Here is a 115108-nt window from a genome sequence, read left to right on the forward strand (position 1 = left end):
CCTGCTGGGCGCCGGCCTGGCGCTGCTGCCGCTGGCCGCCCTGGCCCAGCCCGGCATCCCCGCCTTCACCACCAGCCCGGCCGCGGGCGGCGGCACCGCCTACTCGCTGCCGGTGCAGACCCTGATCCTGCTGACCGCGCTGACCTTCCTGCCGGCCGCACTCCTGATGATGACGGCCTTTACCCGCATCATCATCGTACTGTCGCTGCTGCGCCAGGCGATCGGCACCCAGACCGCGCCGCCGAACCAGGTGATGGTGGGGCTGGCGCTGTTCCTGACCTTCTTCGTGATGGGCCCGACCTTCGACCGCATCTATACGGAAGCCTACCTGCCGCTGCAGCAGAACAAGATGCAGATGAGCGAGGCCATGGAGCGCGGCGTGGTGCCGCTCAAGGAATTCATGATCAAGCAGACCCGCCAGTCCGACCTGGCGCTGTTCGTCAAGATCTCGCGCTCGCCCGCACTGCAGGGTCCGGAAGACGTGCCGCTGCGCGTGCTGATCCCGGCTTTCGTCACGAGCGAGCTGAAGACCGCGTTCCAGATCGGCTTCGCGATCTTCATTCCCTTCCTGATCATCGACATGGTGGTGGCCTCGGTGCTGATGGCGATGGGCATGATGATGATGTCGCCCGCGGTCATCTCGCTACCGTTCAAGCTGATGCTGTTCGTGCTGGTCGACGGCTGGCAGCTGCTGCTCGGCTCGCTGACCCAGAGTTTCTATTAGGAGAGCGAGCATGACTCCCGAATCCGTCATGACCATGGGCCGCACCGCGATGGAAGTCACGCTGATGGTGTCGGCCCCGCTGCTGCTGGTGGCGCTGATCATCGGCCTGATCATCTCGATCTTCCAGGCCGCAACCCAGATCAACGAAGCGACCCTGTCCTTCATCCCGAAGCTGGTCGGCATCTTCATCGCCCTGGTCGTGGCCGGGCCCTGGATGCTGTCCACCATGCTCGACTACATGCGCCAGGTGTTCACCAGCATCCCGGGACTGATCGGCTAATCGCATGTTGAGCCTGACCACGGGCGAGATGAACGCCTGGATCGCGGGCCTGATCTGGCCGCTCACCCGCATCCTCGGCCTGGTCGCCTCCGCGCCCCTGTTCGGCAATGCCGGCGTGCCGATGTCGATCAAGGTCGCGCTCGGCGTGCTGCTCGCGTCCGTCATCGCGCCCACCGTGCCCGAGATCCCGGCCGTCGACCCGAGCTCCTGGGCCGGCATCCTGATCCTGGTAAAGGAACTCCTGATCGGCGTGGCCATGGGCTTCGCCATGCGCATCGTGTTCGCCGCCATCGAATACGCGGGCGAGGTGGCCAGCATGACCATGGGCCTGGGGTTTGCCGTATTCTTCGACCCGTCCACCCGCGGCCGCTCGGCGGCGGTGGCACAGTTCCTGACGCTGGTGGCGACCATGGCCTTCCTGGCGGTGAACGCGCACCTGGTGCTGCTGGCGGCGCTGGCCGAGAGCTTCCATGCGATGCCGATTTCCGCCACGCCGTTCTCGGGCAATGCCCCGCTGGAGCTGGCGCGCTGGGGCGCCAAGATCTTCTCGAGCGGGCTGCAGCTGTCGCTGCCGATCATCGCCGCCCTGCTCGTCACCAACGTGGCCCTCGGCATCCTGACGCGCGCCGCGCCCCAGCTGAACATCTTCGGTATCGGCTTTCCGGTAACCCTGGGTGTCGGCTTCCTGACCCTGAGCCTGGCCATGCCCTACCTCGGCATGCCGATCGTGAACCTGTTCAACGAGGGCATCGAAGCCGGCCGCGCGGTGCCGCGTGCCGGCCTGCAGCGCAATGCGGCGCCGCCACCGGCGCCTTCCGTCCCCACGCCCGCGCCCGGCTAGGTAGCGGCACGCGCGAAACTGGATTTTCGGTTAGGGTGGCGACAACAGAGCTTCCTGCGATTCCCATGCCGACCATCCGCTTCCTTGCCTCCAGCGTCCTGGCCGCCGTTTGCCTGAACGCGAACGCCGCCCCCACCCCACCCGCCATCCGCGCCGAGATCGACGGCCTGATGGCGAAGATGAGCAATTCCGGCTGCCAGTTCGAACGCAACGGCAGCTGGCACAGCGGCGCCGATGCCAGCAAGCACCTGCTGCGCAAGCTCGACTACATCGAAGGCCGCCGCGAGACGCTGCAGAGCGCCGAGCAGTTCATCGATCTAGCGGCATCGAAAAGCAGCTTTTCCGGCCGGTCCTACCGGGTCAAGTGCGGCAGCGGCGAAACGCTGCCCAGCCGCGACTGGCTGCACCGTGAACTGAAGACGCTGCGCGCCACTGGACGCCAGGCGGGTTAGCAGGCTTGCGTGGCGACACGCCGGCGCTCGCCCGGCTACAGTCGAGTCATCGATTGCCACCCGCACAGGAGTTTCCAAATGTCTATTCGCAGCCTGCTCCCTTCCTTCCTAATCGGCGCCGTCGCCAGCGCCCGTTCGATGACGCCGATGGCCACGATCGCGACGGCACGCCTCAAGGGCCGTGCTACGCCGGGAGAACTGTTCCTGCTGGATCGCCCGCTGTTCAAGTACGGCGCACTGGCCATGGGCGTGGGAGAACTACTGGGCGACAAGATGAAAACGGCGCCCGACCGTACCGTTTTCCTCGGCCTGCTGGCGCGGGTCATGAGCGCCGGGATCGCCGGCGCCGCACTGGCCGCGCCCGGCCGGGAACGGGCTGGCGCGGCCGCGGCGGTCGCTACCGCGGTTCCCCTCGCCTACCTGACCCTGGCCGGCCGCAAGCGCGCGATGGCCAGCATCGGGCAGACGAAGAGCGGCCTGATCGAAGACGCACTGATCGTCGCTGCCGGCAGCGCCGTCGTGGCCCTGTCGACCAGGCCGGAATACCGCTGACCGGTCTATACTGGCGGCCCCGCAACCATCTGGATCGACATGAAACGAAGTTCAAGCGGCGGCCTCGTGTATTCCACCGAGAGCGGACGCATGTGTCCGGAATGCCGCAATCCGGTCGCGCAGTGCACCTGCAAGGCGAAGGCCCTGCCTGCGGGCGATGGCGTGGTGCGCGTATCGCGCCAGACCAAGGGCCGCGGCGGCAAGTGCGTCACCCTGGTGAAAGGACTGGCGCTCGACGCCACCGCCCTCGCCCTGCTGGGCAAGCAGCTGCGTACCGCCTGCGGTTCGGGCGGCACCGTCAAGGATGGGGTGATCGAGATCCAGGGCGAGCACTGCGACCTGGTGATGGACACGCTCGGCAAGCTCGGCCATGCCCCGAAGCGGGCCGGCGGCTGAGAATTACAGGTAATTGAAGAGCGACAGGCCCGACATGGTCTTGAACGACATTTGCGCCGCCTGCAGCGTGTTCTGCTGCATCGAGAAGTCCGAGATCGCCTTGACCATGTCGAGGTCCTGCAGGTCGCCCAGGGTGGCGGCGTACTGGATGTCGAGGTCGTCGCCGGCGCTGTCGAGGTAGTCCAGTTCCTTCATGTGCGCGCCGACCGAGGCCTGCACCGTCAGCACGTTGTCGTGGGCGCCCTTCAGGTTGTCGATCGCGGTATTGAGCCTGTTGGTGAGGGCCGCCTTGCCGGTCGAGCCGTCGACCGGGGCGCGCAGCGCGGCGACCAGCTCGGTCACCGTCTCGAAGACCGACTTGTTCTTGCTCGGCTCGGCCGTGAAGACGTCGCCATTGGCGGGCACACCCTTGATGTCGAAGCTCAGGCCACCGAAGCTGATGGTCTTGCCGTCTTCATAGGGAATGCCGGTATGGGTCGCGAGCGCGACGTCGGTGCCGCTGGTGGTGTCGTACACCGTGTAGGTGGTCTGTGGCGGGGTGCCCGGCGCCACCGAGAAAGTCAGCTTGTACGAAAGGTCATCGTTGACCAGGTCGCGGTCGACCACCGCGCCCGAGGAGATGATGGCGGCGCCGGTGTTGAGCGCGCCGGCCTGGGTCTGGAAGGCGCCGTTGCCGGTCGGGTTGGCGTCGAACACGGCCGTGCCGGAAGCCGACAGCGGAATTTTGCGCGAGGCGCCGACCTGCAGCTGGCGCTGCCCCTGGTCGCCCTGGTAGTCAGCGCCCGTCGGCGTGCGGGTGTAGGGCTGGGTGGTCGCCTTGTAGCCGGAGAACAGGTAGCCGCCGGCGCCGTCGGTGGTGTTGGCCACGCCCAGCAGGTCGTCCAGGCGCCCTTCCAGCTCGATGGCAAGGGCTTCGCGGTCCTGCGGCAGCATGCTGCCGTTGCCGGCCTTGACCGCCAGTTCCTGGATGTCCTGCAGCAGGTTGCCGGCATTCTGCAGTGCGCCTTCGACTGCCGCCAGCGAGGAGCGCGCGCTGGCGCGGTTGCTGGCGAATCCCTCGTTCATCGCCTTCGACTGGCTCACTTCGAGCGCACGCGCCGAGGCCACCGGGTCGTCGGCCGGGGTCAGGATGCGGCGGTTGGTCGACAGCTGCATCTGGGTGCGCGCCAGTGCGCTCTGCAGCGTGTTCAGCTGGGAGGTGGCGTTGCCGTAGATCGACAGGGTACTGATGCGCATGAATGCCTCGTAATCGTTTTCGTCTTAATCGTCAGCGGCCGATCGACAGCAGGGTGTCGAAGATGGTGCCGGCAATCTGCATGACCTTGCCCGCGGCCTGGTAGGCCTGCTGGTACTTGATCAGGTTGGTGGCTTCCTCGTCCAGGTTCACGCCCGAGACGTCGGAGGCGCTGGCCTTGGCCTGGGTCAGCAAGGCCTCGGCGGCTTCGCCGTTGGCCTGGACCTCGCGGGTCTTGTTGCCGACCGTACTGACCAGCTGGGCGTAGGACGACTGGATGGTCGCGGTGTTCTTGTTGAAGATGTTCTTGGTCTGCAGCTCGCCCAGCAGGCCGACGTTGCGGGTGTCGCCGATCCCGTCCTTGTTGCTGGCAATCTTGAAGCTGTCGTTGTTGCCGGGCGCGCCCGTCATCGTCACGCTCATGCCGCCAAAGCTGTACGTGGAGCCGGCGGTGAAGGCGACGTTGGTGGCCGGCGCCGGGTAGTCGATGAACGCGCCGGCCGCATTGGTCACGCGGACCGCCATGCCGGCCGGGAAGCCGGACAGGGTGCCGGTCGTGGCGTTGCTCTGGAAGCTCAGAGTGACCGGCAGCGATACGCCGCTGGTCAGGAAGCCCGCATCGACCTTGCCTTCGCTGATCTTGCCGGTACCGGTATTGGTGTTCGGGAAGCTGGTGGCGATCGGCGCGGCCGCGGCGATGCTTTCCGTGTCGCCGGGATTCAGCAGCAGCTTGAAGTTGGCGGCGCCGCCGACGGTCGGGCGCACCAGGAATTCGTCGCCCGCGGCGCCGCTGCCGGTGATGTTGAATTCGATGCCGTCGGCACTTGGCGGAGTGCCGGTCAGGACAACCGGCTTGTTGTCGGACAGGCGGATCACGTCGTAGCCGCTGCCGTTGTACTTGACCTTGTAGTCGCTGTCGACCAGCTTGGCCGGATCCCTGACGATGGCCTTGACGGCCGCGGTACTGGATTGCGCGTTGTTGATGTTCTTGCCGACGAAGGCTTCGGCCACGTTGAAGACATCCTTGCCGGGCTGGCCGTTCTGGTCCAGGCCCAGCTTGTGCTGGGCATTGAACTCGATGGCCAGGCCGATCGCCACCTTGCCCAGCGCGCTCTGGGCAGGGTCGAGCGTCTTGCTGCGGAATTCGAGGGCGCCGCCGAGCGTGCCGCCGGACAGCGCGTTGTCTCCCAGCACCGAGACCTTGTTGCCGGCCACGTAACCGACTTCGATCCGGCCCTTGTCGGTCGGCGAGGCGATCGCCGCCAGCTGGAAGGTACGCTGGCCGACCACCAGCGGCTGACCGTTGCCGATCGAGATCGTCAGGCTGTTGTTGTCGCCCGGGGTCACGTTCGCCTTGACCTGGGTGTTCAGTTCCATCACCAGCTGGTCGCGCTTGTCGAGCAGGTCGTTCGGCGCGCGCTGCTGGGCGGCGGCGAAGGTACCGATCTGGTCGTTCAGGTCGGCGATCTGCTGGGCGTAGGAGTTGATCAGGGTGACGCTGGACTCGATGGTGCCGTTGACGCCGTCGCGGATCTCGTCCAGGCGCGTGTCGAGGGCTTGGAAACGGGTTGCCAGGGTGTCGGAAGCCGACAGCATCGACTGGCGCGAGGGCAGCGAGGCACGGTTGCGCGCCATGTCCTGCAGGCCTTCGAAGAAGCCCTGCAGCGCCGGCGACAGGCCGGACGTCTGGTCGGCCAGCATGTTGTCGATCTGGCTGATCTGGGAATAATAGGAATCCAGCCCGCTCTTGCTGGACTGGGCGCTGCGCACCTGCGAGTTGAGGAACTCGTCGCTGTAGCGCTTGATCTGGGAAATCTGGGTGCCGGTACCCTGGAAGCCGACGCCGGTGTCGAGCATCGGGCCGGTGGCCTGCACCACGACCTGGCGGTTGTAGCCGGCGACGCTGGCGTTGGTGATGTTGTGGCCGGTCGTGGCCAGGCCCGCCTGCGCCGCGAACAGGCCGCTCTTGCCAATGCTGAGGAGGTTACCGGACATATGCGTATTCTTTCTCTGACTAATCCATCAACGGCAGATTTTGGGAAAACTTGATCGTGTCTTTATGCCAACGAATTCTTGATGATGCGCGTCAGCTTGGCCGCGTACATCGGGTCGGTGGCATAGCCGGCGCGCTGCAGGCCGTGGGCGAAAGCGGTCGCGTCGCCACCGCTGGCCAGCACCTTCTCGTAGCGCGGGTTTCGGGCCAGCATGTTGGCGTAATCCTTGAACGAATCCGCCGGCGTGTCGTAGGCGCGGAAGCGCTCGACCTTCTGGCGCGCCACGCCGTTGACGTATTCGGTGGTGACGGCGGTGGCGACCTTGCCCTTCCAGCCCGGGCCGGCCTTGATGCCGAACAGGTTGTTGCTGCTGGTGCCGTCGGCGTTGCGGATCATGCGCTTGCCCCAGCCGCTTTCCAGCGCCGCCTGGCCCAGCATGAACTTGGCCGGCACGCCGGTGGCGCGCTCTGCCGCGGCGGCGTGAACGTGCAGCTTTTCCTGGAAGGCGCGCACGTGCGGCGCCTGGATGCGGCCGCTATCCGTGGTGTAGGGCAGCGCCGGCGCGCCCGGCTGGGTGGCGCCGGTCTTGAGCATGGTGGCCGCGTCCATGCCCGGACGCATGCTGCCGTCGAGCGGCGCCAGGGCCGATGCCGCAGCCGCCGCCTTGCCCGCGGCCACGCCGTCGGCGCCGATGGCGAGCGCCTGGGCGCCCACCTGGTTCGAGGTCAGCTGGCGGGTCAGCACGTCGGCCAGGCCCATGCCGCGCTTGGCCAGGTTCTGGCTCATCTGCTGGTCCAGCATGCCGGTGAACATCTTGGACTGCTGGTTGTCCATCAGCCCTTCCTGCGGCGTCGCGTCGCGCATGCTCTTCATCATCATGTTGATGAACATGGCTTCGAACTGCGTCGCGGCCTCCTTCAGCGCGGCGGGCGAGCCGTTCTTGGCGCCTTGCTTGAGTTCGCCCAGACCCTTGGTGTCGAGGGCGAACTTGCTGGTCAGGTCAGTGGAAGGAGAGCCGATCATGGGGTGCCTTGTTGCTGATTAGATGATCTCGAGTTCGGCGCGCAGCGAACCGGCGGCCTTGAGCGCCTGCAGGATCGCCAGCAGGTCTTGCGGAGTGGTGCCGATCGCATTCATGGCCTTGACGACTTCGGCCAGCGACGCGCCGCCCTTGATCATCAGGACGCGGCCCGGGTCTTTCTTGACGTCGACCGAATTGGTCTGGGTCACGGCGGTGACGCCGCGCGAGCCGGCCTGCGGCTGGCTGACGTTGGTGTCGGCGCCCACGGTCACGGTCAGGTTGCCGTGCGAGATTGCGCAGTTGTCCAGCATTACGGCCTGGTTCATCACGACCGAACCGGTGCGGGCATTCATGATGACCTTGGCCGCATCCTTGGCGCGCGCGACGTCGATGCTTTCCAGCTGGCCGATGAAGGCAACCCGCTGGTCGCTCGAGGACGGGGTGCGCACCCGGATCACGCGGCCGTCCAGGGCGGTGGCGATGCCGGCGCCAAACTGGTCGTTGATGGCTTCCACCACGCGCGCGGCGGTCGAGAAATCGGTCTGGTTCAGTTCCAGGCGGATCTGGTTGTCCGCGCCCAGGTTCGAGGCGACGGCGCGCTCGACGGTGGCGCCGCCGGAGATCTTGCCCACCGACAGGTGGTTGACCTGCACCTGCGCCCCGCCCGCCTGGGCGCCGACGCCGCCCACCAGCACATTGCCCTGGGCCATGGCATACACCTGGCCGTCAGCGCCGTGCAGCGGCGTCATGAGCAGGGTGCCGCCGCGCAGGCTCTTCGCATTACCGATCGAGGACACGGTGATGTCGATGGCCTGGCCCGGCTGGGCAAAGGCCGGCAGCGAGGTCGTGACCATCACGGCCGCGACGTTCTTCAGCTGCAGCTGGGTGCCCGGCGGCAGGTTGATGCCCTTCTGCTGCAGCATCGCCTGGATCGACTGCACGGTGAAGGGCGTCTGGCTGGTCTGGTCGCCGGTGCCGTCCAGGCCGACGACAATGCCGTAGCCCGACAGCTGGTTCTGGCGCACCCCGGCGATGCTGGCGAGGTCCTTGATGCGCTCGGCCTGGGCCAGTGGCGCGGCGCCGAGCAGTGCGGCACAGACGAAAGCGATGGAAGCGAGTTTCATGACAACGATCCTCAGAACGGCAGCATCGACTGGAAGAAGCGCGAGAACATGTTGCTCAGTTCGGCGCGGTCGACACGGCTGTTGGTGCGGTATTCGACGCGGGCGTCTGCCACCACGGTCGAGGAGACGATATTGCCCGGCTGGATGGTGTCCGGCGCGACCATGCCCGAGAAGCGGATGAACTCGACGCCCTTGTTCATGGCGACCTGCTTCTCGCCGGCCACGATCAGGTTGCCGTTCGGGAGCACCTCGGTGACGGTGACGCCGATCGTGCCGGAAAAATTGTTCGACGCGCTCTGGGTGTCGGCATCGGCGAACTTGTTCGCGCCTTCCAGCCCCACGTTGGCGCCGATGCGCGCCTGCAGCGGGCCCGGCACGGCGAAGCTGGCGCTGCCCGACTTGCTGCCGGTGCTGGCGCCCGACTTGCCGGCCGAGGTGCGCTCGGTGATGTTCACGGTCAAGAGGTCGCCGATGTGGCGCGCACGGCGGTCTTCGAACATCGGACGGTAGCTGTTGGCGTTGTAGATCGCGCCATCGCTTGGCGGCGCGGTCTGCACCAGCATCGGGCGGGCCGAGGTCGGCCCCTGCACGATGGTGCTCGGGGTGGTCGAGCACCCGGCAATGGCGACCAGCGCGGCCGCGGCGAAGATGGTTTTCATGCTCATGCTCTTGCTTACAGCTGCGACAGCTTCTGCAGCATCTGGTCGGACGTGGTGATCGCCTTGCTGTTGATCTCGTAGGCGCGCTGGGTCTGGATCATGTTGACCATTTCCTCCACCACGTTGACGTTCGAGGATTCGACATAGCCCTGCATCAGCACGCCCGAGCCGTTGGTGCCCGGCACGTTCAGGTTCGGGTTGCCCGATGCGCCGGTCTCGACGTACAGGTTTTCGCCGCGCGACTCGAGGCCGGCCGGGTTGATGAAGGTGGCCAGCTGCAGCGAACCCACCTGGGTCGGGGCCACGGTGTTCGGCAGCTTGACCGACACGGTGCCGTCGCGGCCGACGGTGATCGACTCGGCATTGGCCGGGATGGTGATGGCGGGCTGGATCACGAAACCGCTGGAGGTGACCAGCTGGCCGTTCTGGTCGGTCTGGAAGGAGCCGTCGCGGGTATAGGCCTGGGTGCCGTCCGGCAGCAGGACCGGGAAGAAGCCCGAGCCGTTGACCATCACGTCCTTCGAGTTGCCGGTCAGCTGGGGATTGCCCTGGGTGTGGATGCGCTCGGTGGCGACGGTGCGGACACCGGTACCGATCTGCAGGCCCGAAGGCAGGTTGCTCTGCTGCGAGGACTGGGCGCCGGGCTGGCGGATGTTCTGGTACAGCAGGTCCTCGAACACCGCACGCGAGCGCTTGAAGCCATTGGTGCTGACGTTGGCGAGGTTGTTCGAAATGACGTCGAGGTTGGTCTGCTGCGCTTCGAGGCCGGTCTTGGCGATAAACAGCGAACGGATCATGGAATTCTCCTTAAGGCGGCAGACGAAGTCCGCCACGTACAGGAGAATTATGCTGGAGCAACTATCAATTCAAAGCGAGGATCTGGGTGGCTTTCATCGCGTTATTCTCGGCGTTCTTCATGAGGCTCATTTGTGTCTCGAAAGAACGTGCGAGGTTGATCATGTTGACCATGGAATCGACGGCGCTGACATTGCTGCCCTCGAGGGCGCCGCCTGCCACGCTCACCGCCGGGTCCGGCTGGGCCGTACCGCCATCCTTCAGGCGGAACAGGCCGTCGTCGCCGCGCACCATGTTCTCCGTCGGTGGATTGACCAGCTTCAGGCGGCCCAGGATATTGGCGGCTGCCGGCTGGTCGGTGGTCGAGATCGTCGAGATGGTGCCGTCGCCGCCCACGGTGATGGTCACGTCCGGCGGGATCGTGATCGGACCGCCCTCGCCCGCGATGGTGGCGCCGCCGGCGGTGGTCAACAGGCCGTTGGGGCTGGTCTGCAGGGAACCGTTGCGGGTATAGGCTTCAGTCCCGTCCGGCATCTGCACCGCGAACCAGCCCTGCCCCTTGATCGCGACATCGAGGTCGCGTCCCGTGACCTGCAGCGCGCCCGCCGTGAAGTCCGCCGCCGGTGTCGAATTGACCACGAAGGCGCGCGTGGGCAGTCCTTCGCTCTGCACCGGCACCGCGCGGAACACGTCCAGCTGGGCGCGGAAGCCCGTGGTGTTCACGTTGGCCAGGTTGTTCGAGGTCGTGGCCTGCTGTTCCAGGATGTGCTTGGCGCCGCTGGCGGCGGTGTAGATCAGGCGGTCCATTTTGTTCTCTCTATTGTACGGCTGCGCTTATGCTGGCTGAACGCGTGGGCGGGAGACCCGCCCACCCTACGTTTGTGGCTGCTGTAGGGTGGGCAGGTTCCCTGCCCACGCGGTCAAATCATGCATTAACGCAGGTTCACCAGGGTCTGCAGCACCGAGTCCTGGGTCTTGATGGTCTGCGCATTCGCCTGGTACACGCGCTGCGCCGTGATCATGTTGACCAGTTCAGCCGTCAGGTCGACGTTCGAAGCTTCCACCGCCGATTGCTGCAGCACGCCGAAGCTGCCCGAGTTCGGGGTGCCGAGCAGCGGCACGCCGGAGTTGGACGATTCGGCGAAGGCGTTGTTGCCCAGCGGCTCAAGGCCGTTCGGATTGGTGAAGTTGGCCAGGATCACCTGGCCCAGCGGCTTGGTCTGGCCGTTGCTGTACTGGCCCAGGATCGTGCCGTCGGTACCGGTGCTGAAGCGCTGCAGGGTGCCGGCCGCATAGCCGTCCTGGCTCAGCTTCTTCTCGCTCATCTTGGTGCCGTACTGGGTGGTGCCGTCGAAGTCGATCGTGATCGGCATGGTGTTCTCGGAGCCGGTCGACGGGAAGACCGGCAGACTGATGGCGAACTTGCCGCCCGCCGTACCGGCGGCATCCTCCGTGAGGGCCTTGTTCAGGCCGCCGTTGGTGTCGAACACCAGCTTGCCGACCGGGAGCGCCTTCACCTTGACAGTCTTGGTCATGGCGGCGTCGATCTCGTCCGGGGTCGCGCCCGGCACCGCCGCGGCATTGGTGGCGGCGGTGGTGATCTCGGTCTGGTGCGTGGTAGTCGCGCCGGCACCGCCGGCAGCAGCGCTCACCATCGCTGCGGCAGCGGTGGCATAGGTGTTCAGCGCGGCGGCAATGGTGGCCGGCACCGGCGGTACGGCCTTGGTCGCGGCTTCCCAGGCGGCGCGGGCATTGTTCACCGCAGTAAAGGTGGGGCCGGTGCCGGTGGCGGCGCTGGCGACTTCCAGGTTGGTCACTTCGGTGCCGTCGTTGGCGGCGTACACGTCCCAGGTGCCCGGGCCGGTCTTGACGTAGTAGGTCGACATCGTGTGGGCATTGCCCAGCGTGTCGTACACGCTCATCGGCACCTGCTTGTTGTAGGTGGTCGGATCGTCCGCGTTGAAGGGCGAATTGGTCGGGTTCAGGCTGCGCGAGTCGAGGTTCAGCTCGATCTTCGCCGCCGTGGTCGTCACCGGCGCAAGGTCGGACGTGTCGATCTGCAGCGGGGTCGGGGTGCCGGCCACCAGCTGGCCGTTCTGGTTCAGGCCGTAGCCGGTCAGCTTGGCGCCCTGGGCGTTGATCAGGAAACCGTTCTTGTCCAGCGAGAACTGGCCATTGCGGCTGTACTGCACGATGCCCGAGGCTTCGGTACGGAAGAAGCCGGCGCCGTTGATGGCGATGTCGAGCGGGTTGTTCGAGGCTTCCACGTTACCTTGCGTGAACTGCTGGGCGATGTTGGCCACCTTCACGCCGATACCGGCCGAGATGCCGCCGGCGCCGTTCAGCGAGCTGGCGTAGACGTCGGCGAACTGGGTGGTCGAGCCCTTGAAGCCGACCGTGCTCGAGTTGGCGATGTTGTTACCGATGACGTCGAGGGATTTGGCTGCGCCGTTCAAGCCGCTCAGGCCTTGTTGGAAAGACATGGTTTGCTCCTGAAAATAAGTGGTGCGAAGTAAGCGGCTCGGCTTACAGAACTTGTTTAATGTCGGCCATGGTGACCACACCCTTGACCGGCAGGTTCAGCTTGACGCCATCCTTGCTGTTGGTGGTGACGCTGGCAACGCTGTCGAAGGACAGCGCCCGGGCATCGGTCAGGGCTTCGCCAGAGCGCGTCGCATTGATCCGATAGGTATAGGTCCCGTCCGGCAGCACCTTCGCCTTGCCGTCGGCATCCAGGTCGTCCGGGTCGGGCACGCCGTCCCAGGCGACCGGCAGCACGCCGGCTTCCTGGGCGCCGAGGTCGATGGTGGCGACCACCTTGCCGGTCTTGGCGCTGGTGATCTCGATCTCGACCTTGTCGGCGTCGCTCTCGAGCTCCACGCCAAGGATGGCCTTGCCCTGGCTCAGGCCCAGCTTGTTGCCTTCGACCAGTACGCCATGGCCGATCAGGTTGGTCGCCTGCATCGCTTCGGCCGACTGGTAGCTGGTCTTGAGCGATTCCAGGGTGGCGTTCAGCTTGTTGACGCCGGTAACGGTGGAGAGCTGGGCCAGCTGGCTGGTGACCTGGGCATTGTCGAGCGGGTTCAGCGGATCCTGGTTCTTCAGCTGGGTGACGAGCAGGGTCATGAACTTGTTGGTATCGGCTTCGACGCCGTCGACTTCGGCCTTCTTGCCGTTCATGGTCGACATCAGGTCGTTGATGTTCGCGGTGCCGGTGGTGTTGGTGACAGTGGTCATGGTCTAGTCTTGGTTATTGACCGAGGGTCAGGGTCTTGAGCAGCATGGTCTTGGCCGCATTCATGGTCTCGACGTTGGTCTGGTAGGAACGCGAGGCCGACAGCATGTTGACCATCTCGTCCACCACGTTCACGTTCGGCATCGAGACATAGCCCTTCTCGTCCGCCATCGGGTGCTTGGGATCGTAGACCTGCTTCAGCGGCGACGGATCCTCGACCACTTCGCGCACGCGCACGGCGGTGGCGCCGGACTGCTGGGGCACGGCCTCGAACACCACCGCCTTGGCGCGGTAGGCTTCGCCGGTGGGGCTGGTGGCGCTGTCGGCGTTGGCCAGGTTGGAAGCCACGGTGTTCAGGCGCTGGGCCTGGGCGCTCATGGCCGAACCGGAAACGTTGAAGATATTGAAGAGCGACATAAATTAACCTTATTGACCCTGGATGGCCGCCAGCAGGCCCTTGATCTGGTGGTTGATCATCGTGATCCCCGCCTCATAGCGCAGCGCGTTGTCGGCAAACTGGTTGCGCTCCACGTCCATGTCGACCGTGTTGCCGTCCACATTGCCCTGCACTTCGCCGCGGTACAGCACCGGGGTGCCGTTCGCCAGCAGGTCGCCGCCCGGCTTGCCGCGGCCGATGTGGTTCTGTGCAGTAGTCGCCAGCTGGGCCGGATTGCCGGTCTTGCCGGCCAGGGCGTTCTGCAGCGCGTTGCTGAAATCGATGTCGCGCGCCTTGTAGTTCGGCGTGTCGGCATTGGCGATGTTCGACGCCAGCAGTTCCTGGCGCTGGGCACGCAGGGACAGGGCTGTTTCGTTGAAACTCAGGTACTGGTCGATCTTGCCGATCATGCCGCCTCCTGGCGAGACTTGTTGGGACAGCACCGATGATACGGACAGGCAACACTTCCCAATCGATCGATAAAGACCGCCAAACCCCGGCTATTCAAAGTTTCACTACGGAATCACGCTGCCTACAATGGCAGCATTCCCAGTTTTCCCTGCCGGACTTTTCCATGAAACGCAGCCTTGCCGCCTTCCTGCTCGTTTGCGCGCCCTTCGCGTGCGCGCAACAGGCCCAGTCCGCTCTCCAGCGCCAGAACCTGCCGGCGCTGCGCACGGTCGTCGAGCAATACCTGCAGACCCAGACCGCCGGCCTGCCGGGCCAGGTGACGGTCAAGGTCGGCCAGGTCGACCCGCGCACCAGCCTGGCCAGCTGCCCGGCGCCGGAAGCCTTCCAGCAGCCGGGCGCGCGGGCGTGGGGAAAAACAACGGTCGGGGTGCGCTGCACGCTGCCTTCCCAGTGGACGGTGTATATTCAGGCCACCGTGAACGTGGTGGCGGATTACGTCGCGGCCGCGGTGCCGCTGGCCCAGGGCCAGCCGGTGGATGCGAGCCAGCTCGTCATGATGAAGGGCGACATTGCCGCCATGCCGAACGGCATCATCACCGACATGAGCCAGGCGATCGGCCGCACGCCGACCGCTTCCCTGCCCGCCGGTACGCCGCTGCGCCTCGATACGCTGAAATCGAAGCCCGTGGTGCAGCAGGGCCAGGCGGTACGCTTGGTGACGAAAGGCACGAACTTCTCGGTATCGAGCGAAGCGCGCGCAATCAGCAATGCCGGTGAAGGCCAGGTGGCGCAAGCGCGCACCCAGGCGGGCACCGTGGTAAGCGGCACGGCGCGCGCCGGCGGCATCATCGAAGTGGCGATCTGACGCCTTTAGCAGCGAAACCGCATATTTTCATTCGACCACCTTCTTCTGCGCTAAAGTTTGTGAAATCCTTGCCGATACACGAAGCAGATACCGGAGTTTCCGGCTCCGACCAGAGAAGGATGATGCTGTGAAAATCAACGATACCCTCAAAAGCAACCCAGGCCTTCAGCCGACCAATACCAACGGCACCGCGAACGCGCGCGGCGCCGACAAGGCGGCCACGACGTCCACCGCCGCCGCATCGACCCCGACCCCGGCAGCCACCGACAGCGTGCGCCTGTCCTCGGCCGGCCAGGCCATGGCCAGCGCCGTGGGCGGCAACAACGGCGTGTTCGACACCAAGAAGGTCGAACGCATCAAGATGGCCATCGCCGATGGCCAGTTCCAGGTCAACTCCGAGAAAGTCGCCGACGGCCTGCTCGACACCGTGCGCGACTTGCTCCATTCACGCAAGCGATAAACCTTCATGCCCACCAGCCCAATCACGACCGTCCCTCAAGAAGTACAGCACGTCAGCTCCCTCATCGAGCTGATGAAACAGGAACAGCAGCTGCTCGTCGCAGCCGACGCCGATGGGCTGGCGCAAACCACTCCCCGCAAGAACGCACTGCTGCAGGCGCTCGCCGAACTGTCGGCGCAGCGCCACGCGGCGCTGCTGGCGGCCGGCTGCGAAGGCTCGGAAGCCGGCATGGAGCCCTGGCTGGCCGTGGGCGGCAGCGAGGAGGCGCGGGCCCAGTGGGAAGAGCTCCTGGCGCTGGCGCGCGAAGCCAAGGAACTCAACCGCGTCAACGGCATGCTGATCAACAAGCAGCTGGCGCACAACCAGGGCGTGCTGAACGCACTGCGCATGCCGGCCGGGCCTGAAGCCGGCGGCGTCTACGGCGCCAGCGGCCAGGCGATCGGCAGCGGCCCCTCCAAGCGCTACGTGATCGGCTGAGCAGCCCCCCCCCCCTTTCCAATGCATAACGGCCGCATCGAGCGGCCGTTATCGTTTGCGGACGTGGCCGGCTACGCCGCGTCAGACAGGACGACGCGTCCGTGTGGCGCGGCATTAGCGCCGGCGTGGCTGGCGAACAGCAGGATCGCCACGAAGGCGGCGGCAAACAGGCGGGAGAGTTTCATATGTATTCCTTAACGTTTTCTTCAGGAAATAATTATAGGTCGCCAATCCTCTCCAAAAACGCTGCCGGCGCCGAATCCCCCTCGCATGGGGGCGACCGCAGATGCCTTGCCGGCACTCACAAAACAAAGCATTTTGACAACACAATGTTGGATGTATGCTAAGATCATTTCATTGAGGATATAACTTTCGAGTTTGCAATGCGCCAATGGGTCGCGAAACCAGTCATTCAACGTATGGAAAACCCATTGAACAAAGTTAACTCCTCCAACACGCCGTGGCTTGCCCTGACGGTCGGCGCCCTCACCACGATCGCCTGGCTCCTCCTTACCTGGCGCTATGGCTTCGATATCGCCGACGAAGGTTTTTACTGGTACGGCGCCCAGCGCATGCTGCACGGCGAAATCCCGATGCGCGACTTCATGGCCTACGACCTTGGCCGCTACGCCTGGAGCGCGGCTGTCATGTGGCTGTGCGGCGACCAGGGCATCGCCGTCGCGCGCCTCGGCGCCGGCCTGTTTCAGGTCTGCACCATCCCGGTCGGGGTCCTTCTGGTACTGCAAGCCTGCCAGCAAGACATGGCGACGTGGCGCAAGATCGCCTGTGCCGTCCTCGCCTCGGTGGTGCTGAACCTGTGGGTCTATCCCTATTACAAGGTGTTCGACTATGGCACCAGCATCCTGATCGTCGCGATGCTGGTGCTGATGCTGCGCTCGCAGAGCAGCAGGCACTGGTTCTACGCCGGCCTGATCCTCGGCGCCTCGGCCGTCATGGGCAGGAATCACGGCGTATACGGCGCCGTCGCCGCCCTCGCCCTGCTGGCGATCCTGGCCGTCAGGCAGCGCGACCGCGGCCTGCTCGCCCCTGCGGGCGCCTACATTGCCGGCACGGTCGCCGGATTCAGCCCAACCTTCCTGATTGCCATGTTCGCCGAGGGTTTCGGCCCGGCCTTCGTCGCGACCATCCGCGAGATGATCGGCAGCGGCGCGACCAACATCGGCCTGCCCGTCCCCTGGCCCTGGACCTATTCCGCGGCCGAGCTGGGCTGGGTCTACTGGGCCTTCAACGCCTTCAAGGGATTCGGCTTCATCGCCCTGCTGGCCGTACCGGTGCTGGCCCTGCTCGCCTGCCTGCGCAAGCCGCTCGCACGCTACACGCCGGCAGACGTACTGATCCTGTGCGCCGCGCTGGCGGCGATCCCGTACGCGCATTACGCCTATTCCCGCGCCGACCTGATCCATCTGGCACTGGCGATCGTGCCGCTGCTGCTGGTCCTCCTCGGCCTCGGCAGCGCGCTGAAGCGCCCGGTCCTCGCCTCCCTGATGCTGGTGGGCCTGTCGGTGCTCACCCTCACCCTCGAAAAGCCGCAGCTGTCGAACCTGGTGTTCGGCAAGCCGCTGGCGAGCATCTCAATCAACGGCAGCACGCTCAAGGTGTTCCCGGGCGAGGAAGCGATCCTGCAGGATTTCGATCGCGTGCTGGCTGCCGCGCCCGAGGCGCGCGCCAATTTCCTGGCCGTCCCCGCGGCGCCCGGCATCTACGCCATCCACCAGGAACGCATGCCGATCTGGGAAATCTACTCGCTGTGGGCGCGCGACCCGGCCTTCGAGGAAGCCGAACTGGCGCGCCTGCGCGCCCGTCCGCCGCGCCTGGTGATGCTGTCGGACCATGCCCTCGACGGCAACGAGACGCTGCGCTACAGCCAAACCCATCCGCTGATATACCGCTGGATCCTGTCCAACTACCGGCGCGTGGGTCCCCTGTCGGCGACCAATGGCAATGCTTACCAGATCTACGCACCGCTTGCGCCGCAGGGCCCGCAATAATCAACGCACAGCCGCACCGAGCGGCGCCACATAGGAGACCATCATGGCGTTTTTGACGACAGAACAGCTGGCCGCAATGGGTTTCAAGCACCTGGGCAAGAATGTGAAGATCAGCGACAAGGCCGTGATCTACAACCCCGATCGGGTCGAGCTCGGCGACCATGCGCGGATCGACGACTTCTGCGTCGTCTCGGGCAAGGTCACGATCGGCCGCAACGTTCACATCGCCGTGTTCTGCAACGTCGCCGGGGGCTCGGAAGGCATCAGCTTCGAGGACTTCTCGGGACTGGCCTATGGTTGCCACGTGTTTTCGCAAAGCGACGACTACACCGGCGCCACGCTCACCAATCCCACCGTGCCGGCCGAATACAAGAAGGAACGCAAGGCGGCCGTGCGGATCGGGCGCCATTGCATCATCGGGACCAATTCGCTGATTTTCCCCGGCGTGCACCTGGCCGAGGGCTGTTCGGTCGGCGCGATGGCCATGGTGACCAAGTCGACCGAACCCTGGGGCGTGTACTCGGGCATTCCCGCCAAGCGCATCAAGGAAAGAAAGCGCGATCTGCTCGCTCTGGAACAGGCCTACCTGGCGTCCGGGAACGCCTAGCAGCGCAGGCCGGCGCGGGCAGGTCCCGCGCCGCACCCGGCGCGATCAGCCCTCGAGGATCGCGCTGCGCACTTCGGCGATCACCTCGTCGAGCTGCTCTTCGAGGCCCAGCCATAGCGGCAGGCGCAGCAGGCATTCGCCTGCCCTGTCGGTGTTGCGCATGTCGGCGGCCGCCCGGCCGAGCTCCTTCCCTACCGGCGAAGAATGCAGCGGAATGTAGTGGAATACCGTCTGGACGCCGCGCGCCTTCAGGCGTTCGATCACGCGCGTGCGCGCCGCCAGGTCCGGGAACATCAGGTAGTACATGTGGGCATTGTGGGTGCAGTCCTGCGGCAGCACCGGGCGCACCACCTTGCCGTCCCCTTCCAGCGTCGCGAAGGCGGCGTGATAGCGGTCCCAGATATCGAGCCGGCGCCGGTTGATGGCGTCCGCCTCTTCCATCTGCGCCCACAGGAAGGCCGCCACGATCTCGCCCGGCAGGTAGGACGAGCCGATATCGACCCAGGTATATTTATCCACCTGGCCGCGGAAGAACTGGCTGCGGTTGGTGCCTTTTTCGCGGATGATCTCGGCACGCTCGGCGAATGCGGCATCGTTGATGAGGAGCGCGCCGCCTTCACCGGAAATGATGTTCTTCGTTTCGTGGAAGGACAGCGCGGCCAGGTGCCCGATACTGCCCAGCGCGCGGCCCTTGTAGGTCGACATGATGCCCTGGGCGGCGTCTTCGATCACCAGCAGGTCGTGGCGGCGCGCGATGTCCATGATGACGTCCATCTCGCAGGCCACCCCGGCGTAGTGGACCGGAACGATTGCCTTGGTGCGCTCGGTGATCGCGGCCTCGATTTTGGTTTCGTCGATGTTCATCGTATCCGGACGAATATCGACGAACACCGGCCTGGCGCCGCGCAGCACGAACGCGTTCGAGGTCGAGACGAAGGTGTAGGAAGGCATGATCACTTCGTCGCCCGGGCGCAGGTCGGCCAGGATCGCGGCGATTTCCAGCGCGGCGGTGCATGAATGCGTCAGCAGTGCCTTGCGGCTGCCGATGCGTTGCTCGAGCCAGGCGCTGCACTTCTTGGTGAACTGGCCGTCGCCGGCAAGGTGTCCACTCGCATGGGCCTGCGAAATATTCCACAGTTCCTTGCCGGTCATGTAGGGCTTGTTGAATGGGATCTTCATGGGAAATCGCTTGTCAGTGTTTTTCGATGGAATTGCGTGGAGCACGGAATACCCAGAATTTTTGCGCGGCGAACAGCATGGCGGCCACCACCAGGATCATCACGGCCTGCACGATCTGGTGCGGATAGCCGTAGCGGTCGATCAGCAGGTAGAGGGCGGCGAGATTGACCAGGTAGCCGGCGCCGTAGGCGGCGCAGTAGCGCAGGAAACTGGTGCGCGCCATGCCGGTCTGGCCAAAGGTCCAGCGCCTGTTGAACACGAAGGTCTGCAGCACGCCCACGCAATACAGGATCGACATCGCCAGTTTCGGGTCCATGCCGGCCTTGCCCAGGCCAAGGTAGGCCAGGTAGCACAGGAAATTCGAGGCCAGTCCCACCACGACGTAGCGGGCGAACTGCCGCCGCGCGGTGTGCAGGGCCGAGGGGGGCGCGCCCGCCTCCACCGCCACTGCCGCGTGCGCTTGCCCGGCCTCAGACACGGTAGGACTTCTGCAGGCGCGGCGACAAGCCGATGTCCTCACCCTCGGCAGCAGCGCCGTCCGGCTGCGCCGGCGTTTCGGCGTCGCCGCCGCGGACCTGCCGCACCACGTATTGCGGCTTGCGGTTCACGTTCAGGTGCAGGCGTCCCAGGTATTCGCCGATGACGCCGAGGGCCAGCAACTGGGCACCGCCCAGGATCAGGATGGCGATGATGGTCGACGCATAGCCGGGCACGAGGATGTTCGAGAACAGGTATTGCACCAGGAACCAGATCCCCATCAGGAAGCCCGTCAAGGCGGTCAGGAAGCCGAAGCCGCTGACCAGCTGCAGCGGCAGCAGCGAAAAATTGGTGTACAGGTTCAGCGACAGCAGCAGCAGCTTGCTGATCGAGTAGTTCGACTTGCCTTCGGCGCGCGCGTGGTGCTCGACGTCCAGCTCGCCGATGCGGGTCGTGCACCATGCCAGCAGGCCGTCGAGGAAGGTGAAGTTCAGGTCATAGAACAGCACGCGCTTGGCCAGCTGCCGGCTCATGACGCGGAACGGGGTCGGCGTGATCGCGGTGCGGAACACGACGCTGTAGAAGCGCCTGACGATGTTCGAGCCGATGTTGCGCCAGCCGGCATGCTTGCGCTCCTTCGGGCAGCCGTAGACCAGGTCGAAATCGCTCTGCTCGATGCAGGCCAGCATGCGCGGAATCTCTTCCGGGGGATTCTGCAGATCGTCGTCCATGGTCAGGACGAAGGCGCCGCGCGCGGTCGCCAGGCCGCACATCAGCGCATTGTGCTGGCCGAAGTTGCGCATCAGCTGGACCGCCACCACATGCTCCGGGTCGCGCGCGCGCAGGGTTTCCAGCCCGGCCCACGAGGCATCGCGGCTGCCGTCGTCGACCAGGACGATTTCGTAAGGACGACCGAGTGCGCCGAGCACGGCCGTCAGCCGTGCGTGCAGGCGATCGAGGGTCAGCGCCGAGTTATAGACCGGGATAACGATGGAAACGTCGATTTCAGTTGGTCGGTCCACACTGAATCCGGTGACAGACCCCTCCCTGGACGCTACGACTTTATGCTCCGGTCTCGTTTGATTTATCAACATACTAAGACCTTTTGTTTTTTACGCACATGAGCATAACATACGGCATTATTTTTAGATAACACTTCAGACGGTGTCGGCGGAGGGCAACGCCAGCCCGGCACCCACCTTATCGGCCCTTGTGGCAGCCAAGCATCGCAGCGATATCGCCAGGCTCCACCGGCCTGCTGAAGCAGTAGCCCTGCATCTGGTCGCAGCCGTGTTCCTGCAGGAAGGCCAGCTGCTCGCGGGTCTCGACGCCTTCGGCGATCACGTTCAGCTTCATCGAATGGGCCAGCGCGATCACGGCGTTGACGATGGCGGCATCGTCCGCGTCCTGGGTCAGGTCCATCACGAAGGAGCGGTCGATCTTCAGGCTGTGGATCGGGAAGCGCTTCAGGCTGGCCAGGCTCGAGTAGCCGGTGCCGAAGTCGTCGATCGCCAGCTGCACGCCCATCGCCGCGAGCCGGCCCATGGTCTCGGTGGCCGCGGCCGGGTTTTCCATCAGGACGCTCTCGGTGATTTCCAGGGTCAGCATGGCCGGGTCGCAGCCGGTTTCCTCGAGCAGCGCTGCCACGCGCTGGGCCACGTCCTGGCCCAGGAACTGGCGCGCCGACAGGTTGACGCTGATGCGCACCGGGTCCAGGCCCGCCTCGTTCCAGGCCACCTGCTGGCGCATGGCCGTGGCCAGCACCCAGTCGCCGATCGGCACGATCAGGCCGGTTTCCTCGGCCAGCGGGATGAACTCGGCGGGCGACACCATCGGCCGGCCCACCGGCTGCCAGCGCAGCAGGGCTTCGACGCCGGCCACGCGGCCGCTGCCGATGTCCACCACCGGCTGGTAGACCAGCAGGAATTCCTCGCGCTGCAGGGCGCGCTGCAGGGCGCCTTCCATGCGCAGGTGCAGGGCCGCCTGCTCGCCCATCTCGCTCGCGTAGAAGGAATAGTGGTTGCCGCCCTGCCCCTTGGAGCCGTACATGGCGCTGTCGGCGCACTTGAGCAGGGTGGCGCTGTCCGCACCGTCGCGCGGGTACATCGCGATGCCGATGCTCCCGGAAGGGAACACCTCGTGGCCGCACAGCAGCATGGGCTGGAACAGGTTGTCGAGCAGCTTGCGCGCCACCTTGGTCGCGTCGTCCTGGCCGGCCAGGTCGGGCAGCACCACCACGAATTCGTCGCCGCCCTGGCGCGCCACGGTATCGCTCTCGCGCAGGCTGGCGGACAGGCGGCGCGCGATCTCGACGATCAGGGCGTCGCCCGCATCGTGGCCGAGGCTGTCGTTGACGTGCTTGAAGCGGTCCAGGTCGATGAACATGACCGCCACCTGGCGCCCCGCGCGGTGGGCGTGCATGATGGCCTGGCCCAGGCGGTCCTGCATCAGCACCCGGTTCGGCAGGCCGGTCAGGGCGTCGTGATTGGCCATGCGCAGCAGCGCTTCCTCGGCCTGCTTCTGGCGCTGGATGTCCTTGACCACACAGATGAAGCGCTGCCTGCCGTTGGCGTCGCGCATGGCGGAGACGCTGACGCTGACCCAGACCTGGGCGCCGTCGCGGCGCTGCAGGCGCTTCTCGCGCTGGTAGTCGCTGATCTCGCCCGCCTTCAGGCGGTTGATCAGCGCCTGTTCCTCGGCCAGGTCTTCCTCGCACATCAGCTGCTGGTAGAAGCGCTGCAGCAGCTCGATCTCGGAGTAGCCGAGGATCTGCGACATCTTGCTGTTGGTGCGCAGCACGCGCCCATCCCCGCCCAGCAGCACGATGCCCACCGCGGCCTGGTTGAAGGTGAGGCGGAAGAACTCCTCGCTTTCCTGCAGGCGCATGCGCGCCTTGCGGCGGAAGGTGATGTCCTGCCCGATCAGCAGCAGCATGTAGCTGCCGTCCTTGCGCGTGCGGCGGATGTTGAAGTCGACATAGCGCACGCCGTCGGCGCGGCCGTCGAGCGTGACCAGCACGTTGTCGTGCGGCGCGCCCGAGGCTAGCGCCTCGGCGGCGCGGTTGGCCAGTTCGTCGCAGGGAATCAGCGCTTCCAGCGCCGGGCGCTGCTCCAGCAGCAGGCCGTCCGGCACGCCCAGCAGGTCGGCCATCATCCGGTTCATCGAATGGGCGCGCAGCTCGGCGTCGACCACCAACAGCCCGGCCGGCATGCCGTCGATGACCTGTTCGAGGTAGTTCTGGTTCTGCAGGCTGCTGCGCTGGCTGGCGTGCGCATAGGTATCGAGCGCCAGGCCCATGTCGAAGCAGACGATCTTCAGCACCGCGTCGACCGCCGCCTCGTAGCGCTCCGGCTGCGCCTGCAGGCGCCGGCCCAGCATGCCGACCATCTCGGCCAGGTACTTGCGGTAGGCCCCGATGTACCACTTCGGATCGAGCCCGATGCGCTGGTGGGTGGCGCCCACGCGCAGCCGTTCGCGGATGTAGTCTTCGTCGTAGTCGCCCGCCGTCAGGCTGCTGAAGTAGGACGCCTGGACGTGGCGCAGGCGGCGTTCGGCGCCGTCGCCCAGCATCGCGCGCAGCTTCGGGAAGGACATCAGGTGCGCATAGAAGCGGTCCGAGAACGCATCACGGTTGCACTCGAGCAGCTCGTGGACGTCGCGCAAGGCCTCGACATCCGCCTCGCTCAGTTCCAGGAAAGCCTTGCGCGCCTCTACTTCCTCGCGGTCCAGTCCGATCTCGCGGGCGAGGTCGTCGACGTAATCGTGGAGGCCGTTCATGACCGGCCTCCCGTGCGCGCAGGGCGGGAGCGGGACTGGGAGTTCATCGGAGAAAACCTGCAGGAAAGGAGTATTTACTTGCGGATAGAGTGATTGCATCATAGCAATGCACTGCCAATTAATCGAGCAAATGTTGAATAAATGACCAGCAATACACGGTTCTGTTGTTAATTGGCCATATTGGCAGTGTGGTTTTGTTGCCCGCAGTAAATATACGCTTGGGATTGCTCAAGGTGGACGGGAAGCGCGGGCGCACAGTAGGCAGGTAGCCATTCCTGAGGAGCCCGCCATGCATCGCCGTTCGTCCCCCTTTGTCCTGCCAGCCCTGGCCCTGTTCCTGCCCGTACTGGCCCTGCCCGCGCTGCCTGCCGTGGCGCAGGAAGTCAGCGTGACGATCGCGCCGGTGCGCGACAAGTTCGCGCGCAGCGACGAGGTGCTGGTGCGGGTCACCCTGCTCAACAACAGCGCCGCGCCCCAGTTCCTGCTGAAGTGGCATACCCCGGCCGGCGCCATCGAAGCGCCGCTGTTCGAGGTGCTGCGCGACGGCCAGCCCGTGCGCTACCTCGGCATCAAGGTCAAGCGCGCCGCGCCCGGGGCCGGCGACTACCTGCGGCTCGAGCCGGGCGCCTCGCTCAGCAGCACGGTCGAGCTGTCGGCGCTGTACGAGATGAACGTGACCGGCCCCTACCAGCTGCGCTACCGCACCGCGTCCAGCGGCCTGTTTGCCGCATCCGGCATGCGCCCCCAGCCCGGCGCGCTGGCCTCCACCCCGGTGTCGATCTGGATCGACGGCCGCCTGCCGCGCGGGGCCAGGGCGTCAAGCAAGCAGGCCGCGGGCGGCGGCGGAGTGGAATTCAGCAAATGCTCCAACGCCCAGCAGGAACAGCTGGTGGCGGCGGTCGACGCCGGACGCAGCATGACCGTCGACGCCCACCAGTACCTGACGACCGGAGCCGGGGGCGCGCAATACGGCGCACGCTACGGCAGCTGGTTCGGCGCTTTTGACGCCGGCCGCGCCGCCACCGTCAACAGCAATTTCAGCGCCATCCGCGACGCTTTCGAGACCAAGCCCGTGAAAATCGACTGCGGCTGCAATGCCGACTATTTCGCCTATGTCTACCCGGCCCAGCCCTACAACATTTATGTCTGCAAGGCGTTCTGGACCGCACCGCTGACGGGCACCGACTCGCGCGGCGGCACGCTGCTGCACGAAATGAGCCATTTCGACGCGGTGGCCGGCACCGACGACCACGTCTACGGCCAGCAGGGCGCGGCCGAGCTGGCCCGCAGCGACCCTGCGCGTGCGGTGCGCAACGCCGATTCGCACGAGTATTTCGGCGAGAATTCGCCGCCCCAGCAGTAAGCACATGCAGCTCGCATGAACACTTCCGGCCGGGCGCTCGCCCGGCCACAACTCCCCCCTCCCGGGGTGGTTTCTTGCTCGCAACTTCTAACGCACACTCCTGCCCGTCAGAGATCGCGTGCGGCCCTGGTCCCGCACCCATCTCGTTTGCCTTGAATCCCGCCTTCGTTCCGTGAGCCGGCGAGCCGACAGAATCTGAGGCGCACAAGCGTGCACGGTCTTGCGCCGACGCCCGCTTGTCCGATCAGAGCACCCGGAACACACCGGGAAATTTTGATCCTGAAAGGAGCAGTATATGTACGATAGCAATACCCAGGCCGTCAGCGACAAGCTGAAAGCGGCCTCTTCGACGGTCTTCAGCCAGGAGACCATCGACAGCATCCTGTCGCTGGTGGCCACCAGCACCGATACCAAGGTCGTGGTCGATACCGTGGACGGCGCCAACAACGGCACCGTCAGGCCGGCCGCGGGCACCGAAGTCGTGTTCGTCAGCACCTCGGAGACCTCGGTCACCAAGCTCACGGTGAGCGCCAATACGCCGGCCGTGTTCTTCCAGGGCGCCGGCGGCGTCGATGCGACCATCACCACCCCGCCGCCGAGCGCCGCGGGCAACCAGTCGGCAGCCGTGGGCGATCCAGACGCCATCCAGCGCGTGATCGTGGGCACCGCGGGCGCCGATACCATCACGGTCGCGGACAACAGGAACACCCAGATCATCGCCGGCGACAAGGACGTGATCAAGGCGGGCAGCGGCCACACGGTCGTGGTCGCGGCCCAGGGCAGCAGCACCGTGATCGGCGGCGCCGAAACCCTCGTCCAGGCCAAGGGCGATGACGACGACTTCACCATCACCGTGAACGGCGCCCACGCCAAGATCAGCAACGGCAGCACCAAGGTTGCGGTCGACCTCGTGAACGTGCACTACGTCCAGCTGGACAACAAGCAGGCCCTGATCTTCGCCGACAACGTCAAGCAGGCCACCGTCGCCAACCTGTACCAGGCCGTGCTCGGCCGTACCGCCGACTTCTCGGGCCTGGACTACTGGTTCGACCTGGTCGACAAGGGTGTGTCCGTGCGCTCGATCGCCCAGAACTTCCTGGCATCCGGCGAGTACAAGCTCGGTGCGCTCAACAACACCCAGTTCGTGGACGCGCTGTACCACGGCATGATGGGCCGTAATGCCGACGCCGCCGGCGCCCAGTACTGGGCCGACGCGCTGGCGCACGGTGTCTCGCGCGCCGACGTGGCACTTGCCTTCGCCGAAGCGGCCGTGACCGGCAACGAGGCGAGCGTGGTCGGTTCGGTCACGATCGTCCCTGACATCTTCACCCACCAGTAACACCACCGCCATGCACGATCCAAAAGGGGGCCCCGCCCCCTTTTTCCTCTCCACGTGCGCGCCCCGCCTGCGGGACGACGCACTCCTGAACCGCGCCTTGGCATCGTTCGCGGCGGGCCGGCTCGCCGATGCGCTGCTGGACGCCGAATACGTTTGCCGGCGCTTTCCCATGAAGCGGATCCCGGCCATCCTGCGCGCCCGCATCCTGCACAGCGCCTACCCCCGGCTCGGCGCGCGCGCCTGGCATGCGGCCTGGGCGCTTGACGCCGAAAACCCGCTGCTGCAGGACCTGATGCTCAAGAGCTGGCTGGAAGAAGGCGGCCGCCGCGACGTCGCCAGCCTGGGCCCGTCCTTCCTGCCGGCGCGCTGCCGCGCGGATCGCCACGCCAGCCTGCTGCCGCTGCTGCGCGCCGCCGGCGTGGTCCACACCGGCGCCTGCTGGAAGGACGGCGAGGCGATCGAGGCCATGGTCTTCCTGGGCGCGGTGGCCGGCAGCGCCGGCGCCGAACGGGCGCCGCGCGCCACCCTGCTGCTTTCCAACGAGACGGACGAATACCGCGTCGAGGTCCCGGGCGACGGCAGCCGCGTGCGCCTGGCGCCTCCGCGCCCCGGCGCCGTATGGTCGCTCACCCTGCTCTCGCCGGACGGGCGGCGCCGGCTGCTGCCCGGCTCGCCCCTGGCCTTCTATCCGCCGCCCGCGATCGCACCCACGGCCGCGCCCGCGCAGGACGCTGCGGTCTGCCCGCGGCCGGTGGCGATCGTGGTGCCGGTCTACCGCGAACTGGCCCTGGTGCGCGCCTGCCTCGACAGCGTGCGCGCCAGCCTGGCGCACAACCGCATCCCCAGCCGCATCGTGGTGGTGGACGACGCCAGCCCCGAGCCCGCACTCTCGGGCTGGCTCGACACCCTGGCCGCCGGCGGCCACATCACGCTGCTGCGCAATGCCTGCAACCTCGGCTTCATCGAGACCGTCAACCGCGGCATGCGTGCCTTACCAAGCCACGACGTCCTGCTGCTGAACGCCGACACCCAGGTCCATGGCGACTGGATCGACCGCCTGGCGGCAAGCCTGTACGGCGCCCCCGACGTCGCCTCGGTCACGCCCTGGACCAACAACGGCGAAATCAGCAGCTTCCCCGTGATGCGCGAGGCCGCCCCTGCCCCCGGCGCGCGCGAACTGGCCCTGCTCGACGCCGGCGCGGCGCGGGTACGCGCCGCCGGCGGCCGGGACGTCGAACTGCCTTCCTGCTGCGGCTTCACGATGCTGATCCGGCGCGAGGCGCTGGACGCGATCGGCATGCTGGACGGCAGCGCGCTGGTGCGCGGCTATGGCGAGGAAGTCGACTGGTGCATGCGCGCCCGCGCCGCCGGCTGGCGCCACCTGCAGGCCACCGGCGTGTTCGTGGCCCATGCCGGCACGGTGTCGTTCCGCGCCGAGAAGACCCTGCGCGTGGCGCAGAACCGCAGCGTGCTGCTGGCGCGCTATCCCGGCTACTACCCCGAGTTCGCCGCCTTCGTGCGCAGCGATCCGCTGCGCGCGGCGCGCGCCGCCCTGCGCGAAGCACTGGCGGCCACCCCAGCCTGCGACTGGCGGGAAAAGGCGGCAGGCACGCCGCACAACGCGGCCTTGCCCGACACCGTGGCCGCGACCCCGCTGCCGGCCGCGCCGGCGGCCCTGCCTTCGTCCTGCCGGCGCATCGGCGTCTGGCGCCTGGTGGCCGGCACTCCCGCCGCGCGCGCGGTGCTGGCGCTGGCGCGCCTGATCGCCAGCGCGCCCGGACTCGGCCTGCGCCTGCTGGTGAGCGGCGACGGCAGCGAAGCGTTGTGGCGCTGCGGCGTGGCCGACCAGCTGCCGGCGCCGGATGGCGACACGCCGGCCCTGCTGGACGACGCCCAGCTGCTGCAGGCGGCCGGCTGCCGCACCGTGCTTGCCGCCGACCCGGCGGGACTGCCCGCCGGCCTGGACACCGTCCTGCTGGACGCCGGCTTCGACGCCGGCGCCTGGCTGGAAGACTGGATCGATCGCAACGAGGCCGCCCTGGCTGCCTGACCGGAAACCTGACATGCACTTCGAATCAGATATCACCGTGGCGGCCGGCGCCTCCACCCTCCGCTGGCACGGCGCCGTCGACGGCGTCCACCAGCGCCTGTTGTACGGCTGGGCCTTCGACAGCGCCCGTCCCGACGCCCGCGTGGTCGTCGAGATCTGCCACGACGACCTGGCGGTCGGCTGCGTGGTGGCCGATTGCGTCCGGGCCGACCTTGCCGGCCGGCTCGATGCCCTGGGCGCGGCCGACCTGTGCCACGGCTTCGTGGCCGATCTCGGCGCCCTTTCCGAGTCCGCATTCCAGGCCGGCGGCACGGTGTCGGCGCGCGTGGCCAATACGGCCGCCGTGCTGGCGGGCGGCTTCCAGCTGGAGGCGCCAGCGACAGCCGCGCCGGGCGCGGTCAGCACCGTGATCGGCGACGGCGGCCTGCGCCTGCACGGCTGGGCCCTCGACCCGGCCGACCCCAAGCGCACCCTGAACGTGCGCGCCTACGTCGGCCACACCCTGGTGGCGGAGGCGCCCGCCAACGTGATCCAGCCCGCGATGCGCGGCCACATCGACGGCGCCCACGGCTTCGACCTGGCCCTGCCGGCCAGCCTGGCCGACGGTCGCGTGCACAGCGTGCGCGTGGTCGACGAGGACGGCCGTCCGCTGAACGGCAGCCCGCTCACGGTCTGCTGCACCCTGGACGGCCTGGCCGCCCTGCTGCCGGAGGGCAGCGACGCGCTCTTGCAGCGCGTGGCCGACACCTACGAACGCCACCTGCCGCGCAGCCTGCCGCTGTCGGCCTGGCCGGCATGGTCGGCGCGCTTCGACGCCGAGGGCCCTTTCACGCTGCCGGCCCTGTCCGCCGCGGTACTGGTTACGGGTACGCTTGACGCCGACGCGCTCGAGGCCACGCTCGCCAGCGTGCGCGCCCAGCGCGGCATCGCGCTGCAGGTGTTCGCGGGCGGAGCCTTTCCGGCCATGCTGACGCAGGCGCTGGAATCGCGCTGCGAGGTGTTGTGCTGCCTGCGCGCCGGCGACACGCTGGCCCCGCACGCCTTGGCCTGGGCCCTGCACGGCTTCGCGGTCCCTGGCGCCCAGCTGGTCTACACCGACAGCGAAACCGATGGCCAGCCCTGGTTCAAGCCGGCCTGGAACCCGGACTACGCCCTGGCCAGCGACTATCCGCTCGACCTGCTGCTGGTACGCCGCGCCCTCGCCCGGGACCTGGTCGATGCGCGCAACCATGCCGAGTTCGCGTGGTCGGCATTGGCCGCCGCCTGGCCCCGCGGAATGGAGGCGATCGTGCACGTGCCGCGTGTTCTGGTGCGCAGCCTGGCGCCCACCATCGACGAACGCGCGCAGCGCTTCGCCGCGGCGGCGCGCGCACTGCGGGTCATCGCGCCGCAGGCCGTACTGGAAGAACTGGACGACCTACCGTCCGGCCTCACCCATGCCGCCCGGCGCGTGCGCCATCCGCTGCCCGACAGCGCGCGCGACATGACGGTCAGCCTGGTGATCCCGACACGCGACCGCGCCGACCTCCTGCAGCGCTGCCTCGACAGCATCGGCCAGCATACCGACTGGCCGAAACTGGAGATCATCGTGATCGACAACGGTTCGGCGGAGGAAGCGACCCACGCGTATTTCGACCGCATCGCCAAGGGTGGCGTGCGGGTGCTGTCCATGCCCGGCCCCTTCAACTACGCGGACCTGAACAACCGCGCCATCGCCCAGGCCAGCGGCCAGATCGTCGGCCTGGTCAACAACGACATCGAAGCCCTGCACGCGGGCTGGCTGGAAGAAATCGTGTCGCAGCTGCTGCGCCCGGAGGTAGGCGCGGTCGGCGCCAAGCTGCTGTGGCCGAATGGCATGGTGCAGCACGGCGGCGTCGTGATCGGCGTCGGTAACGTGGCCGGCCACTACGGCAACCGCCTGCAGGACGCCGACTGGGGCAACCATGGCCGCAACCAGCTGGTGCAGCAGCTCAGCGGCTGCACCGCCGCCTGCCTGTTCCTGCGCCGCCAGGATTATTTTGCGCTCGGCGGCATGGACGGCCACGCCTTCCCGGTGGCCTTCAACGACGTCGACCTGTGCCTGAAGCTGCGCGCCGCCGGCAAGGCGATCGTGTGGACGCCGCACGCCAGGCTGCTGCACGCCGAGTCGGCAAGCCGCGGCAGTGAGGACACCCCGCAGAAGAAGGCAAGGGCCCAGCGCGAAGTCGACGGACTGCGCCGCAAATGGGGCCACGTGTTGCTGCAGGACCCGGCCTACCACCCAAGCCTGAACCTGGACCCGGTCAGCCAGGCCTTCGGCGGGCTGGCGCTGCCGCCGCGCGAACGCAAGCCGCGCACCGCCGGGATCGCGTCCTGCCAAGCGCCAGCGCGTAGCTGAACCCCTCGTTGGCACCATGCCGTCCATGAACCGAACACCAGAACCATGCAGATCAACCTGAGCCACAAGAAGTTTGTCCTGTTGAACGACTACCTGCCGTTTGGCTCGGCAGACGTGGATACGTTCACGCTACTGCGTTTCCTGAGCCACCCGGACAATATCGGCAATATCGTCTTCCTGGACGCCATCAATCGCTCGCTTCCGGGCATCCGCAACGTTTCGTCGCGCGATTTCATCCGCTTTCGGGAGCAGTTCAGCGCCGACCATGTGATCGTGCTGGCGCTTGCGAACTTCCTGTCCGCGACCTGGACAGCGCCGGAAGGCTTCGTGGAAGCGCTCGCACAGCACCGCATCGTGCTGTTCTCGGTCGGCGTGCAGAGCGAGTTCGGCGAAGAAGACAGCATCCGCCTGTCCAGGGACGCCCAGGCCGTGCTGGATCTCGCCAGGACCTCGGGCACGCTGATCGGGGTGCGCGGGAACAAGACCCAGCGCTACCTGGCACGCAGCGGCATCGCGTCCCAGGTGATCGGTTGTCCTTCCGTGCACCTGGCTCCAGAACGGATCGCTTGCGACAAGCCCCTGGGGCGCGCCCGGGTATGCACCTCCAACACGATGCTCGGCATTCACCGCGACATCGCCAAGCGCGTCAACACCTTCGCCACCAGGTTCTGCTCCGGCTACATGCTGCAGACGGAGGCCTCGATCATCGCGGACTGCATGGAGCTGCCGGAAGAAGTCATCGGCTACATCGCAGACCAGTCGGGCAATCCGCACCATGCGGGACTGCTGCGCAACAAGGTCTTCGACTACGGCTACTACAACGAAGACCCGGAGCAGTGGAAGGCGCTACGTGCATGGTTCAAGGAACATGCGCGCTTCTACTACACGGTGGCGGATTGGCGCGCCTACGCCGCCGGTTTCGATTACTGCATCGGCACCCGTTTCCACGGCAATGTCATGGCGCTGCAGGCAGGCGTTCCTCCCCTGATCATCCCGATCGACTCGCGGGTGGCCGATATGGCGGAGTTCCATCGGCTTCCGCGCGTCTCCATGGAAGATTTCGAGCAGATCCGCGACGTGACGGAACTCGCCCCCTACCTCGACTTCACTGACTACAACGATCACCACGCCAGCAACAAGAAACTGTACTTCCAATTCCTGAAAGAGAACTTCCGATGAAAAAAAATAGAAAAGACACGCGTGTCCTCGTCGAGAAATCCACGCCCGGGCAAGCGCCCAACAAGCGCGTCTGCATCGTCACCGAGGAGTGGCCGGGCCTGCCGGGATGCGGTGGCATTGGTACGGCCTTCTTCGAACTCGCTACCCTGCTCGATCGCTCGGACTGGGCAGTCACGGTCCTGTTCGTGCCGATGGGCGAAGCGCCGACCCAGCTCGCAGGCCTCGGCAACATCCAGTTCACCGTGCTGGACCTGAAACAATACGTGTACGAACCATTCTCGTACGAGAAGAAGAGCTTTGCCGTCGCCATGTGGCTGCGCGCGCAAGCCGCGTTCGGATCGGTGCACTTCTGCGACTACAAGGGCCTGGGATGTGCGGCTACCAGCATGAAGTCGCAAGGGATCGCATTCGGATCGAGCACCCTGTGCGTGCAGCTGCATGGATTCACGCGCTGGGCCACGGAACTCAACGGCTGCTTCTTCGACCACGAAGACCAGATCCTCATCGACCACCTCGAAAGGACCTCCTCGCTCAATGCCGATGTCATCGTCAGCCCGAGCCAGTATCTGCTCGACTGGGCCGAGGCGCGCGGCTATACCAGCGCGGCGTCCGTCAAACACTGCATCCCCAACTGTCACGTCGCACTCGAGGGACGCCGTGCGCTTCTCCCCGCGCGGGACGCGCGGGCTGTCACTGAAATCATCTTTGTCGGGCGCCATGAATCACGCAAGGCGCTCGACGTGTTTGTCGGCGCGATCCTGAACAACGCCGATGACATCCTGAGGCGCAACATCCAGGTCAGCATCCTCGGTTCCTTCGGGACGGTCAACGAAACCCCGTCCGGCCTGTACCTGATGGACGCGCTTGGCCCGACCGGCATTTCTGTCAACCTGATCACCGGCCTTGACCGGTTCGGCGTCATCGACTACCTGTGCGAGCGCCAGCAAGCGCTGGTGATCGTCCCTTCGCCGGAAGAGAATTCGCCATACACGGTACTGGAGTCGCTGGTGCTGGGCATTCCCGTGATCACTTCCGAGCGTGGCGGCGCGCGTGAACTGTATGCAGACGACAGCGTCGGCGAGTATGTGTTCGAGCCGAGCCTGTCCGCCCTGTCCGACAAGCTCGCCGCCATCCTGGCGCAGGGCGCCAGGGCGGCTCCCGTCTCCGCCGCCGTCCGCTGCACGCACGAGACCTGGCTGGCGCTGCTGGCCGGCATCGCAAGGCTTCCTGCACCGCAGGCCCAGGCCGCACACGACCTCATGGTCACCGTCGGCATCACCCATTACGAGCGTCCGGACAAGATCATCGACGCGGTGAGCTCGATGCTGCTGCAAACCTACCAGAACATCGAACTGCTGGTGGTGGACGACGGCTCGCGCAGCGACGAAGCCCTGCAGACCCTGGCCTATGTCGAAGCACTGGTCTCGCGCGCCGGCGGCCGTGTGATACGCCAGCCGAACGGCTACCTCGGCGCCGCGCGCAATGCCCTCATTCGCGAAGCGCGCGGTGAACTGCTGGTCTTCCTCGACGACGACAACGTTGCGCTGCCGCATATGGTCGAAACGCTCGTGCAGGCGATCCAAAACAGCGGTGCCGATGCGGTGACTGCACAGTCGATCTTCATGCCCCTGTCGGCACGCAACGAAATGATCGCGAAGAAGACCAGCCTCCAGGAGCCGGTCTCGTACGTGCCGACGGCGGGACCGCTGGCGCTTGCCCCGATCAGGAACGTATTCGGGGATGCATCCGGCATCTACCGCAAGCAAATGCTGAAGGACCTGGGCGGCTATACTGAACTGCGCAATGTGGGCTACGAAGACTACGAGCTGTACACCCGCATTGCCCTGGCCGGCTACCGCATCGCGAGTTGCCCGCTGCCGCTCTACCTGTATGAGATCGGCCGTCCGAGCATGCTGACCAGGAACAGCATGGTCAAGGACTTCCAGCGCGTCTTCCGGACCGTGAAGGAGGGCGCGGGCGACCCGCGCTTCGTCGATCTGATCGAGATCGGTACCGGCGCGCGCGTACGCGAACTTGCTTACAACCGCAAGCACTGGGAATACAGCCATCATCCAGACGCGGAACACATGCTCCCGCTGCTCGAAGATCCCGACAACAAGGAACGCTACATCAACTGCCTGCTGCAGCTGGCGATCGGCCGTGGCTACCGGAATGTCGTCAGCGCCCTGCTGCTCAGCCAGACGCCGGCTACCCTGCAGGTGCCCAAGCCGCGTGCGATCGTCGCCGAATGCAAGCACAGCCTGCTGTCGATCGGCGAGCTGAGCGCGCTGTCGTCCAGCTGCTGGGACGAGGATCCCAACCTGTTCATCCTGAATTTTGCCAAGGCGGCCTTGACGACCGTCGGAACCGAACCGATGGTCGACCAGCTGCTGAACACCTGGCTGGCGCGCTTCGACAGCGATGCTCGCCTGGTCCGGGTGCTGTCGCCACAACTGCTCCACACGCTGGCCGTGATGCTGCGCGACGACCTGGCCAGCCGTCCGCAATTCCTTTCCATGTTCCACACGCTCGCGCTGCACGCCGTCAAGGCAGCGGCGCCGGACGTGTTCAAGGTCGCTTTCGGCGAAGTCTTTTCGCTCGAAACCGCAGAGTATCTCGAACGCTACCGCGACGTCGGAGAGGTCTTTGGCAAGGTCCCTGCCAAGGGCTTCATGCACTTCCTGAGGCTGGGCGGAAAGGAGAATCGATCAGGCTTCGCCAACACCTTCCCGATCGTGAAGTCCTGTCTCGCCGACGACCCGAACGCGGAGATCCCGATGCACTTGCGCACCATGCTGGCCAAGGCGGACGAAGCCGCGCTTGCCTGAGCCGAACGCTCAGCCATTTGCTAGCACTTGTATACACAAATAGCCAGCGCACGATTGCGCATTTTTGCGTTTTATTGACACTTCGCAAAAATTGTCACGTTCAGGCTGATTCAACTTTACACATGTCCATGTTTCCGTAAATATGCTTTGAGTTATCTCATGTCATATGGGTAACGCGATAAGGCTGAAGCAAAGCCACATAACTAATTTTCATACGGAGAATGAGCATGAGCTTGAAAGGCATCTGGAAGTCGGCATTGGGCATGGCTGCGCTCGCGGCAGCGTGCAACGTACAGGCGGCGCCGAAAGGCGTGGCGGTCACCGTGGTCCCCGAAAAGACCGCGCTCGGCCAGAACGACGACGTGGTGGTGCGCGTCACCATCACCAACAATTCGGGCGCGCCGCAGTACATCCTGAAGTCGCGCACGCCCTTCAACGGCGTGGAGGAAGCGCTGTTCGAGGTGCGCCGCGACGGCCAGCCGGTGGTCTACCTGGGCGCGCACATCAAGCGCGCCGCCCCGACCGCGGCCGACTACTTCCTGCTCAAGCCGGGCGCCTCGCACAGCGTCAAGGTGGAACTGTCCGCCCTGTACGACATGAGCGTGAGCGGCGACTACCAGATCAGCTTCAAGCAGGCCTCGCCGCAGCTGTTCCTGGCCACGCCGGCAGCCAGCGGCCGCAGCGGCGCCGCGGCGGCCTTCGATGCCGACGATGCCAGCGGCGACAACGCCAGCCTGGTGTCGGCCCCGGCCTCGGTCTGGATCGACGGCCGCGTGGCGCGCGGCCAGAAGTCGCAGGTGGTGCTCGACATCGAAGCGATGAAGCAGGCCGCGGTCCAGCCGGCCGCCGCCAGCCTGAGCTTCAGCAAGTGCACCACCTCGCAGCAGACCACCATCTCCCAGGCGATGTCGGCCGGCTCCAGCATGGCCAGCAACAGCGACGCCTACATGCAGCGCGGCGTGATCGGCACCCGCTACACCAAGTGGTTCGGCGCCAACAACAGCACCCGCGTGGCCACCGTCAAGTCGCACTTCGTGGCGATCAAGGATGCCTTCGCCAACAAGCCGGTGACCGTGGATTGCGGCTGCAACCAGAACTATTACGCCTACGTGTATCCGACCCAGCCGTACAAGATCTACGTCTGCAAGGCCTTCTGGTCGGCGCCGATGACGGGCACCGATTCGAAGGGCGGCACCCTGGTGCACGAGATGAGCCACTTCAACGTGGTGGCGGGCACCGATGACCACGTGTATGGCCAGTCGGGCGCCGCCAGCCTGGCGATCAGCAACCCGGCCCAGGCCGTCGACAACGCCGACTCGCACGAGTACTTCGCCGAGAACACCCCGGCGCTGAACTAAGCTGCGTTCCAATGGCGCGGCCCTTGCCGCGCCATGTCCCTTCCTAGCGCGCCGGCGGCGCCAGCCCGCGCTGGACGACATAGTCCGCCACCCGGTGCGACATCGCGATTCCCGCCTGCTTGTCGAACTGCCAGTGCACGCCAAGGTAGATGCGGCTTTGCGCGCCCTCCTCTTCCGCATGGCTCAGGTTGCGGTAGCTGCGCGAAATCTTCGGCCGCACCCGGCCGTTGTTGTCGCGCGTGACGCCATTGAATTCGTCGGAGACGAAGCTGAAGGGCTGGTTGTCGCCGTACAGCCGGCGCAAGGTATGGAACAGGGCTCCGCCCAGGCTCGCGTGGCCGGACGGATAGGACGGGAACGAGGGCGTGAAGTCGGGGCCGGTCAGGTTGCTGGCCGGCGAACCGAGCGGCGTCCAGTTCGGGTCGCCCTGGGTGTCCGGGTTGCCGTCCCCCCTGCCGGTCGGGCCGCTGCCCGGGCTGGCTTCGCGCACCCCGTGTACCGGACGCCAGAAGTCGTAGTGGTACTTGGCGTCCCAGCCGGCGATGGTGGCGTCGGCGATCGCCACGTTCACCAGGGCCAGCGCGCGCGCCAGCTCCATCGGATCGGACGTCTTCCTGAGCAGCAGCTGGAGCGCGATCTGGTTGTACATGCGCACGGGCGTGCCGAGCCAGGCCCCGCTGTCGTAGCCCCAGAAAATGCCGGTTACGGTCTGGTCCGGCGTGCGCCGGGTGGGCGTCCGGACGCCATCGCCGCCCAGCTGCTTCACTTCGTTGAATGCCTGGGTATAGGCACTGCTGTTCAAGGCCGGCGGCGGCGCCGGGCGGAACTGGCTGGCTGACGGGATCACGAAGGGTTTTACCCGGCCCCACCAGGCGCCGACCGCATACGGGATCCGGCTCACCGGGTCGGGGCGCCACTTGCCCGGCTCCTTGTGCAGCGGATAGTCCTGCCCCACCACCGGTTCGCGCTGGTAGCTGCCGTCATTGGCGCGCAGCGCCAGGATGGCGGCGGCGGCGCGGCGGCCGACCTCGATGCCGTTCAGCTTGGCGCGGCCGTCCGGCAGGCGCGCCAGGTCGTCGCGCAGCCAGGCAGCGATGCGCGCGGCCTGGCGCGGGTACAGCGCCGCGAGGGTGTCGTGCGCGGCCTGGGCGATGGCGGCGTCGCGCGAGCTGTCGGGATAGGCCGGGAGCGGGCCGACATACGGCCGGTATTGGCCGCAGATCGCGGCCAGCGCGTCGTGCATGGCGATGTGGACGATCGCGAACACGCGGCTGACGCGGGTGCGGCCCATCTGCTCCGGCATCGGCGAGGTCGCACCTGGCCGGCTCGGGGGCGTGTGGTCGTAGCCCTGCACCCGCTGCGCCAGCTCGTTCCAGTAGGCCAGCCGCAGCGCCGGATTGGCGCCGTTCGGGGCCGCGTAGCGCCATAGCGGCTCCTTCGAGTCGGGCTGGGTCAGGTACTGCACGGGCATGGGCGGCGGCGCGGAGAAGCTGGGCGGCGGGGAAGCGCTGGCGGCCAGGGCCGGCATGGCGAGGACACAGAGCAGGATCCTGATGCGCGATGTCATGGTGGTACTCCGGTGGTGGACCCGGCTCCGGGATGAAGCCGGCGAGGTAAGCGAACTGGTTGGCTCGACAGTACAAGCCGGCCCACCGGCTCACAAGCGCAAGCGTCAGGACAATTGATTGACCACAGGAGGGATGCCAGCCGGCACCGAGCCGGCGTTGGCTTGACGCAAGAACCTGGATTTTCTTGCGTTTTTACATGTCTCGCAGGACAGCTTCAGCGGCCCGTGAAGCTGAAGCGCAGCGGCGCTGCGGGACTCTGGCGGATCGCGTCGAGCTGCGCCGTGTCCGGCAGCCAGGGACCGTCGTAGCGGATCTCGTAGCTGCCCTTCCCCTTCCTGAACGCGTAGGTGGGGGTGATGTCGATGGTGTTCATGTGCATGCTGTGCGGCGCCACGGCCTGCCAGTCGGCGGCCGTCAGCGGAGCGCGCTTGACCATCATGCCGGTATAGGCCAGCGGCTGGCCGGCCTTGCCGGCGCGGACTTCGCGCACATCGAAGCGCGGACCGGTCAGCTCGTCGCCGGCGGCCACTTCGCGCGGCACGTAGATCGTGGTCTCGCCGTGGTTCTCGACCAGCAGGCGCACTTTCACCCTGCCCCCTTCGGTCTCGACTTCCAGGCGGTGCTGGACAGTCTGCTCGGTCTCGACGGCGCCGACGGTACTCACGAGGCCCCCGAGGGCGAGCAGCAGCGGTGGCAGGAACCGTTTGGCATGCATGGAAAGTCCTGAAATATTATTTCAAACCAAGCACTAAAATGAAAGATTATTGCACCCCGACTGGCAGGGCTTCCGGCACCGACGCCAGGATCATCACGGCCACCCGGCGGTTGCGCGCCTGGCCGGCCGGAGTATCGTTGGCGGCAACCGGACGCGTGGCGCCGTGGCCGATGGCCGACAGGCGCGCATCCGCAATCCCGTTCTCGATGAACAGGCGCACCACGCTGGCCGCGCGCACCACCGACAATTCCCAGTTCGACGCGTACTTGTCGCTGGCGATAGGCGTGTTGTCGGTATGCCCTTCGACCTCGATCCGGTGCGGATCGTTCTTCAGCAATCCCGCCACCTGGCCCAGCACCTCGCGCGCGTCCTGCTGCAGGGTCGCCTCCCCTTGCGCGAACAGCACGCTGGCATTGAGTTCGATGCCGATCCCGCGCGCATTCTGCGTCACCCTGACCTGCCCCGACTTCACCAGCGGCAGCAGGGTCGCATTCAGGTCTTTCGCCAGGGTTTGCATGCGCTCGCGCTCGCGCTTTGCAGCCTCGATGCGCTTGCGGTTCACGATGTGCGACAGCGGCAGCACCGGCTCGACGCTGGTATAGGCCTGGGGCGCGACCTGGCGCCCGCCGAAGGCGTCGCCCAGGGCTTCGGACAGCACCGCGTACTTGCCCTCGTTGACGATCGAGATCGCGTACATCACCACGAAAAAGGCGAACAGCAGGGTGATGAAGTCGGCGTAGGAGATCAGCCAGCGCTCGTGGTGTTCGGCTCCTGTTCCCTCGTCGTAGCGTTTGCGCGCCATGGCCTGGTCACCCCGTCAGTGGCGCGTGAGCAGGCTCGCCACCCGTTCGTCGACCACGCGGGTGTGGTCGCCGGTGGCGAGATCGTGGAAGACTTCGGCGAGGATTTCGTACTGGGCCACCTTGTCGCTGACGATGGCCTTGAGCTTGTTCCCGACCGGGTAGAAGAACAGGTTGGCCAGGCCCACGCCGTACACGGTGGAGACGAAGGCCACCGCGATGCCCGAGCCCAGGCGCGAGGGATCGGACAGGTTTTCCATCACGTGGATCAGGCCCAGCACCGCACCCAGGATGCCGATGGTCGGCGCATAACCAGCGGCGGATTCCCAGATGCGCGCCGCCTGGCGCTGCGAGAATTCGTAGGCCGTGATTTCGCTTTCCAGCAGGCTGCGGATCTTTTCGGGGGCGATGCCGTCCACCACCAGGCGCAGGCCCTTCTGGATGAATTTATCTTTCGTGGCCATGTACTGCTCGAGCGAGAGCAGGCCGTCGCGCCGCGCGGACAGGCTCCACAGCGCGATCTCGCGCGACAGCTTGTCGCGGCCGGAGGGTGGCGGGAAGAACACCCAGCGCAGCATGGAGAGACCCAGCATGAAGCTGCGCCGCTCGCTCTGCAGCAGCACGGCGCCCGCGGTGCCGATCACCACGATGGCAAAGGCCGCCGGCTGGATCAGCGACGCGAAGCGGCCGCCGTCGAGCGTATGCCCGACCAGCACGCCCGCGATCGCGAGCACCAGGCCGGCTACGCTGGCCCAGTCCACAACTGCTCCTTGAGTGCGGCGCGCAGGCGCGACACCGCCTGGGTGTGCAGCTGCGACACCCGCGATTCGCTCACCCCCATGACGGCGCCGATTTCCTTCAGGTTGAGCTCTTCTTCGTAATACAGGCCCATCAGCATCTTCTCGCGCGGCGGCAGGTTGTCGATGGCGTCGATCACGGCCTGGCGGAAGCCCGTATCGAGCAGGCTGCGCAGCGGATCGTCGTCGTCCACCGCATAGCGGTCGAGGAAGCCGTCGCTGCCGCCTTCCTCGTCGTGGAAGTCTTCGTAGTACAGCAGCTGGTGGCCGCCCGAGTCGCCCAGCATCTCCTGGTAGTCGGCGAGCGACATCTTGAGCGATTTGGCGATCTCGGATTCGCTGGCCGGACGGCCCAGGCGCTGCTGCAGCGCCTCCATCGCGGCTTCGACCTTGCGCATGTTCTGGCGCGTCGAGCGCGGCATCCAGTCGCTGTTGCGCAGCTCGTCCAGCATGGCGCCGCGGATGCGCAAGACCGCATAGGTCTCGAACTGGGCGCCGTGGTTGTCCTCGTAGCGGTTGATCGCATCGAGCAGGCCGATCATGCCGGCCTGGACCAGGTCATCGACTTCCACCGAAGGCGGCAGCTTGGCCTTCATGTGGTGGGCAAGACGCTTCACCAACGGCATGTGCTCCGTCAGCAAATGGTTCTTGTCCGCTTTCCCTTTGACCGTGTACATGCGTTCTGCTTATCTTTCCCGCGTTTCGTGTTCTTCTTAATGCCCGACATGTGCGCTGCCTCCCCTGCCCAGTCCGGGCATCGCGTGCAGCGCGAACTTGCCCGCCAGGCGCCGGAAGGCGACCGAGGCCCCCGCCAGCGGGAAGGCATCGACCACCGCCCGGCCCAGGCGCGCGGCCCGGTGCAGGTATTCGTCGGCCGGCACCGAGCCCATCGAACTGAGGCTCACTGCCAGGTAACGTGTTGCCGCGGTAGACATATTATCGTATACCACCTTGGCCTCCGCCTCTGTCGCGCCGGTCACGAGGATGCCGAAGGGACGGCGGCCCAGCTGCTGCGACAGGCGCTTGATCAGCGCGTAGGCATTCGTGATCGAGGCGGCGGACGTGCCGACCTGCACCACGATCTCGGAACTGGCCATCAGGGGCAGCGGGAATTCGCCATCCGGGCCCAGTTCGCCGTCGACCATCACGATGCCGGCCTGCTTGACCAGCACGTCGAAAGTCTTGGCCAGGCGGCGTGCGTCGGTGTTGCCGATCGCTTCGCCGAGCGAGGCCACGGAAAAGCCCTGCGGCACCGCGTGCAGCACCTGGTTCAGGCCGCACTCCTGGCGCGCCACGTTGGCCAGCGTCGCGCCGCGGGACAGGCCCAGGCGGCGCGCCACGCCGTAGTCGCGTTCGCAGGCATCGACGATCAGGACTTCGTTGCCGGTCTGGGCCAGCGAGGCGCCCAGGTTGACCAGCATCGCGCCCTTGTCGTCTTCAGGGGTGGCGGAAAGGAAGGTCACGATGCGCGGGCGCGGGCCCTGCAGCATCCGGCGCAGGCCTTCGGCCTGGTCGAAATCGAAACTAGCCAAGGTGCACCTCGCGCAGCGAACGGTCGGCGGCAGCTGCCGCCATCATCAGCGGCAGGTCGGCGTCGCCGAACTGGGCGGCGCTATTCCTGGTGTTGCGGAAGGCGCGGTCGATCAGCATGGCGCGGTCGGCCAGGTGCAGGTCTTCCGGCACGCGCTGGCCGTTCGAGATGTAGTGCAGGTTCAGCTTCTGGCGGATGACCACGTCGAGCACGTTGCCGATCGAAGCAGCTTCGTCCAGCTTGGTCATGATGCAGCCGGCCAGGCCCGAGCCTTGATAAGCACGCACCACTTCGTTCAGGGTCTCGTTGGTCGAGGTCGCGTTCAGGCACAGCAGGCGCTTCACGTCGGCGCCCGATTCGCTCAGCATGGCCACCTGTTCGGTCACCATCTGGTCGCGCTGCGACATGCCGATGGTGTCGATCAGCACGGTGTGCTTGTTCTTGAGTTCCTTTAGGGCGATGCGCAGGTCGGCCTCGTCCTTCACCGAGTGCACCATCACGCCCAGGATCTTGCCGTAGATGCGCAGCTGCTCGTGGCCGCCGATACGATAGGCATCGGTGGTGATCAGGGCCAGCTTGTCCGGGCCGTGGCGCATCACGCAGCGCGCGGCCAGCTTGGCGGTGGTGGTGGTCTTGCCGACGCCGGTCGGGCCTACCAGGGCGAACACGCCGCCGCGGTTCAGGAGGTCGTCTTCGTTGGCGATGGTGGTCAGGTTGCGCGCCAGGACGGTCTTGATCCAGCGCAGGGCTTCGGCCGCGTCCTTCGTGGCCGGCATCTTGTCGATCAGGTAGCGCGCCAGGGTGGCCGAGAAGCCGGCGGCCAGCAGCTCGCGCAGCACGGCGGCTTTCTGCGGCTCGCGCTGGGCGGTGGCGTTCCAGGACAGCTCGGCCAGCTGGGTTTCCATCAGGCCGCGCATGGCGCGGATCTCGTTCATCATGCCGCTCATTTCCACCGCGGCCGATTCCTTCGCCTGGGCGATGGCGGCGCTCATCATCTGGGTCATGGCGGCCATGTCGACCGTTGCTTCCGGCGCCGGGGCGCGGCGGTTGACGTAGGTCGGCGGCACTTCCGGTTCCGCTACCGGGGCGGCGCGGCGTTCCACATACGGCTGGCCGGCGAACGGGTCCAGCCTGGCTGGTGCGGCGGCAGCGCGCGGGGCCGGGGCCGGGGCGCGGGTGAAGACCGGTTCCGGGTCGAAGTCGTTGTCGAAGGCGGCGAAGCTGGGGGCCTGCGGCTCTTCGATGGCTGGCGAAGCCAGCGAAGCGACGTCGTCGTTGTCCAGGGCGAGGATCTCGACCACGCCGTCGACCGGACGGTTGGAGAGGATGACCGCGTCAGGGCCGAGCGCCTCGCGCACCTTGCGCAAGGCGTCACGGGAAGTAGCCGCTGTAAATTTCTTCACGTTCATCGTTTTCTCCGCACTTCAATCAGCTGTTCTATGTTTGCTGCGGGCGCAATTGCCCGTCCATAGTCAGCATTATTGGCGATGCCGCAAGGAAACCATCGAGCGAAAAGGATGGGAAAAGCCTGTTATTTCACCGACGCTGGGAGCGTGGCGCCAGCAGATACGTCAGGTGAATTGGCCGCGATGGCGGCCAGGGGCCAGCTCAAGTCGAAGTGTCCGCCGCGATACGCATAGGTATTCCCACATTCCAGCCGTTCGACATAGCGGAAAAAGGGATCGTCCTCAGGCAGGTAGAAGGCATCGTCCGGCAGGTAGCGAAGATCGGCAGACCTGGTCTGCTTGAAAGCCACCGCCCGGTCGACCAGGGAGGACACGGAGGCCATGTCTACCGTCGTCAGTTGGCCAATCTGGGAACAGAATGCCTCACGGTCGAAACTCTGGCTGGCGAAGGTCGGGCAAATAAACGAGCGTGAAAGGAAGCTGGTTTGCAGGTACATGGCAAGCCAACAACCAAAGGAATGCGCAATCAGATGCGCCGGCTTGTCGCCGATATGCGCATCGATCTTCGCTGCCAACTCGCCGGGAGCGTCGCTTGAGCGGAGCAGCGCGTCGTAATCCACGCTGACCAGGGTCAGCTGGAAATCGGCGAAGCGTTCCAGGTAAGGTAGCCAGAACGCGCTGTTGGTGAACAGGCCGTGGATCAGCACCACCTGGGCAGGCGCGCGCCGCCGCAGCGTTTGAACCTGGAGCAAAGGCGTCACTCGCCCGATCGGTGGACGGCGATCACCTTCGCCGGGCTGCCAAACACCGTGACATGGGGCGGCACGTCCTTGGTGACGATCGAGCCGGCACCGATGACCGCCCCCTCGCCCACGCGCACATCCGGCAGGATGCTGGCGTGCGGATGGATGGTGACATTGCGCCCGATGTGGGCGCCGCCGCCGATGAAGACATGCGAACTGACGGTGACGCCTTCCTCCAGCACGACGTCGTGGCCGATGCACGCGAAGCCCTGGACCAGGACGAAGCGGCCGACCTCGACGGTGGAGGAAATGCTGCAGACACCGAGGAACATACCGCCGGGGACCTGCGTCACGTCGGATGCATAAAGACCCATCGGCGCCACCATGGTTCCCATGCGCGCACCGCGGGCGAGCAAGCGCTCGCCGACCGCGATCCGGTCGGCGCCGTTGCCGAGACAAACGAGATAGTCCGCGTCCGGGACGATGGCGTGGGTGTCGATGCGCCCAAGCACCTGCTCGGCCGGTTTGACGTCGTCGACGAAACCGCAGACGACGTTTCCGCTCGCATACGACGGGAGCCAGGCCGCTATTTCGCGGCCAAATCCCCCTGCTGCGGCCAATACATATTTTTTCATGCTATTGCACCGAGTAGCCGCCGTCCACAACCAGGTTCTGGCCTGTCATGAACGACGCATGGTCGGAAACCAGGAAAGCGATCACGCCTGCCACCTCGCGCGGCTCCGCGTACCTGTTACCCAACGGGTATTTGGCCAGGTCGATTTTCTTGGCCTCCTCCGAGAAGGAGCTCAGGTTGTCCACCAGCTCGGTGTTCACCATCCCGGGCGACACGCAGTTAACCCGGATGAGCTTCGGGGCAAGCTCCAGGGCCAGCACCTTCGACATGCCGACCAGTGCCGCCTTGCTTGCCGCATAGGCTGAAATGCCTTTCGTGCCAATGCTGGTGCCGCTGATCGACGACACGAAGACAACCGATCCCTTCGGGTTGAGCTTCGATGCGCGCACCAGTTCGGACGTCAGCAGCAATGGGGCCGTCTGGTTCGTCGCGGTGATCCGCTCGTATTTTTCGAGGGAGAAGTAACGTATCGGGGCGTTCTCCACGATACCCGCCGAATGCACTACCCCGTCAAATCCCGGCAAGCGGGCCACGAAATCGCGGTAGGCGTCAAAGTCCAGCATGTCGAAGGCCAAAGCATTGCCGCCCCCAAGGCCCCCTGCCGCCAGCGCCTCGAGGCGTTCGGCATTGCGGCCCAGTCCCCACACTTCGGCGCCCATATCGACCAGGCAGCGCGCCGTGGCCAGGCCGATCCCCGAGGTGGCCCCGGTCACCAGCACGCGTTTCCCGCTCAAGTTCATGACATCATCCGCAAATAGGTTTCGTGAAAATGTGCCAGCCGCCCTTCGATCTCCTGCAGCTGATGGGGGCCGCGCGCATGGCGGATACCGATCTGGGAGTTATTTAGCACGACCAGGTCTTCGCCCAGCACCTTGCGGGTAAAGTCGATGGCCTGCTGTTTGATGTAGTTGCGCACCGCTGTCTTTTGCGCCATCAGCAGCGGGGTTTCGAACAACTCCCATTCCAGTAGCGTCTGTCCGGCCGACTGGGGCTTGAAGTGCGAGATGAATCCCACGAGGCCGCCCGTGATCGACACGAACAGGTTCGGGAAGATATAGGCGTGCAGGTAGTCTCCTGTCGCTCCCGGGATCAGCCGGCCCTTGCTGCCATCCTGGTTCTTGTTCGCCGTATGGGCGCAGGAATCGCGGCCGAAGAACTGGTTCGTGGACCGGGATGTCGACGAGATCCCGGTCGGCACAAAGCTGGACTCGTGCACGATCGACACATGGTAGGCTTCGATCACATTCTCGACCAGGAACTTCCAGTTCGCGCCATGCTCCAGCGTCTCGCTGTGGAAGCTTTCACCGAGCTCGAAGCCGATTGCGTCCAGGGCCGCGACACCGGTGCCCGGATCGAGCTCGCCTTCGGGCGCCACGAACACCATCCCGCGGTTCTCGACAGTCGCATACGACTGCAACTGCCGGCGGCCGATACATTCCTGGTTCGCCAAGGGCGCGCGCTCGAGCGTCCCGTCGGCGTCGTATTGCCAGGCGTGGTAGGCGCAGCGAAACGGCCGGTTACCCCGGCCGGGCGGGTCGATCAGGTTGGCGCGGTGAAGGCAGATGTTCTCGAAACTGCGCGGCTTTCCGTCGATGTTACGGGTGACAATGGGCCGGCCACACACCTGGTAGCTGCTGTAGTCGCCCTCGGCGCGCAGCCCGTTCGCGTTACCGGCGTAAAACCCGCGCGAGAAGATCCGCTGATATTCCTGCTCCAGCACGTCCTCTTGCCAGTACGCCCTGGGATCAATAGACATGATCGCTTTCGAACAGGTGCAGGACCGTGCCGGGCTGGAAAACGACCGTGGCACTGCCCCAGGACAGTCCCACCCCGAAACCGCATAGCAGGACCCGTCCGCCCTGTGCCAATTGTTCCGCCCCGGCGGTCAGCGTCAAGGGGACGGAGACAGAGCTCGTATTGCCGTACTTCCTCAAGGTGCTGATCTCGTGTTCCGCCGTATAGCCAAGCTTCTTGCGGATCATGTCGTTGATCATCTTGTTGGCCTGGTGCAGGACGAAATAATCCACCGATCCCACTTCCCAGCCGGCAGCATCGAGCACCCGGCGGATGCTGGGCGGCACGGCGCTGATCGCGAAGCTGAAGATGTCGGCGCCCTTCAACTGGAGCTGGAAGGCGTTACGCGCAATCCCGGCCGACACCTCCACTTCCTCGAAGTCGCCGGGCTGGGGCGGATGGCGGGCAGCCAGGCCGCCTGCCTCGACGATGATGGCGTCCTTGCCGCTGCCGTCGGAATTCAGGTCGAAATGGATGGGCTCCGCCGCATCGTCCAGCTCCAGCGCCGTGGCCGATCCGGCATCGCCAAACAGCGGCCAGCTCGACTTGTCGTTGTACGAGCACACGCGGCTCGACACATCGCCTACCAGCAGCAACGCACGCGTCAAGCCCAGGGTACGCATCATCGAACCCAGGATCGCGATGCCATAGGGATAGCTCGAGCAACCCAGGTTGACATCGAAGGCCGCGCACGATTTCGGCAGGCCGAGCTTGTGCTGGATAATGATCGAGGTCGCGGGTATCGGATAGTCGCCGGACTGGGTGATCATGACAAGGGCTTGCACCCCTTCTTTTTCCCATCCCAGGCGCGTGAGCAAGTCCTCCGCCGCGGCGATGCACAGGTCGGACGAGTATTGCTTGTCGGCTGCAAGGCGGCGCTCTTCGATGCCGGTACCCTGGCTAAACTTCTCGCGCTCCTGTTCCGTCAGCAGCGTGTAGTCAGCAATCCTGGCAACCCGCGTCGGTACGGCCGTACTGATGCCGCGAATCGCAACACCCTTCAGCGCTTCCATCATGCAATCCGTTGCGCCAGGCGGTCCCACAACTCCTGCAGGGTGCGCGACTGTTCGAGGTCGGCGCCACCTACCGCAACGTTGTACTTCTCGTCCGTCATCGCGATCACGGTCAGCGCTGCCAGCGAGTCCCAGTTCGCCAGTTCCTTGAACTCGGACTGGGGCGACAGCTCGCCAGGGCTCATCTCAAGCGCCTCGGCGAAATTCTCGATAAAGGTTTGGACCGTCATATTCTGTTCCACATAAAATTAAATGATTCAGCCAGCGCACTAGCCACCCTGCAAGTATCCCACGTTAAACCAAAGCAAAACAAGGCATGTCGTTCTCGCGCGACGTCGTGTCATGCACGCTTGAAGCGGTGGCCGACACTGACCGCCTCGATCCGGACCCGCTTGGGAACCATGTGCGGCTGCAGCCTGCTTTTCAAGTACGCGGTCAAGGCATCCTTGTCGACAAGGGTATCGGGCACGGCCTGGACTGTCAGTTCGACATGCTGTCCGGTGATCGGATTCGATTTCGGGAACGCCTTCACCAGCGACACGTTCGGGAACTCCAGGGCCACGCGCTCCACTTCGGAAGCCATGAACTTCAGTCCTCCCACATTGATCACGTCGCTGACGCGCCCCACTACCTTGTAGTGGCCGTCCTTCACCTCGACCACATCCTTCGTGTCATACCAGCCCTCGCTGTCGAAGGGAGATGGCGCGTTGAGATAACCGAGCATCCGCGAGGCCGAACGGATCTGCAGCACATTGTCGACCACGCGCGTCTCGACGCCCTCGCCGCCCACCTGCATGAACAGGCTGTCGCGCGCCGCCGACTTCACGCGCACGATGCCCAGTTCCGACATGCCGAAGGTCTGCCGGAAGTCGACCTCCGGCAGCAGGCGGCACAGTTCATCCAGCGTCGGCTGGTCCATGCGCTCGGTGCCGTAGGTGATGACTTTCAGGGTGCCTGGCACCTTGTCCGGCACCGCCCCGCTGATGAGCATCAAGCGCAGGAAAGTCGGCGTGGTCGGAAGGACCTCGACCTCGTACTTCCGGCAGACCTCGAGCACGGAGTCGACCGTCCGGGCTTCCGGCGCCACCACCACGCCCTTGTTGAACAAGGTATGGAGCAGCGTGTTGATGCCGCCGATATGATCGAACAGCAAGAAATTAATGGTGCGTAGCGTCGGCCGCGGCGTGTCGAAGCGCTGCAGGAACAGGGTCAGGTCGTGCAGGATCGCCTTCGGCCGGCCTGTGGTGCCCGTCGAAAAAAGAACCAGACCCGCGTGCCCCCGCTCGCGCAAGGAATCGATCAGCGGGTGCGACTGCTCGTGCGGTCGTCGTACCACGCGGCCATCCTCGATGACCACGTCGACCAGTGCCGATTCGAAGAAATAGTCGTGCTGGTTCGCGGTGTCGACCGTGAGCGGCACGACGATCACGTTCAGGTCGATCAGGCGCAGCAAGGTGAGGATGGACGCCGGGTTGAAGTCGCCGATGAGGGCCACGACGTCACCCGGCTTGACCTGTGCAAGGTCCACCGGGTGTTGCGACGCGATCTCCGAAAACCTCAGCGCGTTCCCGTTATGAATCAGGAAGGGCCAATCGACCCCGCTCCAGATCTGTCCCAGCTTTTCCAGGAGCTTCATCAGGCGCCCCCCACATGCAGGACCTGTCCTGACAGCGAACTGCTGCGCGGATCAAACAGGAGTTCGACCAGGTCGGCGACCGCGTCCGGCGTGAACTGTTTCGGAATAATTTGTTGAGAAACGATCTTGCCAATCTGGCTGGAAGTAATCCCTTTCAGCAGGCTGGTATCGATCGGCCCCGGCGCAATGCAATTCACGTTCACGTTGAAGTCGGCCATTTCCCTGGCAAACGCGCGCGTGAAGCCTTCAACGCCGGCCTTCGATGCCGCATAGATCGACTCGCCTTTCAGGCCGAGCGCCACCGCGATGGTCGAGAAATTGATGATGCTGCCTTGCTTATGCCTGAGCATCAGCGGTGCGATCTGCTGGCAGCAATAGATCGTCCCGAGCAGATTGGTCTGGACGATATTTTGCGAAACATTCGCCGGGGTGGTGACTGCCAGGTTCATGGACGCGATACCCGCAGCGTTGACCAGCCCGGTCACCTTCGCGCCCTGCTTCTTCAGCGCTTGCGCAAGGGCCTTGACCTCATCGGCCGAGGAAACATCGCAAGGCATGCCGGGAAACGGCAGGCCGTCGACATTGCGGGCGACGCCGAAAACCGCGACATTTTTCGCGAGCAGCCTTTCACAGATTGCCCGGCCAAGCCCTTTGCTCGCCCCCGTGACAACGATCATTGCTTCGCTTCCATTTGCTTGATGAACTCGTCGGCAAGCGCGCCCGCGGAACGGAACATGCTGCGCGAACGCGACATGGCGACATCGGACGTCCAGTCGAAGTCGAAACCGATGTCCGACGCCTTGTCCTCCAGGGCGATGCACAACTCCACCAGCTTCATCGAATCGAGCACGCTGCCGTCGCCGATCAGCGGGGTAGCGTCGGATACCACCGCAGCCTTGTCTTCCAGGAGTTCGGCAATGACGGCAAACACGTCGGATTTAATGGTGCTAGCGGTGGACATATAAAAACCTCATTGGTGTGTGTTGTGTTCGATCAGGTCGGCCACTGCCAGCGGGCCAAGCGACAGCGAGGCGGACGCCCAGGAATAGCCGACGCCGAAACCGAACATGGCCAGTTTCTGGCGGCCCTGCTTTAACCCCTGCGCCATGTTCGTCGTCAACAGCAGCGGTATCGTCGCCGAACTCGTGTTGCCGAACCTGTCGATATTGACCGGAACCTTATCCATCGGCAGTTTGCACTTCTTCGCGAACTGCTTGAGCATGAAATGGTTCGCCTGATGAAACAGGAAACCGTCGTACTCATCCACCTTTGCATTGGCGAACTCCATCGTCCGCGTGGCCAGGGCCAGTACGGTTTGCAGCGTGAAGACGAAGACCTCTCCGCCATCCATGTACATGCAGTCCGGATCGCGGCCATCGAGCCGCTTGTCTCCGCTCAGCGAGTAATCCCTGAACCCGCCCCGCGGAATGATCAGGTTGGTGGCGCCGGTGCCGTCGGAGCCGAGGACGAAATGTGCCACCTCGTCCGGGCCACCCCGTTCGACCGCGGTCACCGTGCCCGCGTCGCCAAACAGCATGGCGGTGGAACGGTCGTTGTGATCGATAATCTTGCTCATCGTTTCGCCAACCGCCAGCAGCACCCGGCGGGCGGCGCCGGATTGCACCATCGTCATCGCCAGCCACAAGCCGTAGGTGTACCCCGAGCAGCCCAGGTTGACATCGAAAGCGATACAGGCGGGCCCGATGCCAAGATCAGCCTGGAGCACGCAAGCGGTGGCAGGCATGCGGAAATCGGGAGTCTGTGACACGAACAACACCGCGTCCACGCTGGCAGGGTCCCACTCCAGCCTGTCCATCAGGTGCAGGGCGGCGGTCCGGCACAAGTCGCGCGTGGTGGTCGATTCGCCCGCCCAGCGGCGCTCCTGGACGCCGATCATTTTGGCGACTTCGTCGATCTTTTCCTGGCCAAACGATTCACGGAAGTGCTCATTGGTCACGATCGTCGAAGGAACGCAAGAGACGACTCCAGCGATGCGGGCACCCGTCGTCGCGTTTTCCCGCCCAATGGACAAGCTCATTCTTTACTCCGCCCAGATCTGCATGATATTTATTTTGCAAAAGCCTTCATTCGACCCACAAGTATCCCACACCGCTCGTAGGCAATACAAGCAATCGATTGCCTTGCAGCAACAGACTGCGCGCGCCCTTTCCCGCCGCGGAACTGATCGAGATGCCGGCCCCGGGCCGATCACATCGGCACACCCACCAGGCTGGTCACCCGGATCGTCTTCGATTCCGGAATCTCGTTATGCGACAGCACCTTCAGCTGCGGCACCGCGCGGCGCAGGAAGCGCGACAGCAGCACGCGCAGCGGAGCCGGCACCAGCAGCACCGGGGACAGGCCCATCTGTTCCTGCTGGGCCGCGGCGTTGGCGGCCTGCTGGGCAATGGTGTCGGCCAGGCCCGGTTCGATGCCGGTGCCGTCGCCGCCCGCGCCCATGGCCTGCATCAGCAGGCGCTCGAGGCGGTTGTCGAGGGTCATGACGGACAGCTCGTTGGTGCCCGGGAACAGCTGCTGCACGATGGCGCGGCCCAGCGCCACCCGCACCATGGAGGTCAGCTCGCTCGGGTCCTGGGTCAGCGCCGCGTTTTCCGACAGCGATTCGATGATGGTGCGCATGTCACGGATGTGCACGCCTTCCTGCAGCAGGTTCTGCAGCACTTTCTGCAGGGTCGACAGCGAGACGACCTTCGGCACCAGGTCTTCCACCAGCTTCGGGGTCTCCTTCTGCAGGTGGTCGAGCAGCGCCTGCACTTCCATGCGGCCCAGCAGTTCCGAGGCGTGGGTCGTGATCAGGTGGTTCAGGTGGGTCGCTACCACGGTGCCGGCGTCGACCACGGTATAGCCCAGGCTCTGCGCTTCGTCGCGCAGGCTGGCGTCGATCCAGGTGGCCGGCAGGCCGAAGGCCGGATCGGTGGTGACCAGGCCCGGCAGCGTGCCGCTGGCCATGCCCGGGTTGATCGCCAGGAACTGGCCGTTCATCGCTTCGCCGGTCCCCACTTCCACACCCTTGAGGGTGATGCGGTAGGCCGAAGGCTTCAGCTCCAGGTTGTCGCGGATGTGCACGGGCGGCGCCAGGAAGCCGACTTCCTGGGCGAACTTCTTGCGGATGCCCTTGATGCGCTTGAGCAGCTCGCCACCCTGGGTCTTGTCGACCAGCGGGATCAGGCGGTAGCCCACTTCCAGGCCCAGGGTGTCGACCGCCATGACGTCCTGCCAGGTCGCTTCTTCCGACTCGGCCGGGGCGCCGCCGCCGGTGGCTGCCGTCGCCGCCGCCGCTTCCGCCGCCGCGGCAGCCTCCTTGGCCGGCGCTTCCTTCTTGCGCTTGGCGATCATCCAGCCGCCGCCGCACAGGGCGCTGCCCAGCAGCAGAAACACCAGGTTCGGCATGCCCGGGATCAGGCCCAGCGCGAAGATGATGCCGCCGGTGATGTACAGCGCTTCCGGGCGCGCGAACAGCTGGTTGGTGACCTGGCTGCTGATGTCGTCCTCGTTGGCGACGCGCGAGACCACCATACCGGCCGCGATCGAGATGATCAGGGACGGGATCTGCGCCACCAGGCCGTCACCGATGGCCAGCAGCGTGTAGGTCTCGGCAGCCTGGCCGAAGGCCAGATCGTGCTGCACCACGCCGACGATCAGGCCGCCGATCACGTTGATCAGGGTGATCATGATGCCGGCGACGGCGTCGCCCTTCACGTACTTCGAGGCACCGTCCATCGCGCCGTAGAACTCGGCTTCCTGCGCCACTTCGTTGCGGCGCTTGCGGGCGTCCGCTTCGCCGATCAGGCCGGCGTTCAGGTCGGCGTCGATCGCCATCTGCTTGCCCGGCATCGCATCCAGGGCGAAGCGCGCGCCGACTTCGGCGATACGGCCCGCGCCCTTGGTCACGACCGAGAAGTTGATGATGGTGAGGATGACGAAGACCACGATACCGACGGTGTAGTTACCGCCGATCAGGAAGTGGCCGAAGGCTTCGACCACCTTGCCCGCCGCCGCGCCGCCGGTGTGGCCTTCGGTCAGGACAATACGGGTGGACGCCACGTTCAGCGCCAGGCGCAGCATGGTGGAGATCAGGAGGATGGCCGGGAAAGCCATGAAGTCGAGCGGCTTGACCGTGTACAGGGCGGTCAGGAGCACGATAACGGACAGTGCGATGTTAAAGCTGAAGAACACGTCCAGCACGAAGGCCGGCAGCGGCAGGATCATCATCGCCAGCAGGACGACGATGAAGATCGGGGCCGCCAGGGCGCTGGCGCCGCGCGCCCCGAGGCCGCTCATCCATGCCGGCAGTTTCATGCTATTCATTAATGCAACACTCCATTATTCGCGCCGCCCGGCCCTTTGTAGGCGGGATCGTTCGGGTCCATCTCGGCCGGCACCGCCAGCTTCTTCGGACGATCCGGGTAGTCGCCCTCGCCCTTCTTGTAGGCGCGCAGCTGGTAGACATAGGCCAGCACTTCGGCCACGGCCGAGAACAGCTTTTCCGGGATCTCTTCGTCGATGTCGGTGTGGCGATAGAGCGCACGGGCCAGGGCCGGGGCTTCCAGCAGGGTGACCTTGTGTTCGGTGCCGAGCTCGCGGATCTTGGCCGCGACTTCGTCCACGCCCTTGGCCACCACCCGCGGCGCGCCCTTCTGGCCGTCGGTGTACTTCAGCGCGACCGCATAGTGGGTCGGGTTGGTAACGATCACATCCGCAGTCGGGACATTCTGCATCATGCGGCCCTGCGCCATTTCGCGCTGCATCTGGCGAATCTTCCCTTTAATCTGCGGATTGCCGTCCGACTCCTTGGACTCCTGGATCATCTCCTGGCGCGTCATCTTCATCTTGTCGTGGTAATGCCACAGCTGGTAGGGGCCGTCGATGGCGGCGATCACGCCCAGGGCGCCGACGATGAACAGGAAGGCCTTGGCCACCATTTCGCCCACGTGGGCGCTGCCGGCGTTCAGGGGCTCGACCGCCAGGCCCAGCACCGCTTCCTTCTGGCCCACGATGACGACCCAGGCCACGGCGCCGACCACCAGGGTCTTGGCGATGGCCTTCAGCAGTTCGATCAGGGCGTTGGTGGAGAACATGTTGCCGATGCCGCTGATGGGGTTCAGCTTCATGAAGTTCGGCATGAAGGCCTTGGACGAGAAGTTCCAGCCGCCGATCAGGAGCGGCGAGGCCAGCGCGACCAGCATGACCAGGCCCGCCAGCGGCAGGCAGGCCAGCAGCACCGCCACCAGGTCAGTGGTGATGCGTTCGATCAGGATGCTCGGGTTGTAGACCTGGTCGCGACTCAAGGAAAGGCCGGAATGCAGGGCCTGCTCCAGCTTGCCGATCAGGGAGCCGCCGGTGGCCCACAGGCCGGCGCCGGCGGCCATCAGGACGGTGAAGGTGGCGATTTCGCGCGAACGGGGAACGTCGCCATCCTCGCGCGCCTTTTCAAGCCGCCTGGGTGACGCTGGTTCTGTCCGTTCTGCGTCGCTGTCGTCCGCCATCCACCGCTCCTGTTAACGAAATACATCCGAAAACAGGATTATCGCAGGTGTTGCCGTACGGCTATAAGGGGAGAAGGATGGGAAAAGCCCGCTTATTTGGGGTCAGGCAAAGGTCTCGGCCGCCGCGAAGGCCAGGCCCTTGTCATCCTTGCCAGACACCAGCGGCGGGTTCTTGAGGGGCCAGTCGATCGCCAGCGTCGGGTCGTTCCAGGCAATGCAGCGCTCGTGCTCGGGCGCATAATAGTCGGTGGTCTTGTAGAGGAATTCCGCCGATTCCGACAATACCAGGAAGCCGTGGGCGAAGCCTTCCGGCACCCACAGCTGTACCTTGTTCTCCGCGCTCAGGATCTCGCCCACCCAATGTCCGAAAGTAGGAGATGAACGGCGCAGGTCGACGGCGACGTCGAACACGCTGCCGGCGGTGACGCGTACCAGCTTGCCCTGCGTCTGCTGCACCTGGTAATGCAGGCCACGCAACACGTTGTGGGCCGACTTCGAGTGGTTGTCCTGCACGAACCCGACCTTGCGGCCAAGCGCCTCCTCGAAGCGGGCCTGATGGAAGCTTTCGAAGAAGAAACCGCGGTCGTCGCCGAACACGCGGGGTTCGATGCGCAGGACATCGGGAATGGCAAGGCGGGTAATGTGCATCAGAAAACCGTTTCTCGTAATACGCGCATCAGGTACTGGCCGTAGCCGTTTTTCTTCAGCGGTGCGGCGAGGGCCTCGAGCTGCCCGGCGTCGATCCAGCCCTTGCGGTAGGCGATCTCCTCGGGGCATGCCACCTTCAGGCCCTGGCGCCGCTCGATGGTGGCGATGAACTGGCTGGCATCGAGCAAGGACTCGTGGGTGCCGGTGTCGAGCCAGGCGTAGCCGCGTCCCATGATCTCGACATCCAGCTTGCCCATGTCCATGTACAGGCGGTTCAGGTCCGTGATCTCGAGCTCGCCGCGCGCCGACGGCTTGAGGGTGCGCGCCAGCGCCGACACGTTCTCGTCGTAGAAATACAGGCCGGTGACGGCATAGTTCGAGCGCGGCACCGCCGGCTTTTCTTCCAGGCTGACCGCCTTGCCGGCCTCATTGAATTCGACCACGCCGTAGCGCTGCGGATCCTGCACATGGTAGGCGAACACGCTGGCGCATTCGGTGCGCGCATTGGCGCGCTCGAGCAGCGTGTTGAAATCATGGCCATAGAACAGGTTATCGCCCAGCACCAGGGCGGAAGGTGCATTGCCGAGGAAATCTTCGCCAATCAAGAATGCCTGGGCCAGGCCGTCCGGCGATTCCTGCACCGCATACGTCAGGTTCAGACCCCAGCGGCTGCCGTCGCCGAGGAGTTGCTGGAAGCGCGGCGTGTCCTGGGGCGTGGAAATAATCAGGATGTCGCGGATTCCGCCCAGCATCAGCGTGCTGAGCGGGTAATAAATCATGGGCTTGTCAAATACCGGCAACAGCTGCTTGGAAATCGCGAGCGTGGCAGGATGCAGGCGGGTTCCGCTGCCGCCTGCGAGGATGATGCCTTTGCGCTTCATGGAATCACTCATGGATGTCCCTACAGATTACCCTGGGCGGCCAGCTCGGCGACCAGGCGATTGACGTGGTAACGCCAGTCCGGCAACTGCATGCCGAAACTTGCGCAGAATTTACTGCTATCGAGACGAGAATTGGCGGGGCGGGCAGCGGCGACGGGGAAGCTGGCGGCGGGAACCGGCAGCACCTGCTCCGGCCCGGCCTTCAGGACCGCGCCATGCGCCCTCGCCTGCGCCAGCACATGGCAGGCATAGCCATGCCAGCTGGTGTCGCCGGATGCGGCCAGATGGTAGGTACCGGACAGGTCCGCGCCGCCCGGCAGCGCCAGGCGGTACAAGGCCAGTGCCGTGGCGTCGGCCAGCAGCTCGGCCCCGGTGGGCGCGCCGAACTGGTCGGCGACGACGGTCAGCTGCTCGCGCTCCCGGGCCAGGCGCAGCATGGTCTTGGCGAAGTTGCCGCCGCGCGGCGCGAACACCCAGCTAGTGCGCAGGATCAAGTGGCGTGCACCACTGGCGCGTATGCGTTGCTCGCCTTCGCACTTGGTCCGGCCGTACACCGACAGCGGCGCGGTCGGATCGCTCTCGACCCAGGCGCCGGCCTTGCTTCCGTCGAACACATAGTCAGTGGAATAGTGCACCAGCCAGGCGCCGATGGCGGCCGCTTCCTCCGCCAGTACGCTAGGGGCGAGCGCGTTGACGCTGCGCGCCAGCGCTTCATCCGTTTCGGCCTTGTCGACCGCGGTGTAGGCGGCGGCATTGACGATCGCGTCCGGCGCAAGCCGGCGTACCAGCGCGCGCAGCGACTCGGGATCGGCGAAGTCGGCGCCATCGCGGCCGAAGGCATGCAGCTCGCCGAGCGGCGCCAGCGAGCGCTGCAGCTCCCAGCCGAGCTGTCCGTCCTTGCCGAGCAACAGGATCTTCATGGTCTCAGGGCGCTGGCGCGTACTGGCGCTCGACCCAGTCGCGGTAATGGCCGCTCGTCACGTTGCCGACCCATTCCTGGTTCGCCAGATACCATTCCACGGTCTTGCGGATCCCGGTCTCGAAGGTCTCGGCCGGGCGCCAGCCCAGTTCGCGTTCCAGCTTGCCGGCGTCGATCGCGTAGCGGCGGTCGTGGCCCGGACGGTCTTTCACGAAGGTCATCTGGCTGGCGTAAGACTGGCCGTCGGTGCGCGGGCGCAGTTCGTCGAGGATGGCGCAGAGCGTGCGCACCACATCGATATTGGCTTTTTCGTTGCAGCCGCCCACGTTGTAGGTCTCGCCCAGGCGTCCCTCGGACAGCACGCGGCGGATCGCGCTGCAATGGTCGGTGACGTAGAGCCAGTCGCGGATCTGCTGGCCGTCGCCATAGATCGGCAGCGGCTTGGCGGCCAGCGCGTTGTGGATCACCAGGGGAATCAGCTTTTCGGGGAAATGGTAGGGACCGTAGTTGTTGGAGCAATTGGTCGTCAGCACCGGCAGGCCATAGGTATGGTGGTAGGCGCGCACCAAGTGGTCCGATGCGGCCTTGCTGGCGGAATAGGGACTGTTCGGCTCGTAGCGGTTCTGCTCGTTGAAGGCGGGTGCCTCGCTCGACAGCGAACCATAGACCTCGTCGGTCGAGACGTGCAGGAAGCGGAACGCCGCCTTCGCCTCGGCGTCGAGGCCATTCCAGTAGGCGCGGACCGCTTCCAGCAGGTTAAAGGTGCCGACGATATTCGTCTGGATAAAGGCGCCCGGGCCTTCGATCGAACGGTCGACATGGCTTTCGGCGGCAAAATTCAGCACCGCCCTGACCTTGTGCTCGGCCAGCAGGCGCGCCACCAGGTCGCCGTCGCCGATGTCGCCACGCACGAAATGATGGCGTGCGTCGCCGGCGAGGCTGGCCAGGTTTTCCAGATTGCCGGCATAGGTCAGCTTGTCGAGGTTCACTACCGGCTCGTCATGGTGCGCGAGCCAGTCGATAACGAAGTTCGAGCCGATGAAGCCCGCCCCGCCGGTCACGAGGATAGTCATTCCTGTTAGTCCTAGTCTGTTCTGTTGTCGAAGATGTGCGCATTGCGCACGGAGAGCGCTTGCCTCAGCTCAAGAATTGTAAATGAAGAACAGTTTTGCTGTCTGTTTGGCAAAACCAATCGTGTGCGGCATACCACGGCGCGTTCATGCCGTTTTGCTACGACAGTTAACAAGCAGTCATCATTCTGGGCTGTCGTTAGCGCCGTGTCAATATGAGGCTGGGTTGTTTACAGGCCGCGCTGGATGAAGGAGGAATTGGGCTGCTCGAGAGCGATGTCCGACAGGGGCGCGGACAAAGACGCGGCCAGACGCGCCGAGCGCTTGTGGCGGCGGCGCGCCCACCAGGCCGAGACCACGAAGGAGTACACCGACAGGTAGAGCAGGAAGCTGGCCAGCACGCCCTGCAGCAGGGCTTCCGGCACACTGGCGAAGCGCACCGCCGTCATGGCCGGCACCAGCGCCACCAGCCAGGACACCGGGGAGACGCAGGCATTGCGCAGCGGCGCCGGCAGCGCGCGCAGGTAGCGCGCCACGAGGGCGGTCTTGACCAGGCTGTGCAGGTGCCAGCTGTCCGGGTGGCCCGGATGGCGGCGGCACCACAGGCGGCGCAGGATGGTGAACACGGTTTCGAAAATCGGATAGCCGCAAGCCAGCAGCGGCGCCCAGGGCGAGACCTGCGGATTGCGGTAGACCAGCATCACCGACAGCCAGGCCAGCAGGAAGCCGAGCAGGTAGGCGCCGCCGTCACCGAGGAACAGTTTACCAAAGGGGAAGTTGACCACGAAGAAGCCGGCCGTGACGGCGCAGACCACGAAGCACAGCTGTGCCAGGGTAGCGTCACCGGCTTCCTGGGCGATCATGCCGAGCGCCGCCATGCCGATCAACACGGTGCCGCTGGCCAGGCCATTGAACCCATCGATGATGTTGACGGCATTGGCCACGCCGCCCACCGCGAAGGCGGTAAACAGCACCGAGGCCGGCAGCCAGGCAAGCAGGACGTCGAGCGGCTCGACGCCGACGTGGACCAGGGTGACGCCGGTCAGGCCCCAGCAGCACACGCCGCTGGCCATGGTGGCGAGCAGGCGCGCGCGCACCGAGACATTGCGGGTCAGGTCTTCGGCCAGGCCGAACACAAAGGCGGGCATGCTTGATACCAGCACCGGCAGCAGCAGTTCCTGCTGCTGCTGGGGCAGCACGCCCAGCGAGAGCCAGAGGCCGAGCATGATGGCGGCGCCGCCGATGCGCGGGGTCGGAGTGAGATGGAATTTCTGCACGCCGTGCGTCGCGTCGAGCGAATAACGCCCGTGCCAGCGCGTCGTCAGCACGAGCAGCAGCGAACAGGCGAGCGACACGGCAAAACCAAGCTCGAGGCCGGCGAATGGCAAATTAATAATACTCATAGAACCACTTTGTTAACTCGTCAATTCTATCGCATTTCTATTTAACCAACGCCCAATCGTGTTACAGACTGTTTCCTGGGCTGGAAGCGCAAGTTGTTGATTGTTCAAGCACAATTCGGCGATTCTAGGGACCTTGATATGTCGCAATCAACCGCCCTGAAACTTCTCCTAATATTCTGGACAATTCGATACACTTTATTGGCGGCAATATTCCGTAAGCGCCGAGCTCAAGGGAGAGAGCATGGGTTTTACCCGCAGCATCATCCTCGCCGCCCTCCTCCCCCTTCTGTTTCTTCAACCGGTCCTGGCCCAGCCGTCGGGCGAACTGGCCGAACTGCGCGCGCGCCAGCTCGAGGCCGAGGCGCGCCAGGCCCTGGCCGAGGCCGAGCGGGCCGAGCTGCTGGCGCGCCTGCCTCCGAGCCAGTCCAAACCCCTGGCCGGCACGGTCGACACCCGCGGTTTCGGCGCCGCCGGGCTGGTGCGCGCGGTCGACCTGGCGCGCGAGCTGGCGGCCCTGCTGTGCACCCGCCTGCCTCCTGGCCGCCCGGTCGCCCTCTACGATCCGGCCGCCGTCCAGGGCATGGTGGCGGCGCGCAGCGTCGACAGCGCCTTGAGCCGCCTGTCGAACGACATGGCCGAGCGCAACAAGGCCCTGCAGCGCTACCTCGACACCCACCGCCCGCCCGGCTCGGCCGCGCTGCCACCCGCCCTGCTGGCCGCCCTGACGGTAGTGCCGGCCACCGTGCGCGCCGGCGCCGACCTCGCCGCCCTGCTGCGCAGCGACGTGACGGCAAGCGGCATCGGCTACGGCGAGAGCGCGCGCAGCCTGTTCGCCAGCGCCCTGGCCCAAGCGTGTCCGGAGCGCGTCACGGGACTGGGCGCCGGCTACTTGGGCGAACTCGACTGGGACCGCTACGACAAACTGCAGGGACGGGTGAACGCCCTCGCCGTCCACCGCGCCGGCTACGCCCAGCGCATCGCCGAACTGCAGGCCTTGGCCGATGCGGCCAAGGGAGACGAAAAGAAGGAGTTCGCGCAAGTGGCCCAGGCCGCACTGGCCCAGCTGAAGGTGGTCGATGCCTTCATCGACTCGCTCAAGGCCGGCGAAGCGAGCGAGCGCAGCCCGCTGTTCACGACGGCGCGCTATCTCGGCTATGGCGAGCGCACCGCCGGCAGCGTCGTGCTGGACATCGACCTGCGGCTGGAAGGCCTGAGCCTTGTGAAGGAAAACCTGTTCAGCGGCCAGCATCTGCGGCTGTCGGGCGTCGCCTTCCTGTGGTACCGGCTGCACGAGCCGGACGGGCGGCTCCTGCGCGCCGAGGTGCTGCGCCGGATCAGCCGGCCGGTCGAGGTCGACCTGCGCGGCAGCGGCGCACCAAGCGGGTTCTGGTCGGAGCCTTGATCTTCAAGGCTCCAGCCGTTTGATGGTCTGGTCGATGGCCCCGAAGATCGACTTGCCCTTCTCGTCCAGCATCTCGATGCGGATGCTGTCGCCGAAGCGCATGAAGGGCGTGCTCGCCTGTCCGTCGGCGATCATTTCCAGGCAGCGCTGCTCGGCGATGCAGGAGTAGCCTTTACTTGTATCCTTGTTCGACACCGTGCCCGAGCCGATGATGCTGCCGGCCCGTACCCGGCGGCTCTTGGCCAGGTGGGCGATCAGCTGCGGGAAGTTGAACACCATGTCGACGCCGGCATTCGGCTGGCCTACCAGGTGGCCGTTCCAGCTCGAGCGCAGCGGCAGGTGGACCTTGCCGTCGCGCCAGGCTTCGCCCAGCTCGTCCGGCGTGACGGCCACCGGCGCGAAGCTGGTGGCCGGCTTCGACTGCAGGAAGCCGAAGCCCTTGGCCAGTTCGTCGGGAATCAGATTGCGCAGCGAGACGTCGTTGGCCAGCATGAGCAGGCGGATCTGGCCGTAGGCTTCGTCCGGCGTCGCACCCATGCCGACGTCCCCGGTGACCACCGCCACCTCGGCCTCGAAGTCGATGCCCCACTCTTCATGGGCCAGCACGATGTCGTCCATCGGCCCCGAAAGATCGTCGCTGCCGCCCTGGTACATCAGCGGATCTTCCCAGAACGAGGCCGGCATCTCGGCCTTGCGCGCCTTGCGCACCAGTTCGACGTGGTTGACGTAGGCCGAACCGTCGGCCCACTGGTAGGCGCGCGGCAGCGGCGCCATGCACCTGGCGGGCTCGAAGTCGAAGGGACGGCGCGCGCGGCCCTCATTCAGCAGCAGGTAGAGGTCGGCCAGCTGGGGCGCGATGAAGCCCCAGTCGTCGAGCGCGGCCTGCAGGGTGGGCGCGATGCCGTCGGCGACGTGGGCGGTCTTCAGGTCGCGCGCGACGACCAGCAATTGGCCGTCGCGCGTGCCGTCGTTGAGGGTGGCGAGTTTCATGAGGCGGACTCCTGTTGGGAACCCGCCATTCTAACGTTACCGAGCTTAGTATTGCACCACGACCCCGGCGCCGATGGTGCGCTGGAAGTAGTTGTAGTCGATCAGGCTCTGGCCATAGCCGGAGAACCAGTGCACGTAACCCTTGAGCGGACCGGCCAGCGGGAAGGCCCAGCCGAGCTGGGTCGCGCCCTTGTTGGTCGACAGGTTACGCCGGAGCATGGCCGAGAACTCGTGGCCGTCGACGCGGTAGGTACCGGCCAGCTCGGCGCGGCCCATGTAGTCGACGATGTCGGGATTGTTGTCATCCTCGAGCGACTCATTGATGCGCTTCCACACCCGCGCCGTCATCGACAGGCGGCCGCGCTCCAGGCCCACCTGGGCATACACCCGGTTCCAGCTGCGCGACAGGGTCGAGGACTGGCCGTTCGACTGGTGGTTCAGGCCCAGGTTCAGGTATTTCAGGTTGGCGCCGAAGACGCTGAAGTTCAGCGGCGTCACGACCATCACCTCCGGCTGGTAATTGGTCTCGCGGAAGGGACTGGAAGCCTCGCGGTTGCCGGCCTGCCAGAAGCTGTTCTGGGTATAGCCGAACCAGACGTCCACCGGCAGCTCGAAAGCGGTCTCGACCATCTTCATCTTGAAGCCGAGCTGGTACTGCAGTTCGGCGTGCGAGAGCTTGCCGGTGAAGTCGGCCGCGCGGAAGGGTTCGTAGGGCGCCTCGTTGGGGCGGTAGGTCCGGGCCGCGATCAGGTAGTTCGGGTTGTGCGGACGGAAGGCGAAGACGCCGCGGCGGTGCTTCTCGTCCAGTTCCCAGTGGCCAGCCATGGTGTATTCCGAAGCGGCCTCGACCACCGGATCGACCGAGGCGGCCGGGTCCGGCTGCGGCTTGGCCGGGAAGGCGGTCGGCGCCTGGCCGGGCGTCATGCTGGCCACGGGCGCCGGCGCCGTTTCGGCAGGCACGGCGGGCGCGGCCGGCGTGGCGCCATGGGCGGCGGCCAGGCGGTCGAAGCAGCTCAGGCGCGCATTGGTGTCGGCGAGCCTGCTGCAATCGCCCAGCTGCTGCTGCACGCTTGGAGAGGACTGTTGGGCGGTGGCTGGGAGGGCGAACAGGAGAGGCAGTAGCGCTGCGGGAATCTTCTTCAAGTGCATGGGATCTTTTCGAAAACGGCTGTGCGGCCGCGATGGCATGGACAAGAGCGTCCATGACATAGCGGATTGTCAACAGCAGTGTCGCGGAAAAGAGCGGATCATGGCGCACTGTTTGCTTTTGCTAGGCGCTGTCAGCGTTGGATGTGGAAAATGCCGATTGCTGCTCGCAGCAGCTGCTCAGGCTCGGTAATACGCTCTTCATCGAGCGCCCAGCGCCAGCCAAGGTAGTTTGGCAAGTAGCGTGAGGCCACGCCATGGAAGCGCGACAGCCAGCTGCGTAGGCGCTGGTGATAAGAATTGACGTTCTGCACATGAACGGCGCCGCGCATGCGCTCACCTGCTCGCAGATTCACAAACGCATGCGCAATGCCGGCCTCGCGCGCGAAAGTGCGGTACGCAACATGCCCATCGGTCACCAACAGGACGTCGGGGTCGAGCACGGGCAGCAGGTGCCGGTGCAGCTGCCTGGCCGTGACGGCAGCCCGTCCGGTCACGCAGGAGCAGGTCTGACCGCTGCGGTCACGGGCCACCAGGATGCAGTCGTGCTCGTGGCTGATTCCCCGGCTGTGTGCGCTGCCACCGCGCTTGCGGGCCGGTCGGTCCAGGCAGCGCGAACCCTTTTGCGATTCGAGGAGGAACATCTCGTCCGCCTCGGCAATGCCGACCAGACGCTCTGGTTGATCGCGCCGCACCCCGTCAAGAAAACGGTGGCGCCAGCGAAAACTGGTGTTGCGGTGCACACCGATGCGCTTGGCCGCCGCGCGCACGCTGCGCGAGTCGAGCATGTCCCTGAAGTAGTCGAGCCATTTGGATCGGTGGCGCAACCTGGCGAGGGGCGTGCCGGTCAAGGCGCTGAAGGTGCGGCCACAAGCACGGCAGCGGTAACGCTGCAGGCCTCGAACGATGCCGTGACGATAATGCCGGGTGCCGCTACAGCCGGGACAACAGAGGGGAGCAGGCCGGACCCCATCGATGGCTTCGCACACCTGATCCAGGCCAAGCGCAGGGCGCAGGAATTCGATCAGCAGCGATCGTTGCTGGCGGCTGAGCAAGCCTGCCTGCTGCAGCAAACGACGAAAGCCGGCGGCATTCATTGTCCCTCCTGGTCATCGGCCCAGGTTGGACATCCATTCAGCTCAGCAGTTCAGTTTCTACACGTAGCGGTGACAGCGCCTTTTGCTAACGGTTCAGGCGCTTGAGCAGCTGCATGCGCAACCCGCGGGCGCTCTCCGCGTCCAGCGGCGCCAGCACCCCGCGCGCAGCCGGCGGGATATGGGCCGCCTCGCTGCCGTCGCTGTCGAACACGTAGTGGCGCAGCAGCTCCTGCCAGGCGCGCCGCTGGGCCGGCGGCAGCTCGCGCAGGGTGAGCAGGGCCAGCATCAGGGTGGCGGCCGGCGAATCCATGTGCGGGGGCGACTGGCGCCACCAGTAGTTGACCAGCACATTGAAGGGCTCGAGGGCCTCGATGTGGTGCCACCACATGGAGGGAATGAAGATCGCGTCGCCCGGCCCCAGCTCGGCCGCGCGGGCGCTGGCCATCGCCTGGGCGAATCGGGGAAAGCGCTGCAGGTCGGGCTTGGCGAAGTCGACCAGGCTGATCGCCTGCCCGGCCGGCGTGAAATCGAGCGGCCCGATGTACAGGTTCGACACCTGCTCCGGCGGGAACAGCGTGAAGCGGCGGCGCCCTGCGGCCACCACCGCGATGTTGTCCGGCACGTCGTAATGGGCGGCGATGCGCGAGCGGTTGCCGATCCAGATGCTCACCAGCGGCTGGCGCGCACCCAGGTCGAGGTCGTTCTCGGTGCGAAAGCCCGGCAGGTAGTGGTCGATCATGGTCGAGCCCACGTAGACCGAGGGCGGATGGGTGTCGTCCCGGTGGTCCTCCAGCTCTTCCAGCACCTTGTCGAGCGGCGCCTTGATGGCGGCATAATTGAAGCCGCTCAGGTCCGCGTTGTAGAAGTAGCGCCCCGCCATCTCGGGCGCGCCGAGGAAGGCCAGCACCTGTTCGCCGCGGTAGAAACGGCGCAGGTAGGCGCCCGCTTCGCCCTGCGAGGCGCGGCTTCTCGCCACCATCGGCCAGCTTGACGCCAGGCCGCGCAGCACCACCGGTTCGGTGGAGCTCAGCAGCGCGTCGCCCAGCACGCCTGGTGCGCGGCCGTCGAGCTCGCGGATCGGCGCGGGTTCAGGCAACATGGGGTTGTCCGCGGCGCTCGCGGCGCGCGATCAGGTCGCGGAAGTTCGCCAGCGAGGCCAGCACCATGTAGATCGCTTCCAGGTGGCCGGCGCGGTTCAGGCCTTCCAGCGCGGCGCCCGGCAGGGCCTGCAGGCGCTCTTCGTGAATCGTGTGGAAGCCAGAGAGGCGATGCTGCGCACCATTGTTCAGCTCGATGTCCAGCGCAAACGATTCCAGCAGTTCATGTTCGACCAGCGCCTGTATGAAGGCCGGCATGGCCTGCAAGCCTTGGTGCAGAGTGATCAGCACCGAGTGCATGCGCTCCAGGTAGGGGCTGGTGCCGCCATACGGCAGGAACAGTTCCTCCCCGGCGGTGCGGCTCAGGCGCGGGTGTTCAGGGTCGATGTGGATGTGCAGCTCGTCGCCGTGGCGTCCGATCATGAAGGGCCGGCGCTCGATGTTCAGCGGGACATAGTGGGCGTCCCAGCCTTGCGGGCCCAGGAACAGGTTTTCTCCCGCTTCGAAGCCGAACAGCGCCAGCGCCTCGTAGCCGGCGGCGTCGGAGGTAGCGCGGAACACGATCGGGTAATGGGCCTGGACCTGGCGGAACTCCTGCGGGAAGGTCAGGCTGAACATCACGCCGTCACCATAGGCGGCGCTGCGCTCCGCAATCACGCGCAGGTCCTTGTGTTCCAGGTTGTTCAGCAACACGGATTGGCTCATGCTCTCCCCTGCTCTTCAATGTAAAAAGGCAGGCCGCGCGAACACGGCCTGCCGGAAAAGGGCGGCGCCTAGGCGAGCGCCGCCCTGCCCACGAACTAGAACTTGTAGCGCGCGCCGACCATGTAGCGGCGCCCGCCGGTGGAGACCTGCAGCACCTGGCTCTCGGAGCGGCCGTGCACGCGCTGGGTGGCGTCGTTCACGTTGATCGCCTCGAGCGACAGGCTGAGGTTCCGGTTGACGTTATAGCCGATCGAGATGTCCAGCTGGCCGTAAGGCTCGACATAGCTGGGATTCGGCTTGCTGTTGTCATTGGTCGAGGACAGGAAGCGGTCGCGCCAGTTGTAGGCGGCCCGCACCGACCAGTTCGCGTTTTCGTAGATGCCGACCACGTTGGCGGAGTCCGACAGCCCGACCAGCGCGAACTGGTTGCCCACCCCCAGGTTGTCGAAGGTCAGGTCCGACTTCACATAGGTGTAGTTGGCCTGGAAGCCGAAGCCGTTGGCGAACATGTGCTGCCAGTTGACTTCGGCGCCCTTCAGGGTATCGCCCTGGGAGTTGACCAGGGTCGAGACCTGGTAAGGCAGCCCCGGATCGCCCGTGATCCCCGTGATCGTGCCCTGCGCGACGCCCGACGAATTGTCGCCGGTGTAGGTCACGCCCGGCTGGCCGCCGAAGTTACGCAGGATGTAGTTGCGGATGCAGATGCGGTTGGATACCGAGCAGCCCGACGCCACCGCCGCATTCCAGTACTTGCCGCCCACCGGGGTGGTCGCGCTCGGCGAGGCCTCGGTAATCACGGTGGAACCCGTGTAATCGGTCAGCTTCTTGTGGAACAGGCCGAGCGACAGCATGCTCTGCTTGTTGTAGTACCACTCGGCCGACAGGTCCAGGTTCTTGGACTTGACCGGTTCCAGCGCCGGGTTGCCGCGGCTGACTGTCACGCCGGTGACGCTGGCGGTGGTGCCGTAGGTACTGCCGCCAGCAATCTGGTCGTAACGCGCACGGCCGATCGACACGCCGTAGCTGGCGCGCAGCTTCAGGTCGGAACGCAGGTCCATGTCCCAGTCCACGCTCGGCAGGAAATTGTTGTATTTGCCTTCCAGGGTCTCGAACTGCTGCGACCCGAAGTCGACCGGCAGCTCGTTCTCCGAGATCCAGCGGATGCCGGTCGGCACCTTGGTCAGGCCGGTCGAGGCGACCCGGGTCTGCTCGTAGCGGAAACCGATACCGGTGTGCATCGGCAGCGTGGTATCCCAGTCGGTGTTGAACTGGAAGTAGATCGACTTGGTCTTCTCGATCGTGGTGCGGTCGTAGGCAGGGTTGGCCAGGCTCGGGGTATAGCCGGCGCGGTCGCCCGTGATGGCGATGGCGGCGTTGCGCACCGCCTCGAAGTCGAACGGGTGGATCTGGGTGAACAGGTTCGGGTTGTCGGCGCCGCCCAGCTTGCTGAAGTAGTTGCGCAGGTTATCCGCGTGCCACATGTTCTGGTTGTAGGCGTTCGAGGTGACCGGCACCGTGCCGCCCCAGGTATCGCGCTGCACCTGCTGGAAAATCGACTCGTTCTTGTTCCTGGTGAAGGCCGCGCCGAAGTTCAGGCCGGAGCGCTCGAACAGCTTGAGCTTGCCGCCAAGCTGGGCCTGGTCGAGCGTCATCTTGTTGCGGCCGTCCTGGAACCACGAACCGGCTACCTGGTGCGGCCTGCCGACGAAGTCGGCGCCCTGGATCGACAGCACCGGCATCTCGCTGGTGAAGTCGGCGCGCGTGGTGCCGCGGCTGAAGCTGGCGGTCGCCAGGTCATTGTTGAAGCCGTAGGGGCTGTCCGACTTCGCTTCCGCAATCGAATGGTGAGCGTCGAAGCTCAGGGTCAGGTCGGGGCTGGCGCGCCACTGGGTGTTGAAGCCGAGCGAGTTCAGGGTCGACTTGCGGGCCGCGTCGCCGCCGTTCATCGAGATGTCCTGCGGGCTGGTGTAGCGTTCCTCGTAGTACAGCGGCGAGGACAGCGGGCCGCCGCTGAACTGGGCGCCCTGGATATCCATGTTATGGCCGAACCAGGCCGACAGCTCGCTGTAGCGGTGCTGGAGCTTGTTCTCGGCAAAGGTGTAGTCCAGGGTGGCGGTCAGTTCCTTGACGGGGCGGAACTGGAAGGTCAGCTGGCCGTTGGTGCGCTGGCGCTGGTAGCCGTTCATCTTGTACGACATGTTCTGCGGCGACAGGTACAGGTCGTTACCGCTCGGCGGATTCTTGATGTTGACGAAGTTCGGGTTGTTCGGCTGCGGGATCGCGCCGTCCGCGGTGTCGCCGATCCTGAAAGGGCCCATCCAGCCGTTGATGACGGCGGCCGTGTTGATGCCCATGTTGCGTTCCTGGTAGCTCGCGCTGGCGGACAGGCCGAACATGCCGTCGTTCCAGGTATTGCTGTACAGGCCGGAGACTTCCGGAGTGGCCGAGCGCCTGGCCTTGTTCTGGTCGGGCAGGTTGTTGTTCGACTCGTCGTACACGACCTTGGCGCCGAAGCTGGCCTGTTTGCCGAGGTCGAGCGGACGGCCGGTCATGACGTTCAGGGCGGCGCCGATGCCGCCAGGGGTGACGTCGGCGCGCACGCTCTTGTACACCTGGATCTGCGACACGGCTTCGGCGGCCAGGTTGCTGAAGTCGAAGGCGCGGCCGGACTGGTCGCCCAGGTTCGCGGTCGGCATCTGGCGGCCATTGAGCAGCACCAGGTTCAGGTCCGGGCCGACGCCGCGCACGGTGACGAGGGCGCCCTCGCCGCGGTTGCGGTCGATCGACACGCCGCTGATGCGCTGCAGGGCTTCGGCCAGGTTGGTATCCGGGAACTTGCCGATGTCGTCGGCGGCGATGCCGTCCACGAAGCCGTCCGAGTTGCGCTTCAGGTTCAGCGTCGATTGCAGGCTGGCCCGGATGCCCGTCACCACGACGGTGCTGGGGGCGGTGCCGGTAACGCCGGCGGGATCGGCCGCGGTGCTCGCGGCCGGGCTGTTGGTCGTCTCCTGATTCGCTTGCTGTGCATGGGCCTGGGTGACCAGGGTGGCGCAGGCGCTGGCCACCGCAAGGGCAATCAGCCTGTGCCTGGTGGCCAGGTGAAGCGAATCTGCTTTCCTTTTATCGTGCAACACTGTGTCTCCTCTCTTCTACAAATGTGGCGCCGCGCCCGGATGGGAACGTGCCGCTGGTGGCGTTGCTGAAAAACACCTAAAAAACAAATTTGTAGTGGGGTCGAGTCCGTTGTGCCGTGTGCAGGGATCGCACCGCAGGCTTAATAAGATTGCCTGTCGGACTTCATATATTTACCAAAGCGTAATATCAGGAATAGAATTAGTCAATTCGTCGAACAAACGAAATGGGATACAGCATCTATGACGCAGCGCAGCAAATCCATGCTGAAAAGGGTTCGGAAGCGCGCCTGGGAAGCGCGGAACCCGGTTCGAGCATACGGCGTCCCAAGCATTATGAAATCGATTTCACAAACAAATCAAGGACTTCGCGTTTTTCCCGAAAGCGCATTCTTCCTTCAGGGAGAGGGTTATACTTGCCGTTTTGATCCCGCCCTGCCGCAGCAAACGGGTTTTCCGGACCGCGCGCAGCTGTTGCATAATCATCACATTCAACCCTATCGACCCCATGCCAGTCACCGGTGACCACCAACTGCTGAAGCAACTCAACCGGATGGCCCTGGTCCGGCAGGTCGGCAACCAGCCTGGCCTGTCGCGTGCCTCGCTGGCCGAGGTATTGGGGCTGACCAAGTCGACGGTCAGCATGCTGGTGCGTGACCTGATGGACGAAGGCTGGCTGATCGAACGCGAGCTGATGGCGACCGGCGAAGTGGGCCGGCGCGCCACGCCCCTGCACCTCGATCCGGACCGGCTGGCGCTGCTCGGCGCAGAAATCGGCGTGGACGAGGCGCGCGTGGTGGCCACCAACCTCCTCGGCGAGGTGCTCGAGACCCGCGTGGTGTCCTACGACGACAGCGCCGATCCGGCCTCGTGCGTCAAACTGGTGGCCGCCGCCCTGGTACGGCTCGCCAAGCGCCTCGCGCGCACGGCGGGCACGCCTGGTGCGCGCCAGGTACTGGGCATCGGGCTCGGCCTGCACGGCGGGGTGGACGAAAAGCTGGGCGTGCTGCGCTATGCGCCGCACATGGGCTGGCGCAACGTGGACGTGGACGGCCAGGTGCGCACGCACTTCGCGGGCACCCTGCTGGAAGGCCTGCCGCTGTACATGCAGAACGAGGCGAACGTCGCGGCGCTTGCCGAATTCGAATTCACCGGCCAGACCGGCCTGGATCCGCTGGTCTACCTGTCGATCGGCTATGGCGTGGGCGCCGGCGTGATCGTGGGCGACAACCTGCTCACCGGCCTGGGCGGCTTCGCGGGCGAAGTCGGGCACGCGATCCTGCAGGCCAACGGACCGCTGTGTTCCTGCGGGCGCTCCGGCTGCGCGGATGCGCTGATCGGGCTCGCTTCGCTGCTGGGTACGGAAAAGCCGAGCCCGGCTGCCCTCGAGCGCCTGTTCGACAAGGTGGCGCAGGGCCAGGCGCAGACCTGCGCGGCAGTGGCCGCGGCCGGCGAACAGCTGGGAATCCTGCTGAACAACCTGTGGGCCGCCTTCGACCCGATGGCGATCGTCATCGGCGGCCCGGCTCTGCGACTGGGCAACACCCTGATCGAACCGGCGCGCCGGGTGCTGGGCGGCTATGCGGATGCGGCGATGCTGGCGGCGCCGGAGATCCGCACCTCACGCTTCGGCGCCGATGCGGTCGCGGTGGGCGCCGCCGCGCTGGCGCGCCACCGGCTCACGCGGCCGCTCGACCTGCAGAGCATGGCGCGGCGGGTCGACAAGGCCGGACGTCCGGCGCGGGCGTCGGGCCTGGATTCCGTAGGGTGGGCGGCTTGTAATCAGGGCCACCGGCCCTGATTACCCCACGCGGTGATATGCGAAGGCTCCGATTTCGTGCCGGATAATTTCGCCGCTAACTATCACCGCGTGGGCGGGAGACCGTGATCTGGTCCACTGGACCGTAATCTAGTCCACTGGACTAGATGACCCCCTACGGCACCAGCAGCGCCAGCTGTTCCGGCTCCAGGTAGCACCACTCCCCTTCCTTCAGTCCGAGCGACTCCAGCGTCAGGCCGCCGATCTGCGAGCGGTGCAGCGCGCTGCAGTGGTTGCCGGCAGCCGCCAGCATGCGCTTGACCTGATGGTACTTGCCCTGCTCCAGCACGATCTCGAGCAGGTGCTCGCCGCGCTGCACGCAGGAGACCGCCTTCAGGGGCGCCGGCTCGTCGTGCAGCTGCACGCCGGACAGCATCTGGTCGACCAGGGCCTGGGTCACGGGTTCCGCCGTGGTGGCCTGGTAAACCTTGGGCACGTGGCGCTTGGGCGAGGACTGGGCGTGAATGAAGGGGCCGTCGTCCGACATCAGCAGCAGGCCGGTGGTGTCGTGGTCGAGGCGGCCGACCGGCTGCACTTCGCGCCAGCCGAACTGCTCGGGCAGCAGGGTCAGCACGCCCGGATGGTGGCTCGGCTTGCGCGAGCATTCATAGTTGGCCGGCTTGTACAGCGCGATATACAGGTGTTCGCGGTAGCGCCATTCTTCGTCGAACACGGTCAGCACCAGATCATCGGTCTCGATGCTGGCCTTGTAATTGTCTTCTACGGTGCCGTTGACCAGCACGTCGCCGTCCTCGATCAGGGCGCGGCAGTATTTGCGGGTGCCGAATCCCTGCGATTGCAGGATGCGGTCGAGGGAAAGTTTGCTCATGGGGCGCCACTGTAACAGAAGCGGCCGGGAAGCGGCAGGCCCGGCGATGCCCCTTCCAAAGTGGCAGCGCTTACCCATGGCGGATGGGGCCCGCCCCCTCCCCGGGGGTAATGTTTTCCGACAGCCTTCAGATGCGTCCGTTCATTTGACGCGCGTCAAGCCTAGGAAGTTTCCTATTGATAGACTTCAACGCGTTAGGAATCTGCCTAATGACCCGAGACTTCATCCAGGTTAGCTTCACATAACCCAATAGGAATAAAAACCGTGCACACCAACGCGCAACCGATCGATGGCCCACTCCCGTTCGCAGTCGACCCTGAGGAACGGCGCCGGATGGCCAGATTCCACGCCGCCCTGTTTCCGACCCGCCTCGCCCTGGCGCGCTGGCAACACGGCGGGCACATCCCGCACCTGCACCATGGCGCCCCCGCTTTGCGCGCTGCCTGGTACGCCGCGGCCCGGCGCGACTTCCAGGCCTGGCTCGACCGCGGCGGCTTCAGCCAGCACGAGGACGCGCCCACCCTGTGCCCGCCGCCCCTCATCGACTACCAGCCGGCGCAGGACGGCGACACCCGGCACCTGGGCACCTGCTCCTGAGCCGCGACCCCAGCGGTGGAAATGAAAACGACGGCCGGAGCCGTCGTTTCCACTTCCTGAGAAGGAACACTACTGTGAGGAATTGAATTCTCTCGAAGCTGCACCCGCGGTGCAGGGGGCGCTCCTCTCGATCCGGGTGATCACGATCGGTGTGTGTCGTGGCCGGCCCGCCGTCAAGTCGCTAAACCCAATATAGAACATGTTCCGCAGGATGCAAGCAAAATGTCATCGAACCTGCGGCACCGCCCCCTTGAAGGCCGCACTCACGGCGCCGTGGCCGACCGACGCGCCGAATTTCTTCAGGACGCGTTCCGGCAAGCCTTCGTGGGCCGTGTAGTCGACGATGTCCTCGGCCTTGACGATGTCGCGCGCGACCGTGTCGACCGTGCCGAAGCCGTCGGCCAGGCCCATCTCCACCGCTTTGGCGCCGGTCCAGTACAGGCCGGAGAAGGTTTCCGGGGTTTCCTTCAGGCGCTTGCCGCGGCCGGCGCGCACCACCGAGATGAATTGCTGGTGGATTTCGTTGAGCATCGCCTGGGCGTGTGCCTTGTGCTTGTCCGACTGCGGGCTGAAGGGGTCGAGGAAACCCTTGTTCTCGCCGGCGGTGAGCAGGCGCCTCTCGACGCCCAGCTTTTCCATGGTGCCGGTGAAACCGAAGCTGTCCATCAGCACCCCGACCGAGCCGACGATCGAGGCCTTGTTCACGTAGATGCGGTCGGCCGCCGAGGCAATGTAATAGCCGCCCGAGGCGCAGATCTCGTCCACCACCACGTACAGCGGCTTGTCCGGGTAGCCGCGCTTGAGGCGCTGGATCTCGTCGACGATGATGCCGGCCTGTACCGGGCTGCCGCCGGGGCTGTCGATGCGCAGCACCACCGCGGCCGAGCCGGCGTCGGAAAACGCCTTGTTCAGCGAGGGAATCACGGTATCGGCCGCGCCGCTGCCTTCGGATTCGATCTCGCCGTTGATCTCGATGAGGGCGGTGTGGCGGCCGAGGTTTTCGTCGCCACCGAAACCGAAGGTCGAATCGTAATAGGTCAGCAGGGCCAGGACGGCCACCAGCAGGAAGCTCAGCTTGAAGAAGATGCCCCAGCGGCGCGCCGCGCGGCGTTCGCGCACGGTGGCGAAGACCAGTTTCTCGAGCGTTTCGCGCTCCCAGTTGCTGGCGGTGGGATTGGCGGCGAGCCGTTTTTCGGCCGGGTATTCGCCTGGTTGATCGTGACTCGCTTGCTCGCTCATTCGCTCAGCATTCAATAATGTTCGGTATTCATTCCTGCGCCGGGGGGCGCACCATGTCGTCGGGCTGCCACCAGATGCCGCCGTCGCGTTCGCTCACGGCAATCGGCCGCAACCGCCCGCCGCGGCAGGGGCCGCCGGCGCACTTGCCGGTATCCGGCTCGTACACCGCGCCATGGGTGGCGCACATCAGGTACAGGCCGCTCGACTCGAAGAAATCGCCCTGCTTCCAGTCGAGTTCGATGGGCACATGTGCACAACGGTTCAGATAGGCAAATGGTTTACCGTCATACCGTACCACAAAGCCCGTCGCTGGGTGCCCAAAGGCAATGACCGGGAAGCGCATGCCCTTGCCGCCGTCGAGCAAGGCGTCCGCTTCGCACACGAACAGGCCTTCATGTTCGGCCATCCTTACGCGTTCTCCAGCAACCAGGCGTGCAGCTCGGGGATGGAGCGGGCCGAGAAGATCGGATTGCAGGCCTGCAGCTGGTGCACCGGATGGGCGCCGAACTCGACCGCGATACCGGAGGCGCCGGCATTGTTCGCCATCATCAGGTCATGGGTGGTATCGCCGATCATCACGGTGCGGCGCAAGTCCTGGCCCAGTTCGCGCGTGAGTTCCTGCAGCATGGCCGGGTGCGGCTTGGAAAAGGTTTCGTCGGCGCAGCGGGTGGCGTCGAACATGGACAGCAGGCCGGCCGCGTTCATGGCCCGGTTCAGGCCCACGCGGCTTTTCCCCGTGGCCACCGCCAGGAAGTACCCCTGGGCCGCAAGTTCGCTCAACATTTCGCGAACTCCCTTGAACAACACCAGTTCATGGTCCTTCGTGAGGAAGTGGAAACGGTAGCGCTCGACCATCTTCGGGTACAGCACCGGGTCGATGTCCGGCAGCACGGTCTGCATCGCCTCCGACAGGCTGAGGCCGATCACGTGCGAGGCCGAGGCGTCGCTCGGCACCGGCAGCCCGAGGTCGCGCGCCGCCGACTGGATGCAGCGGACGATCGCGGCCGTGCTGTCCATCAGCGTGCCGTCCCAGTCGAAGACGATCAGGTCAAATTGCTTTCTTGGCATTTGTTGTTGTGTTTTGTAGGGTGGGCGGCTTGTCCGCCCACGCGGTCAACTGTCATTTGCAATGCCACAGAGCACATGTAAGTTGACTGCGTGGGCGGAGATCCGCCCACCCTACGTTTATGTTAAAGGTTGCCCCAAGCTTACCAAGAATCGGTCGCACTCGGCCGGCAGCGGCGCGTGCAAGGTCATCGACTGGCCGGTATCGGGATGGGTGAAGGTGATCTGCCAGGCGTGCAGGAACATGCGCTTGAGGGCGCCGCGCTCGTCGTTTGCCTTCTGAAGCTGCTTGTTCAATGCAAAATCGCCGTATTTCTCGTCGCCGAGGATGGGAAAGCCGCTCGAAGCGAGGTGCACGCGGATCTGGTGCGTGCGTCCGGTCTTCAGCTCGGCCTCCAGCAGGGCGAAGTCTTTCCACTTGCGCTTCAGGTTGAACACCGTGTGCGCTTCCTGGCCGCCGGCCTGCACCACCACGCGCCGCTCGCCGTCCGGGGTCGTGAACTTATGTAAAGGCAGCTTGACATGCTGGCGCTTGTTGGTCCAGTCACCGTAGACCGCGGTGAGGTAGCGCTTGTCGGTCACGCCGTCGCGCATCTGGTCGTGCAGGTTGGTCAGGGCCGAGCGCTTCTTGGCGATAAGCAGCAGACCCGAGGTCTCGCGGTCGAGGCGGTGCACCAGTTCCAGGAACTTGGCCTGGGGCCGCGCCGCACGCAACTGCTCGATCACACCATACGACACGCCCGAGCCGCCATGCACGGCCACCCCGGCCGGCTTGTCGATCACGAGCAGGTGCGCATCCTCGAACACGACGGCGAACTCGGCGCCGGGCGCGGCCTGGCTGCTGGCTTTTTCGGCAATCCGGATCGGCGGGATTCGCACCAGGTCGCCCTCGGCGAGGCGGTACAACTGGTCGATGCGGCCCTTGTTGACCCGCACTTCCCCCGAACGGAGGATGCGGTAGATGTGGCTCTTGGGGACGCCTTTGCAGACACGCAACAGGTAGTTATCGATCCGCTGACCGGCTTCTTCTTCGGTAATTGTGACGAACTGCGCCTGGATTGTTGGCTGTGATGAAGGGGGAACAACATCGTTCTGTACCACTGTTCGCATTGTCTTCCCAGAAATTCTCTCTAAGTCCTTCATTTTGAATATATAATCGACAGGCGGCGGTCAAACCTCTGCTGGTGTAAGAATTAAAACGATATTTTACACAGGGGCGCGCTCCACCGGCCCCGCTAATCAGCAAATTCGGTGGAAAAAAACGTGTACGCACATTCAGGCGGCGATCAGGGTTGCACCTGCAGTTGCAATCGGGTTGCGTGGCTGGATGCAGGATGGACTGTTTGGATTTGTATGGATAAGTACCGGCAAGCCGCCCTGTTCGCGGCTTGCCGGGTGATGGTGTCGATAACGCTTGTCGTTTTCGCCCGACCCGATGTAAGCCTCACCTGAAGGCTCCAGTTTACGGAAGGCTGATTGATCGCCTCGGTATCGAAGTCTTGGTTGTTCGCTGGCTACGGTTTGGCTCGTTGTTGCACACTGCCCCGCTGTGTCCGCTGTGCCCACCCCAACGTGGTGGCAGGCGGGCCGGTTGCTGGTCGCGGCGTGCGTAGACAATGACGTTCGACATCATTTGCGCCCTGTGTGGCAGCGATGCCCTGCATCGTCCTGCCCCGTCCCGGGTATTCCCCCCTCCAGCATTCCCTTCTCCGCGTACATCCCTGTACTTTCGCCGCGTCTAACCACGCGGCATGACACGGCCTTCGGGTCGCGGAGTTAATAAAAATGAAACGTATGTTGTTTAACGCTACGCAGCAAGAGGAGCTGCGCGTAGCGATTGTCGACGGTCAAAAGCTGATCGACATCGATATCGAGACCGCCGGTCGCGAGCAACGCAAGTCCAATATCTACAAGGGTGTCATCACCCGCATCGAACCCTCCCTCGAAGCCTGCTTCGTCAGCTACGGCGAAGACCGCCACGGTTTCCTCCCCTTCAAAGAAGTTGCCCGTTCCTATTTCCGCGATGGCGTCGACGTGCGTAACTGCACGATCAAGGAAGCCCTCAAGGAAGGCCAGGAAATCATGGTCCAGGTCGAGAAGGAAGAGCGCGGTAACAAGGGCGCCGCCCTCACCTCCTTCATTTCGCTGGCCGGCCGCTACCTGGTCCTGATGCCGAACAACCCGCGCGGCGGCGGCGTGTCGCGCCGCGTCGAGGGTGAAGAGCGCCAGGAACTGCGCGAAACCATGGACAAGCTCGACCTGCCGCAAGGCATGTCGGTGATCGCCCGCACCGCCGGCATCGGCCGCAACGTCGACGAACTGCAGTGGGACCTGAACTACCTGATGCAACTGTGGCGCGCGATCGAAGGCGCCGGCAAGTCGGCGTCGGGCCCCTTCCTGATCTACCAGGAATCCTCGCTGGTGATCCGCGCGATCCGCGACTACTTCCAGCCGGACATCGGCGAAGTCCTGATCGACACCGACGAGATCTTCGAACAGGCGCAGCAGTTCATGTCGCACGTGATGCCGGACATGGCGCACCGCGTCAAGCGCTACAGCGACGACGTGCCGCTGTTCTCGCGTTTCCAGATCGAACACCAGATCGAGACCGCCTACGCGCGCACCGTACCGCTGCCGTCGGGCGGCGCGATCGTCATCGACCACACCGAAGCCCTGGTCTCCATCGACGTCAACTCGGCGCGCGCCACGCGCGGCTCGGACATCGAGACCACCGCCTTCAACACCAATTGCGAAGCGGCCGACGAAGTCGCCCGCCAGCTGCGCCTGCGCGACCTGGGCGGCCTGATCGTGATCGACTTCATCGACATGGAAGTGGCCAAGAACCAGCGCGAAGTGGAACAGCGCCTGAAGGACGCCCTGCACCATGACCGTGCACGCGTGCAGATGGGCAAGATCTCGCGCTTCGGCCTGATGGAACTGTCGCGCCAGCGCCTGCGCCCGTCGCTGTCGGAAGGCTCCCACGTGACCTGCCCGCGCTGCTCGGGCACCGGCCACATCCGCGATACCGAATCCTCGGCCCTGCAAGTCCTGCGCATCATCCAGGAAGAGGCCATGAAGGAAAACTCGGCCGCGATCCACGTGCAGGTGCCGGTCGACGTCGCCGCTTTCCTGCTGAACGAAAAGCGCGGCGAAGTGCTCAAGATCGAGAACCGCCACCGCATCACCGTGATCCTGATCCCGAACAAGCATCTGGACACCCCGCACTACAAGCTCGAGCGCATCAAGCACGACGACCCGCGCCTGGAAGACGTGGCCGCCAGCTACACCATGGCGGAATCGGCCGAGACCGACATGAGCTTCTCCAAGCGCCAGAAGGAAGAAGCCAAGCCGCGCCAGGAAGCCGTGGTCAAGACCATCACCCCGGCCCAGCCGGCGCCGATGGTGGACCGCAGCGAAGCCGCAAAACCGGCCAAGGCCGCCGCGCCCGTCCCGGCCCCGGCCGCTGCAGCGCCGGCCCCGAGCGAACTGGGCTTCTTCGCCCGCGTCAAGGCCTTCTTCATGGGCGCACCGGTGGCCCCGGCCCCGGCGCCTGCTCCGGTCGTGGCTGAGAAGCCAGCAGCACCGGCAGCCGGCGAGCGCAGCGAACGCAATGGCCGCAACGGCCAGCGCACCCGCAACGGCCGCGGCGCCAAGGGCGGCCGCGAGCGCGACGAGACTGCGAAGCTCGAGGAAACCGTCAAGCCGGCGGAAGCCGAAGGCAAGCCGGCGCGTCAGCCGCGCGAGAAGCGTGAGCCGCGCGAACCACGTGCACCGCGCGAGCCGCGCGAGCAGCTCGAGGGCGCAGCACCGGTACGCGCCGAGCGTGAGCCGGGCGAACGCAAGGAACGCGCACCGCGCCGCGAGCGTGGCGAGCGCGCCGCCCAGCCGGTGGAAGCCAAGGCCGAAGAACTGAAGCTGCAGGCCGTCCCGGCCCCGAGCGAGGAAAGCGAACTGTCGACCACCACGCCGCACGGCGACGTGCTGGACCACGCGGTGAAAGTCGCCGCCACCGGTCCGGATGGCGAGGAACTGGAAACCGAAGGCGGCGACGAGCCGCGCCGCCGCCGCCGCCGCGGTGGCCGCAACCGCAACCGCCGCGACCGTGACCAGGTCGAAGGCATCGAGTCGGCTGAAGGTGTCGACGGCGCACCGGTGTTCACCCCGGTGGCCGACGAAGAGGCCGCCAAGGTCGCTGCCGCAGCCAAGTCGCCGAAGAAAGCTGCCGCCCAGGCCGAGCCGGGTCCGTGGCCCTTCCCGACCGCCGCGTCGGTGGCTGCCAAGGCCAAGGCCGAAGCCGATGCCGCCGCCAGGGCTGCGGCCAAGGCCGCTGCCGCGGCTGCACCAGCGCCAGTCGCACCAGCACCTGCCCCGGCGCCGAGCGTAGCGGCCGATCCGGGTCCGTGGCTGTTCCCGACCGCAGCGTCGATGGCTGCGGCCAAGGCGCCGGCAGTGGAAGCGGCACCGGCGCCGGCGCCTGTCGCCGAAGCACCGGCTGCACCGGCTGCACCGGTTGCACCGGTTGCCCCGGTTGCCCCTGCACCGGTCGCTGCCGCTCCGACGCCAGTGGCTGCCCAGGCTCCGGTGGACCTGAACGAAGTCCTGTCCGCCGCCGGCCTGCAGCTCGCTGCGACCGATCCGGAAAAGCTGCGCGCCGCACAGGAAGCCGCCACCCAGGCCACTACTGCACCGCGCATGGGCCGCGCCCGCAAGAAGGTCGAGGCGCCGGTGGATGAGCCGCTGATCCAGGTGGATACGCGTCAGTAATCTGCTAGTGCATAGGTGAAAGGGGGAAGCTGCGGCTTCCCCCTTTTGTTTTGGGCTGGTGGAATGCGACGAACTTAGGTTCCGGGCTTCGCCGGAAGTCATGGGCGCCAGTGGCGCGCATGACATGCTTAAGCGTGTGGTTGAAGTAGCACTTAATTTGCTCACCTAAGCTAAAGACCGTCATCCCGGCGCAGGCCGGGATCCAATTTCCCCAAACGAAGCCGGTCTGCAAGCACCTAGTCATATTGTCGGGTTACGATAGCAGGATGCCAAGCTCCATCTCCTTCCGCGAAGCCCTGCTCTACTGGCTCAAGCTCGGCTTCATCAGCTTCGGCGGACCCGCCGGCCAGATCGCCCTCATGCACAGCGAACTGGTCGAGCGCCGCCGCTGGATTTCCGAGCAGCGCTTCCTGCACGCCCTGAACTACTGCATGCTGCTGCCCGGTCCCGAAGCGACCCAGCTGGCCGTCTACATCGGCTGGCTGCTGCACCGCACCTGGGGCGGTATCGTGGCCGGGCTGTTGTTCATCCTGCCCTCGCTGCTGCTCCTGATCGGCCTGTCCTGGATCTACCTGGCCTGGGGCCACCTTCCCGTCATCGCCGGGGTCATGGCGGGCATCAAGCCGGCCGTGGTGGCGATCGTGATCGGCGCCGCCTGGCGCATCGGCACCCGCACGCTGCGCAACGGCGCGCTGGCGGCGATCGCGGCACTGGCCTTCGTCGCCATCGCCGTGCTCGATGTCCCCTTCCCCCTGATCGTGCTGGCGGCCGCGCTGGCGGGCCTGGTGGGCGGACGCCTGTGGCCGCAGCGCTTCCAGCCCGGCGGCGGCCATCCCGCCAGCCGCAAGCACTATGGCCCGGCCCTGATCGACGACGACACCCCCACGCCGGCGCACGCGCGCTTCTCCATGCGCGGCCTGGCCAAGGCCGGCCTGATCGGCATCGGCATGGCACTGGGCGCGTGGCTGCTGCTTGCCGCCGTCTACGGCGTGGACGGCACCCTCACGCGCATGGGCTGGTTCTTCACCAAGGCTGCCCTGATGACCTTCGGCGGCGCCTACGCGGTGCTGCCCTACGTGGTGCAGGGCGCGGTCGACAAATACGGCTGGCTGAGCGCCACCCAGATGATCGACGGGCTGGCGCTGGGCGAGACCACGCCGGGTCCCCTGATCATGATCGTCGCCTTTGTCGGTTTCGTGGGCGGCTGGACCCATGCCGCGTTCGGCCCGGCCGCCCTGCCCCTGGGCGGCATTGCCGGGGCGCTGGTGGCCAGCCTGTTCACCTTCCTGCCCTCGTTCGTGTTCATCCTGGCGGGCGGGCCGCTGGTCGAGTCCGGGCGCGGCAACGTGCGCCTGACCGCCCCGCTCACCGCGATCTCGGCCGCCGTGGTCGGCGTGGTCGCCAGCCTGGCCGTGTTCTTCGGCCAGCACGTGTTCTTTGCCGGCGGCCAGCTCCAGCCGGACGCGATCGCCATCGGCCTGGTGGCGGCAATCGCCCTGCTGCGCTTCAAGCTCGGGCCCATCAAGCTGATCGCCGCCTGTGCGCTGGCGGGGGTCGTGCTATCGTATTGGCATGCCTGAAAAAATCATCCTGCTGAACGACCTGCGCTCGCCCCTGCTTCCGGTGCCGGCGGCGCCGGACGCGCCCACCGGACTGTTGTCCGACGCCCTGGGCCGGCCGCTGCACGACCTGCGCATCTCGGTGACCGACCGCTGCAATTTCCGCTGCGTCTACTGCATGCCGAAAGAGGTGTTCGACAAGGACTACGCCTACCTGCCGCACAGCGAGCTGCTCTCGTTCGAAGAGATCACGCGCGTGGCGCGCCTGTTCATCGCCCACGGCGTCGAGAAGATCCGCCTGACCGGCGGCGAGCCGCTGCTGCGCAAGAACCTGGAACGCCTGGTCGGCATGCTGCGCGCGCTTCCCACGCCGAGCGGCCGCCCGCTCGACCTCACGCTCACCACCAACGGCTCGCTGCTGGCGCGCAAGGCGCGCGCCCTGAAGGACGCGGGCCTGGACCGCGTGACGGTCTCGCTCGACGCCCTCGACGATGCCGTGTTCCGGCGCATGAACGACGTCGACTTTGCGGTGGCCGACGTGCTGCACGGCCTGGACGCCGCCCACGAGGCCGGGCTGGGCCCGATCAAGGTCAACATGGTCGTCAAGCGCGGCACCAACGAAGACCAGATCCTGCCGATGGCGCGCCACTTCAAGGGCTCGCCCTTCATCCTGCGCTTCATCGAATACATGGACGTGGGCGCTTCGAACGGCTGGAACATGGTTGACGTGATTCCGTCCGCCGAGGTGATCCGCCGCATCGGCGCCGAGCTGCCGCTGGCGCCGGTCGCCGCCAACTACATGGGCGAGACCGCCGCGCGCTGGCGCTACCTGGACGGCGGCGGCGAAGTCGGTGTCATCTCCAGCGTCACCCAGGCCTTCTGTCATGACTGCACGCGCATGCGCCTGTCGACCGAAGGCAAGCTGTACACCTGCCTGTTCGCCACCCAGGGCCACGACCTGCGCACCCTGCTGCGCACGGAGCGCAGCGATGCGGAGATCCTCGGCGCCGTGGCCCAGCTCTGGCGCGGCCGTACCGACCGCTATTCCGAGCAGCGCACGGTCGATACCTCGGGCCTGGCGCGCGGCAAGAAAGTCGAAATGTCGTACATCGGCGGCTAATACTTCGAACAATATGGAAAAGACACTCATCACGGGACTGATCCTGGCGGGCGGGCGCGGCTCGCGCATGGGCAACGTCGACAAGGGCCTGCAGCCTTTCCGCGGCAAGCCGATGGCGCAGCACGCGATCGAGCGCCTGCTGCCCCAGGTCGGCTCGGTCATGGTCAACGCCAACCGCAACCTCGATGCCTGGCTGGAGCTGGCCGCGCCCGTATGGGCTGACGAAACGCCCGGTTTCGCGGGCCCGCTGGCCGGGCTGGAGGCGGGGCTGATGCACTGCGCCACGCCCTGGCTGCTGGCGGTGCCCTGCGATTCGCCCTTCCTGCCGCGCGACCTGGCCGAGCGCCTGGCCGCCGCGGTCGAAGAACACGACGCCGACCTTGCCTATGCGGTCACCCAGGAAGCGGGCATGCGCCCCCAGCCCCACCCCGTGTTCTGCCTGGTGAAGGCGAGCCGGCTGCCGGTGCTGTCGCGCTACCTGCTCGAGGGCGGACGGCGCATGGACGGCTGGTACAAGGACCTGAAGGCGGTCGAGGTGCTGTTCGAGGACGCGGACGCCTTCCGCAACATTAATACGCTGGACGAACTGCAGGGCCTGGACCAGACGGCGGCGCAGGCAGTTGCCCCTAGCCTGGCGCAGGTGGCGAGCTGCCTCTCCAGCTACGATCCGGAAGCCCTTCCTGTACGCGACGCCCAGCGCATCATCCGCGAGTTCGTGCAGCCTGTGCGTGCGGTGGAAAAAGTCGCGCTGCGTGCGGCGCTCGGCCGCGTGCTGGCGGCAGACGTCATTTCTCCGATCAACGTGCCGGCCCACGACAACTCGGCCATGGACGGCTTCGCCCTGCGCGGCGCCGACCTGCGCCCTGACGCGCCGGTCACGCTGCGGGTGCTCGGCACGACCTACGCCGGCAATGCCCTTGGCGTGGTGCCGGCGAGCGGAGAATGCGTGCGCATCATGACGGGCGGCGTCATGCCCGAAGGCTGCGACAGCGTAGTGCCGCAAGAGTTCGTCACCCAGGATGGCGATCGGATCACCGTGCCCGCTGGCGTGATCCGCCCGGGCGACAACCGGCGCTTCGCCGGCGAAGACCTGAAGGCCGGCGGCCCTGCCCTGACGGCGGGCCGCGTGGTGCGCCCGCCCGACCTGGGGATGCTGGCTTCGCTCGGCATCCCCGAGGTCGCTGTGCAGCGCCGCCTGCGCGTGGCCTTCTTCTCGACCGGCGACGAACTGCGCTCGGTCGGCGAATCGCTGGAAGAAGGCTGCGTCTACGACAGCAACCGCTACACCATCTACGGCATGCTGCAGCGCCTCGGCTGCGACATCATCGACATGGGCGTCGTGCGCGACGATCCGCAAGCGCTGGAGGAAGCCCTGCGCAGCGCCTGCGAGAACGCCGACGCCATCATCACTTCGGGTGGGGTGTCGGTCGGCGCCGCCGACTACACCAAGCAGATCATGGCAAAACTAGGCGACGTCACCTTCTGGAAGATCGGCATGCGCCCGGGGCGCCCGCTGGCTTTCGGACGGGTGAACTCGAACGGCCGCAGCGCCTTCCTGTTCGGGCTGCCCGGCAATCCGGTAGCGGTGATGGTCTCGTTCTACTTCTTCGCGCGCGAGGCGCTGCTGCGCATGATGGGCGCCGAGGCTCCGCTGCCGCTGCTGCGCGCGCGCTCGAGCGGCGCGATCCGCAAGAAGCCCGGGCGCACCGAATACCAGCGCGGCATCCTGGCGCGCGGCGCCGACGGCGAACCGGAAGTGCGCATCACGGGTTCCCAGGGCTCGGGCATCCTGCGCTCGATGTCGGAAGCGAACTGCATGGTGGTGCTGCACGACGAGCAGGGCAATGTCGCGGATGGCGACATGGTGGACGTATTAGTCTTTGAGGGGTTGATGTAGGGTGGTCGGCTTTGCCGACCGCGCGTCGATCGTTAACGCTTGAATCGACGCAGAGGCAGATCTTGCATGGTTTGAACGCGCGGTCGGCAGAGCCGACCACCCTACTTACTCATCCGAATCCAGCCTATCAGGCCCCAGCATCAGCTGCGCGGCCTCGGACGGCAGTGCCTCCACCGACTTCAGCTTCTTCGCCATCACCCGGCTGCGCACCTCGGCGCTTTCGATGTTCTTGGCTGCCTTTTCCAGCGTCGCCTTGGTGGTGGCCAGCACGTCGCCGAACTTGGTGAACTCCGTCTTGACCGCGCCCAGCACCTGCCACACCTCGGACGAGCGCTTTTCCAGCGCCAGCGTGCGGAAGCCCATCTGCAGGCTGTTGAGCAGCGCGGTCAGGGTCGAGGGGCCGGCGATCGTCACGCGCAGCGAGCGCTGCAGGTCGTCGGCCAGGCCGGGACGGCGCATCACTTCCGCGTACAGGCCTTCGGTCGGCAGGAACAGGATGGCGAAATCGGTGGTCTGCGGCGGCGACACGTATTTCTCGCAAATGGTCTTGGCCTCGACCCGCACCGCGCGTTCCAGCTCGGCGCCGTAGCGCGCCACGCCCTCGGCGTCGGCTGTTTCGGCCGCTTCCAGCAGGCGTTCGTACTGCTCCTTGGGGAACTTGGCGTCGATCGGCAGCCACAGCGGCGGGCCGCCGTCGACCGTGCCCGGCAGCTTGATGGCGAATTCGACGCGTGCGCCAGTACCGGCGATGGTTTCAACATTCTTGGCGTATTGGTCGACAGTCAGCACCTGCTCCAGCAGCATCTCCAGCTGCACTTCGCCCCAGGTGCCGCGGGTCTTGACGTTGGTGAGCACGCGTTTCAGGTCGCCCACGCCGATCGCCAGCTGCTGCATCTCGCCCAGGCCCTGGTGCACCTTTTCCAGGCGCTCGCTGACCTGCTTGAACGACTCGGTTAGACGAGTTTCCAGCGTCGCGTGCAGCTTCTCGTCGACGGTCTGGCGCATCTCTTCCAGGCGCTTGGCGTTATCGAGCTGCAGGTCGCGGATCTTGGTTTCCAGCGTGCCGCGCACTTCCAGCATGCGCTGGGCATTCGATTCCGTCAGGTTGGACAGGGTCAGCTGCAAGGTGTCGGCAAAACGCTTCAAGGCGCGTGCCTGCTCCTCGCGGCCGCTCGCGGAATGCAGCTGCATCTGCTGGCGCATGCCATCGAGCTGTTGCACCGTCGCTGCGTGGTACTGCCCCATGTGGCCGGAGACTTCCTGGCGCGTGGCCTGGGCGGTCGACTGCATTTCGAGCCGCAGTTCACGTTCCAGGCGTTCGATGTGGCGGCCGTCTCCCGCGTTGCGCGCACGGGCGAGCAGCAGGAATTGCAGGACGATGACGATCGCGACAGCAATCAGGATCAGGAGTTCAACCATGCCCATGCGTCAGTCCGCCTTGTTCCGCATCCAGTCGGCCGTGTGGTAGAAGGACTGCATCATCCGCATGCGCAGTTCCTCGTCGTAGCCCAGGTCTTCCATGGCCCAGGCCATGGCGCGCAGCCACTGGTCGCGTTCCCTGGTGCCGATGGCGAACGGCAGGTGGCGTGCACGCAGGCGCGGGTGACCATGCTGCTGCACGAACAGGTCGGGGCCGCCCATCCAGCCGGACAGGAACATGAACAGCTTTTCGCGCGAGCTGTCGTTGGGTTGCGGGTGCATGGCGTGGATCTCGGCGAATTCCGGCTCCAGCTGCATCAGGTCGTAGAAACGGTCGACCAGTTCGCGCAGGCGCTCGGCGCCGCCCATCACCTCGTAGAGGGTTTGTGCTTCGGGGGTGTTCGATTCGGACATGCCAGCATGATAGCGCGCCGGGGTGACTGCTGGCCACCCCGGCGCCTGGCTGTTGCAATTTGGCGCTTAGGCTTCTCGCAAGGTCTGCAGCGGCGGCTGGCGCAGCACGCTGCGCAGGCCCAGCCAGCCGCCGATCAGGGCACAGACCGCGCCGACCAAGGCGCCCGCCAGCCACACCTGCGGCTCGAAACGCCAGGCGAACTTGAAGACGAATTCCGCCAGCACCCAGCCCATCGCCGCGGCGCCGGTCGCCGCCAGCACGCCGGACAGGCCGCCGACCAGCAGGAACTCGATCCGCTGCGCCGTGGCCAGCTGGCCGCGGGTGGCGCCGAGCGCACGCAGCAGGCCCGCTTCGCGGGTGCGTTCCGACTGCGATCCCATCAGGGCCGCGTACAGCACCAGCACGCCCGATGCCAGCGTGAACATGAACAGGAACTCGACCGCCACCACCACCTGGTCCAGCACTTCCTGCAGCTGGCGGATGATGCCGGAGACGTCGATCACGGTCAGGTTCGGATAGGCGCGCGTCAGCGCATTGGTGAGGTTCCCGCCCGCATTTGCTCCACCTTCGGGAAGGTGGAAGGCCGTCATGTAGCTGGCCGGGGCATTCGCCATCGCCGCCGGGTTGATGATGACGAAGAAGTTGGCCCGCATCGAACCCCATTCCAGCTTGCGCAGGCTGGTCACCTTCGCTTCGACCGGCAGCCCGGCCATGTCGAAGCGCATCACGTCGCCCAGCTTCAGGCCCAGGGTCTTGGCCAGGCCCTGCTCGACCGAGGCTTCGGCCACGCCTGGCGCGTCCTTGTACCAGCTGCCGGCGACGACCTCGTTGGTCTCGGGCAGGTTAGGCATCGTGGACAGGTTGAACTCGCGCTCGGCCAGGCGGCGCGCGTCGCCGTTCTGGTAGGTGTTACGGGTGAGCTGCTTGCCGTTGATGGCGGTCAGGCGACCGCGGATCATCGGGTACAGCACGGGCTTGGTCACGCCCGCGCCGCGCAGCTGCTGCTCGACGCCGGCGGCCTGCTCGGGCTGGATGTTGATGATGAAGCGGTTCGGCGCGTCCGGCGGCGTGGCCAGGCGCCAGGCCGCCATCAGGTCGCCGCGCACCACGGTGAGCAGCAGCAGCGCCATCAGGCCCAGTGACAGCGACACCACCTGCACCACGGTGGCGCCGGGGCGGCGCTGCAGCGAGGTGATGGCGAAGCGCCAGGCCTGGTGCTTGAAGGCGCCACGCAGGCCGCGCAGCAGGCGCAGGCCAAGCCAGGCCACCAGCGCGAACACACCGAGGCCGCCGAGGAAGCCGCCGGCCGTCATCAGGGCCAGCTTGGTATCGCCGGCCTGCCACAGCAGGAGCAGCAGGAACACGCCGATGCCCAGGCCATAGGTGGCCAGCGCCAGCGGCTGGGGCGCAGCGGCTTCGCGCCGGATCACACGGTTGTGCGGCACGTTGCGCAGCTGGAGCACCGGCGGCAGCGCGAAGCCGACCAGCAGCAGCATGCCGGTGGCGATGCCCTGCAGCGCCGGCAGCATCGACACCGGCGGCAGGTCGGGCGGCAGCAGGCTGCCGATCATCTCGAGCAGCACGAAGTGGGCGCCGAAGCCGACCGCCACGCCCAGCACGCTGCCCGCCAGGCCGACGATGGCGAACTCGATCAGGTACAGCGCGCCGACCTGGTTCTGGGTCATGCCCAGGCAGCGCAGCATGGCGCAGGCGTCGAGGTGGCGCTGCATGAAGCGGCGCGCCGCCATCGCCACCGCGACCGCCGCCAGCATCGCCGACAGCAGGCCGACCAGCGACAGGAAGCTGTCGGCGCGGTCCAGCGTGGCGCGCATCTCGGGACGGCCGTTCTCCAGCGTCTCGATGCGCACTCCGCGCACGTTGCGCGCGGCGATATCGGCGCGCAGCCATGTTTCGTATGCCGCCACGCCGGAGATATCGTTGCGCGAGGGCGAGGCCACCTGCAGCCGGTAGCTCACGCGCGAGAAGGCGTCGACCAGGTGCGTGGCCGGCAGGTCCGCCATCGACAGCATCACCCGCGGGGCGAAGTTGGCGAAGGAGGCGCCCTTGTCCGGTTCGGTGGCGATCAGCTGGGCGATGCGAAACTGCTTGTCGCCGAGCTGGATCGTGCCGCCCACGCCGACCCGCAGCGCGGGCAGCAGGTTGGCGTCCACCCACACGGTGCCGGGCGCCGGAATCCCATCGGTCTTCTGGCCGAGGGCGCGGCTGGCCGCGTCCGGGTCAAGCGTGATGGTGAGCTGGCCGCGCAGCGGATAGCCGGGCGTGACCGCCTTGACGGCGGCCAGCTGGGCGCTCGTGGCCTCGCCCTCGCCCGCCTGGGCCATGCTCTGGAAAGTCGCGGTTTCGGCGATGAGCAGGCCGCGCCGCGTGGCCTCGTCACGCCAGCGCTGCTGGATCGGATCGTCGGCGTTCAGCAGCAGATCCGCGCCCAGCAACTGGTGGGCATCGCGGTTCAGGCCTGCACGCATGCGGTCGATGAAGAAACCCACCGAGGACAGGGCCGATACGGCCACGATCAGGGCCACCAGCAGGAAGCGCAGCTCGCCCGCGCGCCAGTCGCGCGCGGTCATGCGAAGGGACTGGATCAGCATGCGTGTTCCTTAAGCGGCAGTGGCGTGAGCGGTAAAGAAGGCGTCCACCTCGCCGAGAAAAGCGCGCTTGCGCTCCGGATCGAGGAAGGAGGCGGCGAAGCTGTTGCGCGCCAGCTGGCGCGCGTGTCCGGCGTCCAACGGCAGCGCCTCGAAGGCGGCGATGAAATTGTCGTTCATGTAGCCGCCGAAGTAGGCCGGGTCGTCCGAGTTGACGGTGGCCGCCAGGCCCGCATCCAGCAGCGCGCGCAGGTTGTGGCTGCCCATGACGTCGAACACGCGCAGCTTGATGTTCGACAGCGGGCACACGGTCAGCGCCATGCCCTCGCGCGCCAGGCGCGCCACCAGTTCCGGGCTTTCCAGGCTGCGCACGCCATGGTCGATGCGCTCGACCTTGAGCACGTCGAGCGCGCTTTCGATGTAGGCGGGCGGCCCCTCCTCGCCCGCATGCGCCACCAGGCGCAGGCCGAGCTGGCGCGCGCGCTCGAACACGCGCGCGAATTTTTCCGGCGGGTGCCCGACTTCGGACGAATCGAGGCCGACGCCAATGAACTTGTCGCGGTAAGGCAGCGCCTCGTCCAGCGTGGCCAGCGCTTCTTCTTCCGACAGGTGCCGCAGGAAGCACATGATGAGGGTGGCGCTGATCGGGCCTTCCTGGCAGGCGCGCCAGATGCCGTTGATGACGGTTTCGAAAGGCACGCCGCGCGCGGTATGGGTTTGCGGGTCGAAGAAGATCTCCGCGTGGCGCACATTGTCTGCATGCGCGCGCGCCAGATAGGCGGTGGTCATATCGTAGAAGTCCTGCTCGGTAAGCAGCACGCTGGCGCCGGCGTAATAGATGTCGAGGAAGGATTGCAGGTCCGTGAAAGCGTAGGCCTCACGCAACGCCTCGACCGAGGGATAGGGCAGCGATACGCTGTTTCTTTGTGCCAACGCAAAGATCAGCTCAGGCTCGAGCGAACCCTCGATATGGACATGTAATTCTGCCTTCGGCATGTTCTGCAGGACGCTGCGCAACTGGTCATTCAGCATGGTGTTCTCCGGCGCTTCGCTTGGTTCGATGGGACATGGGCAACTAGTGTAACGCATGCCTGTCCTGCCCTGTGCCATAGGTGCAATGGCCCATTTTTCAGGCCCTCGTATTGACAGTACGCGTGCGCCACAGCTTGCACATATCGTGCAATATCGGATCACAACTGTTGATATTTAAGCAGCCTGAAGCGGCCTGAATCGACCGTTTCAGACCCGCGTCAAAGGCCTTGCCGACACCCTTCTCCGGGCCTCGCCCAAGACCGCAAAAAACGGGTTTTCCTTATTCGATTCAAGCACTTGCATATGCATTAGCTACGCGCACGGCACTGCTTTGACTTCGGGAACCATTAGGCACATAATAAATTTCACCAACGCAAAAAAAGACGCTCTCCAAGCAGCGGGAGGCCGGACCGTTCGACCAGGACGATCCGGGACGACAACAAGAAAATCGCCAGCATTTCCGGCGCCGGCCAACCCGGTTCCGCGTGCGGCGACCCACAAGGAGCACGCCAATAAAGACCGGGGCCCGAGGCAGCCCTTGCACAGTCGGCTGCCATGACAGTGATGTTGTTCGCACACCAGTTGCACATAAAGGACATCGAAATGAGCATCTTTGACAACTACACCGCCCGCTATGAGCGTACCCGGGAAGAGGAATACTCCATGTCGGAGTTCCTTCAACTGTGCAAGAAGGATCCCCTGACCTATGCCAGCGCGCCCGAGCGCATGCTGGCCGCCATCGGCGAGCCCACCCTGATCGACACCCGCCTCGACCCGCGCCTGTCGCGCATCTTCGCCAACAAGGTGATCAAGGTCTATCCGGCCTTCCGCGAATTCTACGGCATGGAAGAAGTGATCGAGCAGGTCGTCTCCTACTTCCGCCACGCGGCACAAGGCCTGGAAGAGCGCAAGCAGATCCTCTACCTGCTGGGTCCGGTCGGCGGCGGCAAGTCCTCGATCGCCGAAAAGCTCAAGAGCCTCATGGAACATGTGCCCTTCTACGCGATCAAGGGTTCCCCCGTGAACGAATCGCCGCTGGGCCTGTTCAACGAAGCCGAGGACGGCACCATCCTCGAAGAGGATTACGGCATCCCGCGCCGCTACCTGCGCGGCATTCCGAGCCCGTGGGCGGTCAAGCGCCTGCACGAGTTCGGCGGCGACATCAACAAGTTCCGCGTGGTCAAGCGCTATCCGTCGATCCTGAAGCAGATCGCGGTTTCCAAGACCGAACCGGGCGACGAAAACAACCAGGACATTTCCTCGCTGGTCGGCAAGGTCGACATCCGCAAGCTCGAAGATTACGCCCAGGACGATCCGGACGCCTACAGCTATTCGGGCGGCCTGTGCCTGGCGAACCAGGGCCTGATGGAATTCGTCGAGATGTTCAAGGCGCCGATCAAGGTGCTGCACCCGCTGCTGACGGCCACGCAGGAAGGCAACTACAAGGGCACCGAAGGCTTCGGCGCGATTCCCTTCGAGGGCATCGTGCTGGCCCACTCCAACGAGTCCGAGTGGAAGACCTTCCGCAACAACCGCAACAACGAGGCTTTCCTCGATCGTATCTACATCGTCAAGGTGCCCTACTGCCTGCGCGTGTCGGACGAGATCAAGATCTACGACAAGCTGCTCTACAACTCCTCGCTCGACAAGGCGCCCTGCGCGCCCGGCACCCTGCGCATGATGGCGCAGTTCGCGATCCTGTCGCGCCTGAAGGACCCGGAGAACTCCAGCATCTATTCCAAGATGCTGGTGTATGACGGCGAGAACCTGAAGGACACCGACCCCAAGGCCAAGTCCCTGCACGAGTACGTCGACTATGCCGGCGTGGACGAAGGCATGAACGGCCTGTCGACCCGCTTCGCGTTCAAGATCCTGTCCAAGGTCTTCAACTTCGACAATACCGAAGTGGCGGCGAATCCGGTGCACCTGCTCTACGTGCTCGAGCAGCAGATCGAGCGCGAGCAGTTCCCGCCGGAGACGGAGCAGCGCTACCTCTCCTACATCAAGGAACACCTGGCGCAGCGCTACGTCGATTTCATCGGCAAGGAAATCCAGACCGCCTACCTGGAAAGCTATTCCGAGTATGGCCAGAACATCTTCGACCGTTATGTGACCTTCGCCGACTTCTGGATCCAGGACCAGGAGTTCCGCGACCCGGACACCGGCGAGAGCTTCGACCGCGAATCGCTCAACGCCGAACTCGAGAAGATCGAGAAGCCGGCCGGCATCTCGAATCCGAAGGATTTCCGTAACGAGATCGTCAACTTCAGCCTGCGCGCGCGGGCCACCAATGCCGGCAAGAACCCGGCTTGGACCAGCTACGAGAAATTCCGTAGCGTGATCGAGAAGAAAATGTTCTCGAACACTGAAGAACTCCTGCCTGTGATCTCCTTCAATGCCAAAGCGAGTGCCGAGGATGCCAACAAGCATGCCGACTTCGTGGCCCGCATGGTCGAGAAAGGCTATACGCCGAAACAGGTGCGACTGCTGTGCGAGTGGTACCTGCGCGTCAGGAAATCGTCCTGAGCTGACAGGCAGCAGCGCGCCGGGCGGCGGCGCAGACCCTGCCCCCAGCGCGTGCGCGTTCGCCAGCACGCACGCGCAGTACGCGCATTCACGCCGCGTATTAAGATAGGGGCACCGGGTTTGCCGGTCCGCCGCGAACCTAGCAGGAACTGAGCAGGAGGGATGTTTTGACTTACCTCATCGACCGTCGCTTGCAGGGCAAGAACAAGTCCGCGGTCAACCGCGAACGCTTCCTGCGCCGCTACAAGGCGCAGATCAAGGACGCGGTCGGCCGCGCGATCAAGGGCCGCTCGATCACCGATATCGAGAACGGCGAAAAAGTCACGATCCCCGTCAAGGACGTGAACGAACCCCACTTTGGCCACGCCCATGGAGGCGTCTGGGAAACCGTCAATCCCGGAAACACCGAATACCAGAAAGGCGACCAGTTCAATCGTCCGCGCAGCGGCGGCGGCGGCTCCGGGCGCGGACGCGCCGGCAACAGCGACCAGACCGTCGAAGACGACTTCATCTTCGAACTGTCGCGCGAAGAATTCATGAACTACTTCTTCGAGGATCTCGAGCTGCCGAACATGGTCAAGACGCAGCTCACCCAGACCATCGAATACAAGAACCAGCGCGCCGGCTACAACGTGTCCGGCACGCCCTCCAACATCCACGTGCTGCGCTCGCTGCGCGGCGCGCTGGGACGCCGCATCGCCGTCGGCGGTCCGGCCAAGCGCCAGCTCAAGGAAGCCGAGGAAGCGCTGCAAGCCCTGTTCGACGAAGGCGCGCCGTCCGACGACGAGGGAGTGATCGAACTCAAGGACAGGATCCACCACCTGCACATCCGCCTGAACGCGATCCCCTTCATCGACCCCTTCGACCTGCGCTACTCGAACCGGATCAAGGTGCCCAAGCCGAGCACCTCGGCCGTGATGTTCTGCATCATGGACGTGTCCGGGTCGATGGACGAAACGCGCAAGGACACCGCCAAGCGCTTCTTCATCCTGCTCTACCTGTTCCTGAAGCGCGTCTACGACAAGATCGAAGTCGTCTTCATCCGCCACCACACGGCCGCGGCCGAGGTCGACGAAAACGAGTTCTTCCACTCGCGCGAATCGGGTGGCACGGTGGTGTCCTCGGCCCTGCACCTGCTGCAGAAGATCCTGGCCGAACGCTACGGCAGCGCCGACTGGAACGCCTACGTGGCCCAGGCTTCGGACGGCGACAACTGGGACAACGACTCGGTGCTGTGCCGGCAGATCCTCAGCAATGCCATCATGCCGCGGGTGCAGTACTACACCTATGTCGAGATCACCGACGGCCCGCCGCAGAACCTGTGGGAGCAATATTGCGAAGTGGCCGACAACCACAAGAACTTCGCGATGCAGAAGATCGTCACCCCGGCCGACATCTACCCGGTATTCCGTGAGCTGTTCAAGAAACAGCCCAGGTGACAACAATACGGAGGCCCGCCATGCCAAGAGACCCGAACAACCCGCGCGCCCTGCCCGACCAGTCGGAGTGGACCTTCGACCTGATCGAACAGGCGCACGAGGAAATCAAGCGGGTGGCCAAGCGCTACGGCCTGGACACCTACCCCAACCAGCTCGAGATCATCACCGCCGAACAGATGATGGACGCCTATACGTCCGTCGGCATGCCGGTGTCGTACAACCACTGGTCGTTCGGCAAGCACTTCCTGACGACCGAAAAAAGCTACAAGCGCGGCCAGATGGGCCTGGCCTACGAGATCGTCATCAACTCGGATCCCTGCATCGCCTACCTGATGGAAGAGAACAGCCTGACGATGCAGGCCCTGGTGATCGCGCACGCTGCCTACGGGCACAATTCATTCTTCAAGGGCAATTACCTGTTCCGCACCTGGACGGATGCCGAAGCCATCGTCGACTACATGGTGTTTGCCAAGAACTATATCGCCGAGTGCGAACAGCGCTACGGCATCGACGCCGTCGAGGAACTGCTCGATTCCTGCCACGCGCTGCAGAACTATGGCGTCGATCGCTACAAGCGACCGGCCAAGCTGTCGGTGGCACAGGAAACCGCGCGCCAGAAGGAACGCGAGGAATACGCCCAGTCGCAGGTCAACGAGATCTGGCGCACCCTGCCGCTGCGCGAAGAACAGGTGGCGGCTGCCGCTCCGCTGCGCTTCCCGCCCGAGCCGGAAGAGAACCTGCTGTACTTCATTGAAAAGTACGCGCCGCTGCTGGAACCCTGGCAGCGCGAACTGGTGCGCATCACGCGCAAGATCTCGCAGTATTTCTATCCGCAGCGCCAGACCCAGGTGATGAACGAAGGCTGGGCCACCTTCTGGCATTACACGATCCTGCAAGACCTGTATAAAGAGGGCATCGTGGGCGACGGCTTCATGCTGGAGTTCCTGCAGAGCCATACGAACGTGGTCTACCAGCCGCCGGCGACCAGCCCGTATTACAGCGGTATCAATCCGTACGCGCTCGGTTTCGCGATGATGACCGACATTCGGCGCATTTGTGAAGACCCGACCGAGGAAGACCGCCAATGGTTCCCGGACATCGCCGGCAGTGACTGGCTCAAGACCCTCGACTTTGCGATGCGCAATTTCAAGGACGAGAGCTTCATCGCCCAGTACCTGTCGCCCAAGCTGATCCGCGAATTCCACTTCTTCGCCGTGCTCGACGACGACCGCAGCGACAAGCTGACCATCTCGGCAATCCACGACGAGCAGGGCTACCGCTACGTCCGGCAAAAGCTGGCCGACCAGTACAACCTGGGCAGCCGCGAACCGAACATCCAGGTGTGGCAGGTCAATACCCGGGACGACCGCGCCCTGACCCTGCGACATACCCAGTTCAACCGCCGGCCGCTGAACCAGCAGGCCCAGGAGGTGCTGAAGCACGTCGCGCGCCTGTGGGGCTTCGACGTGCGGCTGGAAACGGTAGATCCGAGCGGCCACGTGGTCAGCTTCCTCGAGTGCCGGCGCGAGAAGCGCGGCCGCTGAGCCACCGGCCGGCTGCTTGGCAGGTAGCCCCTTTCAGGCAGGCCCTTACAGGCAGCCCCGTGCAGGCAGCCCTTGCGCGTACCCCGCCCGCATCGCGGGCACCGCCCAGCCGGCAGCGTCCTTGCGGCGTTGCCGGCCTTTCCTACCACTCTCTGGCAAGTTCGAGCGCCGCACGATTGCCTTTTCGCCTACGGTCGCGTTACACTCCAGCTCACACCCGCTTCGGGTAATTGCCGGTAAGCTCTTGTACGCCGCCCTTACTCACCCAGCCCAGCTTTCATTTCCATGCTTGGCCGCATCTTTTACTACCCCTCCCCCTAGCAAATCACCAGTCCGACGTAATTTTTTTTCGCATCCGTGCGCAAACAGACTGTTCAAATCGTCGATTTCCATGTAGTTTTGCCATGCATGAGCATCAGATATCGCGCGCCCTGTTAGCAGAAGCACAACTGAAGCATATCAAGACGCGTTTCCCCCATGAGTTCCAGCTATGGGCGACAGAGGGAAACGGGGGCTTCTCGGGCTGCTCAACAGGACGCGGAGCTTCGATGAAACTGGCTATAGTTTGTAAAAAGATCCGCCTTGCAGTATATGAAATTTGCTGTAGAGCTGATTTAGCATGAAAAATTTGGTAAAACTGGCATCCATGCCTGATGATCCACAGATGGAGGACGAGCACTACATAAAATTACAAATCACCCCTGCTTTCTGGACCACGGACACCCTCGCGCCGCGCTTGTATAGATGAGCCAGTTTGGGCGTTTTTAAAGGCAGTTAGGACCCCTTTCGGGGGTATAAAAATGTCTCCTCAAAAAAGAATTCGTAGGTATAATTCTTTGATGTCCCGGATGCGGCCCTAGGTTTTTGTCGTGTTTAGTGGGTTTAGTGGCAACAAAAAAGAGTTGGTATTGGAGAAAGATGGCATGAATTTTACGCATGATAAGCAACCGGGCAGGAATTTCACCGGTCTCGCCATTGTTATCCTGTTGCACGTTCTGGTAGCTTGGGCAGTCATCAATGGCCTGGGCACCCGCATCGTCACCAAGGTAACCGAGGCTGTGGAAACGAAACTGATTGAAGAGGTGAAACCGCCGCCACCGCCGGAAACGCCGCCACCGCCGCCACCGCCAGAGATGAAGGCTCCGCCACCGCCGTTCATCCCGCCGGTCGAAGTGCAGGTGCAGACGCCGCCGCCGCCGCAGAACGCGATTGTCACCGCAACCAATACGCCGCCGCCGACCACCTCGCTGGCGCCTCCGGCTCCTCCGGCACCACCGGCTCCGCCGGCACGTGGTCCGGCCGGCCCGAGCCGTACCGAAGCGGTTGCAGACTTCAACACTTGCGCACGTCCGGAATATCCGCGTTCGTCGCAGCGTAACGAAGAGACCGGTACCACCCAGCTCCAATTCCTGATTGGCGCGGATGGACGAGTGATGGAATCCAAACTGCAGAAGTCGTCTGGCTTCCGCGACCTGGACCGGGCTGCGCAATCGGCCCTGAGCAAATGCCGATTCAAGCCGGCCACGGTCGATGGCCAGCCGCAACAGGCATGGACAGCGGTGCAGTACGTCTGGACGCTGGAATAAACCCGAGACAACTCATCGTCTCAACTCTATGATTTTCGTTGTTACTAAGTTCAGCGAACTGTCTATTTTATATTTTTGGAGGAAGCATGTTTAAGAATACCCGTTTGTCCGCTATGCTCGCGGCTGTCCTGTTCTCGGTATCGGCAGCATCGGCCCTGGTCTCCGCACCGGCCTTCGCTGACGCACCTGCCGCAGGCGCTGCTGCTCCGGCGGCTGACGCGGCTGCAGCACCGGCTGCCGACGCAGCTGCTGCACCGGCTGCCGACGCAGCCGCCGCTCCGGCTGGCGACGCTGCCGCTCCGGCTGCTGGCGCGACCGAAGAAGTCCACAACCCGTACGGCTTCCAGGCCATGTGGGAAGAAGGCGACTTCGTCAACAAGGGCACCATCATCATCCTGTCGCTGATGTCGATGGGTTCGTGGTACATCATCATCACCAAGCTGATCGACCAGCAGAAGATCATGCGCCAGTCGAAGGAAGCTTCGGCCAAGTTCTGGAAAGCGCCGTCGATCGCCGCTGGCTCGGCTCAGCTGAAAGAAGGCTCGCCGTTCCGCTTCATCGCTGAAACCGGCACCAAGGCAACCCAGCACCACGACGGCGCCCTGCTCGAGCAGATCGACCTGTCGACCTGGGTGACCATGCAGATCCAGCGCGCCGTGGACCGCGTCCAGTCGCGTCTGCAAGATGGCCTGTCGTTCCTGGCAACCGTCGGTTCGACCTCGCCGTTCATCGGTCTGTTCGGTACCGTCTGGGGCATCTACAACGCGCTGACCGCCATCGGTATGTCGGGTAACGCGTCGATCGACAAAGTGGCAGGCCCGGTGGGTGAAGCACTGATCATGACCGCATTCGGTCTGTTCGTTGCAGTCCCGGCGGTTCTGGGTTACAACTGGCTGGTTCGTCGTAACAAGTCGGTCATGGAAGACATCCGTTCGTTCTCGGCTGACGTTCACTCGGTCCTGATCTCGGGTGCCATGTCGACCTCGAACGCAGCTGCTGGTGCCAAGAAGGCTGGTTAATCATGTCGATGAGTGTCGGCTCCGATTCCGGAGATGAAGATGCCGTGATGTCAGAGATCAACACGACGCCGCTAGTCGACATCATGTTGGTTCTTCTGATCATCTTCCTGATCACCAGCCCGGTGGTTCTGAATCTGCAGAAGGTTAACCTGCCTGCGGAAACGAACCAGGTCACCAAGTCCAAGCCGGAAGACGTCAACATCACCATCAACAAAGATGGCGAGATGTACTACAACCAGACCCGCCTCGCGAACACGGACGAGCTGTTCAAGTTCCTCGCGGAGCAGTCGGTGAAATTGCCGCAGCCGGCAGTGAAGGTTCGTGGTGACCAAGCGTCGCGTTACGAAGCCGTCGGCCGCGTGATTTACACGGCTCAGCGTGCTGGGATTCAGAAGGTCGGTTTCATCATCGAACCGCCTGACAAGGGCTAATGTCCTGTCCGCGATATCGGGGTTTTCTACGGAAGACCTTGATATCGCGTCCGTGACCCCAACATTTGAAAAGGAAACACCATGGGCATGAACGTAGGTTCGGGCTCCGCTAAAGGAGCTGATCCGGAACCGATGATGGAAATGAACATGACGCCGCTGATCGACGTCCTGCTCGTTCTCATCATCATGATGATTATCACGATTCCTAAACAAGACCACTCGGTCAATCTGAACATGCCGGTCGGCACTCCGCCGCCGCAGACCCAGGAGCCGGTGGTTGTGACGATTGACGTGGACTTCGACGGCACCATCCTCTGGGATGGCCAGGTTGTCCCGGATCGTGCGACTCTGGAAGCCAAGATGAACAGCGTCGCTGCGATGCCGAACCAGCCGGAAGTGCACCTGCGTCCGAACAAGCTGGTCGAGTACAAGGTGGTCGCCGGTGTCATGGCAACCGCCCAGCGTCTCGGCGTCACCAAGATCGGCATGGTCGGTAACGAGCAGTTCCAGTAATCGATCCATGTATGACCAACACGGCAGGGTTTCCCTGCCGTGTCCATTTTGAAGAAGGATGTTTTCAGATGATTAAATTCCGTCTCGCACACCTTGGCCTCGCACTGGCCGCCCTCGGCTTCACCGCCGCCCTGCCGGTCGTCGGCCTGGCACCTGTGCACGCCGCGGTCTCCCTGCGTCCGGAAGTCGGCAAGCCGCTGCAGCAAGCGCAGTCGCTGATGAAATCCGGCAATGCCAAAGGTGCCCTGGCCGCCCTGCGCGACGCGGACAAGGCAGCCAAAACCGATGACGAACGCTTCCTGATCGAGCGCGTGCGCGCCTCGGCGGCCTCGTCGGCCGGTGACTGGGGTACCGCCGCCAAATCCTTCGAAGCCCTGCTCGATTCGGGCAAGCTGAGCGCAGGCGAGCGTTCGCAGTTCTCGGAAGGCCTGGTCGGCATCTACATGCGCGCCGGCGACCTGAACAAGGCAAATGAGACCATCAAGAGGCTGCTGCAAAAGGGTAACGATCCGAAGCTGCGCGCCTACCTGCTGCAGAACTACTACAAGCAGGGCAACGTCGCCGCGCTCGAGCAGGAACTGCGCGTCGCCGAAAAGAGCGGCCGCCTGACCGAAGACGAACTCGGCATGCTGGCGAACATCCAGCTCAAGAAGAATGACAAAGCAGGCTATGTCGATACCATCGAGAAGCTGGCCTCCAGCTATCCGAAGGCCCAGTACTGGAACGACCTGCTGAACCGCGTGCAGGGCAAGCCGGGCTTCTCGGGTCGCCTGATGGTGGACGTGTATCGCCTCAAGCTGGCCAACAACCTGATGAAGAAGCCGAGCGAGTTCATGGAAATGGCCCAGCTGGTGCTGCAGGCGAAAGCCCCGGCCGAAGCGCTGAAGGTCATCGACAAGGGCTACAAGGCCGGCGCCCTGGGCACCGGTGCGGACGCCGAACGTCACAAGCGCCTGAAGGATCTGGCTGACAAGAACATGGCCGACCAGAACAAGGGCATCGCCGCCCTCGAAGCCGAATACACCGCCGCCAAGGACAACGACGCGCTGGTGGGCCTCGGCTACGCGCTGGTGCAGGCAGGCCAGGCCGACAAGGGCCTGAAGATGATGGAAAGCGCCATCAAGGCCGGCGGCCTGAAGTACGGCGAAGAAGCCAAGCTGCGCCTGGGCGAAGCCTATGCCGCGGCCGGCAAGAAGTCGCAGGCGATCAGCACGCTCAAGACCGTTTCGGGCAAGGACGGCAGCGCCGACCTGGCCCGCTACTGGATCATGGCGATCAATCGCCCGATCTCGGGCTAAGACGCTTCGATTCAATCGACGCAGAACGCCGCCTGTTCGCAGGCGGCGTTTTTTTATTGCGCCACCGCATCCCACCCTGCCACTCAGACCATTCCTCGTCCTCCCCGGGGGATCGTTGCTGTGCAACATGCGAGTTACCGTATAATCAGGTATTTCGCAGGGCAGCAGCCCGCTGCGCAACTGGAACCATTGATGAAGGTATTTCGCGGACTTCCCAACGACAGGGCGCGCGCACCCTGCGCCCTCACGATCGGCAACTTTGACGGTGTCCACCGCGGGCACCAGGCATTGTTGGCGCACGTGCGCGGCGCCGCCGCCAGACTCGGGATCGAAGCAGCCGTGATGACCTTCGAGCCGCACCCGCGCGAATATTTCGCCAGCCGGGCAAACGACCTGTCCAAGGCCCCGGCCCGCATCGCCAACCTGCGCGACAAGCTCGGCGACCTGTCCAACGCCGGCATCGACCGCGTCATCGTCGAACACTTCAACGAACACTTCGCCGCCCAGTCGCCGCAGGATTTCATCGAACGCGTGCTGGTCGAGGGCCTGCACGTCAAGTGGCTGATGGTGGGCGACGACTTCTGCTTCGGCGCCCGCCGCGCGGGCGACATCGCCATGCTGCAGGAAGCGGGCCGCAAGCACGGCTTCGAAGTCCAAACCCTACCCGCCGTGATGCTGGGCGAACGCCGCATCTCGTCCTCCGCCGTACGCGAAGCGCTGGCGGGCGGCGATTTTGGCGCCACCCAGCAGCTGCTCGGCCATCCGTACGCGATGTCCGGCCATGTGATCCACGGCCAGAAGCTCGGCCGCACGCTGGGCTTCCCGACCCTGAACCTGCGCGTGGCGCACCGCCCTGCCCTGGCCGGCATCTTCGTGGTCCAGGTGCATGGCCTGGCGGCAGGTGGTGAAAATAAGCCGCTGCCCGCGGTGGCCAGCCTGGGCGTGCGCCCGACCGTCGAAGACCTAGGGCGCATGCTGCTGGAAGTGCACGTGTTCGACTACGAGCAGCCGAGCTACGGCAAGCTGGTGCGGGTCGAATTCCTCGCCAAGCTGCGCGACGAGGAAAAATACGTCGACCTGCCTACCCTCACCGCCGCGATCGAGCGCGACGCCCTGCAGGCGCGGGCGTTCTTCGCGCACCGCGCCGGCGCCCTGACGGCGACCGACCGAATTTGACACGCGTCCGCCGTGCCGCAAGGCGCGGCCGGCGCATGCAGCCACCGAATACGGCCGACAATCCACGCGGCCACACAGAATCCCCTAGAGAAGAAGCTTATGTCCGATATCAAACCAGTCCAGAACAACGCCGGCCAGAAGGCCGCGAAGAAGCCAGAGAGCAAATACCCGGTCAATATGACCGACACCCCCTTCCCGATGCGCGGCGACCTCGCCAAGCGCGAGCCGGGCTGGGTCAAGCAATGGCAGGACAAGAAGATCTACCAGCGCATCCGCAAGGCGGCCGCGGGACGTCCGAAGTTCATCCTGCACGACGGTCCGCCGTATGCGAACGGCGACATCCACCTCGGCCACGCCGTCAACAAGATCCTGAAAGACATGGTCGTCAAATCGCGCACCATGGCCGGCTTCGACGCCCCTTACGTGCCGGGCTGGGACTGCCACGGCATGCCGATCGAGATCCAGATCGAAAAACTGTACGGCAAGAACCTGCCCACCGCCGAGGTGCTGCAGAAAGCGCGCGCCTATGCGCTCGAGCAGATCGACCGCCAGCGCGCCGGCTTCATCCGCCTGGGCGTGCTGGGCGAATGGGAAAACCCCTACATGACCATGGCCTACAGTAACGAGGCCGACGAGCTGCGCGCCCTCGGCAAACTGCTCGACAAGGGCTACGTCTACCGTGGCCTGAAGCCCGTCAACTGGTGCTTCGACTGCGGCTCGGCCCTGGCCGAAGCGGAAGTCGAATACCAGGACAAGCGCGACCCGGCGATCGACGTCGGCTTCCCGTTTGCGGAACCGGAAAAAGTAGCAAGCGCCTTCGGCCTGGACTCGCTCCCGACCAACAACGGCTTCATCGTGATCTGGACCACCACCCCGTGGACCATCCCGTCGAACCAGGCCCTGAACGCCAACCCGGAAGTCACCTACGCCCTGGTCCAGGCGGAACGCGACGGCGCCCCTCTGCTGCTGATCCTGGCGCAGGACCTGGTCGAAGCCACCCTGCAGCGCTACAAGCTGGTAGGCACGGTCATCGCCACCACCCTGGGCGCGAAACTGGACGGCATCCGCTTCAAGCACCCGCTGCACGCCCAGGATCCGTTCTACGACCGCACGTCGCCCGTGTACCTGGCCGACTACGTCACCACCGACAGCGGCACCGGCGTGGTCCACTCGGCCCCAGCCTACGGCCTGGAAGACTTCCAGTCGTGCAAGGCGCACGGCATGAAGGACGACGAGATCCTGAAACCCGTGATGGGCGACGGCCGTTTCGCCTCGACCCTGCCGCTGTTCGGCGGCCTGACCATCTGGGAAGCCAGCAAGCCGATCTGCGAAGCCCTGCGCAGCGCGGGCGCCCTGTTCGAACTGAAGATGTTCGACCACAGCTACATGCACTGCTGGCGCCACAAGACCCCGATCGTCTACCGCGCCACCAGCCAGTGGTTCGCCGGCATGGACCTGACGCCGAAAGACGGCGGCCCGACCCTGCGCGAAACCGCGCTGGCCGGCATCGCCGAAACGCAGTTCTTCCCGGACTGGGGCCAGGCGCGCCTGCAGGGCATGATCGCCAACCGTCCGGACTGGACCCTGTCGCGCCAGCGCCAGTGGGGTGTGCCGATGGCCTTCTTCATCCACAAGGAGACCGGCGAGCTGCACCCGCGCACCCCGGAACTGCTGGAACAGGTCGCCAAGCTGATCGAACAGAAAGGCATCGAGGCCTGGCAGCAGCTCGATCCAAGCGAACTGCTGGGCCTTGACGCGGCGCACTACGAGAAGAACAAGGACACCCTGGACGTGTGGTTCGACTCCGGCTCGACCCACCAGACCGTGCTGCGCGGCTCGCACCAGGAACAATCCGCCTTCCCGGCCGACCTCTACCTGGAAGGCTCGGACCAGCACCGCGGCTGGTTCCACTCGTCGCTGCTGACCTCCTCGATGCTCAACGGCCGTCCGCCCTACAAGGCGCTGCTGACCCACGGCTTCACCGTCGACGAGAACGGCAAGAAGATGTCCAAGTCGCTCGGCAACACGCTGGCGCCGCAAAAGATCTCCGACACGCTCGGCGCCGACATCCTGCGCCTGTGGGTGGCCTCGACCGACTACACGGGCGAGCTGTCGATCGGCGAGGAGATCCTCAAGCGCGTCACCGAGTCGTATCGCCGCATCCGCAACACCCTGCGCTTCCTGCTCGCGAACACCTCGGACTTCAATCCGGCCCAACACGCCGTCCCGGTGGCCGAGCTGTTCGAGATCGACCGCTACGCGCTGGCCGAGACCGCGAAGCTGCAGCAGGATATCGCCGCGCACTTCGAGCGCTACGAATTCCACCCGGTGGTGGCGCGCCTGCAGAACTTCTGCTCGGAAGACCTGGGCGGCTTCTACCTCGACATCCTGAAGGACCGCCTCTACACCACCGGCGTCGATTCGCAAGCCCGCCGCTCGGCCCAGACCGCGCTGTGGCACATCGCGCACAGCCTGCTGCGCGTGATGGCGCCGATCCTGTCCTTCACCGCCGAGGAAGCCTGGGCCGTGTTCGCGGGCCAGCAAGCGTTTGCCGAGAGCGACGAGACCATTTTCACCCAGACCCTGTGGGCCTTCCCGGAGATCGCGGATGGCGACGCGCTGCTGGCCAAGTACGCCGCGCTGCGTGAGGTGCGCGCCGAGGTGACCAAGCAGCTGGAAGAAGTGCGCGCCTCGGGCGCCATCGGCTCCTCGCTGCAGGCGGAGCTGGCGATCAAGGCCGCGGGCGACAAGTATGCGCTGCTCTCGAGCCTGGACGACGACCTGAAGTTCGTGTTCATCACCTCGCAGGCCGGCGTCGAGCAGGTCCAGGATGCCGCCAACGAGGCGGTGAGCGTGACCCCGTCGGAAGCGGACAAGTGCGAGCGCTGCTGGCACTACCGCCGCGACGTCGGCCACGATCCAGCGCACCCCGGCCTGTGCGGCCGCTGCACCAGCAACCTGTTCGGCCGCGGCGAAGCCCGCCGCTACGCTTAACCCCTGACGGGGCTCCACCGCCATGCCGGTCCCAGAACCGGCATGGCGGGCACCGACCTACACACCATGGCCACCAAAATCAAAAAAGCCTCACCCGTCTACAAGTCTTCCGCCAGCCTGTTCCCATGGCTCGGCCTGGCCTTGATTGTCGTCCTGCTCGACCAGGTCACCAAGCTCACGGTCGAGCGGACCTTTGCCTATGCCGAGACCCTGCCGATCACCAGCTTCTTCAACCTGATCAAGGTCTACAACCCGGGCGCGGCCTTCAGCTTCCTGGGCGACGCCAGCGGATGGCAGCGCTGGTTCTTCCTCGCGATCGCGATCGGCGCGGTGGGTTTCTGCCTGTACATGATGAAGAAAAACGCCAGCCAGCGCCTGTTCTGCTTCGCGCTGGCCCTGATCATGGCGGGGGCTGTCGGCAATGGCATCGACCGCGTCGTCCATGGCCACGTGATCGACTTCCTCGACTTCTACTGGAAGGGCGTCGGCCACTTCCCGGCCTTTAACATCGCCGACATCGGCATCTCGCTGGGCGCCTTCCTGTTCGTCGTCGACGAACTGCGGCGCGTGAACAAATCCTAAGAAGCAGTCCACAGCAGGAGGCAGCATGAGCATGGAGCTCAAGGACAAGAAAATCGTCCTCGGCCTGACCGGGGGCGTAGCCTGCTACAAGGCGGCCGAACTGTGCCGCGCCCTGGTCAAGGGAGGCGCCAGCGTGCAGGTGGTGATGAGCGAAGCGGCCACCCACTTCATCGGCACGGTCACCATGCAGGCCCTGTCCGGCCGGCCGGTCTACACTGACCAGTGGGATCCGCGCATGCCGAACAACATGGCGCACATCGACCTCACCCGCGACGCCGACGCGATCCTGATCGCGCCCTGCTCGGCCGACTTCATGCGCAAACTCGCGCACGGCGCGGCCGACGACCTGCTGTCGACCCTGTGCGTGGCCCGTCCGCGCCGCGTGCCGCTGCTGGTGGCGCCGGCGATGAACGTCGAGATGTGGGAAAACCCGGCCACCCAGCGCAACGTCAGGCAGCTGCAGGAAGACGGTGTGTGCCTGTTCGGCCCCGCATCCGGCTCGCAGGCCTGCGGCGAGACCGGCCAGGGCCGCATGCTGGAAGCCGACGAGCTGGTCGAGGAACTTGTCGCCTCGTTCCAGCAGAAGGTGCTGGCAGGCCGGCGCGTCCTGATCACGGCCGGGCCGACCTTCGAGCCGATCGATCCGGTGCGCGGCATCACCAACCTCTCCTCGGGCAAGATGGGCTATGCGGTGGCGCGCGCCGCGCGCGAAGCCGGCGCCGAAGTCACCCTGGTATCCGGCCCGACCGCCCTGCCCACCCCCCACGGCGTGCGCCGCATCGACGTGCTCACCGCCCAGCAGATGCACGACGTGGTCATGGCCGGCATCGAGGGCCAGCACGTCTTCATCGGCGTGGCGGCGGTCGCCGACTGGCGCGTGGCGAATGCCAGCGACCAGAAGATCAAGAAAGTCGACGGCGGCGGCGCGCCGCAGCTGGAGTTCGTGCAGAACGCCGACATCCTGGCCACGGTCGCCGCCACCACCACCCTGTCCGGCTGGCCCTATTGCGTGGGCTTCGCGGCCGAGTCCGGCAACCTGATGGAATTCGGCGCGGCCAAGCGCGAGAAAAAAGGCATTCCCCTGTTGGTGGGCAACATCGGACCGCAGACCTTCGGGCAGGATGAGAACACCATCATCCTGTTCGACGAAAGCGGCCATACCGTATTGCCGCGCGCCGACAAGCTGACGCTGGCGCGCCAGCTGGTTTCCGAAATCGCGAAGCGCCTGGAACGGCGCTCGCTCCTGACCTAAAAGAAGAACATGAAAAGCATCGACCTCAAGATCCTCGACCCGCGCATGAAGGAGCTGCTGCCGAGCTACGGCACGCCCGGCAGCGCGGGCCTGGACCTGCGCGCCTGCATCGACGCGCCCCTCGTCATCGAGCCCGGCCAGACCGTGCTGGTGCCGACCGGCCTGGCCATCCACATCGGCGATCCGGGCTATGCGGCCATGATCCTGCCGCGCAGTGGACTCGGCCATAAGAACGGCATCGTTCTCGGCAATCTGGTAGGCTTGATCGACTCCGACTACCAGGGACAGCTCATGGTCTCGACCTGGAACCGCGGCCATGCCAGCTTTACGCTGCAGCCGCTGGACCGCCTCGCCCAGCTCGTGATCGTGCCGGTGCTGCAGGTGGGTTTCAACGTGGTGGAGGAGTTCGCATCGAGCGAACGGGGCGCCGGAGGATTCGGCAGCACCGGCAAACAATAACAACAGAGCACTCTAGGAGGAACATGAGCCGTATGCATTTGCGCCAGGCCGCCATTGGCATCGCCACCGCCGTCCTGCTGTCGGCCTGCGCCACGCAAGGCCCCATGCAAGCGGGCCGGCCGCTCCCGCCGGGACAGGTAGCACAGGAAGCGCCGCAAGTGACGCCGGAAATGACGGCGGCCGCCGACACCCTCACCCGCATGGCGACGCTGCAGGACCGCCTGTACAAGGTGGCCGCACCCCTTCTCATCGACAATGCGGAACTGTGCACGCGCCACGCGCGCAACCTGCTCGGTTTCACCGCCAAGAACCGCTATACCTACCCGGGTAGCTTCAACGAAGCCGCGCACCTGGTGCTGGGCATGGGCGAACGCCTGCAGGTGACCAATGTGCTGGCCGGCAGCGGCGCTGCCAAGGCCGGCCTGCGCCAGGGCGACGAACTGGTCGCCGCCGCCGGCAAGCCGCTGCCGACCGGTCCCAACGCACTGTCCCAGGCCGGCGCCGTGTTCGGCCCGATCGTCACCAAGCAGGCCTCGCTGCCGCTGACCATCGAGCGCCGCGGCCAGCAGCGCGACGTGACGGTGCCCGTCACCCGTGCCTGCGCCTTCGGCATCGAGCTCGGCAATTCGGACAACGTCAATGCCTACGCCGACGGCCAGCGCGTGATGGTCACGCGCGGCATGATGGGCTTTGTCCAGGGCGACGACGAGCTGGCCTACGTCATCGCCCACACGATGGCCCACAACATGCTCGGCCATGCGGCCAGCCAGCGCAACGCCGCCACCATCGGCAGCATCATCGACAACCTGACCCGCATCGCACCGGACACCTCGATGCTGATCGGCAGCGGCGGCATCAAGGCCATGCCGGCCACGCTCGACACCGCAGCCGACCGCCTTGCGGTCTACCTGCTGGCGCGCGCCGACTACCGCATCGAAGGCGTGTCGAGCTTCTGGAAGCGCTTCGCCGAGACCTATCCGGCCACGGTCCTGAACGGCCACACGGCCAATCATCCGTCGCTGGCCCAGCGCACGGCGACCATCGACAAGGCGGTGGCCGAAGTCAAGGCCAAGAAGGCGGACAAGAAGCCGCTGACGCCGTAAGCCGGCGCGTCACCTCCACGAACGGACGCCTGGCGCGTCCGTTTTCTTTTGTAGGGTGGTCGGCTTGCCGACCGCGCGTCCAACTGCCGGACGCGTCGCCACGGAGCATGGTCCAGCTGAACGCGCGGTCGGCACAGCCGACCACCCTACAATTCAACGCGACGCAGCGTTCGGCAGCCTCGGGCCATTTTTTGTATCATTGTTCATTCCGACCACAAGGCACCGCCATGGACAGCATCGACCTCGACGTACTTAAGACCTGCGACGCCTGGCTCGCCGCGGGCCGCCGCTGCCAGCTGGTCACGGTCATCAAGACCTGGGGCTCGAGCCCGCGCCCGATCGGCGCCACCCTCGCCGTCTGCGAAGACGGCAGCGTGGTCGGCTCGGTGTCCGGCGGCTGCATCGAGGACGACCTGATCGCGCGGGTACGCAGCAACGGCATCGAGCTGGCGCGTCCCGAGATCGTCAGCTACGGCATCAGCGCCGACGAAGCGCACCGCTTCGGCCTGCCCTGCGGCGGCACCATCGAGCTGGCCATCGAACCGCTTACCCCGGACAGCTGCATTCGTGAACTGCTGGCGCGCCTGCATGAGGGCGAACTGGTGGAGCGACGCGTTGAGCTGGCAAGCGGCGCCGTTACGCTGGCGCGCGCGCCGGCCAGCGCCATCCAGCGCGTGGAAGACGGCGTCCTGGTCACCATCCACGGTCCGCGCTGGCGCCTGTTCATCATCGGCGCCGGTCCCCTGTCGCGCTTCCTGGCCCAGGTGGCGAGCGGCATGGATTACCGCGTGACCGTGTGCGACCCGCGCGAGGAATATCGCAGCGGCTGGAGCCTCGCCGGCGTGGAACTGGTGCATGCGATGCCGGACGACCTGGTGATCGAGGCGCGCCTGGATGCGCGCAGCGCGGTGGTGGCGCTGACCCACGACCCCAAGCTGGACGACCTGGCGCTGATGGAAGCGCTCAAGTCGGACGCCTTCTACGTGGGCGCAATCGGCTCGCGCCTGAACAACGAGAAGCGCCGCGAACGCCTGAAGCTGTTCGACCTCGATGATGCCCAGCTGGCGCGCCTGCACGGCCCGATCGGCATCTACATCGGCAGCAAGACCCCGAGCGAGATCGCGATCTCGATCATGGCCGAGATGACGGCCGTGAAGAACGGCGTGCCGGCCCACATGCTGGTGCCGCATGCGGCCGCGCCCCAGCCGGCCACCGAGGTGGTCTGCGCGACCATCCGCTCGGCCCGGGCGGCGGCGTGAATTCGCGCGCAAGAACCGGATGGCGCGGCCTGCGCCGTGCCGCCACCATCGACCTTTTGTCCCCGCTACTCCCCCGATGAACACCGTGAACATGCTGCGCCTGGTGGCGCTGGCCGCCATCTGGGGCGGCTCCTTCCTCTTCATGCGCATCGCCGCCCCCGTGCTGGGGCCCGCCGTGCTGATCGAATACCGGGTGCTGTTCGCGGCCCTGTTCCTGGCCGCCGTGGCCTGGGTCATGGCGCGGCGCGGCAAAGGGGCGCCGCTCGACCTGCGCCAGCACTGGAAGCACTACCTGATGCTGGGCTTCTTCAATTCGGCCCTGCCCTTCCTGCTGTTCGCCTTTGCCGCGCGCACCCTGTCGGCCTCGGTGCTGTCGGTGCTGAACGCCACCGCGCCGATGTTCGGCGCCCTGGTCGGCGCCGTGTGGGCGCGCCAGAAGGTCTCCGGCCGCGCGGCCCTCGGCCTGGTGCTGGGCACGGTGGGGGTGAGCCTGCTGGTCGGCTTCGACCACGTCTCGGAGCGCCCCGGCGCTGCGCTCGCGATCGCAGCCGCGCTGGTGGCCGCCTTCAGCTACAGCGTGGCCAGCCAGTATGCCAAGTCGGCCAAGGCGGTGGCGCCCTTCGCCAACGCCCATGGTTCGATGTGGGCCGCCACCATTTGCGTGATCCCGGCGCTGGCCATCTTCCCCCAACCGGGCGAGCCCACGGTGGGCATCATGGCCGCGGTGCTGGCGCTGGGCGTGCTGTGCAGCGGTATCGCCTACATCCTCTACTTCAAGCTGATCGAGGAAGTCGGCACCACCTCGGCGCTGACGGTCACTTTTCTCAATCCGATGTTTGGCATCCTGTGGGGCGCGATCTTCCTGCATGAGGTGATCGGCTGGCATACGCTGCTGGGTTCCGCCATCGTGCTGGTCGGTACGGCCCTCGTGACGGGGTTCGTGCCTTCCTTCCTGCGTGCGCGCAGCGCCCAGGCGCGCTAGGGAGCGGCAATGCGCACCGAGCTCGCGATCGCCCTGCCGCCCGGCTACCGCACCGAAGACGTGCTGGCCTTCCACAGCCGCGATGCGGAAGCGATCGCGGAACAGGTGGGACCCGAGGGCCTGCGCAAGGGCGTGCTGCTCGACGGTACGCCGGTGGTGCTGGAAGTCGGTTTCAAGCCGGATGAAGCACGCTGCACGGTCGACGCCGACGGCGAGCTGACGCCGCCCCTGCTCGAGCTCGCGCGCGAAGCCCTGCTGAACATCCTGGGCCTGCGCATCGATCCGGCCGCCTTCGCTGCATTCGTGCGTGACGACCCAGCCCTGGGGCCGGTGGTGGCGCGCCAGCCGGGCCTGCGCATCATCCAGTCCGCTACCGTATTCGAGGCCCTGACCTGGGCCATCATCGGCCAGCAGATCAACCTGCCGTTTGCGATCTCCCTGCGCCGCACGTTCATCGGGCTGGCCGGCCGCCGGCATACGAGCGGCCTGTGGTGCTATCCAGAAGCGTCCGATGTGGCGCGCCTGGAACTCGAGGCGCTCACGAGCCGCAAGTTTTCGCGTGCCAAAGCGGAAACCCTGCTGCGCCTGGCGAGATTGGTCGCCGACGGCGAGGTCAAGCTCGACCGCGAGCGCCCGGTGGCCGACTTCGTGCGCGAACTGCTGGCCGTGAAAGGCATCGGCCCCTGGACCGTGAACTACGCCTTGCTGCGCGGCTATGGCTACCCCGACTGTTCACTCGAGGGCGACGTGGCCGTGCGCACGGCCTTCCACCGCCTGCTGGGCGGCGAGGCGCGGCCGGACATTCCGACGGCGCAGCGCCTGCTGGAACGCTACGCGCCGCACCGTACCATGGCGGCGGCCTATCTGTGGGCCAGCCTCAGCGAGCAGGCCGGTTGATCAATTCCAGCGAGGTAAGCTGTCGAACTGCTGGGCCCCTTCTCCTGAAAAACGTATCAGTTCCGGCAAGGGAACCGTGGCGAGATTGTCGCGGCCGTAATGGCCGCCCAGTGCGCTCGGAATCTTGAGGCAATACTTGCGCCCTTCCGCCAGCGGACCAAGCGTGGATTCCGCCAGGTGCACGACCTCGGGCATGTACCAATCGTTCAGGAAGTCCTGGTTGTAGGCCAGCGCGTCGAGTGCGGCGCGGCTGTCGGCCACCGGCTCGCAGCACAGGTCTTGCGGACGCAAGCGCCAGTAGCGCCCTTCGTCGTCGCGGATGATGAGGTTGCCGAATGCATTGGACCCAAGGACTTCGACGGCGGTCAAGCCGACCCAGCCCCAGGCCTCGTTGATGTCGTCTACGTTGATCACGTGTGCCCCCTGTAGCTTTCCAAGCGTTCCGCGTGTTGGACAAGACTGGCTGGACAACATTGCATACCGATGCGTCCGGTTTGCGCTGGATCGTGTAAGGGGAAAAAGGCTGCAGAAATTGAAAAAGCCGTTGATTCTTGCGAATCAACGGCTTTGAATTCTGGTTGCGGGGACAGGATTTGAACCTGTGACCTTCGGGTTATGAGCCCGACGAGCTGCCAGACTGCTCCACCCCGCGTCTGATGGAATGAATTATACGCCGAACCGGTCTTTTAGGCAAACCCAATCCTAGCCTGGTGTGTGATTGCAGCACAATATGGCTCAGCCGCAAGCGCACAGGCCTGCGCCGATGGCGGCATGCGGCGGGAAAATCAGTGTAAAGTAAGCACAATCTCAACCTGCCGCCCATCTATGAAATTCTGTTCCGAGTGCGCCCACCCCGTCGCCCTGGCGATTCCCGAAGGCGACAACCGGCCGCGCTATGTCTGCCCGCAGTGCCACACCATCCATTACCAGAATCCCAAGCTGGTGATCGGTTCGATTCCCGTCTGGGAACAAGACGGCAAGCTACAGGTGTTGCTGTGCAAGCGCGCGATCGAGCCGCGCTACGGTTACTGGACGCTGCCGGCGGGCTTCATGGAAAACGAGGAAACGACCGAGCAGGCGGCCGTGCGCGAAACGGAAGAAGAAGCCGGCGCCGACGTTGAACTCGGCAAGCTATTTACCCTGCTCAACGTCGCCCACGTGCACCAGGTCCACCTGTTCTACCTGGCGCGCCTGCGTAACCTGGATTTCGCGCCGGGAGAGGAAAGCCTGGAAGTCGAACTGTTCACGCAGGACGAGATTCCCTGGGACGAGCTGGCCTTCCCGACGGTCCGGACCACGCTGGAACTCTTCTTTGCCGACCGCGTCAAAGTGCGCGAGGGCGGCGAGTATGGTTTTCATAGCCGCGACATCGTCCGCCCGATGCTGGCGCCCCGCGAACCCGACTGATCCATCGAGGGCCGCATGATCCCCTGGCTCGAGCCGACTTCGCCCTTCCCCGACGTCTCCGAGGCGCTGACGATCGATGCGCCCGGCCTGCTGGCGGCCGGCGCCGACCTGTCGCCCCAGCGCCTGCTGCTCGCTTACCAGAACGGCATCTTCCCCTGGTTCTCGGAAGGCCAGCCGATCCTGTGGTGGAGCACCGACCCGCGCATGGTGCTGCGTACCGAGCGTTTCAAGGTCAGCGACAGCCTGAAGAAAACCCTGCGCAAGGTCGAGCGCAGCCGGATCGAAGGCGGCGCGTGGAGCATCCGATTCGACAGCGCTTTTGAACAGGTGATGCGCGCCTGCGCCGCGCCGCGCAAGGACGGGCCGGGCACCTGGATCTCGGAAGACATCATCGACGGCTACACCGGCCTGCACGCCATGGGCCATGCCCACTCGTCCGAAGTCTGGCTGGACGGCGAACTGGTGGGCGGCGCCTATGGCGTCTGCATCGGCCGCATGTTCTACGGCGAATCGATGTTTGCCCGGGTGTCGGACGCCTCCAAGGTGGCGCTGGCCTACCTGGTCGCCTTCCTGCGCAGCCAGGGCGTCGCGCTGATCGACTGCCAGCAGGAGACCGGCCACCTGGCCTCGCTGGGCGCCTCGCCGATCCCGCGCAGCGCCTTCCTGGCGCACCTGCGCGAAGCCATCCGCGAGCCCGCCATCACCCGCTGGGAACCCGTGGCACCGTTGGTTGACTAACAGTGACGCGGCCCCGATTTCGCTAAAATAGGTTCATCACGTCGTCTCGAAAGTTTTACATGACGCACCTAAATGACCTGCCCTTCGCCACGCTGCAGTTCTACACGACGGCGCCCTACCCCTGCAGTTACCTCGATGCCCGCCAGGCCCGGTCGCAAGTCGCGACGCCCTCGCACCTCATCAATGCAGACGTCTATTCCGAACTCGTGCGCAACGGCTTTCGCCGCAGCGGCATCTTCACCTACCGCCCGTATTGCGACGGTTGCCAGGCCTGCATCCCGGTGCGGGTCAAGTGCGAGGATTTCACGCCCAGCCGCACCCAGCGCCGCGCCTGGAAACGCCACGGCGACCTGGTGGCCATGGTGGCCAACCTGGCCTTCTCGGACGAGCACTATGCGCTCTACCTGCGCTACCAGACCACCCGCCACGTCGGCGGCGGCATGGACCAGGACAGCCGCGACCAGTACGCCCAGTTCCTGCTGCAGAGCCGCGTCAACACCCGCCTGGTCGAGTTCCGCGAGCCGAACGGCCTGCTGCGCATGGTCTCGATCATCGACGTGCTGTCCGACGGCCTGTCCTCGGTCTACACCTTCTTCGACCCGGACGTGCCGGGCGCCTCCTTCGGCACCTATAACGTGATGTGGCAGGTGAACCAGGCGCGCGAGCTCGGCCTGCAATATGTCTACCTCGGTTACTGGATCGAACAAAGTCCGAAGATGGCCTACAAGATCAACTTCCGCCCGCTGGAAGCGCGCATCAAGGGGGTCTGGAGCGTACTCGAAGCCTGAGCGCCACGGTAGAATGGCGGGAGTCATCACTACGAGTCCCCCATGTCCGACAAGCTCCTGTACTCCCTCGCCCGCCCGCTGCTGCTCTCGCTCGACGCCGAGCAAGCCCACAACCTGACCCTGCCGCTGCTGCGCCGCGCCGCTTCGCTCGGCCTGACCAAACTGTCAGCCAAGCCGGCGCCGGACCCGCGCACGGTCATGGGCATCAGCTTCCCGAACCCGGTCGGCCTGGCCGCGGGTCTGGACAAGGATGGCGCCTACATCGACGGCCTGGCTTCGCTCGGCTTCGGCTCGATCGAGATCGGCACCGTCACGCCGCGTCCGCAGGGAGGCAATCCGAAGCCGCGCATCTTCCGCCTGCCGCAGGCGCAGGGGATCATCAACCGCATGGGCTTCAACAACGGCGGCGTGGATGCCTTCGTGGCCAATGTCCAGGCCTCGCGCTTCTACCAGGACAAGCAAGGCGTGCTGGGCCTGAACATCGGCAAAAACGCCGACACCCCGATCGAACGCGCCGCCGACGATTACCTGCACTGCCTGCGCAAGGTCTACCCCTACGCCAGCTACGTGACGGTCAACATCTCTTCGCCGAACACCAAGAACCTGCGCCAGCTCCAAGGGGAGTCGGAGCTGGACGCGCTGCTGTCGCAACTGAAGGAAGAGCAGTTGCGCCTGGCCGATCAGCATAAACGCTACGTGCCGGTGGCCCTGAAGATCGCACCGGACATCGACGGCGACCAGGTGCGCAACATCGCCGGCGCCCTGCTGCGCCACAAGATCGATGGCGTGATCGCCACCAACACCACGCTCAGCCGCACTGCCGTACAGGGCATGCAGCATGGCGACGAAGCCGGCGGCCTGTCGGGCGCGCCCGTGTTCGAGCTGTCGAACACGGTGATCCGTTTGCTGAAGGCCGAACTGGGCGACGCCATCCCCATCATCGGCGTGGGCGGCATCATGCGCGGCGAGGATGCGCGCGCCAAGATCGCGGCCGGCGCCCAGCTGGTGCAGCTCTACACCGGCTTCATCTACGCCGGCCCGGCGCTGGTGCGCGATTGCGCGGCCGCGCTGCGCCGCTGAAGGAGACGACATGGAACGCCGGCAGCTGGGACAAACGGATTTGATGGTGTCGAAGCTCTGCCTCGGCACCATGACCTTCGGCGAGCAGAACACGGAGAGCGAGGCGCACAGCCAGCTCGACTACGCGCTCGAACGCGGCATCAACTTCATCGATACCGCCGAGATGTACCCGGTGATGGCGAGCGCGGACACGCAGGGCTCGACTGAACGATACATCGGCAGCTGGCTGAAGAAGACTGGACGCCGCGCCGACATCGTGCTGGCCACCAAGGTGGCGGGGCCGAACAAGATGATGCCCTGGATCCGCGGGGCCAATCACAACCTGGACGCGACCAATATCCGCGCCGCCGTCGAGGACAGCCTGCGCCGCCTGCACACCGACTACATCGACCTGTACCAGATCCACTGGCCGAGCCGGAACCTGCCGATCTTCGGCGCCAACCGCTTCGATCCGGAGGGCGAGCGGCCTGCAGTGCCGATTGTCGAGACGCTGGAAGCCCTGGACGAAATGGTGCGCGCAGGGACGATCCGCCACATCGGCG

At 65.3% G+C, this 115108-nt stretch carries 102 protein-coding genes and 1 tRNA gene (2 of these 103 running past the window's edge); 47 read left to right on the forward strand and 56 right to left on the reverse strand.

Going from position 1 to position 115108, the window contains the following annotated elements; all coding sequences use genetic code 11:
- The 6 genes from fliP to LK539_RS02620 all read left to right on the forward strand — a co-directional run.
- Positions 1-724, forward strand: partial view of a flagellar type III secretion system pore protein FliP gene (gene fliP, locus LK539_RS02595; RefSeq protein ID WP_229520561.1) — the 3' portion only. 29 nt of this gene lie to the left of the window's left edge; 724 of the gene's 753 nt are visible here — the last part of the coding sequence; its start codon lies beyond the left edge, outside the window; its stop codon occupies positions 722-724.
- Between the two features lie 10 nt (positions 725-734).
- Positions 735-1004 (forward strand): flagellar biosynthesis protein FliQ, encoded by a 270-nt coding sequence (fliQ, locus tag LK539_RS02600; RefSeq protein WP_227799345.1) that lies wholly within the window; start codon positions 735-737, stop codon positions 1002-1004.
- A 4-nt stretch (positions 1005-1008) separates the two neighbouring features.
- The gene (gene fliR, locus LK539_RS02605) at positions 1009-1845 is read left to right on the forward strand and encodes a flagellar biosynthetic protein FliR (protein WP_227799346.1); all 837 of its coding nucleotides are present in this window, start codon (positions 1009-1011) and stop codon (positions 1843-1845) included.
- Between the two features lie 65 nt (positions 1846-1910).
- Positions 1911-2297, forward strand: coding sequence for a DUF5329 domain-containing protein (locus tag LK539_RS02610; RefSeq protein WP_227799347.1), 387 nt, complete (start codon positions 1911-1913; stop codon positions 2295-2297).
- A gap of 78 nt (positions 2298-2375) precedes the next feature.
- Complete coding sequence (locus tag LK539_RS02615; protein ID WP_227799348.1) at positions 2376-2849, forward strand: hypothetical protein; 474 nt, start codon at positions 2376-2378, stop codon at positions 2847-2849.
- 39 nt (positions 2850-2888) lie between these two features.
- Positions 2889-3245 carry a translation initiation factor Sui1 gene (locus tag LK539_RS02620; RefSeq protein ID WP_227799349.1) on the forward strand — a complete coding sequence of 119 codons (357 nt, stop codon included), beginning with the start codon at positions 2889-2891 and terminating at the stop codon, positions 3243-3245.
- Positions 3246-3248: 3 nt separating this feature from the next.
- On the opposite strand, the gene flgL is transcribed toward LK539_RS02620, so the two are convergent.
- The 11 genes from flgL to flgB form a co-directional block, all read right to left on the reverse strand.
- Positions 3249-4481 (reverse strand): flagellar hook-associated protein FlgL, encoded by a 1233-nt coding sequence (gene flgL / locus LK539_RS02625; protein ID WP_227799350.1) that lies wholly within the window; start codon positions 4479-4481, stop codon positions 3249-3251.
- A gap of 31 nt (positions 4482-4512) precedes the next feature.
- On the reverse strand, positions 4513-6474 hold the full coding sequence (gene flgK, locus LK539_RS02630; protein WP_227799351.1) for a flagellar hook-associated protein FlgK: 1962 nt from the start codon (positions 6472-6474) through the stop codon (positions 4513-4515).
- A 62-nt stretch (positions 6475-6536) separates the two neighbouring features.
- A complete protein-coding gene (gene flgJ / locus LK539_RS02635; protein ID WP_227799352.1) occupies positions 6537-7496 on the reverse strand; it encodes a flagellar assembly peptidoglycan hydrolase FlgJ in 960 nt (319 codons plus the stop codon).
- Between the two features lie 18 nt (positions 7497-7514).
- On the reverse strand, positions 7515-8618 hold the full coding sequence (locus tag LK539_RS02640) for a flagellar basal body P-ring protein FlgI (protein WP_227799353.1): 1104 nt from the start codon (positions 8616-8618) through the stop codon (positions 7515-7517).
- Between the two features lie 11 nt (positions 8619-8629).
- Positions 8630-9277 (reverse strand): flagellar basal body L-ring protein FlgH, encoded by a 648-nt coding sequence (locus LK539_RS02645; RefSeq protein WP_227799354.1) that lies wholly within the window; start codon positions 9275-9277, stop codon positions 8630-8632.
- 14 nt (positions 9278-9291) lie between these two features.
- A complete protein-coding gene (gene flgG / locus LK539_RS02650; RefSeq protein WP_227799355.1) occupies positions 9292-10074 on the reverse strand; it encodes a flagellar basal-body rod protein FlgG in 783 nt (260 codons plus the stop codon).
- Positions 10075-10138: 64 nt separating this feature from the next.
- Positions 10139-10879 (reverse strand): flagellar basal-body rod protein FlgF, encoded by a 741-nt coding sequence (gene flgF / locus LK539_RS02655; RefSeq protein WP_227799356.1) that lies wholly within the window; start codon positions 10877-10879, stop codon positions 10139-10141.
- 125 nt (positions 10880-11004) lie between these two features.
- Positions 11005-12555 (reverse strand): flagellar hook protein FlgE, encoded by a 1551-nt coding sequence (locus LK539_RS02660; protein WP_227799357.1) that lies wholly within the window; start codon positions 12553-12555, stop codon positions 11005-11007.
- Positions 12556-12598: 43 nt separating this feature from the next.
- Complete coding sequence (locus LK539_RS02665) at positions 12599-13309, reverse strand: flagellar hook assembly protein FlgD (RefSeq protein WP_227799358.1); 711 nt, start codon at positions 13307-13309, stop codon at positions 12599-12601.
- Between the two features lie 13 nt (positions 13310-13322).
- On the reverse strand, positions 13323-13724 hold the full coding sequence (gene flgC / locus LK539_RS02670) for a flagellar basal body rod protein FlgC (RefSeq protein ID WP_159702469.1): 402 nt from the start codon (positions 13722-13724) through the stop codon (positions 13323-13325).
- Between the two features lie 9 nt (positions 13725-13733).
- The gene (gene flgB / locus LK539_RS02675) at positions 13734-14153 is read right to left on the reverse strand and encodes a flagellar basal body rod protein FlgB (RefSeq protein WP_227799359.1); all 420 of its coding nucleotides are present in this window, start codon (positions 14151-14153) and stop codon (positions 13734-13736) included.
- A 164-nt stretch (positions 14154-14317) separates the two neighbouring features.
- Between flgB and flgA the strand changes: the two genes are divergently transcribed.
- The 5 genes from flgA to LK539_RS02700 all read left to right on the forward strand — a co-directional run bounded on the left by flgA (position 14318) and on the right by LK539_RS02700 (position 18572).
- The gene (flgA, locus tag LK539_RS02680; RefSeq protein WP_227799360.1) at positions 14318-15019 is read left to right on the forward strand and encodes a flagellar basal body P-ring formation chaperone FlgA; all 702 of its coding nucleotides are present in this window, start codon (positions 14318-14320) and stop codon (positions 15017-15019) included.
- Between the two features lie 127 nt (positions 15020-15146).
- Positions 15147-15479: a flagellar biosynthesis anti-sigma factor FlgM gene (gene flgM / locus LK539_RS02685; RefSeq protein WP_227799361.1), complete on the forward strand. Its 333-nt coding sequence runs from the start codon at positions 15147-15149 to the stop codon at positions 15477-15479.
- A 6-nt stretch (positions 15480-15485) separates the two neighbouring features.
- Positions 15486-15956 (forward strand): flagella synthesis protein FlgN, encoded by a 471-nt coding sequence (locus LK539_RS02690; protein WP_227799362.1) that lies wholly within the window; start codon positions 15486-15488, stop codon positions 15954-15956.
- A 431-nt stretch (positions 15957-16387) separates the two neighbouring features.
- Positions 16388-17965, forward strand: coding sequence for a hypothetical protein (locus tag LK539_RS02695; RefSeq protein ID WP_227799363.1), 1578 nt, complete (start codon positions 16388-16390; stop codon positions 17963-17965).
- A 43-nt stretch (positions 17966-18008) separates the two neighbouring features.
- Positions 18009-18572 (forward strand): DapH/DapD/GlmU-related protein, encoded by a 564-nt coding sequence (locus LK539_RS02700; protein ID WP_227799364.1) that lies wholly within the window; start codon positions 18009-18011, stop codon positions 18570-18572.
- 45 nt (positions 18573-18617) lie between these two features.
- On the opposite strand, the gene rffA is transcribed toward LK539_RS02700, so the two are convergent.
- The 4 genes from rffA to LK539_RS02720 all read right to left on the reverse strand — a co-directional run bounded on the left by rffA (position 18618) and on the right by LK539_RS02720 (position 24005).
- On the reverse strand, positions 18618-19751 hold the full coding sequence (gene rffA, locus LK539_RS02705) for a dTDP-4-amino-4,6-dideoxygalactose transaminase (protein ID WP_227799365.1): 1134 nt from the start codon (positions 19749-19751) through the stop codon (positions 18618-18620).
- Between the two features lie 13 nt (positions 19752-19764).
- Complete coding sequence (locus LK539_RS02710) at positions 19765-20229, reverse strand: GtrA family protein (RefSeq protein ID WP_227799366.1); 465 nt, start codon at positions 20227-20229, stop codon at positions 19765-19767.
- A complete protein-coding gene (locus LK539_RS02715; protein ID WP_227799367.1) occupies positions 20222-21250 on the reverse strand; it encodes a glycosyltransferase in 1029 nt (342 codons plus the stop codon). The genes LK539_RS02710 and LK539_RS02715 overlap by 8 nt, the downstream gene beginning before the upstream one ends.
- 178 nt (positions 21251-21428) lie before the next feature.
- The gene (locus tag LK539_RS02720; protein WP_227799368.1) at positions 21429-24005 is read right to left on the reverse strand and encodes an EAL domain-containing protein; all 2577 of its coding nucleotides are present in this window, start codon (positions 24003-24005) and stop codon (positions 21429-21431) included.
- Between the two features lie 289 nt (positions 24006-24294).
- Between LK539_RS02720 and LK539_RS02725 the strand changes: the two genes are divergently transcribed.
- From LK539_RS02725 to LK539_RS02755, 7 genes are all read left to right on the forward strand, one after another.
- Positions 24295-25368 (forward strand): M35 family metallo-endopeptidase, encoded by a 1074-nt coding sequence (locus LK539_RS02725; protein WP_227799369.1) that lies wholly within the window; start codon positions 24295-24297, stop codon positions 25366-25368.
- A gap of 295 nt (positions 25369-25663) precedes the next feature.
- The gene (locus tag LK539_RS02730; RefSeq protein WP_227799370.1) at positions 25664-26707 is read left to right on the forward strand and encodes a DUF4214 domain-containing protein; all 1044 of its coding nucleotides are present in this window, start codon (positions 25664-25666) and stop codon (positions 26705-26707) included.
- A 97-nt stretch (positions 26708-26804) separates the two neighbouring features.
- Complete coding sequence (locus LK539_RS02735; RefSeq protein ID WP_227799371.1) at positions 26805-28757, forward strand: glycosyltransferase family 2 protein; 1953 nt, start codon at positions 26805-26807, stop codon at positions 28755-28757.
- A gap of 13 nt (positions 28758-28770) precedes the next feature.
- A complete protein-coding gene (locus LK539_RS02740; protein WP_227799372.1) occupies positions 28771-31134 on the forward strand; it encodes a glycosyltransferase in 2364 nt (787 codons plus the stop codon).
- A 45-nt stretch (positions 31135-31179) separates the two neighbouring features.
- The gene (locus tag LK539_RS02745; RefSeq protein WP_227799373.1) at positions 31180-32313 is read left to right on the forward strand and encodes a polysaccharide pyruvyl transferase family protein; all 1134 of its coding nucleotides are present in this window, start codon (positions 31180-31182) and stop codon (positions 32311-32313) included.
- Entirely contained in the window at positions 32310-35141 is a 2832-nt protein-coding gene (locus LK539_RS02750; protein ID WP_227799374.1) for a glycosyltransferase, read from the forward strand. The genes LK539_RS02745 and LK539_RS02750 overlap by 4 nt, the downstream gene beginning before the upstream one ends.
- A 227-nt stretch (positions 35142-35368) precedes the next feature.
- The gene (locus tag LK539_RS02755; protein ID WP_227799375.1) at positions 35369-36499 is read left to right on the forward strand and encodes a M35 family metallo-endopeptidase; all 1131 of its coding nucleotides are present in this window, start codon (positions 35369-35371) and stop codon (positions 36497-36499) included.
- 43 nt (positions 36500-36542) lie between these two features.
- Here the strand turns inward: LK539_RS02755 and LK539_RS02760 are convergent, their stop codons facing one another.
- From LK539_RS02760 to LK539_RS02875, 24 genes are all read right to left on the reverse strand, one after another.
- Positions 36543-38066 carry a vanadium-dependent haloperoxidase gene (locus LK539_RS02760; protein WP_227799376.1) on the reverse strand — a complete coding sequence of 508 codons (1524 nt, stop codon included), beginning with the start codon at positions 38064-38066 and terminating at the stop codon, positions 36543-36545.
- Positions 38067-38281: 215 nt separating this feature from the next.
- The gene (locus LK539_RS02765) at positions 38282-38782 is read right to left on the reverse strand and encodes a hypothetical protein (RefSeq protein ID WP_227799377.1); all 501 of its coding nucleotides are present in this window, start codon (positions 38780-38782) and stop codon (positions 38282-38284) included.
- Between the two features lie 46 nt (positions 38783-38828).
- Positions 38829-39584, reverse strand: coding sequence for a flagellar motor protein MotD (gene motD, locus LK539_RS02770; RefSeq protein ID WP_227799378.1), 756 nt, complete (start codon positions 39582-39584; stop codon positions 38829-38831).
- 15 nt (positions 39585-39599) lie between these two features.
- Positions 39600-40343 (reverse strand): flagellar motor protein, encoded by a 744-nt coding sequence (locus LK539_RS02775; RefSeq protein ID WP_227799379.1) that lies wholly within the window; start codon positions 40341-40343, stop codon positions 39600-39602.
- Positions 40325-41056 (reverse strand): RNA polymerase sigma factor FliA, encoded by a 732-nt coding sequence (locus tag LK539_RS02780; RefSeq protein WP_227799380.1) that lies wholly within the window; start codon positions 41054-41056, stop codon positions 40325-40327. Before LK539_RS02780 ends, LK539_RS02775 begins: the two co-directional genes overlap by 19 nt.
- 36 nt (positions 41057-41092) lie before the next feature.
- The gene (locus tag LK539_RS02785) at positions 41093-41911 is read right to left on the reverse strand and encodes an antiactivator of flagellar biosynthesis FleN protein (protein WP_227799381.1); all 819 of its coding nucleotides are present in this window, start codon (positions 41909-41911) and stop codon (positions 41093-41095) included.
- A complete protein-coding gene (flhF, locus tag LK539_RS02790) occupies positions 41904-43319 on the reverse strand; it encodes a flagellar biosynthesis protein FlhF (RefSeq protein WP_227799382.1) in 1416 nt (471 codons plus the stop codon). Before flhF ends, LK539_RS02785 begins: the two co-directional genes overlap by 8 nt.
- Before the next feature lie 122 nt (positions 43320-43441).
- On the reverse strand, positions 43442-44077 hold the full coding sequence (locus tag LK539_RS02795; RefSeq protein ID WP_227799383.1) for an alpha/beta fold hydrolase: 636 nt from the start codon (positions 44075-44077) through the stop codon (positions 43442-43444).
- A complete protein-coding gene (locus tag LK539_RS02800) occupies positions 44074-44694 on the reverse strand; it encodes a hypothetical protein (RefSeq protein WP_227799384.1) in 621 nt (206 codons plus the stop codon). Before LK539_RS02800 ends, LK539_RS02795 begins: the two co-directional genes overlap by 4 nt.
- A 1-nt stretch (position 44695) precedes the next feature.
- A complete protein-coding gene (locus tag LK539_RS02805; protein ID WP_227799385.1) occupies positions 44696-45433 on the reverse strand; it encodes an SDR family NAD(P)-dependent oxidoreductase in 738 nt (245 codons plus the stop codon).
- A complete protein-coding gene (locus LK539_RS02810) occupies positions 45430-46449 on the reverse strand; it encodes an aromatic ring-hydroxylating dioxygenase subunit alpha (protein ID WP_227799386.1) in 1020 nt (339 codons plus the stop codon). Before LK539_RS02810 ends, LK539_RS02805 begins: the two co-directional genes overlap by 4 nt.
- Positions 46439-47503 carry a 3-oxoacyl-ACP synthase III family protein gene (locus LK539_RS02815; RefSeq protein WP_227799387.1) on the reverse strand — a complete coding sequence of 355 codons (1065 nt, stop codon included), beginning with the start codon at positions 47501-47503 and terminating at the stop codon, positions 46439-46441. Before LK539_RS02815 ends, LK539_RS02810 begins: the two co-directional genes overlap by 11 nt.
- Positions 47500-47730, reverse strand: a complete 231-nt coding sequence (locus tag LK539_RS02820; RefSeq protein ID WP_227799388.1) for an acyl carrier protein — start codon at positions 47728-47730, stop codon at positions 47500-47502. Before LK539_RS02820 ends, LK539_RS02815 begins: the two co-directional genes overlap by 4 nt.
- 110 nt (positions 47731-47840) lie before the next feature.
- A complete protein-coding gene (locus LK539_RS02825) occupies positions 47841-49136 on the reverse strand; it encodes a fatty acid--CoA ligase family protein (protein ID WP_227799389.1) in 1296 nt (431 codons plus the stop codon).
- A complete protein-coding gene (locus LK539_RS02830; RefSeq protein ID WP_227799390.1) occupies positions 49136-49813 on the reverse strand; it encodes an SDR family oxidoreductase in 678 nt (225 codons plus the stop codon). The genes LK539_RS02825 and LK539_RS02830 overlap by 1 nt, the downstream gene beginning before the upstream one ends.
- Positions 49810-50097: an acyl carrier protein gene (locus LK539_RS02835; RefSeq protein WP_227799391.1), complete on the reverse strand. Its 288-nt coding sequence runs from the start codon at positions 50095-50097 to the stop codon at positions 49810-49812. Before LK539_RS02835 ends, LK539_RS02830 begins: the two co-directional genes overlap by 4 nt.
- 9 nt (positions 50098-50106) lie before the next feature.
- On the reverse strand, positions 50107-51174 hold the full coding sequence (locus tag LK539_RS02840; RefSeq protein ID WP_227799392.1) for a ketoacyl-ACP synthase III: 1068 nt from the start codon (positions 51172-51174) through the stop codon (positions 50107-50109).
- Between the two features lie 170 nt (positions 51175-51344).
- The gene (gene flhA, locus LK539_RS02845; RefSeq protein ID WP_227799393.1) at positions 51345-53465 is read right to left on the reverse strand and encodes a flagellar biosynthesis protein FlhA; all 2121 of its coding nucleotides are present in this window, start codon (positions 53463-53465) and stop codon (positions 51345-51347) included.
- Positions 53465-54643 (reverse strand): flagellar biosynthesis protein FlhB, encoded by a 1179-nt coding sequence (flhB, locus tag LK539_RS02850; RefSeq protein WP_227799394.1) that lies wholly within the window; start codon positions 54641-54643, stop codon positions 53465-53467. The genes flhA and flhB overlap by 1 nt, the downstream gene beginning before the upstream one ends.
- Positions 54644-54745: 102 nt before the next feature.
- Entirely contained in the window at positions 54746-55291 is a 546-nt protein-coding gene (rfbC, locus tag LK539_RS02855) for a dTDP-4-dehydrorhamnose 3,5-epimerase (RefSeq protein WP_227799395.1), read from the reverse strand.
- Positions 55291-56172, reverse strand: coding sequence for a glucose-1-phosphate thymidylyltransferase RfbA (rfbA, locus tag LK539_RS02860; protein WP_227799396.1), 882 nt, complete (start codon positions 56170-56172; stop codon positions 55291-55293). The genes rfbC and rfbA overlap by 1 nt, the downstream gene beginning before the upstream one ends.
- 20 nt (positions 56173-56192) lie before the next feature.
- Positions 56193-57092, reverse strand: a complete 900-nt coding sequence (gene rfbD / locus LK539_RS02865) for a dTDP-4-dehydrorhamnose reductase (RefSeq protein WP_227799397.1) — start codon at positions 57090-57092, stop codon at positions 56193-56195.
- A 4-nt stretch (positions 57093-57096) separates the two neighbouring features.
- Positions 57097-58164, reverse strand: a complete 1068-nt coding sequence (gene rfbB, locus LK539_RS02870) for a dTDP-glucose 4,6-dehydratase (RefSeq protein ID WP_227799398.1) — start codon at positions 58162-58164, stop codon at positions 57097-57099.
- A 227-nt stretch (positions 58165-58391) separates the two neighbouring features.
- Positions 58392-59564, reverse strand: a complete 1173-nt coding sequence (locus tag LK539_RS02875) for a glycosyltransferase (protein WP_227799399.1) — start codon at positions 59562-59564, stop codon at positions 58392-58394.
- Positions 59565-59805: 241 nt separating this feature from the next.
- Here LK539_RS02875 and LK539_RS02880 point away from each other — a divergent pair, with 241 nt between their 5' ends.
- Positions 59806-60966 carry a hypothetical protein gene (locus LK539_RS02880; protein WP_227799400.1) on the forward strand — a complete coding sequence of 387 codons (1161 nt, stop codon included), beginning with the start codon at positions 59806-59808 and terminating at the stop codon, positions 60964-60966.
- A 3-nt stretch (positions 60967-60969) separates the two neighbouring features.
- On the opposite strand, the gene LK539_RS02885 is transcribed toward LK539_RS02880, so the two are convergent.
- From LK539_RS02885 to LK539_RS02910, 6 genes are all read right to left on the reverse strand, one after another.
- The gene (locus LK539_RS02885; RefSeq protein WP_227799401.1) at positions 60970-61956 is read right to left on the reverse strand and encodes a fumarylacetoacetate hydrolase family protein; all 987 of its coding nucleotides are present in this window, start codon (positions 61954-61956) and stop codon (positions 60970-60972) included.
- Between the two features lie 45 nt (positions 61957-62001).
- A complete protein-coding gene (locus tag LK539_RS02890) occupies positions 62002-63105 on the reverse strand; it encodes a phospholipase A (protein WP_227799402.1) in 1104 nt (367 codons plus the stop codon).
- Positions 63106-63236: 131 nt separating this feature from the next.
- Positions 63237-64199 carry an IS1595 family transposase gene (locus tag LK539_RS02895; RefSeq protein ID WP_307729078.1) on the reverse strand — a complete coding sequence of 321 codons (963 nt, stop codon included), beginning with the start codon at positions 64197-64199 and terminating at the stop codon, positions 63237-63239.
- 85 nt (positions 64200-64284) lie between these two features.
- Entirely contained in the window at positions 64285-65298 is a 1014-nt protein-coding gene (locus tag LK539_RS02900) for a cupin-like domain-containing protein (RefSeq protein WP_227799403.1), read from the reverse strand.
- Positions 65288-66001 (reverse strand): SapC family protein, encoded by a 714-nt coding sequence (locus LK539_RS02905; protein WP_227799404.1) that lies wholly within the window; start codon positions 65999-66001, stop codon positions 65288-65290. The genes LK539_RS02900 and LK539_RS02905 overlap by 11 nt, the downstream gene beginning before the upstream one ends.
- Before the next feature lie 95 nt (positions 66002-66096).
- Positions 66097-69135 (reverse strand): TonB-dependent receptor, encoded by a 3039-nt coding sequence (locus LK539_RS02910; protein ID WP_227799405.1) that lies wholly within the window; start codon positions 69133-69135, stop codon positions 66097-66099.
- Positions 69136-69640: 505 nt separating this feature from the next.
- Here LK539_RS02910 and LK539_RS02915 point away from each other — a divergent pair.
- Complete coding sequence (locus LK539_RS02915; RefSeq protein WP_227799406.1) at positions 69641-70933, forward strand: ROK family transcriptional regulator; 1293 nt, start codon at positions 69641-69643, stop codon at positions 70931-70933.
- A gap of 133 nt (positions 70934-71066) precedes the next feature.
- Here the strand turns inward: LK539_RS02915 and LK539_RS02920 are convergent, their stop codons facing one another.
- Positions 71067-71780 carry a pseudouridine synthase gene (locus LK539_RS02920; protein WP_227799407.1) on the reverse strand — a complete coding sequence of 238 codons (714 nt, stop codon included), beginning with the start codon at positions 71778-71780 and terminating at the stop codon, positions 71067-71069.
- A 333-nt stretch (positions 71781-72113) separates the two neighbouring features.
- On the opposite strand from LK539_RS02920, the gene LK539_RS02925 reads away from it, so the two are divergent.
- Positions 72114-72377 (forward strand): hypothetical protein, encoded by a 264-nt coding sequence (locus tag LK539_RS02925; protein WP_227799408.1) that lies wholly within the window; start codon positions 72114-72116, stop codon positions 72375-72377.
- A gap of 225 nt (positions 72378-72602) precedes the next feature.
- On the opposite strand, the gene LK539_RS02930 is transcribed toward LK539_RS02925, so the two are convergent.
- The 4 genes from LK539_RS02930 to LK539_RS02945 form a co-directional block, all read right to left on the reverse strand.
- Complete coding sequence (locus LK539_RS02930; RefSeq protein WP_227799409.1) at positions 72603-73616, reverse strand: S49 family peptidase; 1014 nt, start codon at positions 73614-73616, stop codon at positions 72603-72605.
- Between the two features lie 28 nt (positions 73617-73644).
- Complete coding sequence (locus tag LK539_RS02935; protein WP_227799410.1) at positions 73645-74022, reverse strand: Rieske 2Fe-2S domain-containing protein; 378 nt, start codon at positions 74020-74022, stop codon at positions 73645-73647.
- 2 nt (positions 74023-74024) lie between these two features.
- The gene (locus LK539_RS02940) at positions 74025-74684 is read right to left on the reverse strand and encodes an HAD-IIIA family hydrolase (protein WP_227799411.1); all 660 of its coding nucleotides are present in this window, start codon (positions 74682-74684) and stop codon (positions 74025-74027) included.
- Positions 74685-74801: 117 nt separating this feature from the next.
- Positions 74802-75791: an RluA family pseudouridine synthase gene (locus tag LK539_RS02945; RefSeq protein WP_227799412.1), complete on the reverse strand. Its 990-nt coding sequence runs from the start codon at positions 75789-75791 to the stop codon at positions 74802-74804.
- Positions 75792-76466: 675 nt separating this feature from the next.
- On the opposite strand from LK539_RS02945, the gene LK539_RS02950 reads away from it, so the two are divergent.
- From LK539_RS02950 to glp, 4 genes are all read left to right on the forward strand, one after another.
- Positions 76467-79445: an Rne/Rng family ribonuclease gene (locus LK539_RS02950; protein WP_227799413.1), complete on the forward strand. Its 2979-nt coding sequence runs from the start codon at positions 76467-76469 to the stop codon at positions 79443-79445.
- A 266-nt stretch (positions 79446-79711) separates the two neighbouring features.
- Positions 79712-81025: a chromate efflux transporter gene (gene chrA / locus LK539_RS02955; protein WP_227799414.1), complete on the forward strand. Its 1314-nt coding sequence runs from the start codon at positions 79712-79714 to the stop codon at positions 81023-81025.
- A complete protein-coding gene (moaA, locus tag LK539_RS02960; protein ID WP_227799415.1) occupies positions 81018-82124 on the forward strand; it encodes a GTP 3',8-cyclase MoaA in 1107 nt (368 codons plus the stop codon). Before chrA ends, moaA begins: the two co-directional genes overlap by 8 nt.
- Positions 82125-82137: 13 nt before the next feature.
- The gene (glp, locus tag LK539_RS02965) at positions 82138-84021 is read left to right on the forward strand and encodes a gephyrin-like molybdotransferase Glp (protein WP_227799416.1); all 1884 of its coding nucleotides are present in this window, start codon (positions 82138-82140) and stop codon (positions 84019-84021) included.
- A 105-nt stretch (positions 84022-84126) separates the two neighbouring features.
- Here glp and LK539_RS02970 read toward each other — a convergent pair whose 3' ends face one another.
- The 4 genes from LK539_RS02970 to LK539_RS02985 all read right to left on the reverse strand — a co-directional run bounded on the left by LK539_RS02970 (position 84127) and on the right by LK539_RS02985 (position 89493).
- Positions 84127-85446 carry a DNA recombination protein RmuC gene (locus LK539_RS02970; RefSeq protein WP_227799417.1) on the reverse strand — a complete coding sequence of 440 codons (1320 nt, stop codon included), beginning with the start codon at positions 85444-85446 and terminating at the stop codon, positions 84127-84129.
- Positions 85447-85449: 3 nt separating this feature from the next.
- On the reverse strand, positions 85450-85854 hold the full coding sequence (locus LK539_RS02975; protein WP_227799418.1) for a group II truncated hemoglobin: 405 nt from the start codon (positions 85852-85854) through the stop codon (positions 85450-85452).
- Between the two features lie 66 nt (positions 85855-85920).
- Positions 85921-88464: an ABC transporter permease gene (locus tag LK539_RS02980; protein WP_227799419.1), complete on the reverse strand. Its 2544-nt coding sequence runs from the start codon at positions 88462-88464 to the stop codon at positions 85921-85923.
- Positions 88465-88473: 9 nt separating this feature from the next.
- Complete coding sequence (locus tag LK539_RS02985) at positions 88474-89493, reverse strand: adenosine deaminase (RefSeq protein WP_227799420.1); 1020 nt, start codon at positions 89491-89493, stop codon at positions 88474-88476.
- A 603-nt stretch (positions 89494-90096) separates the two neighbouring features.
- Between LK539_RS02985 and LK539_RS02990 the strand changes: the two genes are divergently transcribed.
- The 17 genes from LK539_RS02990 (at position 90097) to LK539_RS03070 (ending at position 110553) form a co-directional block, all read left to right on the forward strand.
- The gene (locus LK539_RS02990; RefSeq protein WP_227799421.1) at positions 90097-92019 is read left to right on the forward strand and encodes a PrkA family serine protein kinase; all 1923 of its coding nucleotides are present in this window, start codon (positions 90097-90099) and stop codon (positions 92017-92019) included.
- 167 nt (positions 92020-92186) lie between these two features.
- Positions 92187-93458: a YeaH/YhbH family protein gene (locus LK539_RS02995; RefSeq protein WP_227799422.1), complete on the forward strand. Its 1272-nt coding sequence runs from the start codon at positions 92187-92189 to the stop codon at positions 93456-93458.
- Between the two features lie 20 nt (positions 93459-93478).
- Entirely contained in the window at positions 93479-95002 is a 1524-nt protein-coding gene (locus LK539_RS03000; RefSeq protein ID WP_227799423.1) for a SpoVR family protein, read from the forward strand.
- Positions 95003-95925: 923 nt separating this feature from the next.
- Positions 95926-96588, forward strand: a complete 663-nt coding sequence (locus tag LK539_RS03005; RefSeq protein WP_227799424.1) for an energy transducer TonB — start codon at positions 95926-95928, stop codon at positions 96586-96588.
- An 86-nt stretch (positions 96589-96674) separates the two neighbouring features.
- Positions 96675-97607: a MotA/TolQ/ExbB proton channel family protein gene (locus LK539_RS03010; RefSeq protein ID WP_227799425.1), complete on the forward strand. Its 933-nt coding sequence runs from the start codon at positions 96675-96677 to the stop codon at positions 97605-97607.
- A gap of 2 nt (positions 97608-97609) precedes the next feature.
- Positions 97610-98038, forward strand: coding sequence for a biopolymer transporter ExbD (locus tag LK539_RS03015; RefSeq protein ID WP_227799426.1), 429 nt, complete (start codon positions 97610-97612; stop codon positions 98036-98038).
- Positions 98039-98119: 81 nt separating this feature from the next.
- Positions 98120-98551, forward strand: coding sequence for a biopolymer transporter ExbD (locus tag LK539_RS03020; protein WP_227799427.1), 432 nt, complete (start codon positions 98120-98122; stop codon positions 98549-98551).
- A 68-nt stretch (positions 98552-98619) separates the two neighbouring features.
- Complete coding sequence (locus LK539_RS03025) at positions 98620-99849, forward strand: lipopolysaccharide assembly protein LapB (RefSeq protein WP_227799428.1); 1230 nt, start codon at positions 98620-98622, stop codon at positions 99847-99849.
- Between the two features lie 192 nt (positions 99850-100041).
- Positions 100042-101025 (forward strand): bifunctional riboflavin kinase/FAD synthetase, encoded by a 984-nt coding sequence (locus LK539_RS03030; protein ID WP_227799429.1) that lies wholly within the window; start codon positions 100042-100044, stop codon positions 101023-101025.
- A gap of 99 nt (positions 101026-101124) precedes the next feature.
- Positions 101125-104019 carry an isoleucine--tRNA ligase gene (gene ileS, locus LK539_RS03035; protein WP_227799430.1) on the forward strand — a complete coding sequence of 965 codons (2895 nt, stop codon included), beginning with the start codon at positions 101125-101127 and terminating at the stop codon, positions 104017-104019.
- A 66-nt stretch (positions 104020-104085) separates the two neighbouring features.
- A complete protein-coding gene (gene lspA / locus LK539_RS03040) occupies positions 104086-104601 on the forward strand; it encodes a signal peptidase II (protein WP_227799431.1) in 516 nt (171 codons plus the stop codon).
- A 31-nt stretch (positions 104602-104632) separates the two neighbouring features.
- A complete protein-coding gene (gene coaBC / locus LK539_RS03045; RefSeq protein WP_227799772.1) occupies positions 104633-105853 on the forward strand; it encodes a bifunctional phosphopantothenoylcysteine decarboxylase/phosphopantothenate--cysteine ligase CoaBC in 1221 nt (406 codons plus the stop codon).
- A 9-nt stretch (positions 105854-105862) separates the two neighbouring features.
- Positions 105863-106312: a dUTP diphosphatase gene (dut, locus tag LK539_RS03050; RefSeq protein WP_227799432.1), complete on the forward strand. Its 450-nt coding sequence runs from the start codon at positions 105863-105865 to the stop codon at positions 106310-106312.
- A gap of 23 nt (positions 106313-106335) precedes the next feature.
- Positions 106336-107415: a M48 family metallopeptidase gene (locus LK539_RS03055; RefSeq protein WP_227799433.1), complete on the forward strand. Its 1080-nt coding sequence runs from the start codon at positions 106336-106338 to the stop codon at positions 107413-107415.
- 227 nt (positions 107416-107642) lie between these two features.
- On the forward strand, positions 107643-108674 hold the full coding sequence (locus tag LK539_RS03060) for an XdhC family protein (RefSeq protein WP_227799434.1): 1032 nt from the start codon (positions 107643-107645) through the stop codon (positions 108672-108674).
- Between the two features lie 76 nt (positions 108675-108750).
- Positions 108751-109656, forward strand: a complete 906-nt coding sequence (locus LK539_RS03065) for a DMT family transporter (RefSeq protein ID WP_227799435.1) — start codon at positions 108751-108753, stop codon at positions 109654-109656.
- Positions 109657-109665: 9 nt separating this feature from the next.
- Positions 109666-110553 (forward strand): DNA-3-methyladenine glycosylase, encoded by an 888-nt coding sequence (locus tag LK539_RS03070; protein ID WP_227799436.1) that lies wholly within the window; start codon positions 109666-109668, stop codon positions 110551-110553.
- Here the strand turns inward: LK539_RS03070 and LK539_RS03075 are convergent, their stop codons facing one another.
- Positions 110554-110967 carry a T6SS immunity protein Tdi1 domain-containing protein gene (locus LK539_RS03075; RefSeq protein ID WP_227799437.1) on the reverse strand — a complete coding sequence of 138 codons (414 nt, stop codon included), beginning with the start codon at positions 110965-110967 and terminating at the stop codon, positions 110554-110556.
- Between the two features lie 161 nt (positions 110968-111128).
- A tRNA-Met gene (locus LK539_RS03080) sits at positions 111129-111205 on the reverse strand.
- Between the two features lie 173 nt (positions 111206-111378).
- On the opposite strand from LK539_RS03080, the gene LK539_RS03085 reads away from it, so the two are divergent.
- The 5 genes in view from LK539_RS03085 to LK539_RS03105 are tightly spaced (at most 59 nt apart) and all read left to right on the forward strand, a layout consistent with a single transcriptional unit that may run on beyond the window.
- Positions 111379-111960 (forward strand): NUDIX hydrolase, encoded by a 582-nt coding sequence (locus tag LK539_RS03085; protein ID WP_227799438.1) that lies wholly within the window; start codon positions 111379-111381, stop codon positions 111958-111960.
- Between the two features lie 15 nt (positions 111961-111975).
- Positions 111976-112698 (forward strand): leucyl/phenylalanyl-tRNA--protein transferase, encoded by a 723-nt coding sequence (aat, locus tag LK539_RS03090; RefSeq protein ID WP_227799439.1) that lies wholly within the window; start codon positions 111976-111978, stop codon positions 112696-112698.
- 59 nt (positions 112699-112757) lie between these two features.
- Positions 112758-113486: an arginyltransferase gene (locus LK539_RS03095; protein ID WP_227799440.1), complete on the forward strand. Its 729-nt coding sequence runs from the start codon at positions 112758-112760 to the stop codon at positions 113484-113486.
- Positions 113487-113528: 42 nt separating this feature from the next.
- Positions 113529-114566, forward strand: a complete 1038-nt coding sequence (locus LK539_RS03100; protein ID WP_227799441.1) for a quinone-dependent dihydroorotate dehydrogenase — start codon at positions 113529-113531, stop codon at positions 114564-114566.
- 10 nt (positions 114567-114576) lie between these two features.
- Positions 114577-115108, forward strand: partial view of an aldo/keto reductase gene (locus tag LK539_RS03105; protein WP_227799442.1) — the 5' portion only. Its footprint extends 515 nt past the window's final position; the window shows 532 of its 1047 coding nt (coding positions 1-532); it begins with the start codon at positions 114577-114579; its stop codon lies off the right edge, out of view.

The sequence above is a fragment of the Massilia sp. IC2-476 genome, from assembly GCF_020707295.1.
GTDB lineage: Bacteria > Pseudomonadota > Gammaproteobacteria > Burkholderiales > Burkholderiaceae_D > Telluria.

Excerpts from the sequence above, each read along its gene's own strand:
- fliQ (WP_227799345.1), top strand. The coding sequence starts at position 735 with ATGACTCCCGAATCCGTCATGACCATGGGCCGCACCGCGATGGAAGTC.
- fliR (WP_227799346.1), top strand. The coding sequence starts at position 1,009 with ATGTTGAGCCTGACCACGGGCGAGATGAACGCCTGGATCGCGGGCCTG.
- LK539_RS02610 (WP_227799347.1), top strand. The coding sequence starts at position 1,911 with ATGCCGACCATCCGCTTCCTTGCCTCCAGCGTCCTGGCCGCCGTTTGC.
- LK539_RS02615 (WP_227799348.1), top strand. The coding sequence starts at position 2,376 with ATGTCTATTCGCAGCCTGCTCCCTTCCTTCCTAATCGGCGCCGTCGCC.
- LK539_RS02620 (WP_227799349.1), top strand. The coding sequence starts at position 2,889 with ATGAAACGAAGTTCAAGCGGCGGCCTCGTGTATTCCACCGAGAGCGGA.
- flgL (WP_227799350.1), bottom strand. The coding sequence starts at position 4,481 with ATGCGCATCAGTACCCTGTCGATCTACGGCAACGCCACCTCCCAGCTG.
- flgK (WP_227799351.1), bottom strand. The coding sequence starts at position 6,474 with ATGTCCGGTAACCTCCTCAGCATTGGCAAGAGCGGCCTGTTCGCGGCG.
- flgJ (WP_227799352.1), bottom strand. The coding sequence starts at position 7,496 with ATGATCGGCTCTCCTTCCACTGACCTGACCAGCAAGTTCGCCCTCGAC.
- LK539_RS02640 (WP_227799353.1), bottom strand. The coding sequence starts at position 8,618 with ATGAAACTCGCTTCCATCGCTTTCGTCTGTGCCGCACTGCTCGGCGCC.
- LK539_RS02645 (WP_227799354.1), bottom strand. The coding sequence starts at position 9,277 with ATGAAAACCATCTTCGCCGCGGCCGCGCTGGTCGCCATTGCCGGGTGC.
- flgG (WP_227799355.1), bottom strand. The coding sequence starts at position 10,074 with ATGATCCGTTCGCTGTTTATCGCCAAGACCGGCCTCGAAGCGCAGCAG.
- flgF (WP_227799356.1), bottom strand. The coding sequence starts at position 10,879 with ATGGACCGCCTGATCTACACCGCCGCCAGCGGCGCCAAGCACATCCTG.
- LK539_RS02660 (WP_227799357.1), bottom strand. The coding sequence starts at position 12,555 with ATGTCTTTCCAACAAGGCCTGAGCGGCTTGAACGGCGCAGCCAAATCC.
- LK539_RS02665 (WP_227799358.1), bottom strand. The coding sequence starts at position 13,309 with ATGACCACTGTCACCAACACCACCGGCACCGCGAACATCAACGACCTG.
- flgC (WP_159702469.1), bottom strand. The coding sequence starts at position 13,724 with ATGTCGCTCTTCAATATCTTCAACGTTTCCGGTTCGGCCATGAGCGCC.
- flgB (WP_227799359.1), bottom strand. The coding sequence starts at position 14,153 with ATGATCGGCAAGATCGACCAGTACCTGAGTTTCAACGAAACAGCCCTG.
- flgA (WP_227799360.1), top strand. The coding sequence starts at position 14,318 with ATGAAACGCAGCCTTGCCGCCTTCCTGCTCGTTTGCGCGCCCTTCGCG.
- LK539_RS02690 (WP_227799362.1), top strand. The coding sequence starts at position 15,486 with ATGCCCACCAGCCCAATCACGACCGTCCCTCAAGAAGTACAGCACGTC.
- LK539_RS02700 (WP_227799364.1), top strand. The coding sequence starts at position 18,009 with ATGGCGTTTTTGACGACAGAACAGCTGGCCGCAATGGGTTTCAAGCAC.
- rffA (WP_227799365.1), bottom strand. The coding sequence starts at position 19,751 with ATGAAGATCCCATTCAACAAGCCCTACATGACCGGCAAGGAACTGTGG.
- LK539_RS02720 (WP_227799368.1), bottom strand. The coding sequence starts at position 24,005 with ATGAACGGCCTCCACGATTACGTCGACGACCTCGCCCGCGAGATCGGA.
- LK539_RS02725 (WP_227799369.1), top strand. The coding sequence starts at position 24,295 with ATGCATCGCCGTTCGTCCCCCTTTGTCCTGCCAGCCCTGGCCCTGTTC.
- LK539_RS02730 (WP_227799370.1), top strand. The coding sequence starts at position 25,664 with ATGTACGATAGCAATACCCAGGCCGTCAGCGACAAGCTGAAAGCGGCC.
- LK539_RS02740 (WP_227799372.1), top strand. The coding sequence starts at position 28,771 with ATGCACTTCGAATCAGATATCACCGTGGCGGCCGGCGCCTCCACCCTC.
- LK539_RS02745 (WP_227799373.1), top strand. The coding sequence starts at position 31,180 with ATGCAGATCAACCTGAGCCACAAGAAGTTTGTCCTGTTGAACGACTAC.
- LK539_RS02750 (WP_227799374.1), top strand. The coding sequence starts at position 32,310 with ATGAAAAAAAATAGAAAAGACACGCGTGTCCTCGTCGAGAAATCCACG.
- LK539_RS02755 (WP_227799375.1), top strand. The coding sequence starts at position 35,369 with ATGAGCTTGAAAGGCATCTGGAAGTCGGCATTGGGCATGGCTGCGCTC.
- LK539_RS02760 (WP_227799376.1), bottom strand. The coding sequence starts at position 38,066 with ATGACATCGCGCATCAGGATCCTGCTCTGTGTCCTCGCCATGCCGGCC.
- LK539_RS02765 (WP_227799377.1), bottom strand. The coding sequence starts at position 38,782 with ATGCATGCCAAACGGTTCCTGCCACCGCTGCTGCTCGCCCTCGGGGGC.
- motD (WP_227799378.1), bottom strand. The coding sequence starts at position 39,584 with ATGGCGCGCAAACGCTACGACGAGGGAACAGGAGCCGAACACCACGAG.
- LK539_RS02780 (WP_227799380.1), bottom strand. The coding sequence starts at position 41,056 with ATGTACACGGTCAAAGGGAAAGCGGACAAGAACCATTTGCTGACGGAG.
- flhF (WP_227799382.1), bottom strand. The coding sequence starts at position 43,319 with ATGAACGTGAAGAAATTTACAGCGGCTACTTCCCGTGACGCCTTGCGC.
- LK539_RS02800 (WP_227799384.1), bottom strand. The coding sequence starts at position 44,694 with ATGAAAAAATATGTATTGGCCGCAGCAGGGGGATTTGGCCGCGAAATA.
- LK539_RS02805 (WP_227799385.1), bottom strand. The coding sequence starts at position 45,433 with ATGAACTTGAGCGGGAAACGCGTGCTGGTGACCGGGGCCACCTCGGGG.
- LK539_RS02810 (WP_227799386.1), bottom strand. The coding sequence starts at position 46,449 with ATGTCTATTGATCCCAGGGCGTACTGGCAAGAGGACGTGCTGGAGCAG.
- LK539_RS02815 (WP_227799387.1), bottom strand. The coding sequence starts at position 47,503 with ATGATGGAAGCGCTGAAGGGTGTTGCGATTCGCGGCATCAGTACGGCC.
- LK539_RS02820 (WP_227799388.1), bottom strand. The coding sequence starts at position 47,730 with ATGACGGTCCAAACCTTTATCGAGAATTTCGCCGAGGCGCTTGAGATG.
- LK539_RS02825 (WP_227799389.1), bottom strand. The coding sequence starts at position 49,136 with ATGAAGCTCCTGGAAAAGCTGGGACAGATCTGGAGCGGGGTCGATTGG.
- LK539_RS02830 (WP_227799390.1), bottom strand. The coding sequence starts at position 49,813 with ATGATCGTTGTCACGGGGGCGAGCAAAGGGCTTGGCCGGGCAATCTGT.
- LK539_RS02835 (WP_227799391.1), bottom strand. The coding sequence starts at position 50,097 with ATGTCCACCGCTAGCACCATTAAATCCGACGTGTTTGCCGTCATTGCC.
- LK539_RS02840 (WP_227799392.1), bottom strand. The coding sequence starts at position 51,174 with ATGAGCTTGTCCATTGGGCGGGAAAACGCGACGACGGGTGCCCGCATC.
- flhA (WP_227799393.1), bottom strand. The coding sequence starts at position 53,465 with ATGAATAGCATGAAACTGCCGGCATGGATGAGCGGCCTCGGGGCGCGC.
- flhB (WP_227799394.1), bottom strand. The coding sequence starts at position 54,643 with ATGGCGGACGACAGCGACGCAGAACGGACAGAACCAGCGTCACCCAGG.
- rfbC (WP_227799395.1), bottom strand. The coding sequence starts at position 55,291 with ATGCACATTACCCGCCTTGCCATTCCCGATGTCCTGCGCATCGAACCC.
- rfbA (WP_227799396.1), bottom strand. The coding sequence starts at position 56,172 with ATGAAGCGCAAAGGCATCATCCTCGCAGGCGGCAGCGGAACCCGCCTG.
- rfbD (WP_227799397.1), bottom strand. The coding sequence starts at position 57,092 with ATGAAGATCCTGTTGCTCGGCAAGGACGGACAGCTCGGCTGGGAGCTG.
- rfbB (WP_227799398.1), bottom strand. The coding sequence starts at position 58,164 with ATGACTATCCTCGTGACCGGCGGGGCGGGCTTCATCGGCTCGAACTTC.
- LK539_RS02875 (WP_227799399.1), bottom strand. The coding sequence starts at position 59,564 with ATGAGTATTATTAATTTGCCATTCGCCGGCCTCGAGCTTGGTTTTGCC.
- LK539_RS02880 (WP_227799400.1), top strand. The coding sequence starts at position 59,806 with ATGGGTTTTACCCGCAGCATCATCCTCGCCGCCCTCCTCCCCCTTCTG.
- LK539_RS02885 (WP_227799401.1), bottom strand. The coding sequence starts at position 61,956 with ATGAAACTCGCCACCCTCAACGACGGCACGCGCGACGGCCAATTGCTG.
- LK539_RS02890 (WP_227799402.1), bottom strand. The coding sequence starts at position 63,105 with ATGCACTTGAAGAAGATTCCCGCAGCGCTACTGCCTCTCCTGTTCGCC.
- LK539_RS02895 (WP_307729078.1), bottom strand. The coding sequence starts at position 64,199 with ATGAATGCCGCCGGCTTTCGTCGTTTGCTGCAGCAGGCAGGCTTGCTC.
- LK539_RS02900 (WP_227799403.1), bottom strand. The coding sequence starts at position 65,298 with ATGTTGCCTGAACCCGCGCCGATCCGCGAGCTCGACGGCCGCGCACCA.
- LK539_RS02905 (WP_227799404.1), bottom strand. The coding sequence starts at position 66,001 with ATGAGCCAATCCGTGTTGCTGAACAACCTGGAACACAAGGACCTGCGC.
- LK539_RS02915 (WP_227799406.1), top strand. The coding sequence starts at position 69,641 with ATGCCAGTCACCGGTGACCACCAACTGCTGAAGCAACTCAACCGGATG.
- LK539_RS02920 (WP_227799407.1), bottom strand. The coding sequence starts at position 71,780 with ATGAGCAAACTTTCCCTCGACCGCATCCTGCAATCGCAGGGATTCGGC.
- LK539_RS02925 (WP_227799408.1), top strand. The coding sequence starts at position 72,114 with ATGGCCAGATTCCACGCCGCCCTGTTTCCGACCCGCCTCGCCCTGGCG.
- LK539_RS02930 (WP_227799409.1), bottom strand. The coding sequence starts at position 73,616 with ATGAGCGAGCAAGCGAGTCACGATCAACCAGGCGAATACCCGGCCGAA.
- LK539_RS02935 (WP_227799410.1), bottom strand. The coding sequence starts at position 74,022 with ATGGCCGAACATGAAGGCCTGTTCGTGTGCGAAGCGGACGCCTTGCTC.
- LK539_RS02940 (WP_227799411.1), bottom strand. The coding sequence starts at position 74,684 with ATGCCAAGAAAGCAATTTGACCTGATCGTCTTCGACTGGGACGGCACG.
- LK539_RS02945 (WP_227799412.1), bottom strand. The coding sequence starts at position 75,791 with ATGCGAACAGTGGTACAGAACGATGTTGTTCCCCCTTCATCACAGCCA.
- LK539_RS02950 (WP_227799413.1), top strand. The coding sequence starts at position 76,467 with ATGAAACGTATGTTGTTTAACGCTACGCAGCAAGAGGAGCTGCGCGTA.
- chrA (WP_227799414.1), top strand. The coding sequence starts at position 79,712 with ATGCCAAGCTCCATCTCCTTCCGCGAAGCCCTGCTCTACTGGCTCAAG.
- moaA (WP_227799415.1), top strand. The coding sequence starts at position 81,018 with ATGCCTGAAAAAATCATCCTGCTGAACGACCTGCGCTCGCCCCTGCTT.
- glp (WP_227799416.1), top strand. The coding sequence starts at position 82,138 with ATGGAAAAGACACTCATCACGGGACTGATCCTGGCGGGCGGGCGCGGC.
- LK539_RS02970 (WP_227799417.1), bottom strand. The coding sequence starts at position 85,446 with ATGGGCATGGTTGAACTCCTGATCCTGATTGCTGTCGCGATCGTCATC.
- LK539_RS02975 (WP_227799418.1), bottom strand. The coding sequence starts at position 85,854 with ATGTCCGAATCGAACACCCCCGAAGCACAAACCCTCTACGAGGTGATG.
- LK539_RS02980 (WP_227799419.1), bottom strand. The coding sequence starts at position 88,464 with ATGCTGATCCAGTCCCTTCGCATGACCGCGCGCGACTGGCGCGCGGGC.
- LK539_RS02985 (WP_227799420.1), bottom strand. The coding sequence starts at position 89,493 with ATGCTGAATGACCAGTTGCGCAGCGTCCTGCAGAACATGCCGAAGGCA.
- LK539_RS02990 (WP_227799421.1), top strand. The coding sequence starts at position 90,097 with ATGAGCATCTTTGACAACTACACCGCCCGCTATGAGCGTACCCGGGAA.
- LK539_RS03000 (WP_227799423.1), top strand. The coding sequence starts at position 93,479 with ATGCCAAGAGACCCGAACAACCCGCGCGCCCTGCCCGACCAGTCGGAG.
- LK539_RS03005 (WP_227799424.1), top strand. The coding sequence starts at position 95,926 with ATGAATTTTACGCATGATAAGCAACCGGGCAGGAATTTCACCGGTCTC.
- LK539_RS03010 (WP_227799425.1), top strand. The coding sequence starts at position 96,675 with ATGTTTAAGAATACCCGTTTGTCCGCTATGCTCGCGGCTGTCCTGTTC.
- LK539_RS03015 (WP_227799426.1), top strand. The coding sequence starts at position 97,610 with ATGTCGATGAGTGTCGGCTCCGATTCCGGAGATGAAGATGCCGTGATG.
- LK539_RS03020 (WP_227799427.1), top strand. The coding sequence starts at position 98,120 with ATGGGCATGAACGTAGGTTCGGGCTCCGCTAAAGGAGCTGATCCGGAA.
- LK539_RS03025 (WP_227799428.1), top strand. The coding sequence starts at position 98,620 with ATGATTAAATTCCGTCTCGCACACCTTGGCCTCGCACTGGCCGCCCTC.
- LK539_RS03030 (WP_227799429.1), top strand. The coding sequence starts at position 100,042 with ATGAAGGTATTTCGCGGACTTCCCAACGACAGGGCGCGCGCACCCTGC.
- ileS (WP_227799430.1), top strand. The coding sequence starts at position 101,125 with ATGTCCGATATCAAACCAGTCCAGAACAACGCCGGCCAGAAGGCCGCG.
- lspA (WP_227799431.1), top strand. The coding sequence starts at position 104,086 with ATGGCCACCAAAATCAAAAAAGCCTCACCCGTCTACAAGTCTTCCGCC.
- coaBC (WP_227799772.1), top strand. The coding sequence starts at position 104,633 with ATGGAGCTCAAGGACAAGAAAATCGTCCTCGGCCTGACCGGGGGCGTA.
- dut (WP_227799432.1), top strand. The coding sequence starts at position 105,863 with ATGAAAAGCATCGACCTCAAGATCCTCGACCCGCGCATGAAGGAGCTG.
- LK539_RS03055 (WP_227799433.1), top strand. The coding sequence starts at position 106,336 with ATGAGCCGTATGCATTTGCGCCAGGCCGCCATTGGCATCGCCACCGCC.
- LK539_RS03060 (WP_227799434.1), top strand. The coding sequence starts at position 107,643 with ATGGACAGCATCGACCTCGACGTACTTAAGACCTGCGACGCCTGGCTC.
- LK539_RS03065 (WP_227799435.1), top strand. The coding sequence starts at position 108,751 with ATGAACACCGTGAACATGCTGCGCCTGGTGGCGCTGGCCGCCATCTGG.
- LK539_RS03070 (WP_227799436.1), top strand. The coding sequence starts at position 109,666 with ATGCGCACCGAGCTCGCGATCGCCCTGCCGCCCGGCTACCGCACCGAA.
- LK539_RS03085 (WP_227799438.1), top strand. The coding sequence starts at position 111,379 with ATGAAATTCTGTTCCGAGTGCGCCCACCCCGTCGCCCTGGCGATTCCC.
- aat (WP_227799439.1), top strand. The coding sequence starts at position 111,976 with ATGATCCCCTGGCTCGAGCCGACTTCGCCCTTCCCCGACGTCTCCGAG.
- LK539_RS03095 (WP_227799440.1), top strand. The coding sequence starts at position 112,758 with ATGACGCACCTAAATGACCTGCCCTTCGCCACGCTGCAGTTCTACACG.
- LK539_RS03100 (WP_227799441.1), top strand. The coding sequence starts at position 113,529 with ATGTCCGACAAGCTCCTGTACTCCCTCGCCCGCCCGCTGCTGCTCTCG.